The sequence below is a fragment of the Pseudoalteromonas sp. DL2-H2.2 genome, from assembly GCF_021532535.1.
Classification (GTDB): Bacteria; Pseudomonadota; Gammaproteobacteria; order Enterobacterales; family Alteromonadaceae; genus Pseudoalteromonas; species Pseudoalteromonas rubra_A.
Genome location: NZ_JAKGBD010000002.1, coordinates 403700 through 519042 on the forward strand (window position 1 = coordinate 403700; position 115343 = coordinate 519042).

The window sequence follows — 115343 nt, forward strand, 5'->3', positions numbered from 1 at the left end:
TCCCAGTGGAAAGTCATTGGATCATCGTTCGGGTCGCTACTTGATGCATCAAAGACCAAGTCATTGCCTACAATCACAGACTTAGCCTGTGCATCCACACTGCGCGTTGACGGCTGGCCATTGACGTTACCCACTTTGGCCACCATTTTGGCTTCCTGGGTTACCTCGTTAACGCCATCAGTGACGGTCATACGTACAATGTAATCGCCCGCAACATCCAGCTTTTGGATCTTTTTGCCCAATGGTTTCCATGAACCAATATCGACCAGTTCAACCGTACTGCCCTCAGGTTTGGCTATCAACTGTGCATCCACGATCTGCATATCATCATTTTCGGGATCATAGCCAATAAAGTTAAACTCAGCTCTCAGGCCAACTTCCTGTTCACCAATGCTGTAAGATGGGAAGTAACCCGTCGCCTGTAGCTCACCCACAGGAGCGGCGTTAGTTTCAGCATTGGGGTCGGCCTCAACCGTTACTTTAATCTCTGCAAGGTCGCTCTTTCTGTCACCATCAAAAACAAACATTGTCATTGTGTATTCGCCAGCGGCCACAGGTGTAAAGCTCACCGAACTGGTTTTGTCACCGGCTAGCTCAGGGACAGGGACATCGCTTGGGTCAACGGCTCTTGATGGCCACTGCCAGCGGTATTGCAGTGGCTTACCTTCCGGGTCGTAACTTTCTCCCGCATCCAAAACCACCGTCTGACCTAGCGTGACCGTGACATCTTCGACCTTAGCGACAGGCGCTACATTAGCAGCCTCAACACTGACAATGACTTCTACCGGCTCACTGGCATTGTCATCCAGGCTAACCACCAACTGCATTTTATAATCACCGATAACATCCAGATCAATGGATGCAATGTCACGGTCTGTATTATTTAACTTACCAGCACTGTCTGTCGGCTTTTCTAGTAATTTCCAGTTATAAGTTAACGCCCCCTCAGCATCTGTTGGCAAAATACTATTACTGGCGTCTAGTTCCAGAGAATAGGTACCCAATGGCACCTGGTAGTGTGTTTTTGGCAGAACAGCGACAGGTTTTGCGCTGGTTGCCTTAAATTGCATACTGCTCACTTCACTGCTAACTTCACCGTCACTGACCATCAGAGTTACCACATAGTCACCAGGCAGATCAGCTTCAAATTCAGTATTCACGCCATCTTTACTGCTCAGGCTTGCTTTACTGAAGGCTGGTAATGTAGTGATTTTCCACTCATAAGTAAGCGTGCTATTCTCGGCACCTGTGCTCTGCTCGCCGCTTAGCAATACTTTTACGCCCCCTTCCTCTACAGAGAAGGTGTTGCCACTTGCTGATGCAGAAGAAATGGTTGCCACGGGTTTAACCACTTCTTTGTCTGTGTCAGAACCGGAATTATCTGGAGTCTGTGTTGACGGCGTTGTTGGTGTGGTTGTTTGTGTGTCGTCAGAGCTGCCGCCACAGGCGGTTAAGGTAACAGATACCCCTAATGCAGCCAGAATACTGAGTGCGCGATTCATATATGTCTCCGTTGTCAGGATTAATGAGTTTAAAATTCGAGCGTTAAGCTGAGTTTTGCAGTTCTGCCAGGAGCTGGTACTAAACCGAGACTCAAAGCATCGAGGTAGTAACGATCCGTGATATTGTCTATGGTCAGGTCCACTGCGACCATGTCGTTAAATTTGTAGCGAGAGTAAAAATCAATCAGGCGATAGCTGTGCCATAGCACAGGCTCATTGAAGCCAGTCGGGGCGTTATATCTGGGTATTGAATTTCGTTTACCCATTAAAGTACCTCGCAATCCCACCTCCAGCTTTTTCTCCATCAGTCTCAGACCAAAGTGCACACTGGCATGCCAGTTTGGCGGGATCATATTGTTGATATAACTTTGCGCAAGGCCCCAGTCGTTACAGTAATAACGCACGTAGCTGCCGACATTACACACTTCAATTTTGCTGTAGTGGGTGCCGTTCAATTCAACCAGCCAGGTACTGGCATCGTAGCTGAGGTTCATTTCCACGCCATTGAGTGTCAGGCTGTCAATATTGCGCAGACGGAAAAAGTCCAGCCCTCCCTGAGTTTGCTCCCAGGCATTAGGTTGGGTACGCGTCAGGTAATCATCAACATGGTTATTAAACACTGCCAGCTTAGCGCCAACCTGGTGCCCCCATTTAAAAGCAGCCTCATTGAAGTAGTTAATACCTAGCTCACGGTTCAATGCGCGCTCAGGCTTTACTGGGATATCTAATGCCGGACTAACAGACCAGCCAGAGGTATTCTCAAACAGGCTTGGCATGCGCAGCGCTTTGGCATGACGCACATAAAGTTGAGTATATTTGGCAAATTCCCAGGTAGCTGTGAACATGGGAGCGCCACCTGAATGCTCATTACGATAGAACACGGCCTGACATCCATCGTTGCCATCACTGACACAGGCCGGATCATTGGTGCTCAAAGGCAACGGGTTATTATCTTTCGACTTAAAGCGCGTATAACGTAAACCTGCCTCAAAGGTCCAGGCCTGCCAGGGCTGCCATATTACATTGGTAAACGCGCTGTATTCATCCCGCCAGCCACTTCTGGCACCTGCGTAAAACCCGCTGTCTGCAGGCGTGTCAGTGTCCATGTCTTCCCATTGCCCGGTAAGACCATAAGACCATTTCAGTTCACCTTTTGGGTAAAAGCGCATCGTATTTGAGACATCCGCCCCCCAACGCTGATACGCATCGGTGCGTGCCGTGTTTGACTCTAGTTCAATTGAACCCACACCTGGTGTATTCAGATCCGTGACAGTATCGGTGTGCCAAAGATTGGCCTCCAAATCAATACCATCCAGTTCCACCGGCTGCCAGCCATACGAAATGGTATAAGTCTGGTTCAGTACTTCACTATCCAGCCACTGACGAGCCTGACCGAACGAGCGGATCTGTGACGGCATCATTTCACCATACTGACTGTCGTAGCGAATGTAACTCAGCTCCAGGCTTTGGTCGTGTGGCAAAGCCAGAGTCGTACTAAGCAACCATGAAGTACTTTCAAAGTTAGTATTTGGAATACGCTCACCAGCCCGAAATCGTGATGCGCCCTCCATTGACACTTCAGTTTCGGTATACCAGGCCAATTTTTGAGGCTCGCCATAGTGCAACACAGGCACAGGACCATTAGTACCTGCGTAATAGTTACCCTGCTTACGATGCGCATAAGCCATTAGCACATCACCCCAATCGAAGCGCTGTGCGCCAGCCAAACTCATGGCATAACTAGAAAAATCAAACAGAGACGGACGATCTATCCCCTCTTCTGGTGCAAAGCGTTCGGGCATTAAATAGCGCTCTTCGCAGTATTCTGGAAAACGGCAATCAGAGCGGTAGGCATTGCGCGGCAGATAGTAACCAGCATATGTACCCGGCTCTGGTGCCTCAGTACTGTTGCCGATACCACTAAGACGCACCCGATAGCCACTTAACTTTCCCTCAGCAACGATGTCCTCGGCTCTCAATGTTTTAACGTTTACGATACCTCCGGTTGCTCCGGTACCAGATGCACTCATAGTGGGACCTTTGTTGATCTGCATATTCCCTATCAGATCAGGATCGATATAGCTGCGACTTGAAACGCCCGAATACCCCCGATATACAGTGGTTTCCTGGCGGCTTCCATCTATCACTACTGGTACCCGCCCTTGTCCTTGCATACCACGGATATTAATATCCAAACCACCCGAGTTACGGTTTTCACTGACCAGAACACCGGCAACCCCCTGAAAGATATCCCCAACACTGGTGCCACGAAATCGTTCAATATTCTCTTTTGTAACGACATTAACGGATGCAGAGCTTTGGTAGGTTTTGGCTTTGGCACTATCACTGTGTGTTTCTACCTGGATGGTATCCAAAGTAACAACGCCCTCAGTGGATTTAGGTTGTATAATCCAGGCACCTACACCAACAGGAATGGCCTGTAAATTGGTATGACTCAATAGAGTCAGCAGCATGGTCTGACTATCAAATTGACCCGAAATCGCCGGTACCATGATGCCTGCAACTAACTGCTCTTCAAACGATAAGGTAACCCGAGCCTGACGCGAATACATGTTCAGCACATCACCCAACTGACCAGCTGGCAGACGAAACTCGACTGTTTGTGGCTGCATATTGGTTTCGTTTGCCAAAACAGGCAAACAAGCGCAACTCAAGGTCGCGGCCAACACTGTTGGGATAAAAGGTAAAGATGTGCGATTGTGCATTAAACTAGGTTCCGTAATTTGTTTTTCATATACTGAGCCGAATAGTGGCCCCAAACCCGTAAAAGAAAATGAAATTTATTCTCATTTTCTTAATTAAGTTTGGAGCCAACTGAGGAAAGTGAATCTAAGCGTTTGCTTTTAAAGAAAGTTGAACCCAGAAACGGGTTCTATATTGAAGCTCCGCACCAAGCGTGCGCGCCAATGTTTTTAGGATGAGGTCATGGTCATTGAGCTGAAAAACCCCCGATATCAGGTGCTTTGCCAGCCTGGGGTCGCTGCGCAGTATACCCGAACGATAACGACCCAGCTCGCCGAGTAATTGCTGCAACGGAATGTCACGTACTGATAAAAAACCGTTAACCCAGGCGCTGTAATCAAATACCTCAGCGTCAAGCTGATCTGATTCATGTTGGTTAAACAGCATCACTTCACCCGCTTTAACTCGACGCGCGTACCCACCCAGGCCTTCTATCCACACCTCACCTTCGTCGACCTGTATGACAGAGGCATCTGTGCCCTCACGCAGATTGAAGTGCGCCTGTGAAGTAGTCAATACGCCATGGCTCGAGTGCACTTCGAATGGGCGCTTATCTTTTGCTGCGCTAAGATGTATTTCTCCGCGCGGTACATCAATACGGCGCCAGGTGTCGCTATACTCAACACTGACACTGCTGTGCTGATTGAGCCATAACTGGCTATTATCGGCCAGTGCCACATGTGCTTTATCTGCTCGGGTTGAATGATCTGTAAAAATTGGCTCCAACAATCCCTGCTCATGAGACAACCAACTAACACTGGCGAGTGCCAAGGCTGATCCCCCAAATGTTTTTATAGCTTGTCTGCGCCCTTTGAACTTCACTTCATTGTCGGTAGAAATGATGGTGTTTTTGACCAGCTCAGAGGACGAGTCGGCCACTTTGTTAAAAGTGGCATCAAGGATACACAACCTTTGCCAGGCCAGCTCGTGTTCTGGTTCAGCTTGCCGCCATTGTTCGCACGCACGCAGTATATCACCGTCCTGCCCACGTGATTCTAAGCGTACCCGCCAGGCAATTGCCTGACGAACCACCTCTTCAGAAATAGGTAAAGATGTGTGTGATGATTCCCACATAACGGCCTTCTCAGTCCAGACCAAACATATTGGTGTAACAAACCATCATAGCCTTAGCCACGTACTTTTCAGCTGAAGACAAACTTACTTCCAGTTGAGCTGCAACGTCTTTGTACGCCATGCCTTCCAGGCGAACCATCAAAAAAGCCAGCTTTTCTTTTGGCTTGAGGCCATTCAACAAGCGGTCCACCTGCTCAAGTAACTCGAGTGTTTCCCACTTCTGTTCTGCAGAAGGCACTTGTGCCTCAGGCATATTTGCCAGCATCGTTAGATAGTTTCTTTCCAGGATCTCACGACGTACTTTATCGATTACCAGGTTGTCAGCAATTTTTGCTAACCAGGCCTTAGTACTTCTAACGTTTTCCAGCTTGTCTGGCCGGCCCAGTAATTTAACAAAAGTATCCTGCGCTACATCCTGGGCATCACCCCAATTGTGTGTGCGGCGCGAAATCCACTTTACCAGCCACGCATAATGCTCCTGGTATAAGCTATCAAGACTGTTCGAAGTGTTACTGGACAAAGCGTTTTCTCTCGGACTATGTTCTGGAAAGCGCAAAAGTGTAAATGATATTCAATCTCATTTAAAGGGGGGTTTTTGATAAATTATTCTTATAATTTTTTTTGTCTTTATTTTACGGGTTTAACGTTTGTGACCGTCTCACATTAGTAGAAGTGATAAATTTATCGCCAGCTATGGAGCAGCAACTTTCGTATAAAAGATTTAATATTTTGATTTTATTAACCAATATTCTAGTTACCCAGAAATAATCAGGATCCGTTCATGTCTCTTCGCCCGATACACGTTTTTATGTTCACCCTTTTTGCCTGCGCGTTTTTACCGGGTTATGCGCTGGCAAATAGTACAGACAGCGCCTTTGCCAGCCATGATTTATCCCCCTGGGGCATGTATATGGCCGCTGATTTTATTGTTAAAAGCGTGATGATAGGACTCATTCTCGCCTCAGTGGCAACCTGGGGAATTTGGTTGCTCAAAACTTTGCAATTGAATAAAGCCAGAGAGAATGCAAGTACAATGTTGGCCAAACTCGTCAACAGTCAGAGCTTCAAAGAAGCAGATAACGCAACAGACAACATAGAACACGAAGTCATCTTGCTGATGGCTGCAACCAAACATGAACTTGCACTGTCTGGTGCGGGTATGGTGTCAGACGAAGGCCTCAAAGAGCGGATCATGGCACGTCTGGAACGTGTACAGGCAACCCTCTCAAGTAATATGAATCAAGGCACGGGTGTGCTGGCGACCGTGGGCTCTGTCGCCCCTTTCGTTGGGTTGTTTGGCACCGTTTGGGGGATCATGAACAGTTTTATCGGTATCGCAGAAACTCAGACTACCAATCTGGCTGTTGTCGCACCGGGCATTGCCGAGGCCTTGCTGGCCACAGCAATAGGCCTGGTTGCAGCGATACCAGCTGTAGTGATTTACAACCATTTTTCGCGTGCCATTGCCCATTATAGCGCTCTAACCGCCGATATTGTCACCGCAGTTATGGTACTTATCAGTCGAGATCTGGATCGGACCCACCCTGAAGCCAGAGCCATGTCCGACAAGTTTGATGTAACCACGCAGGCTCTGCAGACTAACCTAAAGGCGGCGAGTTAATGGCTTTTTCCAGCGGTAATAAAAACCCTGCATTACCCAGTGAGCAACACGAGATCAACGTGACACCATTTATTGACGTGATGCTGGTACTGCTGATCATTTTTATGGTGGCAGCCCCCTTAGCCACGGTCAATGTACCAGTCAATCTGCCCGCCGTTAGCGGGGAGCCAACACCACAGGAAGAAAAACCAATCTACCTTACGCTCCAAAAAGACTTATCTCTGACGCTGGGTGAAGAGACCCCGGTTCCTCGCCGCTCGCTGGCTGACACGCTGAAAAGCCAGGGCGTTGATGTCAGCAAGAGTATTCTATTGCGTGCTGATACCTCAGTTCCCTATGGCGATTTTATTGCACTAATGAATCAGCTAGCAAAAGCTGGCTACGGCAAAATCGCCTTGGTGGGTGAAGAGCAGGTAGATCAGAACCAATGAGTCTGCTCGCAGGTCCCAGTTACACCCAGCATACTCAGCAACGCAGAAAATGGGTTTTTGCCATTACTGCTGCATTGATATTGCATCTGCTCATAGCACTGGCACTATTGTGGCATGCACCCAAGAAACTGACGCCTCCTCCTGCATCAAGCCCAACAACCTTTGAGGTGAGCATTGTGTCGGCATCAAATCAAGTGCAAAACCAGGACTTACAAGGCCCTCAGCAGGAAGAATCCACAGCTGCCCAGCCGAAACAAACAGAGCCACAGCCAAAAGTTCAACAACAGCCAGATACTCAGGTCAAACCCCTGGCGTCCACAGAGTCTCCTGTCAAAGTAGCAAAACCGCAAGAAGCACCAAAAGAGCAGAAGCAACCCGACACGAAGCCAATACCAAAGCCGCCAAAAAAAGAGCAGTTGATAACTCAAAAGGAGCCAGAACCAACAAAGCCAAAGATCCCAGATGATACTCAAAGCAGCCAGAATAGCAGCAAAAGCAGCCCGGCCAGTGCACAAGCTAAAGCCAGCCAGAATACCTCTGCGAAACAACAAGGGGCGCAAAATAACAGTCATGTTCAAGCCGAAATGCAATGGCGAGGCCAGGTACAGGCCTACCTGGAGCGAAGAAAACGTTACCCTCGCAGTGCTAAAATCCGTGCACAACAAGGGGCACCCTGGGTTAAGTTCAGTATCGACAGACAGGGGAATGTGCTTAGTGTCAGTCTTTATCGTGCTAGTGGCATTGCAGCCCTGGATGATGAAGCCATCGCACTGGTTAACCGGGCAGCGCCTTTGCCTGCACCACCCGAGAGCGTAGCGGGTAACCCTATTACAATGGCCGTTCCCATTGCTTTTTTTATCAAAAAGTAACCCCTTCTCTACCCACTCTCAGGCCTCTTCATATAGCCCTCAAGACTCATTTTACACAAAGATATTGAGGGTTTTGCCAACTCATTCGTTCTCTATAGTAAGACCTTTTTTATTGAGTGACAAAATGAGTAACTTAAGAGCAGAACATTACCCCCGAATGAGTAAACTGAGAATATCTACATCCGCTGTGCATGATCAGCTTGATAAAAAGATCATGGATCAGTCTCCGTTTGCCAGCCAAGAACATTATGGCCTGTTCTTACGCTATCAATATCATCTGATGAACTATGTTGCGTCTTTATATCAGTGTGACCAGCTAGCTTTGATGATTAACAACTTAAAATCACGAGACCGTACCGAACAGCTACTTGCTGATTTTCAGGATTTGGATATGACGCAGCCTGCTCAGGTGATCAGTAATACTCAATTCAGTGCGTCAATGCATGAAAGCCTAGGCTGGCTCTACGTTGTTGAAGGCTCGAAGCTGGGCGCCGCAGTGTTGGCCAAAGAGGCTGAAAAGCTAGGCCTGCATAGTGGGTTTGGCGCACGTTTTCTGGCCGGTTCCGGTGCAGACCGGGGGTCAAACTGGCGTCAATTTATGCAAGATATTGAAGCACTGACTCTGACTGTTCAGCAAGAACAAGAGATGCTCAATGGCGCTCAGGCAGCCTTTAAATTTGCCAACCAGCTAGTTGAGTTGAGCTATAACCAAGCGCCAAACCTTACAACCGATGTTGCTTAAACTAAAACAAAATGCCACTAAGTATAGCTATATGCTAGGTGGCTATGTGGCACTAATACTGGCGTTTATCGGCGCCATCTTACCCGTGATGCCCACTACGGTATTTCTGATCATTGCTCTGTGGTGTTTCACTCGCTCTTCATCATCTTTGGAGACCTGGTTGCTCACTCACCCAAGGTTTGGCGAGGCTTTACAAAACTGGCGCACCCGCCAAGTGATCCCAAAAAAAGCAAAATACTTTGCGGCGTCTAGTATGCTTACAAGCCTGCTTGTTACATGCTACCTATATCCACTAGGCTGGCTACAAACGGGGCTCTTTTTCGTTTGCGCTTTTGTATGTAACTATCTGTTCGCTAAACCCAGCAAACCAACCGACATGACTAATCAGACAAGATATAGCCGTATCAATGTCTCACTCATAGTGAGTATCGTCTGTGTGATTTCACTCAACTCAATATTGCCGTGATAATTGCTACTAAAGCATCCCAATGCTTCGTTGCCCGTGATTTCATGCCCTACGAACATTTTAAATCACACAGATTTGTTATACTATAACAAATTGTATTGAATGGAACTGTATTCTGAAAAAGCCTGCTCAAAATTTAGCCGAACTCAGCTGAAATGAATTGAGGAAACTATGAGAAATCTATCTGAGAAACTGGACAAATACGCCATCGGCTTGTCTGCGATGTGCGTCGTTCATTGCTTGTTTGTGCCCCTGCTGGTTGCCCTGCTGCCAGCGTTCGGTGCAACCTTCTTTTCAGATGAGGCATTTCATCGCTGGCTACTCGTTGGTGTGCTGGTGACCAGCAGCAGCGCGTTATTTCTGGGGTGTAGAAAGCACAACCAGTGGCGTATTTTGGGCTACGGCACCGCAGGTATCGGCGTATTATTCTTCGCCGCATTTTTTGCCCATGACTTGATGGCAGCGGAGGGGGAAAAGCTGCTGACCATTTTCGGCAGCGTGTTGCTGGTGATCAGCCACTATAAAAACTTCAACCTGTGTCAGACCGGGCGTTGCCACTAATCCACCCTGCATGGCCGCCTTTACAATCAATGTGCGGCCAAGACCTGCGAGACAAGCTCATTCAATTTGCCAGGATCACTACCCGGTCCAACGACCAGTAATTTACTCCCCGTAACCGGCTCGCCTTTAAACGGGCGAATCGACACAGCACCATCCGGACATCGCTCAAAATAAGTGTAGTCAGAACTTGTACCAATGCGTGTACAACCTTTCACGCGCAAAATGGTCTCGGGTATGCGCGCACACAAAGCCTCAATACAGGTTTCATCAGGCAAAGCAGGTAACGCCACAGAGCAGGACGCCCAGTGTGATTTTTGATGCTCAAATGCTTCAACATTACCCGACACAGGTGACAGCTCCGGCAGCTGACAAAGTGCAAGCTCACTGACACCCTGAATTGTCGCGTTTGGGTTCACCTGATGAAGCTCATCCTTAACAGCCTGTATGCGCGCGTCGGATAAACCAGTGTTATGTGTGAGTACAATGAGCGAAGAGACCTGCACCTGGTTTGCTTCCAGTGCATTATGCTCACCACGGCGTTGCCAGTTTTTGGCATCGACCACCGCGATCTGTACCGGGGGTTTGAAGCATTCGTCCAGCCCCACACCAAGAAACCCCATCAAACGACAGGCATCGGATGTACCATTCGCTTCAATCAAGGTGATCCCTCGCTTGCGCTGAGGAATACGATTAATGCTGTCGCGCAGCGCGGTGATGCCGCTGCAACAAATACAGCTGCCATCTAGCGGCTTTAACGCCCCTTCACTGAGCTGCTCAGCCAGTTGTCTGGCATCCAGCTCGGCGTGCTCATAATCATTGAGGATCACATAGGGGTCCCAGTCGGCTTTCTGAGCCTCAAGCAGCAGGCGTTTTAACAGCGTGGTTTTGCCTGTGCCCAAAAATCCCACCAATACAAGGACAGGTTCCATACTTATTTTACTCTCCAGCCACCTACAAGGCAGTCATTGCCTGACATACGCTCGACTATAATCCAGTGCGTTAAGACTGTCACACCCCCTGACTAGCTCTTCAGTCAATAAAGTCCAGGGTAAGCAACAGGCGTGTTTCACCCGCTGCGGGTGCCGGAGAACGATGTACCAGTGCGCCTTGTTCATTGCCAAGCCAGCCGGAGCCTTTTAACAGGGCAACATCGCCGGTATTGAGTTGCTGAATGTCCGACTGACAGGTGTAAATACCCGATTCGTGGTCTTTTTTGCCTTTGCTGCCCAACCCCAGTTTGCTGCGATCCACTTTGTCGTGGGGTAGCCACTGAGAGGCCACGCCACCGAGCGTACTCACCAGCCGACAAGGGATGTGATCAACATGGAATTTAGGACACATGGCTTTATTGAGTAGGGTGAGCCTGAGCCCTGCACGCTTGAGTTCAAACAACGTACAGAACATATCCACCAGCATTGCCAGGTGAGCGCACAGCGCTGGCTTATCGGCGAGCAAAGCTGATGCGCCGTGCAGCTCATCTATCGTTTGCTCGGGCGTCAGGGCAATCGACAGCTGCAACTCGCTGGCAGTATTCAATAGATCCGCCACTTCTGAATTAAGTGCTTGGCTCAGCGTACATTGCCAGACGCTCAGGTTGATTTCTTCGCGATAGATATCCGTCAGAATGTTCGGCTCAGAGGATATGGCTGCAAACCGATTGGCCGGGATTGCTGGATTGTCATTGGCGGCTAAAGCATTAGTCATGGTCTTCTCCTACATCTGCGCCTGATTGGTCGCTACTCACAACAAAAGTTACAGTATAACATATCTAAATAATATAAGCTGGACAAGGACTGCCTGATGGCAGTCCTTTAGGCGTTGGAGTTATGGTGCTACGTTGAGTCCGCGGCGCTTAAGCAGCGCTTCGGTAGTTGGCTCTGCGCCACGGAAGGCTTTGTAAGATTCCATCAGGTCGCGGGAGTTACCCACTTCAAGAATATTCTTACGATAGTGCGTACCAATCTTACGATTGAGCCCACCCTGTGACTGCACATAGGCAAAGGCATCAGCCGCCAGGATCTCACTCCACATGTAGGCATAGTAACCTGCGGAGTAGCCGCCCCCCATTGAGTGCGCAAAGTAGGCCGATTTATATCTGGGTGGTACATAATCGATGTTCACACCGTGCTTGCTCAGCGCAGCTTGTTCAAACTCCACCAGATCCTGCAAAGGCGCGTCCGCCGCCAGTGCGTGCCACTCCATATCCAGCAGCGCTGCCGCTACATATTCCAGTGTATCAAAGCCCATATTGAAACTGCGGCTGGCAATGACTTTGTTCAGCAGGGCCTGTGGGATCGCTTCTCCGGTTTGGTAATGTTTGGCATAGTTCTGGATAACTTCCGGATGAATTGCCCAGTCTTCTTCAAACGTTGACGGGAACTCCACAAAATCACGGGATACAGACGTCCCCGCTAAGCTCCGGTAAGTTACCTGAGACAGCATGCCGTGCAGGCCATGACCCAATTCGTGGAACATAGTCGTCGCTTCGGAGTAACTCAGTAATGTTGGCTGGCCTTCAGGGGCTTTTTCAATGTTCATCACATTGATAACAACCGGGCGTTGTTTGTCCAGACCGGATTGTTGTACAAACGAGCTCATCCAGGCGCCACCGCGCTTACCGTCACGCGCAAAGTAGTCGGCCATAAACAGTGCCAGGCTGGTGCCATCGGCATCAAAGACTTCATAGGCTTTCACATCCGGGTGGTAAACCGGGATGTCATTACGTGGCTTGAAGGTTACGCCATACAAGCGCTCCATGGTAAAAAACAGGCCATCTTCCAGTACGCGATTAAATTCAAAGTAGGCTTTAACCTGTGACTCATCCAGGTCGAACTTATCCTGGCGAACCTTGTCGGCATAGTACAACCAGTCCCAGGCCTGCAGTTCAAAGTCGCCGTCCGTGGCGCGAATTTTGTCTTTGATGGCCTGGGCTTCGGCTTCAACGTTTTTCAACAGCGCAGGCACCATGCTGGCAAACATGTCATACACTGCGGTGGGTGTTTTGGCCATTTGCTCATCCAGGCCATAATGCGCCCAGCTCTCATAGCCTAGTAGCGCCGCCTTTTTTGCTCTGAGCTGTGCCAGCTGGGCGACAATTTCACGATTGTTGTTGTCACCTTTTAAACCACGATAAGCAGATGCGCGCCATACTTGCTCACGTAACTGACGGTCTTCGAGCTTAGCCAGAATAGGCTGTCGCGTGGTATTGGTAATTTTGATCAGATACTGCCCCGGATGCCCGGCTTGTTCAGCCGCTTGTGCCAGCTGCGCGATATGTGCATCTGTCAGGCCTGCCAGTTTTGCTTTGTCTTCAACCAGTACCACATTGCTCTTAGACAGTGCCAGCAGATGCTGCGAGAACTGCGTGGTCAACGACGACAAAGCCGCATTGATCTCACGGATCTCTGTTTGTTGCGCGTCCGTCAGCTTGGCACCCGCTCTGACAAATTGCTTGTAATAGACTTCCGTCAGGCGTTTTTCTTCTGCGCTGAGATTAAGCGCATTACGCTGTCCGTAAACTTGGGCCACGCGCTCGTACAAAGCTTTATTCAGGTAGATGTTATCGTAGTGACCAGCCAGTTTGGGCGCCAGTTCAGACTGCAGTGCCCGGCGCTCTGGATTAGAGTCGGTGCCTGACAGGTTAAAGAATATCGCCTGGGTCCGCTTTAGTAATTCACCACTTCGCTCCAGCGCAACAATGGTATTACTAAAACTGGCAGGATCAGCTTGGCTGATAATCGCATTCACTTCAGTCATTTGCTCAGCCATGCCCTGTTCAAATGCCGGCGCGAAGTGTGCGTCGCTGATGGTATTAAAATCCGGTGATTGATATTGCAATGTGCTCGATACCAGTAGTGGGTTGCCTTCAGTTACCGTCGCAGAGGCTGCGCCTTTTTGCAAGCCTGAAGTACTCCCCCCACCCGTGCAGGCCGTTACAAGTAAGGCGGAACTCACCGCCAGTGCTAGCAACTTTTTCATCGTTGTTTCTCTCATCTGTAAAATAGAACAGATATGTTATAATATAACAAAACAATCAACAATCTTTGTTGCGCTAAACAGACCCATATGTGAGTTGGGTACGCAATGAAAAGCGCGAAATATCAATTGGGCCCGCGTCGTGGCCCAGCGCAGCAGCCTTAAGTTTTTGTTTATCTGTATAATTAATCAGGATACCAATGGCACGCTTAATAAAACACGCCACCTTAGTGAATGAAGGTAAGCTTTACATTTCAGATCTCAGAATTGAAAACCAGGTTATTGCTGAAATTGGCCCGGACTTATCCGCCAAACCCAGTGAAGAAGTTATTGATGCTCAGGGCATGTGGCTACTGCCCGGTATGATAGACGACCAGGTACATTTCAGAGAACCGGGCCTTACGCATAAAGGCTCCATTGCCAGCGAATCAGCGGCCGCCGTTGCCGGCGGGATCACCAGTTTTATGGAAATGCCCAATGTCTCCCCTTCCACAACGACCCGCCAGGCCCTCGCAGACAAACAAGCCATTGCACAGCGAGATTCAGTCGCAAACTATGCCTTTTACCTCGGTGCTACGCCCGATAACTTAGATGAAATCAAAGCCGTTGACCCACAATCCGTGTGCGGGGTTAAAGTGTTTATGGGTGCCTCAACCGGCGATTTACTGGTTGAGCACCCCGCAGCCCTGGATGCAATTTTCAGAGAGTGTCCCACACTGATTGCGACGCACTGTGAGCAAGGTTCAGTGATCCAGCAAAATAACGCACGCATTGAGCAACAATACGGCACACCGCAAATCATTCATCACCCGATGATCCGCGATGACGAAGCCTGCTATCAGTCGTCTTCTTATGCCGTGGCGCTTGCTAAAAAATACCGTACCCAGCTGCACGTACTGCATTTAACCACAGCAAAAGAGCTGAGCTTATTCAGTAGCGCCCCTTTGGCTGAAAAGCACATCACGGCCGAGGCCTGTGTTCATCATTTGTGGTTTAACGAACAAGATTATCCGGCCCTGGGCAACCTCATCAAATGTAACCCGGCCATTAAAGCCGAATCAGACCGGCTTGCGTTGCTAAAAGCCCTGCATGACGGCCGCATTGATATCATTGCCACCGATCACGCCCCGCATACCTGGCAAGAGAAAAACGTGCCCTATCCGCAAGCCCCGGCAGGCCTGCCACTGGTTGAACATGCCTTACTGACCCTGTTAGAGCAGGTTAAGCGCGGCGCAATGACGCTTGAACAGGTGGTCGAGAAAACCGCACACAATGTTGCAACCCGCTTTGCCATCAACAAGCGAGGTTTCCTCAGAGAAGGGTATTTTGCCGATCTGGTTTTAATTGATCCAACTCGCTCAACCCACGTACAACACGAACAAACCCGTTACCTGTGTAAGTGGAGCCCGTTTCATAACACCACTTTCTCTCATCAGATCCGTGCGACCTTCGTTAATGGTGACATGGTGTTTGATGGTGACAAGGTCAACACACATCACAATGCCGCGCAGGCATTACGTTTTAACCGTTAAGTGAGACTCATAACTTATGATGCAACTCCCCGATATTGCGAGCCATTTTGAGCCAGACAGCCAGAGCCCATTAAAGTGGGTTGGGATGGAAAAAATTGCCCTACCCATGCAGGTGCGCTGCGATCAGATTAGCGTCAACATCAACACGCTTATGGACGTTTTTGTCAGCCTGGATACAGGTGCAAAAGGTATCCATATGTCACGTCTTTACCTGCTTGCTAACGAAGCATTGGTGGGGACAGAACTCACTTTCGCACAGCTCGATAAGGTACTCAAAGAGATAGTCGCGTCTCAACAGGGTCTCAGTCAGTCTGCCAAGTTGGTGTTGAAGTTTGAGCTACCACTAAACAGACCCGCTCTGAAAAGCAGCTACAGCGGCTACAATGCCTATCCGATAGAATTACATTGTGAGCACCTTGAAGGCAAAACCCACTGCAAACTTATCAGCACCATTACCTACAGCAGTACCTGCCCTTGTTCAGCGGCTTTGTCTCGCCAGTTACTAAGCGAGACAGTGGCACAGCAATTTGCCGGTCATGACAATATAGATAAAGCTCAGCTGCTGGCATGGCTGAAAGGACCGCACGGCTCTGTCGCAACACCACACAGCCAGCGCTCTTATGCCTATATCGAAGCCGATCTGGCTGGCGGTCACTTGCCGGATCTGGCGCACTGGCTTGCACTGTTTGAAGAAACGATGGCAACACCAGTACAAACGGCGGTTAAGCGTGAAGATGAGCAGGCATTTGCCGCACTGAACGCGAAAAACCTGATGTTTTGTGAAGACGCGGCAAGGCGTATTAAAGCAACGCTGGAGTCCATTTCAGAGGTGACGGAATACCAGTTTAAAGTGGAGCATCAGGAAAGTCTGCATGCCCACAATGCGGTCGTTTACGACCGAAAATCTTAAGGAAAGCGACACACCCAGGCAGCGGGTTGCCTGGGTGTTTTTCCAATGCTACAGAGCGTGTTCACCTATCCCCTTCTGAACCCTGTATCGATACTCAGAATAGATATCCGCTCCCGTTTAGAGCTCAGCTCGCTTGAAAACATTAAAAATAGCACTTTGGGCTTATAAAATGCTGCATGCTGCCGTTATTATAGGAGTAATGTGATAAACAAGGAATGATATGAAAGTGACCAACTATGGCGCTCAGCCTGTGCTGTCGCCCACCCCAGTGCAGCCACAAGCCGATGCGTTAACGCCCTCTGACCCTTCATCTACGTCTGACTGGCATGCAAACATCACGGGGAATGCACACCCTTTAATGCAAAAGCCGCAGCAGGTCTTGTTAGATACAAGCTTGTTGCAGAAGGCACAACTCAACGAGCAGGGCGAAGTAATAGCATACAGTGAATTGAACTCGCCGGAGCAGGTAGAGCAATTTATGGCGGTGTTTAACCAATTGTCTACTCACCATCAGGAAAAGCTGCGTTTTATTGCAGTAGATGAGTCCTTTTTAACGATGACACAGTCGCTGGATACGGCGCATGTTGAAATGCTGGTAGACAGTGCTTTTGAACTCAGCGAACAACAAAGGGTTCAGTACCAAACCGATTATGGTGTGGTCTCAGACTATCTTCATGATTTATCGACTCTGTCGGAAGAAAAACGCATTACGATCCTTGAGATCAATGCCCAGTTAATTGACAAAGGTGCTCAGGAAACCTGGGCAAGATGGCAGGATGGGCGCTATTCACTAGCATCAAAGGCAGGTTATAGCGCAGATGAGCCACGGCGTCAGAAACCAGGGTCTTACAATGCACACGAAGGCTACCTGCATCACCAGCGCCTTGGTGGTCAGATGGTCACGCAACTGGGCAAAGCGGCGCAGACATTGTCGGCAGATGAACTTAAGCTATTGCAGGAGAGAATAGCCACCAGTGACTACGCCACAACGCGTGGTATGGTCGATATGGCGGCGCTGATCGAAGATAATCAGCGCGAGTCGCTGATGTCATTGTTAACACAACAAGCCGAAGATACCCAGGCGGTTTTTGCTTTGTTTGGTGAGCAGTCAGATCTATATCAGTTTACCGAGTTTTATTCACATGATGAGCGCAGCGACAATGAGCTCTATTACTTTTATACCGCCAAAGTTGACAGCGAAGTCAGTCGCACTAGCTTACTCAACAGCATGTTGTCGTTTTACAATCAACACGGTGCCAAACAGCTCAATCAGGCGGCTGACCTGTTGCGGCAACAGCCTGCACAGGAACGCACGGCGTTGTGGCTGGAGTGGGATAAGGAACGGAGCAATAATAAAGCAAGTATGCTGGATGACTTGGCAGACAAACTTGAGGAAGGGAAGACACGAACCGCTGAGCGACAAGCAGCCCAGTTGGAACAGATCCGGGATAATTTTGAACCGTATTTTAGCACCTTCAGCACCAACCAGTTCAGGGTGTTTCACCACAGTGAAATTGAAACACCAAAAAAGCACCAGCTAACATCACCAGAAGCATTGCAGGCACTGATTGAACGCCGTGGCTATCCTTCACGGTACCAGCAAGCGGTTGCAGAGCACACTTCCGACAATCTACCAGCAAAATGACAGGCTGACAGTCACCGATTGAAAAACGGGTAACTGTCAGGTCAGTCTGAGCTAGTACATTTAATTGTTAGAGGCGGGTAAATCTCATTTCCCAGTTGGTTTCCCAGCTTTCACCACCATCTTTGGAAAAAGCCTGTGCCCAGGTCGGTTGTTCCGGGTTAGTGGCATCCCAGATAAAGCGCACTTTAATGGCTTCGCCGTGATACTCCTCGTCGGCATAAAAGCGCCCTACGCCATCTTGAAACTCCCCCACCACAGGCGTATCCATCACCCCTGGGTTGCGCCCATCCAGCCACCAGATTGACCACTGACCGGTGCGCTCGTTATATGAACGAATGGCCTTTGCCCGCACCGAGCCCTCTGGAAAATGCAGGTGGTTGTCTTCCACGTTGCCAAATCCGCCCAGCGTGTTGAGCGTTGATGACTCCCCTTTGAACTCTATCCACTCATCGCCGCCATTGAGTATGTCCTTCAGACGGCGGTGCTGTACCGACCACTGGCCAATCATAAAATCGAAGTCGCCGGGTGCGCCGGGTGCGTTGGTTTGAAGCATCATCATCCCTTATTTCATTATCTTAATCACACACTACTCTAGCAGTGGTGCTGTATAAGTAAACAGTGTATTTATAACGAAATCTCGACATTTTCAGACATCACAGTGACTGATTTAGGCTCGGCGGCAAATGCCAGTAAACGGCCCATAAGCCAGCTGAATACTTCGCTCTGACCACTCAACTCGCATTCACCGTCACATATGCAATATAACACCTGCTGCACATCTGCGCAGACCAGAGCAGCGACCGCCTCAGGTGTTATAAGATGTATACGGCATACGGGTAACTGCGCCCTGACTTTACTGTCCGTGCTAACAGTGCCCTGCAACAAAGTCAGCGTATGTCTGCTGCTCGGTGTGCTGATCTCCAGTTGTAAATCTGCCACCTTACCGGGCTGCGCCTTTTGCCACCTTTGCAGGTAGGCTAAAAATTCAGCCCACCAGTTATCCAGTTTAGTAGCCTCAACCGAATGCTTTGATTCAGGTGTCGAGGGCCTGCTCAACACGGCATCCACCTCTTGTACGGCGTCTTGCAGCGCCACCAGTGTCGCATCCACATCAATTTTGGTGTGCGCGGCTGAGCAGATAAAGCGCAACCGCCCGCGGCCGGTTTCGACTATCGGATAAGTCACGGCTGAGGCCTGAATGCCCTTTTCAAACAAACGCTGCACGATTGCATACAGCCTGTCTTTGTCGCCAAAATGTGGGGTCACAATGGGCCCATCCCCGCTGCCTAAATCAAACCCGGCAGCACTGAATTGGGCCCGCATATAGCGGGCGGTGTCCCACAACCGTTCACGCAGTGAGTCATCCTCACGGAGCCGCTGCAGTGCCGCAAGCGCCGCGGCAATGTCTGCCGGACTTACTGAAGCCTGAAAGATATAAGCCCTGGACGAGGCCTTTAACAGCTCAACATACTCCGCACTGGTCGCAATCACACCACCCAGACTGCCGAGCGATTTGCTCAGTGTGGTCATGATAAAGTCAACCTCCTCGCTTACTCCCTGCTCAGCGCAGATCCCGGCGCCACGCTCACCATAAAACCCAAAGGAATGCGCTTCATCAACCAGTACCAGTGCCTGATAACGTTTAGCCGTGCGAACGATCTCGGCCACAGGCGCGGCGCCCTCCCCCATGCTGTACACACCTTCGATAACCACCAATACGGTGCGATAGGGAGAGGTCTCAGTCTCGAGCACTGAGGCCAGATCGTTAACGTCATTGTGTTTAAAGGTGCGTACTTTAGCACCGCATAACCGTGCGCCATCAACGATGGAGGCATGGCATAGCTGATCGATGACCACCACATCGTTTTCACCCAATAATCCCGCTACCGCACCGACGTTGGCGGTATAGCCCGTTGGAAACAAACAGGCGGCGGGCTTGCCCACCAGGCTAGCAAACTCTTGCTCAAACGCCACATGCAGATCCGTTAACCCAGACGCCGCCGCAGAGGTACCCATGCCAGTGCCAAACTCAGTCACGGCCTGATGTGCAGCGTCAATGACCGCAGCATCCCGATTTAGCCCCAGGTATAAATTGGTGGTCCAGATAATCGCCTCACGCGCATCGCTATGCCGGGCATCAGCGACCGTACCGCGCGTACCACTTCCAGTGCGCAGCACCTTACTATACGGATTAGCGCGACGCTCACTCACCATCTGAGTGGCGGCCTGAACTAGCATGCTTTTGTCCGCGGCCGACCAGGACGGTGCCTTGGCCAAAGCAAAAGGGGGATGACTGGCGCGCAATTGAAATTGCAGCTCTTTGAGCGTATCGCGAAGCGGGCTCTGCTGGGCCGTTAATGATCTACCAGCGCTTAAACTCAGCAGATGCTGAGCCAGGTGCTGAGGCGTATTAAACTCATAAATTGCCTGCACGGAGCAAGTCACATTCAGTACATTGCTCAGACGATTACTCAACTCCAGCGTCGTTAATGAGTCCAGCCCTGCCTGCTCAAAGGTTTGCGACAACACAGCATCACCGGTGTGGCCGAGCAAAGTGCTCAGCTCATCACAGATCATCTCTATTGCTGCCTGTTCAGAATCGCCAGTGTTGCATGACTCCCGCGGTTCTCGAACCTCCGATATATCGGGTAAACGGCTGCGATCCAGCTTGCCGTTGGGCAGATAAGGTAATGCATCAACAAAGCTGACATTATTTGGAACCATATGATTTGGCAGATGACGGGCCACAAAGGATAAAATCACATCCGGGCTGAGTACTTCCCCTTGCTGACAGACAACACAAGCTTGTAATCTGGCCTGCCGGCTTTCTCCCTCCAACACGGTCACAGCGGCCGCTGCGATCCCCGGCATAGTACATAGCACCGTTTCAATTTCCTCCAGCTCAATGCGAAAACCACGGATTTTAACCTGCTGATCCACGCGAGATAAAAAGCGCAATTCACCATGTTTGGTCCACTGACACACATCACCGGTTTTATATAAGCGCGACTCTTCAATGCCACTGTCTGGTGCTGGGATAACAAAGCGCGCATCTGTGCGCGGTTTATCAAACAGGTAACCCGCCGCCAGCTTGTCTCCTGCAAGGTAAAGCTCGCCCGCCTCGCCCCCGGCAACCGGCTGCAGGTCTTTATCCAGCACGTAAGCGCGGGTATTTGCCACAGGCTTACCAATGGTGATTTCAGCCATGTCTGGATGCAGTTGTGCAGCGGTCGAAAATACCGTGTCTTCGGTTGGACCATAGACATTGATCACCCGCAGGCCAGGCTGCTGACGATACACTTGTTTAACCAATGCAGGACTGAGTACCTCGCCACCAAAAATCACACAACGCAACGTTTTGGGCAGGGTATAGCCACTGAGTATGGCCCGGATGGCTGAAGGCACAGCAATACAGGTTCTGACCTTATCTATGCGCTGTAAATCAGGTAATACCAGAATGTTTTTTGCCAGCACCACCGTACCACCGAGCAACAGTGTGCCGATGATTTCCATCACGGATGGGTCAAAACACACCGAGGTGGCGGCCAGCACACCGCTCAGCTCTTCCTCACAAAGTAACTCGCCCATGGCCGTGCACATCGCCAGAACATTGCTTTGTGTGACCGCCACCCCTTTTGGCTCACCTGTCGACCCCGAGGTGTAAATCACATAAGCCAGTGCTTGTGGATCACATTCAGGCGCTGACAGAGGCAATGGCTCATCGTTTATGTCGGCCAGCAAAATTTGCGTGCTGACTCTTTGACATAACTCGGCCGACGCACTGCCATCGACAATCACCGCCGCAGCTTTGCTGTGCGCCAGCATATAGTCAATCCGGGCACGCGGATAAGCCGGATCCAGCGGCATGTAAGCGCAACCCGCTCTGAGCACTCCGAGCAAAGTGGCCACCAGCTCCCAGCTGCGCTCCATACACACACCTACTAATGCACCGGGCACAATGCCGCTGTTTGCCAGTTTAGCGGCAATTGCCTCTGCACGATGCAATAATCGCTGATAACTTATTTCCTGAGTGTCATCGATGAGGGCAGTTTTGTTAGGGTGGGTTTGTACCCGGGCGGTAAATGAAGCGAAGACTGAATCGTGCTCAGGCTGCACATCATTCGTTGTGCTTATACCTTGCGAATGCATTTGCGTAGGTGAGGCGAACGAGTCCGGTGCGTGGCTCATAATTATTTCCTTTGTTGTTATTATCAGGCTGGTCGATATTTAATCGGACACTGAATGAGTCAGGTCAGCTTAGCGACCTAATAGGTGTTTGATATGACGGCAGGCCGCGCGAACCGCCCTTATTTATACATATAAAATCAACACTCACATTAACATTGATTAACACCAAGACGCTAGCAACCACAGCGGACTTTTGTCTGGTTGTTTTTTACGCCCAGCGGAGTAAGGTGGATAATTAATAAAAAGTACACGTGGAATGAGGATATGAGTATTGTTTTAACAACCCAGTGTCGTGATGATGTGGGATTGATCGCCAAGGTTACCGGACTATGTTACGAGCACAACCTGAACATTGTGCGCAACAATGAATTTGTGGACAAAGCAGGTGAGCGCTTTTTTATGCGCACTGAGCTGACCGGTGAAGTCGGTGAGCAGTTTTTACCGCAACTACGCAGTGCTCTGCCAGACGGTGCACAAGTGCATTTACATGGCAATGAAAAAACCAAAGTGGTGCTGCTTGCCACCAAAGAAGCCCACTGCCTGGGTGGTATGCTGCTAAAACAATACGAAAATGCCTTTAACGTTGAAATTCAGGCGGTGGTGGCCAACTACGATACGCTAAAACCGCTGGTAGAAGGCTTTGGCGTGCCGTTTCATCTGGTATCACACCAGAGGCTGACACGTGAACAGCATGACGATGCCATGGCTCAGGTCATTGAGCAATACCAGCCCGACTTTATCGGCCTGGCCAAATATATGCGGGTGCTCAGCCCACAGTTTGTTGCCCGTTTTAGCAATCAGATCATTAATATTCACCACTCGTTTTTGCCCGCCTTTATTGGGGCAAAACCCTACCACCAGGCGTTTGAGCGCGGGGTAAAAATCATTGGTGCTACGGCACACTTCGTCAACGACGAATTAGACGAAGGTCCGATCATCATGCAGGACGTCACTCAGGTGAGTCATGCCGATAGCGCCGAGGCCATGGCGAAAATGGGCCGGGATATTGAAAAAGTGGTGTTCTGCAAAGCCATTCAACTGGCCGCGGAACATAAGCTGTTTATTAATGGCAATAAAACCGTGGTTTTTGCCTAGCGTAATAACAAAAACGCCAGCATCTTTGTGCTGGCGCTCTTCTTATCACAACATGGCTATTAGCTCTGGCTGTCGAGGGGTTCCAGTTGTAGCTTAGCGGCAATCAATACCGCCTGAGTGCGGTTGTAGACCCCCAGTTTTCGGAATATCGCCGTAATGTGTGCCTTGACCGTGGCCTCTGAAATATTCAGTTCGTAAGCAATTTGCTTGTTGAGTAACCCTTCGTGCAGATATTGCAATACCTTGTATTGCTGTGGCGTTAATGATGCGATTTGCTGCGCCAGCTGCTTATCTTCTCCGTCGAGTTCAGCAATCTGATCTTTAAGGCTGGCTGGCAACCAGACATCTCCCTCAAGCACCTGATTGAGTGCCTCGACAATCTCCTTTGATGAAGACGCCTTAGGAATAAAGCCCATGGCCCCATAGCCCATCACTTTAGAAATGACATTCAGGTCTTCACTGCCCGAGACCACTACTATGGGTAAACTCGGATAATCTTCACGAATGCGGATCAGGCCGTATAAATCGCCATTCCCCGGCATATGTAAATCCAACAACAGCAGATCCAGCTCGTCCTGTTCGGATAATTGTTGCAAGGTTTGCTCAAAGTTTTCAGATTCAAAGATCTCCAACCCGTCAAACTGGTTTTGCAGTGCCCCTTTTAATGCTTCGCGAAACAAAGGGTGATCGTCCGCAATTAAAAACTGGTTCATGCTTGGCTCCTAAAAAATCGGCTGTCATGTCGACAGCCGATATAGTAGGTCAATATTTTGTCATAATTCAAGCGATTAACGCTCAATTAACGGTTTAGTCTGTTTTCGATCAATTCATCGACCACACTTGGGTCCGCTAAAGTCGAGGTATCACCCAGTTGCTGATACTCATTGGCGGCAATTTTACGCAAAATACGGCGCATGATTTTACCGGAACGCGTTTTCGGCAGACCTGGTGACCACTGGATCATATCCGGTGAAGCAATTGGGCTGAGCTCTTTACGTACCCAGTTACGCACTTCTTTTGTCAACTCGTCTGTGACTGCAACGCCTTCGTTCGGTGTCACATACACATAAATGCCCTGCCCTTTAATATCGTGCGGATAACCCACTACGGCGGCCTCTGCAACGGCTTCATGTGCTACCAGTGCGCTTTCAATCTCAGCGGTGCCTAAACGGTGCCCCGAGACATTCAGCACATCATCCACACGACCCGTGATCCAGTAATAACCATCTTCATCACGACGACACCCGTCACCGGTAAAGTACACGCCCGGATAGGCTGAGAAGTATGTCTGTTCAAAGCGCTCGTGATCACCATAAACCGTACGTGCCTGAGATGGCCAGCTATCGAGGATCACCAGATTACCTTCAGCTGCACCCTCGAGCGTATTGCCCTCTGCGTCGAACAAGGCCGGTGCAACACCAAAGAAAGGACGGGTCGCCGAGCCCGGTTTCATATCCGTCGCCCCCGGCAATGGCGTGATCATGATGCCGCCGGTTTCAGTCTGCCACCAGGTATCTACGATGGGGCACTGGCTGTTACCAATTTTCTCGTAATACCAGCTCCAGGCTTCCGGGTTGATTGGCTCACCGACCGAGCCCATGATCCGCAAGCTGGTGCGCTTCGAGCTGGCTACTGGCTCATCGCCTTTGGCCATCAGGGCACGGATAGCTGTCGGGGCAGTATATAAAATAGTGACATTGTGTTTATCCACCACTTCACCGATGCGACCGGAGCTTGGGTAAGTCGGGATCCCTTCAAAAATCACCTGAGTACAACCATTCACCAGCGGGCCATAGGCCATGTAGCTGTGACCGGTGATCCAACCCACATCAGCGGTACACCAGTAAACATCATCGGCTTTGACATCAAAGACATACTCGTGCGTCATGGAGGAATACACCAGATAACCGCCAGTGGTATGTACGACCCCTTTTGGTTGGCCGGTTGAGCCAGACGTGTAAAGGATAAACAAAGGATCTTCGGCGTTCATCCGCTCTGGTTCACACTCACTGGCGACATCCGCCACCAGCTCATGCCACCAGACATCGTGTGCCTGCCATTCAACTTCACCACCGGTGAGCTGATGCACAATCACATGCTCAATGCTGACGCCATCCTGACTGACCGCCTCATCGACATTAGCTTTGAGAGGCACACAGTTACCGCCGCGACGGCCTTCATCAGAGGTGATCACCACTTTGGCGCCTGAGTCTTTGATCCGATCCGCAATGGCTGACGGTGAAAAGCCACCAAACACAACTGAGTGCACGGCACCGATACGGGCGCACGCCTGCATGGCGTAAATCGCCTGAGGGGTCATTGGCATATAGATGGCAACACGGTCACCTTTTTTAACGCCCAATTTTTTCAGGCCATTGGCTAGTTTAGCCACTTCATCGTGAAGCTTCTGAAAGCTGATATGCTCGCTTTGTGTTGGGTCGTCACCTTCCCAGATCAGCGCGACTTTGTCTGCGTTATCGTTGAGGTGGCGGTCAATACAGTTATAAGAGGCGTTAAGTACACCGTCTTCATACCATTTAATACTGATATGGCCTTTGTCAAACGAGGTGTTTTTTACTTTGCTGTAGGGGGTAAACCAGTCAAGGCGCTTACCGTGCTCTGCCCAGAATGCCTGAGGATCGTCAATGGATTGTTGGTATAGTTTTGTATATTGATCGTTATCTACCAGCGCTGCGCTCCTGATGGCTTCAGGAACCGGATAAATGCTCTGTGACATAGTCATCTCCATGTTGATTTTTGGCCAGACGGCGATGCACCAAGGATCGCCCACTCTTTTTATATTAAGTATTAGACCTTAGTTGTACTTGCACCTGTATTGCAAACATAGTAGACGAGCCGGGCACTGCTGCGGGTCTGCGACGTGCAATCTGCGGTACTTTTTTGTGCTATTCCACCTTAGTCGTATAGACCAAAGGTTAATTGAGTAAAAAGCCGCCATCAACAACATTGAGGAGTAAGAGGCACTTTCGCTGATCTCACCCGGAGTTTGTCTGCGCAACCCGGAGCAATGCAAACAGGAATTCAACTATGACAACAGCAAGAAAAAATCATTTAACGCTCAGCGCCCTGGCCGTGCAAAGTGCACTACTCAGCGGCCTGCTTATATCCAGTGTTAACGCCGCTGAGCTGGGCAATACCGAGGTAAAATATGGTGGATACATTAAATTAGACGCTATCTGGAGTGACTTTTCTGATGGCAGCCTGCCCTCTCAGCACATTGGCCGGGATTTCTATGTGCCAGGCACCACTCCGGTAAGTGGTGGCGAGCCCAAAGATGCCGTTTTTGATATGCACGCGCGTCAGTCTCGCTTCAACCTTGCCACAGATACTAAGCTGGATGATGGCAGCAGCATTAAAACCAAAATTGAACTGGACTTTATCGCTTCAGCAGGGGGTAACGAGCGGGTGACCAACTCTTATTCACCCAGGATCCGCCAGGCCTATGTCACCTATAAAGGCTGGTTGTTTGGTCAGGCCTGGTCTAACTTCCAGAATGTTAGTGCACTGCCGGAAACCCTCGACTTTGTTGGTCCGGCAGATGGTACTGTGTTCGTGCGCCAGGCCATGGCCAAGTACACCATAGGCAACTGGTCTTTTTCTGTGGAGAACCCGGAAAGCACCGTGACCTCGGAAGGTGGCGCGCGCGTTGTCACCGATGATGCCACTATGCCCGACTTTACCGCCCGTTATACCTATAAAGCGGACTGGGGTCACCTGGTGGTTGCGGCGTTAGGCCGCGAGCTAACCTATAAAGTTGCAACGGCAGATGAGAGCGAAACCTCATTTGGGCTAAGTGCGTCTGGTCGGGTGAATTTTGGTGATAACAACCTGAAGTTTATGCTGACCCAGGGTCAGGGACTGGGTCGCTATGTCGGCCTCAATGCGGCCCATGGCGCAGTCTATGACGGCAAAGACCTGCATGCGATTGATTCGACCTCGGGCTTTGTTGCTTACCAGCACTACTGGAACTCACAATGGCGCTCAACCTTCCTGTATTCATTCTTCTCGGCTGATAACGACAAAAACTTGCTCGGCGTCACGGTCGACCCTACCGAGTCAACGACCAGCTATAGTGCCAATATTCTCTACTCTCCGGTGAAAAAGCTCACCTTTGGTGCGGAATATAAGATTGCAAAGCGCGAAACAGAAAGCGGTGCGCAAGGCGATCTGGACCGGCTCCAGTTCTCCGTGAAATATGTTTTTTAAGCTCCTAAGCAAAAAGCCCGCATCTGCGGGCTTTTTGTCTCAACCGTATCCGGCACACTTATAACGTGGCTTTACGCTCGTTGTAATACTCAATCAGCTTATCGACCGCTTCCTGACAGTATTCACGCACGCCCGCAACCACCATATGCTTCTCGCCCTGGCCAACGCGCTCATCACCATGGAAAAGATTAAACCGTAGTACGATTTTGCCACGCTTGCCCTCAAAGGAAAACTCAGGCTCAGCCGGCTTAAGTGTGACCGACTCTATGTCTAACCTGTCCAGGTGGATAGACATAGACTCGTAGATCACCATAGGACGCGCCGGGTTAATCATCACATCTTGCTTAGCCATCAGCGGAATGATCACATGTGGAAACGTAGTGCCAGAGAATTCGACATAGTTGCGGATCAGGCTGTTGGTCAGGCTGTCACACTGCTTGCGCTCACCACTGCGTTTTACCGACAGCATCACTTTGTCATCGGAGGTGATATCAAAGGCATCGCTCATAGGTGGAAAATGCAGGCGGCTGCTTTCATCGACCATGCCCACAAAGTCAAAGTGCATATTCTCACTCACACCATAGCGTTCCAGAACCAATGAGAACAGCAAGTCGCCCGGTACACAGAATTTCTTGGCATCCACGTCGTGCAAAGGGTTAAAGTCATCCGCCACCTGTTTAGCGAACTGGCTGGCCTGCTCGCGGCTAATTGCCACGTTATCCATTTCTTGCTGGTAATAAGGAGTTAGCATAATTCACTTCTGTATTGCTTTAAAACCGCGCTATGTTAGCAGAATTATGACCAACAGAGGTCATATCTGTTTAAGTTTCCTTAAAATGACGTGTTAATCTGTTAAAAGTTTAGCAATTGCAGCAACTTAACAGACTCAAAATAAAGCCATTAGCGGCTCATAGCCCCACGTAAACAAAAGTATTGCACTGAGCACAACAAAAATACCATAGGCGATCAGCCCGCTACGCATAGTAGGCGCAGATGATACAGGCTCTGCTGTGTTGCCCGTCAGCAATGGCTTAACCAGGTTTTTGCCTCTCAGACGATAAATAACAATGGCACTAATATGCACAGCAATCGCAATCAGCAGAATATCGATATTGGTATGGTGTATATCACCTGCAAGCTCGGCCCAGCTGTAAGGCACATGCGCCACCAGCGGCCCTTCAACCAGAATATCGTCGGTGGTAAATAAACCGGAGACAAGTTGCACGATGATCAGCACAAAGAAAGCCAGCACCATCAGGCTACCTGCCGGGTTATGACCCACATAGGTCGCTGTCGATTTAAATGAAGCGAGAATCGCTTTGGGTGAGTGGAATAAGCTACTGAGCTTTGCCGTCTGACTGCCGATGATGCCCCAGATAAGACGCGTCGCCATCAGCGCCAGTAACAGATAGCCAGTTACAAAGTGCACTTCCAGCCAGCCTTCTTCGCCGCTGAAGTACAACACCGCGATACCGATAACCAGTAACCAGTGAAAGCCCCGTATGAATCCGTCCCAAACTTTTGTTGCCATACTATTTACCCCGAGTGATTTTGCTTTAGACCAGCGCAGGGTATCACAGGCGGGTGAAATACGTGAAGACAGGGCGGTGATTTGCGCTCACCGCCCCAAACAGTGAGATTAGCCTTACAAACACGCAGCCAAAATAGCGCGTGATTTCGCCAGGTCAACCTGCTGATGTTCACCCAGTGCAACCATGCCGTGACGTTCAAGCTGTGCCACGATTTTATCGGCTGCCTCAGCGCCTACACCATAGTCACTGAGGCGGGTTTTCATGCCCAGAGACTGGAAGAAGGCTTCGGTTTTCTCAATGGCGAGATCAATGGCTTGATCTTCATCGCTGATATCCAGCCCCATGACGCGCTCGGCGTATTGCAGCAGTTTGCCACGCTTGGCATCACGCTGCTCGTGCATCATACGTGGTAATACAACCGCCAGCGTCTGCGCGTGATCTAAGCCGTAAACCGCAGTCAGCTCATGGCCAATCATATGCGTACCCCAGTCCTGCGGCACGCCAGAGCCGATCAGGCCATTAAGCGCCATAGTTGCTGACCACATTACATTGGCACGGACTTTATAATCCACTTGCTCAGAGAACAACTTAGGCCCTTCTTCCATCAAGGTCAGCAACAGGCCTTCGGCAAACCGGTCTTGTACTTTTGCCTCAATGGGATAAGTCAGGTATTGCTCCATTACGTGGACAAACGGGTCAACCACGCCATTGATAAGCTGGCGCTCAGGCAGTGAGGCCATGACCTGAGGATCCAATACCGCAAACTGAGGTTGCACCTTAGGCGACGCAAATGGCAGTTTGTCATTAGTTTCTTTGTTCGAGACCACACTGAAGCTGTTCGACTCCGAGCCAGTTGCAGGCAGGGTTAATACCACACCTAAGTCCAGAGCAGATTTAATTTCAGCGCCTTTGGCAAGAATATCCCACGGCTCACCATCAAACTCAGCTGCCGCCGCGATAAACTTACTGCCATCAATGACCGAGCCGCCACCCACAGCCAGTAAGTAGGTGTAGCCTTCCTGGCGGATCAAGTCTACTGCCTGCATGCAGGTCTGATAGCTGGGATTTGGCTCAATACCACTGAACTCGCCCCAGCTGTGGTTGGCCAGTGCCTCACTCACCTGCTGGTAAATCCCGTTACTTTTAATACTGCCGCCGCCATAGATGACTAACACTTTGGCATCCGCTGGAATACTGTCGGACATTGCCCCTATCTGACCTTCTCCGAATAATATCTGCGTTGGATTGTGAAAACTGAAATTCAACATGCTCTGTTCCTGTTAATTTGTGACTCGATATAAAACGACCTTCAGTCTAGCCTGCCTGCGGGTGAGGATCATTAGTTGGCTGGCAAATTAATTTTGCCATACAGCAACAATGCAAATATTATATTGCCATTACTTGCACTGGAGAGATAAAAATGTGGCAGGGTCTGGATATCTTTCTCGCCGTTGTAGAACATGGCAGCTTTAGTAAAGCCGCGCTGGCGCTGGATGTATCAACTTCTCATGTCAGTCGTCAGATCCAGCAGCTGGAACAACGACTGGGCACCTTATTACTGCAACGCACAACACGTAGTATTAACCTTACCGATGCGGGCAAGCACTATGCCGCCAAACTCAAGCTGATCCAGCAGGAGCTTAGCGAGGCCAACGATCAGCTGCTCGGTGGCCAGCAGATCCCCAAAGGGCACATACGTATTACCGGTGCCGGGGATTTTGTAGCCAACAGCGTCGCCCCGGTGATAGCAGAGTTTTGTCTTCAATACCCGGAAGTCACCGTAGAAATTGATTTTAATAACCGCAATGTCGATTTGGTAGAGGATGGCTTTGATCTGGCCATTCGCTTTGGCCGAATGCGCGACTCCAGTCTGATAGCCCGAAAACTCACTTCCAGACCCATGACTTTGGTTGCCAGCTCTGACTATCTTAATCAACACCCGGCACCCACACACCCCCACGAGCTGAGTCAGCACAACTGCCTGCTGGCTGCCAATAACCGCTGGCGCTTTGCCATCGATGACAACATTGAAGAAGTTAAAGTCAGCGGGAACTGGCGGACCAATCACCCGCACGCGCTGTTACAGGCCTGCCTGCAAGGTCTTGGCATTTCACACCTGGCGCGTGACATTGTTGAACCGCACCTTGCTTCGGGCGCGCTGTTCACCCTGCTGGACGAGTTTCAGGTCACGGATAATGCCTCCTGGCTGGTTTACCCGCGTAAAGATCTGATGCCGTACCGTGTGCGCTTACTCATTGATTTTCTGTTAGATCGTTTTAATACGCCGACCGACTAGCAAGTGCCTGACTGAATAAAACTTGATCTCTTAACTTGGTTACACTAAATTATATCGCACACGATATAATCACGAGAGATTTAAAATGACCAAACTATACGAGTTCAGCGCCAATACACTGCAAGGACAGCCCTTTGAGTTTAGCAGCCTGCAGGGCAAGGTGGTGCTGGTGGTGAATACCGCCAGTCAGTGCGGGCTGACGCCGCAGTACGAAGGGCTTCAGGCGCTGCATGAGCAGTATGGGTCACAGGGCCTGACCATCATTGGTTTTCCCTGTAACCAGTTTGGCCAGCAGGAGCCGGGCAGTGCCAGCGAGATCCAACAGGGCTGCCTGATCAACTACGGAGTTGATTTTCAGATGATGGAGAAAATTGAGGTCAATGGCGACAATGCCCACCCGCTGTATGCCTATCTCAAAGACGCCCTGCCCGGCTTATTTGGCAACAAAATTAAGTGGAACTTTACTAAGTTCCTGCTGGGTAAAGACGGTCAGCCACTGGCGCGCTATGCACCAACCACAAAACCTGAGAAAATAAGCAAAGATATTGAAAAAGCATTAAGTGCGTAAGATGAAAGAGCAGCCCACGCAATTGCGCCTGGACAACCAGTTATGTTTTAGCCTGTATGCCGCGTCACGTCAGGTCACCCGGCTCTATCAGCCGCTGTTGAAGGCCCATGGCCTGACCTATCCGCAGTACATTGTCCTGATGATCTTGTGGCAACAGGACGGGTTATTAGTAGGAGAGATAGGCAAGCGAGCACAGCTGAACAGCAACACGCTCACGCCACTGCTCAAACGACTGGCACAACAGGATTTAGTGACACGGGTGCGCTCCGAGCGTGATGAACGTCAGTGTCATATTTATCTCACTGATGCAGGTAAAGCACTGGAGGCCGCCTGTAGCTGTATTCCCCAGCAAATGCTGGCACAAACCAATATGCCAGTGGCAGATCTGCAACAGCTTAAGGCACTGCTGGATACCTTTTTAAGTAGCCAGCTCAGTGATAATTAGGCAATAAAAAAGGCTGAACCTGAGTTCAGCCTTTTTTGATGTGTTTCATTCAACCCCGATGTTGCGAGGTTAATCATACCCAGGCGTGCATTACCCGATGCTGGGATACTCGCGGTATGCTTTTTCCAGCTTCTTCGCTTGCTTTTTAGACACACCGAGGTGGTTCAGTGCCACACGTAAACGTGCACGCGACAAGTCTGAGCCCAGGATCTCCATCGCATCAACCACTGAGGTCGATGAGGTTTTGCCAGTAATAGCCACGAAGATTGGCTCCAGGAAGTCTTTGATCTTCAGTTCGTGGAAAGTCGCAACTGACTTAGCCACCGCGAAGACCTCACTCTTGTTCCACTGACGCAGCTTATCCAGCTCCCAGATGAAGAATTGCAGCGCCTGACGCACCGTTTCTTCTTCCGCTTTACCAGCTGTCAGTAGCGCAGGATCATACTCTGGAATACCACCCACAAAGTGACCAGCCAGACCGACCAGATCAGACAAGGTATTAATACGCGTTTTTGCTTCCGGTAGTACACGCGCCAGCATCTGGCCATTGAGTTTCCAGTCAACGAAACGCTCAATCAGCTGCTCATCGCTTAAGTCTTCACGGATCCACAGGCCATTCAGCCAGCTTAGCTTATCGATATCAAATACCGGTCCACCCAGTGACACGCGCTTCATATCGAAGTGTTCAATCATCTCAGCCAGGGTGAACTTTTCACGCTCGTCCGGCATTGACCAGCCCATACGGCCCAGGTAGTTCAGTACCGCTTCAGGCAGATAACCCATTTCTTTGTAGTAGTTAATAGAAGTTGGGTTCTTACGCTTAGACAGCTTAGACTTATCCGGGTTACGCAGCAGTGGCAAATGGCCCAGTACCGGTGCCTGCCAGCCAAAGTCTTCGTACAGCTTCAGCAGCTTAGGCGCTGAGTTGATCCACTCTTCACCACGGAAGATATGGCTGATCTGCATGTGGTGATCGTCAACTACGTTGGCCAGGAAGTAAGTTGGGAAGCCATCTGCTTTGAGCAGCACTTGCATATCGACATTTTCCCACGGGATCTCAATCTCACCGCGCAGGTAGTCGTTAAACTTAAAGCTGCCTTCTTCGGGGATCATCATACGGATCACGTAAGGCTTACCTGCATCCAGGTTTGCCTGAATTTCTTCCTGGCTCAGCTTCAGGCCGCGACCATCGTACTTAGGGCGTAACCCTTCGGCCATTTGCTGCTCGCGCATTTCGTCCAGCTCTTGCGCCGTTGCGAAGCAATAGAACGCCTTGCCTTCTTCAACCAGTTGGTGAGCATATTTTTTATATATATCGCTACGCTCAGACTGACGGTAAGGGCCGAATTCGCCGCCCACATCCGGTCCGTGATCCCACTCAAGACCCAACCAGCGCAAGCTGTCCATAATCGCCTGCTCTGATTCCGGGGTACTTCTTTGCTGATCGGTATCTTCGATACGCAGCACGAATTCACCGCCTTGCTGCTTGGCAAAACAGTAGTTGAATAACGCAATATAGGCCGTGCCTAAGTGGGGATCGCCCGTCGGTGACGGGGCAACACGCGTACGGATAGTCATGTTTTTTCTCTTAAATTGTGTCTAATGAGGTCATGGGGCTAATGCTAGCATAGCCCCTTGTGCGGGCAAACTATTGCAACACAGTTTACCGGATGTGGTGATTAAGCTGCCTGTTCAAGCTTTTGCAAATACGCCACAATGTCGTTCGATTCATACAACCAGGTCACCTTGTTTTGTTCTTCAATGCGAAGGCAAGGCACCTTAATTTTACCGCCCTGCTCTTGCAGCTCCTGGCGATATACCTGATTATTCATCGCATCACGGGTTTCCAGTTTCAACCCCTCGCGCTTAGCCGCGCGGCGTACCTTGACGCAAAACGGGCAGCCCTTGAACTGATACAACTTCAAATTAGCGGTTTGCGCATCCAACTTTGCCTGCGCGTCTGCCGGGCGTTTTTTACTGCGCGGGGTAAAGATAAAATCAAACACTAAGATCAGGCTGCCAAGCAGCATACGGATTAATTTCATTGTCATACTCCAGGTTTCTTGTGGCGCGTAGAATACCACAATCTGGCCGAAAAATTGGCCCCCGGTGACTTAAAAAAGTTCGATATCTGAGGTCATGATCTGAGGCGCAGCAAGTCCCAGCGTACAATAGAAAACAACCCGATTGCGACCATGTTGTTTGGCATGATACAGCGCGGTATCCGCCTGGTTGACTAATTCCGACACTTGCATAACATCCGTGACCTCGGTATAGCCACCACTGAGCGTAATGTTACCCACCTGAGGAAATGCCACCTGACTTATTACCTTGCGGACCCGGTCCAACAGTGATTGCGCTTCCTCGTCGCTATGCGCTTGAAACAAAACCGCAAACTCCTCACCACCATAACGAAAAACATAGTCTTCGGCGCGAAAGTTGTCTTTCAGGTGCTGGGCTGTCAATAAAATCACTTCGTCTCCGATGACATGACCAAAGGAGTCATTCACCCGCTTAAAGTGGTCGATATCGAACAGCGCCAGATACCAGCCGCGCAGATCCGGTTCTTCCCGCGGTTGCAAAAAGCCCTGGCCGGAGGCAATTTCAAGCACCTTTTCATCAAAGGTTTGCCGGTTCAGCAGCTGCGATAAAGGATCGATACGGGCCAGTGCCAGGGTATGTAACTGATAGAAAAAAACATGCATCAGATGAGCGGCCAGATTACAGTTAGCCGGGGTTAATGCCTCGTAGATCCACAGTAACCCAATGACCTGTTCGTCAAGTCGCAGCGGCATACAGGTATAGGATTTGCTGATCAACGCAGGCTTGCCTCTGCACTGATGGGCTTTTTCCAGCATCTCATCTAATGGTAAAGCCTGGTCCACATGTTGCTGATAGACCAGCTTAAGCGCCTCTTTACGTGATAAACTGGGGCGAATAAAAAAGCTGAGTGCCACCTCTGGCAGCAGCGATGTCAGGATATGACAAAACTGCTGATATAAGGCGCGCTCTTCTTTGAGCTGCACTAAGCTGATGGTGTATTCGTGTCCGCAGGTGGATTTAGTCACATGGTTGCCCGGTGATCAGATTCACTCTAAAGATTAGCGTTTATTTACCAGCTTTCAATAATTGCCCACACAGACACTTGCTAAGCTGCAAACACACGCAGCGGGCAACGCGTCAAACAGAGCCTGCATAGACATCCAGCAACACCAAGTCGTCACGATGTACCACAACGTTTGAGGCCGGATAACCCAGCACCAGCGGGATTTCACTGCTGTGCAGCCGCTTGATCTGATCCATTTCCCGATGATCAAAAGCGACCAGCCCCTTAGCAACCAGCTGGTCGTCCAGGTCGCGGATTTCAATGACATCGCCTCGTGCAAACTCTCCTCCCATCGCAACAATGCCTTTGGCCAGCAGGCTTGCGCCCTGATGACTGATGGCTGCAACAGCGCCGATGTCACATTGCACAAAGCCTGCCGATTTAGGACCCGACAACAACCATTTTTTACGCCCATCAAGCGGTGCATCAAAACGCACAAAGGTGGTACTTTGCGCCGTGCCCGCCATCACTTGCTCTATTACCTGTGGCTCGGCGCCTTTAGCAATGATGGTCTCAATCCCCGCACGCTGTGCCGTACGCGCGGCCTCAAGTTTAGTATACATGCCACCTGTGCCCAGCTTACTGCCTGCTCCCCCCGCCAACGCCATCAGTGACTGATCAATTTGCTCTACTTCTGAGATAAGCGTCGCGGTCGGGTTGCTGCGCGGATCGGCAGTAAATAAACCAGGCTGATCGGTCAACAACAGCAGCTTATCGGCATTGGCCAGAATAGCCACCAGCGATGACAGGTTGTCGTTGTCGCCGACTTTGATTTCCGAAGTGGCAACCGCATCGTTTTCGTTAACGATGGGGATCACCTGATGTTTTAACAGCTGAGTAATAGTATCGCGCGCATTGAGATAGCGTCCTCTGTCTTCGACATCGGCACGGGTTAACAGCAGCTGTGCCACCGGCTGGTCGTAAAGTGCAAACAGCGATTGCCACAGATGGATCAATTGCCCCTGACCTATGGCTGCAAGCATCTGCTTCTCTGCAATGGAAACACCCACGCTGTGCTCAACGGCATCTCTGCCTGCCGCAACTGCGCCACTGGAGACCAGCACCGGCTGGTAGCCTTGCTGCTTGAGTGTCATACACTGGGTCACAATGTCGATCATACGCGGCTTGTTTAGCTTATCCGTACCTGCGGTTAAGACGCTGGTGCCGAGCTTGATCACGATTACCTTAGTTTTTTTCATTCCTCATTCCCTCACTGTACAAATGACAGGCATTGGGCTTTGTTATATCACGAAGGTGCAAGCAAAAAAATGGCAGGCTAAAAAAGGGGCTGGATCAAAGAAACACCGACAATGGCTTGCGTTGTGGAGATAACTCGTTTAAAAAGCCTGTGACGAAACGCACTGTACAGGCAAAAACCATGAGCAAACCCAATAAAGAACTGAAAATGCTACCTTTACTCTTTGTCAGTATCGCCTTATGCATTGGTGGACACTTTATTTTGCAGCCCAATTATCAGGACAGCCACATTGCAGAATATGCCTTAGCGGCGCTCCCTTTCCTGATGTTTGCCATCGTCATTATCGCCATCCGGATCGCAATTAAGGCCGACAAAGAAGAATAACCTTCTTTGCAGCGCTTTACAGTTTGTGATAGCCAAACCACTGCGGTGCAAGTGACTGTGACTGGCCACTGGGTGTCAGACGCACATAATGCTGCCCGTCAATCAAATCTATCGTCATACAATCATCCACAGCATACAAGTCATCTTTGTGGGGTAAGTCCACCCCAGGCAACAAGGTGTCCAGCGCCCGCGCTTTGGCAACCTGGGCGGTAGGGGCGACGAACAAACCAAATGCGTGCTGCTCCGCCAGGCTGTCGTGTCGGTATCCACCCAGATTGACAAAATACAGATTGGGTTGTTGCGCAGGCGGCTCACTGACCAGCTCCACCTGAAAGCCATCAATATGCTCAAGTGCAACATAGCTGTCCATATGCACCTTGTCCTTATCACCAACCCATTGTTGTTTAAGCGCGCCAAACGTATCTTCAATGCGCTCGCCAACCACAAAACGAATGTCATGCATTTCAATGTGGCAGCCGCTCAGACGACCACCCAGATAAACCATAAATAACTGCATTATTGACCCTATAAAATGAACATTCTCCCGATTATGGTATCACAGCGCTTTTTCTGTCTCAGTTCAATGTCTTTTTCGGGCAAAATGCGGTATTGGTTGCTAAATAAATAAAATACCACAAGGAAATTCCTGTCATGATCCGGTTTATTTATCTGGCGCTGATTTTGTTCAGTGGGATCAGCAAGGCTCAGTTCACTCTGATACACAACGTCAACGGCTACAGCCCCACCCGTAGTGGTGAGATCAAATCCTTTGCGACCCTGGTCATTAAAGATGGCAAAGTCGTCAAAACGGGCGATAAACAACTCGCTACGCAATACCCCAAAGCCCAAAGATTCGACGGCCAGGGAAAGACCTTATTACCCGGACTGATTGACGCCCATGGTCATATTATTGGGCTGGGTAATAATTTATCCCGGCTCGATATCCGTGAAGCCAACTCGGTGGAACAAGTTGGCCAACAGCTTGTCGCCTTTAGCGAGCAGAACCCAAAAGGCTGGATTTTGGGACGCGGCTGGGATCAAACACGCTGGACGCCTAACGACTTTCCTACCGCTGCCGACCTGGATAAGTATGTCAAAGACCGGCCCGTGGTGCTGACCCGGGTCGATGGGCATGCTATCTGGGTAAACAGCATGGCTATGAAGTTGGCGGGCATTGGTGCAAAAACGACGTCTCCGGCCGGCGGTGAGATCCTGCGTCACCCGTCAGGCAATCCGAGCGGTGTTTTTATCGATAAAGCAGAAAGCCTGGTTAAAAAACACATTCCCCCTACCTCGACGGCACACCTTAATCAGGCCCTTAACAAAGCAGGTGAACATTTACTGAGCTTGGGCATCACCAGTGCCCATGACGCCGGGATTGATAAGCAAACCTGGAAACTCTATCAGAGCCGGGCACAAAAGCAGACTTTACCGCTGCGCATTTATGCCATGCTCAGTGCCGCAGATCCGCAATTGGACAGTATGCTGCAAGCAGGCGTCTACAAAGACAAACGCGACATGCTGTCTATTCGCAGTGTAAAAATTTACGCAGATGGTGCATTGGGGAGCCGTGGCGCTGCATTGCTTAAAGACTACAAAGACCGCCAGGGCTATCGGGGCTTAATGCTGGAGCAACCACAGCACCTTGAACAGCTCATAGCACAAGCCGTAAAGCATGGCTTCAGCGCGCATACGCATGCCATCGGTGATCGCGCCAACAGGTTAGTACTAGATAGTTATGAAAAAGTATTTAAAACCACTGGCGGTAAGTTGCTGAGAAACAGAATTGAACATGCCCAGATTGTTGAACCAGAAGACATCCCAAGATTTAAAATCCTGGATATCATACCCTCGATGCAACCCGTCCACGCCACCTCAGATATGCATATGGCACAGCAAAGACTGACTGACGAGCAACTCAGGGGGGCTTACGCCTGGCAAACCTTTTTACAACAGGGTAGCAAAGTGGCGGCAGGATCAGATTTCCCGGTAGAGCTGGCCAACCCATTTCACGGTTTACACGCTGCTATTACGCGCATGAACGCCCAGCAACAACCTCAGCAAGGTTGGCGCAACCACGAAAGGCTGACACGCACACAGGCTTTGCAAGCGTTCACCCTGGACGCAGCCTATGCAGCCTTTCAGGAGTTTAAATTAGGGAGCCTGGAACAAGGGAAATGGGCAGACTTCATTCTGCTTGATAAAGATTATTTTAAAGTACCGGAGCAGGAGATTCGGGACATTCAGGTCAAACAAACCTGGATAGCGGGCCAACTGCGGTATGCGCAAGACTAGCCAGGATTAGATCTGTGCTGGATTGCGCGACAAGGAACGTCACGCAATGTGCGCTTTTTATGACGCTGAGTTATTGTCTGCGCGGTGCAGTTTAGCTAAATGATAAATATTCACCAGCGCCAGTAAGCCGTTGGTCAATGCCACGGGCCAGGCGGTGATCATCACACCATAAATAGTAAAGCAAATACAGCCTGCAAGGTTGAACCAGCGAAGCTTGACCACGTTGGACATCATCAGAGAAACGACTAAAAAGGCAGACGCAATGTAACCTAAAAGTTCCCAAGTCATTTGTTCTCTCCTCGCAGTTGAGTTAGCATTATTCAGTGTAGACGCCAAAAGTCGAAATGCGGGATAATAGCAACCGTCTGTTTGGCGTTATCTTGCATCTTAGCAAGTGACACAGAATAAAAAGGCTAACTCACTAAACCCCACAGAAATTAGGACCTGAAATAAGCTCTAACACGGGAACGGGGGTGAAAAGCACTTAGCCTCTCAATCGGGTGAGTTAGCGTGAAACCGATAAGTGTCATGCTATCTTCATAACAAATTAATAAATAGGACAATTGTCCGAAGAGCCATCCAGATGTTTCAATATCATTTTTCAACCACTTTGGTGGAACAACTGCTCAGTTTTGCAGGAAACAGTTTTCAGCACACAAAAAAAGAAGTGCTCATTCATCAGGATGAACCGCTCACAAAGCTGATCCTGGTGAGAAGTGGTACTGTGTCTTTTAGCTATGACGTGGGCAATGGCCGCCGCTTGCTGTTAGGTCAGCTGGACTGTAACAACACCCTAATCGGTGAAATAGAAGCACTGAATAACCAACCCTGTATTTATACGGTCACTTGCCTGAATGATGTGCAATATAACCTGATAGAACTAAAGCATTGGCGACAACTACTCCTTGCTCAACCTGAGCTAAGCCTGTACACCGCTCAGACCATCGCAGCAAAGTTTACCGAAAATCAGAAAATCAACCTCGACAAGCTATTGTTGCCGCTGAGCTATAATATCGCAAAAGACTGCTTACTCAGGGCGGAGAATAACCACCCGGCACTACTCAGAGCCTATTCGACAGTGAGTGCAGAAGCAGAGCGTTTTGCCACGACTGAGCGCGCTTACCGTCGCGTGGTCAGCGAGCTTGTTGAAAAAGGGTTAATTGTTAGAACATCAGATGGTCTGAAGCCCGTAGACATGGCTAAATTGCAGGCATTCATCGATGCATTTGCACAAATATAATTATGTATTATTGTCGGGAAAAATGAATTATTAACACATTCGATGTGATAACCTAAAAGTACATCAGTAGGTTATTATTTTATGTGAAATTTTGGATAAAGATCGAGCAGTTCACTTGACGAAAAATTAATGTGGGCTTATCCTCTAAACACTAATTTGCGTGCGGGGCAAGGCTCTCTTACATCTGCAAAGCATTAGTGACTACTCTCAGTTTACTTGGATTTAAAGGAAAAGGTAAAAATCATGGGAAACAAACAATTCAAACTAACTAAACTTGCCCTTGCGTTGGGTGTTACAGTTAGTTTAGCAGGCTGTTTTAGCGACAATGACAATAACGTTGATATCAAAGAGCCACCGACAGATAAAACAATTGCCGTTTTACCTGGTGATATCGTTGTTGAAAAGCAAGCAGGCTCATTTTCAATCGTAGTAACAGATTCTGCAGGCCAACCGCTAAGCGAAGAAGTTAACGCCACTATCAACTTCACAAGCAACGCCGCAAGCGTTTTAAACACTGCGGGCGGAGCATTGACGGCAGAAGATAGAGCAGCAACAGGTGGTTCATTTGCATTCACAGTAAATGCAATTCCAGCTGACGGTCTATCCTTTGATTACGTCATCACAGCTGACGGCTTCCTTTCGAATTCAGGTACCGTTGAACTGTCAAGCACAGACACCGACGTTGCGGATCAGGTTCGCTTAACAGCACGTACCCTTGAGCAAGCTGACGGTGCAGCACCTATCATCGCGACTACAAGCACACTTGCCGCACTTGCAGGCGATGGCGTAACAACGTCTTACACTGCAGACGGTGGCCTGGCACTTGAAGGCGCGGACAGCATTACTTTGACCAAAGATCTTGATGCAGCTAAGAACACTAATAAAGCAGCCGGTGGTGTATCGGTTACTTTGGATAACGGCACAAAGTTCTTGGACAAAGACAATCAACCGCTTCAATCAGTACCTACTTTGACTGTTGCTTACTTCGGTAACGAAGCGACTCGTTCAACTTCTGAAGAAGACAGTGTCGCTGCGCAAGACTCTTCTCTTGACGCTTTCCCTGGCGGTCTTGGCCTAACAGTCGCTGAAGATGACACAACTAACCGTGAAGGTTCATTCGCGACCGGTGGTTTTGTTGCAATCGAGCTGGTTGACGAAAACAACAACAAAGTTGACAACTTCGATGGCGGTAGCATCAAAGTTGCAATGAAGATTGACAAGAACACGTCAAACACCTGTCAAATGAAGTTTACAGGCGACGCATCTGATGCAGCGGCAGTAAAAGCGGCAGCTGAAGATACCGACACCGGCATGTTCAAAAACGGTGTGTGTACTAAATCGGTTACACCAGAAACAATTGAAGTTGGTGATATTTTCCCTGTTTGGAGCTACAACGAAGATGCTGGTAAGTGGTCTTTCGAAAGCTATGGTGTAGTTCAAGAAGGTGACGCAACAACATACAACGTTGCAGTATCTGTTAACCACTTATCTTACTGGAACCTGGATTTCTTCACTTACATCATTGGTGCTGATAAGTGTGATAATCGTCGTTTAAGCTTTGACATCAAAGATTCAAACGGTGATGACAGCCAAGTATATGCTGATGTACTGGTTGAAGCTAACAGCTACCGTCTATTGATTGGCGCATACAACCGCACTAATCTTGCAAAAGGTACTTTCAGAAACCCACCTTCATTCCCAGTTAAACTGAAAATGATGAAAGACGGTGTAAACATTCTGGATGGTGCTACTCTGGCAGATGGTACAGCTCTTAACCTAAATGATAATAATGCGGCATCAGGTGTACAGTTCACTGATCTGTGTGACCTAGATGGTGGTACCCTGCAGCTGACTACAGCGCCTGCTGCTAATATTGTTAAGCCACTAACACCTCAGTTTGTGTGTGCAAGCAATACTGCAGACGTACAGCCAACGCCAATCACTACACCAACAATTGCTCAATTGTTCCGTGGTGGTCGCTTCGTGAAGACTTTCTACCCTTCAGGTCAGTTTGAAGTTAGCCTTGAGGATGGCGATTCGGCGGCATACACCGTTCGTTACAAGAACCCGAACAACAACACTTGGTTCACTCAGGCGATTGAAGCTAACACAACAGCTGCAACACTTGATATCCCAGTTGCGTGTACTGTTCAGAACCTAACAGGTACTGGCGGTAGCTAATTACTAAAGTAAACTGAATTAAAGCCGCGTTTACGCGGCTTTTTTATTGGCCCTGTGTCTGGCTTGGTATCCGCTTCATATCATTTTGATACCAATTTGCTTAATTAAGTGTGCTATTGTGAGGCGAGAAAAGAGGGTCGAAACCCAAGCAAAAATGTGCGAACTCATACCTTAGGTAAAGGTGCTAAATGAGAAAATTTTAACGCCATTAGCGTCAGATTTACCCAGTCCCTACCCCATTATGATTTCACCCAATCTGCATATAAGGTAAATGCATCGCTGCACTGACCCAAATATCATCGTAGTTTGCATCGGTTCTGTTTAATAGCTTGTGCTGTCTGAGCCAGCTCCACACTTGCTCTACGAGAGTTAGCTCTGGTGGATAAAGCCGTCACCTAATAATCACTGCAGCCTCCAAGCCCTCTGGCAAACCAACTTTGCAGTGCCTGGCAACACAGTCCATGACGACCAAAGCCGGTCTTACTGGCTAAGTCCTTTGTGGTATTAGTGTCGAGTGACAATACATAACTGCTTTATACAATACCAATTTTAGTTCTATAAATCCGTGACCCTGCACTGGTTTATCTTGCCGTAAGAACCTGGGGGTTGCGAATTAGCATAGTTAATTAATGCGAGGTTACTCAGAAAACAAAGGGCTATGCCGATAACCTTACGCAAATACCGCGTCATTCATGCAGTATGACTTTGACAATGTACTCAGCAATATCTGCGCAACGGTGGCAGCCATGCAGCGTTTTTGAAAATTCAAACTATCTTGAGAAGAAGCCATCTTGAATAGAGCAAGCTTTGATAAGCGTTACTTTGGTGTGATGATTTGATAGATGTATAGAATGACTCCTAACTAATACTCATCCATATTAGAAAGCATGGCGAATAGCAGGTCAGAAATGATAGCTAAATACCCTGTCAATTAAACTGCATAGGCGTTCAGAAAGATAAAGGGCAAAAGGATAAAAGGATAAAAGGATAAAGATCATAGTCGCAACGAAGGTCTTTGATAACGACTAATACATTAAACACTGGCAAAAGGAGCACCCATATGAACTGCTGAGTGCTCCGCTACGCTAGTAGTCGTTATAGTTCCAGGTCTTCTGCATCCGCCAGACCTTGGCCTTCACCTTCTTCTGGCTTAATGGTTGCCTGAAGCAGTAGCATTTCACGCAGTTTGCCTTCAATCTCGTCAGCAATTGCCGTGTTTTCTTTCAGGAACTTAATCGAGTTTGCTTTGCCCTGGCCAATTTTGTTGCCATTGTAGCTAAACCAGGCACCCGCTTTATCCACTAGCTTGTGCTTCACACCCAGGTCGATAAGCTCGCCCTGTTTCGACGTACCTTCGCCGTACATGATGATAAATTCAGCTTGCTTAAATGGCGGCGCCACTTTGTTTTTAACTACTTTCACGCGGGTTTCGTTACCGATAACCTCGTCGCCCTCTTTCACAGAGCCGATACGACGAATATCTAAACGTACTGACGCATAGAACTTAAGTGCGTTACCACCTGTTGTGGTTTCCGGGTTACCAAACATCACACCAATCTTCATACGAATTTGGTTGATGAAGATACACAGGGTGTTTGAGCGCTTAATATTGGCTGTCAGTTTACGCAAAGCCTGAGACATCAAGCGTGCTTGCAAGCCAACGTGGGTATCACCCATTTCGCCTTCAATTTCCGCTTTAGGCGTCAATGCGGCCACTGAGTCAACCACCACCACGTCTACTGCACCTGAGCGTACCAGCATGTCACAGATCTCAAGGGCTTGTTCACCCGTATCAGGCTGAGACACAAGCAGATCGTTTACGTTAACGCCCAGCTTTTCTGCATAGACCGGGTCCAGTGCGTGCTCGGCATCTACGAAAGCACATGTTTTACCTTGCTTCTGAGCTTCTGCAATGGCTTGCAGCGTCAGAGTGGTTTTACCTGATGACTCAGGACCATAAATTTCTACAATACGACCAGTTGGCAAACCACCGATACCCAAAGCGATATCCAGCCCCAAAGATCCGGTTGAAACGGCTTCAATATCCAATGCCTGGCTGTCGCCCAGTTTCATGATAGAGCCTTTACCAAATTGTCTTTCAATCTGAGACAATGCAGCGTCGAGCGCTTTTTGTTTGTTATCGTTCATTTGCTTCTCCAATCTAGCGTATTGACGACAAGTATACTGTATGAAATTACAGTATCAAGCTTAATTTAAGCATTTAGCAGAGAAATAATTTTTATAATAGAAAATTCAATAGCTTGCTTTCTAACCTCGGCTCTATTTCCGGCAAAGTGACACACTTCACACAGTACTTTTCCCTGTAAATAGAAGCCAAACCATACAGTACCAACCGGCTTGTCTTGTGTGCCACCACCCGGGCCTGCAATACCCGAAACCGCTATCGCCACATCTGCCTGCGCCGCTTTCGCCGCGCCTTGTACCATCTCATCAACGGTTTGCCGGCTGACCGCACCAAACTCAGTTAAGGTATTGTGCGCAACGCCCAACAGTTGAACCTTTGCCTCATTGCTGTAAGTCACAAAGCATCGCTCAATATAAGCTGATGAACCTGGGGTGTCCGTCAGCGCATAGCTAATACCACCACCAGTACATGATTCCGCGGTAGTGATTGTCAGGCCGTTATTCGTTAGAATAGCCCCCAATTGTGCCGCCAGTCCGGCTATCTCAGTATGAAGCTCCATACTCATTTCCTTTAGGTATAAGTAATGTCGTTAGATCTTTATTCCGAACATACTATAAAACAACAAACCCCTATGATGCAGCAGTATCTTAGGATCAAAGCGCAACACCCGGATATTCTGCTGTTTTATCGTATGGGTGATTTCTACGAGCTGTTCTTTGATGACGCCATTCGCGCCGCCCAGTTACTGGACATTTCACAGACACACCGAGGTAAAGCCGGTGGCGCACCGATCCCAATGGCGGGCGTCCCTTATCATGCTGTTGAGAATTATCTCGCCCGGCTGGTGCAGATGGGTGAGTCTGTGGCTATCTGTGAGCAGGTTGGCGACCCTGCTACCAGCAAAGGGCCTGTTGAGCGTAAAGTAGTACGCATCGTTACACCGGGTACGGTGACCGATGAAGCCCTGTTGCAAGAGCGTCAGGACAACCTGCTGGCTGCGCTGTGGCAAGACAAGCAGCAGTATGGCGTGGCATACCTGGATATTAACTCAGGGCGCTTTAACATCGTCGAGTTAGCCACAGATGAAGCACTCACTTCAACACTGCAAAGGTTGCAACCGGCGGAGCTGCTCTACCCCGAATCATTCAGCAATTTGCTAGTCCTTGAGCAAGTAAAAGGGGCCAGACGCCGTCCGGATTGGGAGTTTGATCTGGATACGGCAACCCACCTTTTGTGCCAGCAATTTGGCACACAAGACCTGATTGGATTTGGTGTTGCCGAGGCAAAAGCCGGACTAATTGCAGCCGGATGTGTGATGCAATATGTGAAAGATACACAGCGCACCGCACTGCCGCACATTCGGGCCATTACGCTGGAGAAAAACGAACACGCAGTTATTCTCGATGCCGCCACGCGTAAAAACCTCGAACTGACCGTTAACCTGTCTGGCAGTATCGAAAACACGCTGGCACAAGTACTGGACAAAACGGCGACCCCAATGGGCTCACGGCTGTTAAAACGCCGTATCCATACGCCAGTGCGTAACCGTGACGAGCTTAATGCCAGGCTTAATGCCATCGCCAGCCTGATTGAATCCCAGCTCAATATCGAGGTCTATGACGCGCTGCGCCAGATTGGCGATATCGAACGTGTGGTTGCTCGCCTTGCCCTGTGTAATGCCCGACCAAGAGACTTAACGCGACTGCGTAATGCATTGCAGGCACTGCCCCCGTTGCATCACCTGGTGGGAGAAAGCAGCGATCCCCGGTTGCAGCAGATCCGCGCACATTCTCCGACTTTGCCAAAGCTTCAGGATTTGCTGGAACGCGCTATCATAGATAACCCACCGGTACTGATCCGCGATGGCGGTGTAATTGCCCCAGGCTACAACTGTGAGCTGGATGAATGGCGCGCGCTCAGCGAAGGGGCCACCGATGTGCTGGATCAGCTAGAAGAGCGTGAACGAGAGCGCACCGGGATCAGCACACTGAAAATTGGTTACAACAAAGTACATGGCTTTTATATTGAGATCAGCAAAGCCAACTCACACCTGGCGCCGCCCGAGTATATTCGTCGTCAGACACTGAAAAACAACGAGCGCTATATCATTCCTGAGCTCAAAGAGCATGAAGACAAAGTCCTGGGCAGTCAGAGCAAAGCACTGGCGCTTGAAAAGCAGCTGTATGAAGAGCTGTTTACTTTGATTGCACCTTATATCGAGCAGCTACAAACCATGGCGGCGGCGCTGGCCGATTTAGACGTGCTCAATACCCTGGCAGAGCGGGCACAAACCCTGGATTACTGTAAGCCGGAACTCAGCAATGGCGATGAGATCCACATCGAAGCCGGTCGTCACCCGGTCGTTGAGCAGGTCAGTAAAGAGCCCTTTATTGCCAACCCGGTTCACCTCAATGCGGATCGCAAGATGCTGATCATCACAGGCCCTAACATGGGTGGTAAATCGACGTATATGCGCCAGACAGCGCTGATCGTGCTGATGGCGCATATTGGCAGTTATGTTCCTGCCAGCGCAGCGCAAATAGGTAAAGTCGACCGTATCTTCACGCGCATTGGCGCCAGCGATGACCTGGCTTCCGGACGCTCCACCTTTATGGTCGAAATGACCGAGACCGCCACCATACTGAACAATGCAACGGCGCAGTCTCTGGTCTTGATGGACGAAATTGGCCGGGGGACCAGTACCTACGATGGTCTCTCTTTGGCTTATGCGACCGCCGACTATCTGGCCGGTAAGATAGCCGCCAAAACGCTGTTTGCCACCCATTATTTTGAATTGACGGAACTGGCTGAACAGCAACCTGGCCTGGTCAATGTGCACCTGGATGCCGTTGAGCATAACGACACCATTGCGTTTAAACACACGGTTATGGAAGGCGCCGCCAGTAAAAGTTTTGGTTTGCAGGTCGCCGGACTGGCAGGCGTACCCAAAGCGGTACTGGCCATGGCAAAGCGTAAACTGACCTTGCTGGAGCAACACCAGAGTGTGGTCGAAAGTCCCCAATCAACCTCATCAGCACCTCAGATGCAACAGAGCCTGCCGCTGGTCAGCGAGCCCTCTGAAGTCGAGAAAATGCTCGAGGAGATTGACCCGGATGAGCTGTCACCTCGTGCTGCCCATGATCTGCTCTATCAATTAAAGGCACTTCTTTAGTGATAAAAAAAGCGGCTTACCAGCCGCTTTTTTTATTTCATGCAGATATTAGAAGCTGTGATTATACTGCACACCAACCACCGTCGCGTGGCCTTTTGACTTAAAGCCCCACTCGCTGCCCAGCGCATCTTTTTCAACAAAAGTCTGCGTTTTACCGCGCAGAATACTCAACCCTAAGTCCACACTCGCCGCTTCGCTCAGTTGATACTCAGCACCGAATGAGTACCAGGTACGATCAGTGTCCGGAATGGAGATAGACATGTGCGACTCATTAGCCGGAGAGCTGTCATAGGCAAGGCCTGCACGTAACTTCAGAGACTCGCTCCACTGATAGTCTCCACCCACAGCAAATCGCAATGAGTTATCAAACAACTCCTGTTTATTGAATACAGGCTTACCGGATACTTGTGCCTCAAGCTCCTGGAAGCTGTTCCAGCCTGTCCACAACACGCTGTAGTGCAACGTCATTGGCTCAGTCAGTTTATGGCTACCAGAAATTTCTGCTATTGCCGGAAGCGTCAGCTCAAGAGTACCTGCCAGCGCTACGCCGTTGGTGCCGCCAAGGGATGCCGGGATCTGGTTACTGAAGTGACCGTCAAAGGTAATATCTGTTTCGCTGCGATAATGAAAGCCCAACCGGTTGTCAGCATCAATTTGATAGCTCAGACCCAGGTTCCAGCCATAGCCACTGTCGTCCCCTTCCAGGTTAACCACTTCTGTGCTGGCCGGGGCCTGCAGTGGGTTTGCACCCAGATGACGGATCACTTTTGCGTCGGCATAAACATGATTCAGGCCCAGTGCCAGTGTCCATTGTGGGTCAATTTCGTAGGCCACAGAGACGCCCGTATTGATCGTGACTATCTCGGTCTCACCTGCCAGCTGACCGGCAACATAGTCTTTATCGAACTCAGTTGCCAAACCAAATTGAGAGTAGACCCCCGCACCGACAGACCACTGTTCGTTCAAACGTGCCGTCATGAATACGGCAGGCACCACGGCGCTTGGCGCAATGCTGTTATCGTCCAGCAGGTTTGCAGGTAGCCCATTGTTGGTCGATGTACCTTGTAAGCTGACATCTGGCTCAACGAACATAGCCGCCGCGCTCACCTGCACACCCTCAAACTGGCCCATTAGCGCCGGGTTACGTGCAACAACCGACGCATCATCGGCGGCACTGGCTTCACCGGCATAGGCACGGCCTAACCCTGAAACATTTTGCTCAGCCAGCTGAAATGCCGCTGCCAGTGACTGCGAAGACGCCGCCATCAAACCTGTCGCTACCAATGCGCGTAGTACTGTATTCATTCTCAACCTCAAATGTTATTCAACAAGAATAAAAAATTGCCCCCACAGTACAGAAAACAAAAGTAAAAATCCGCATTTTAAGCACTTTTAGCAGCTCAATTGCGCAACATTAAGGCATTTAATGCACTTTATTTACAGTATAGATCGAAGTAAGAGCAAATACTCTAACCAGCCATTTACACCACTAAACGATATTAATTCTCATTACCATTGAATAAAAGCATCGCTTCACATATACTCTTAGCCATATTCACCGCCTTGATATTACAGGGCACTTGAAGGGAGATTTGGTCTATGCTGGCAGTTTTGATGTTCGGTGCACTGACATTCTGTGGTCTCAGCGTATTTAGCCTGTGCAAAGCAAATTACTGCGCCTGTAAGCGTGCTGGACAGTGCGACAATCCACTCAACCATTACTGGCTGGCAGCAATACTGAGTGCTCTACTGGCATTGGCGTGCAGCTGCCTGGCGCTACATACTGAAAAAGGGACTCTGGTGTGGATCCTGATGATGGCCAGCTGCCTTGCCGGTGCCTTGTTGTCTGCGCAGTGGCAAAAGCGTAAGCTTAAGCAAGCAGATGATCTTTTAACAGGCGGGATAAATTAATTTGATAATCAAGAGGCCGTACCGTTGAGGCTATCTTGATTTTATCTTGCTCATTTAAATCAATGTCTTTGGCGGTAATGTGGTGCATGTGTTTGGTGTTATAGAATACCCGCACTTTAGGCGCCGTCGGTGCGCCCCGGTTACCTTCCAGTACTAACGCCAGCCGCTCATTGCTCAGCTTTACAATGGTGCCAACCGGATGCACACCAATACACTTAATAAAATGCTGTACCAGCACAGGATCGAACTGGGCTTTGTTGGCCAATAAATAACGCAGTGCCACCAGAGGTTCGTCTCCATCGCGGTGCGGGCGCTCAGCCGTCATGCCTTCATAGACATCCACAATGGCCATGATCCGCGCCGCTTTACTGATCTGCATACCTTGCAGGCGCCGGGGATAGCCACTTCCATCCAGTCGCTCATGGTGGCTGACAATCATATCCAGCATTAAAGAGGTGATCCCTGGTGCGTCACGGGTTAGCCCCAGCGACTGTGCAACATGGCGCTGCATGGTTTTCATTTCCAGCTTATTAAGCGGGCCGCGCTTATCTATGATCCCCTGAGGTATTTTGGTATGACCCACATCATGCAACATAGCACCGATGGCCATTTGCTCTATCACCTTCTTGCCCAGCCCCAGATATTTTGCAAACACAGTGACTAAAATGGCGCAGTTGATCATATGACGCCAGTTAAAGCCTTCTTTATCTTTGATCCGGGTTAAAATCGCCATGGCATTGGTATTTCTCAGCACCGAGCTAACAATTTCCTGGCTGATGTCGTTGATCAGTGTCATGTCGACCTGCATGCCAGATGCCAGGTTGCCATAGAGCATTTGCAACTGCTTGTTGTGCTGTTCAAACTGCCTGGCCGCATTGGCAAATTCGTCTTCCAGGCTGATGGCTTTTTCTTTGTCGGGCTGTACTTTTGGCGCTTTGGTGGTTTTTTGCGGTGCCGGCTGACTTTTGGCCTCAGCCTCTTCAGGTTCAGCATTAACCTCTGATTGCTGGTATTTAGCGGGAACCGGAATATCACTTTGAGCAAAGTCGATATTGAGCTCAACCACCCCATTGGCGGCAAGGCGAGCAATGATAGCCTCATCCCGGACCATACCCCGGGATTTAATCTTAACTTCAGCGCCTGACTTTTGTTTATGAACGCTGTCCACAAACATGCCGGGTTTTAACTCTTCAATAGGGAGGGTGACTCGCATAGCGCTCGCATGATGCCTGGCGGCAGTGTAAATTGCATTAATATGCATAGGCCAGACTTAATTGTCTAGTAATTGGTATCAGTTTAAGAAAAAAGAATGGGGTTTTATGAATAAAAGTGTCAGGCCAGGGGCTGAATAGCGCTCTGGCCTATTATTGCGATGCTGAATTACTCCTGGAAATAGGTGCCCCAGCCATCGTACTCAACGCCACAGTGCGTGGCGATTTCAACCAGCTTGGTCACATCTTCCATAATCACCGCCGCATCCAGCTCGGCTTCAACCACGACGTCAAAGCCCCAAATTTTGCTGCCATCTTCCAGCTCAAGCTCCGCCGGGTCTTCAACATCATAGCCAAGTTTAAATGCAGCCAGTGCCGCCTGTTCCAGCTTCTCGAACTCTTCGCTGACAAAATGATGCTCTACTTCGTACAGAGTGTCCGGGTTAGACCCGTCCTCTAACAACGAATCAACGATGTCTTCACTGATCTCTTGCCAATTTTCCACTTGCTGCTCTCACTTTTTCGTCTAACTGTGCAATATGTTCCGCCATTTTAGCATGGATCTGTTTTGCATGCTCACGTGCAGGAATGTCTTTATCCAAAGCGATGGGCGCCAGAATGTTGATGTATACCGTGCCATTATCCCAGCGATTGAGCTTGATCTGCCCCGCCGTATTATTCATACAAACCGGTACAACTGGCACATCCGCACTTAAAGCGGTATGAAAGGCACCCGTTTTAAAAGGCAGTAATCCTCTGCCATAACTGCGTGTCCCTTCCGGGAACATCCACAATGACATACCTCGTTGTTTAATTTTAGCAATCGACTTATCCAGGGTATCGACCGCTTTTTTACGATTTGCCCTGTCGATCAGGATATTACCGGACAACCAGTATAGCTGGCCAAAAAATGGCACCCATTTCAGGCTTTTCTTGCCCATACTCACCGTGTTGTGCGGCACCACAGCAGGCAAAGTGAACAGGTCATAATTATTTTGGTGGTTGGCAATGTACATCGCAGGACCCAGATCTTTCGCACTCGGATCTATCGAGATCTCAAGTTTAACCCCGATCACACGCGACATTTTGCCAAACCAGGAGGCAATCACATGCACGTTATTGGCATGAAAAGGACGGATCAGACTCAACGTCAGGCCAGCCAGACAACTGAGGATGATAAACAGCGCCATTGCCAGAATTCGAACTACAGCTAACAAAATAGAGACTCCTATTATCAAGTCGGCGCATTATAATCAAATAGGCGTACACTTGTAAGCTCAATTTTGTTACAGCCATAAAAAATGCCGCTCGATTGAGCGGCACTTCAAAATTTATTTAGCAGGCTTAAGCAATTAGCTCATTGCTGCCTGTAGTTTCTTCATTGCAGATTTTTCCAGCTGGCGTACACGCTCAGCAGACACCTGATATTTATCGGCCAGGTCTTGCAAGGTTGCTTTATCTTCCGATAACCAGCGTGCGGCAACGATGTCCTGAGAGCGCTCATCCAGCGTCTTCATTGCTGCAATAAGACGGTTCTGAGACTGCTCCTGCCACTGCTCTTCTTCAATCACCTCAGCCACATCACTGCTGGCATCCGTCAAATACTGAACCGGAGAGAAGCTGCTGCTCGGTGCGTTGTCGTCATCATCTCCCGTCAGGTCAAAGCCCATGTCCTGACCACTCATGCGCGACTCCATTTCACGCACTTCTTTTTCGCTCACACCCAGTTCATTAGCAACTGTGGTGATCTCTTCCTGGTTGAACCAGCCCAGGCGCTTTTTATTTTTGCGCAGGTTAAAGAATAATTTACGTTGCGCTTTGGTTGTCGCAACTTTAACGATACGCCAGTTCTTTAGCACGTATTCGTGGATTTCAGCCTTGATCCAGTGTACTGCAAACGACACCAGACGCACACCCACTGTCGGATTGAAGCGCTTCACCGCTTTCATCAGACCGATGTTGCCTTCCTGAATCAGGTCTGCCTGAGGCAGGCCATAACCGGAATAGCTTTTGGCAATATGCGCAACAAATCGTAAGTGAGAGATAATGAGCTGCTTGGCTGCGTGCAAGTCCCCATCCTCATGTAGGCGGGTTGCCAGCGCTTTTTCCTGCTCAGCGTCCAGCATCGGAATAGAGCTCACCGATTGTAGGTAGCCTTCTATACTCGCGCTTTGTTGCCCAGCGGTCAGTGCCATTGCATAAATATCTTTACTCATTTTTCACCTCAGTGATAATTCGTTTTGCCAATTTTAGCACTCTTTACCTTAGAGTGCTAAATGCAATCTACTACTTTTACACCGCAAAGATCAAGCTTTTTATTATTACACTTTAATTAATAAACAAGACATTGATTTTTAAAGATTAATTTAATTGATAAGAAGCAATTATGGTAAGCCCGTGTTCAGATAGGCCCTTAGGAGATATCTGACAGTGCTAATTTGGCAGGAAAGAGTGCTAATTTTAGCAAGCGAGTGTGCTAAAACAAAATCGCTTAGCACACTCACTACAAAACCACTTGGCGCCCTACACTTTATCCGGTTCGATTTCCTTTATGTACTTTTGCACAGACAAAAAGGAACCCACAAAGCCTAGCGCCACTGCCAGCAGCAATAAACACAACAACTCAGAACCCGACAGGCCCTGCAACACAAAGTTGCTCTGATATACGCCAACCACCAGTGCAACAGCAGACTCTAACCACCACAGCATCAGCATAACGCATATAAAGGCAATTAATCCGCCAATGATCCCATACCAGATCCCGGTCCACAGAAATGGCGTGTGAATAAAGGTGTTCGTTGCGCCGACCAGTTTAAGTACCTGGATCTCTTCTTTCTTATCCATTATCGACAGGCGAATGGTGTTACCTATGATCAGCACCACGGCAGTGAGCAGGAGTAAGCCTATGGTGATTACGCTTTCTTTGAGCAGGCTGAGCAGGGCATTAAGACGCTCCAGCCACTCAATATCCAGCTTACCAAACTCAATCTCTCGTTCCTGCTCCAGCTTGCTGAGCAACGCCTTAGCAGCCTGAGCGCTGCGATGACGTACCGTCGGAGTCACCAGTACGACACTGGGCAAGGGGTTTTCTTCGAGGTAATCCAGTGCCTGACCAAACCCGGAGATGGTTTTGAACTCTTCCAGTGCTTTATCTTTGCCAACAAAGCTCACAGTGTCTATTTCGGGGTAAAGCGCCAGCCGCTTAACCAGGGTTTGTGTTGCCTGCTCGCTGACACTCTCTTTTACAAACAAAGAGATCTCGGCGGCTTCCTGAAAGCCACTACTGACCTTTTGCACGTTTTTAACCACCACATACAGTGTGGTTGGCAGCGTCAGGCTCAGACCCAACACCAAAATGGTCATCATGGATGCCATTGGGGTTCGCCACATTTCGCCTAAGCTGTGCACGCCCTGGCGCAGGATGGTAATAATGAAGAAGTAACACTTTAGAAGCACGGACTTGCTTTGCTTGTCGTTTTGCGTGCCGCGACCTTTAAACAGTAAACTCATAGCGTGTCTCCCGGCAGCGAAGATCCCAACAAGGGATCCTGAATTAAGCGACCGTGATCCAAAGTCAGGCTGCGATATTTCATCCGCGCGATCAGCCCCAGATCATGGGTGGCAATCAGGACTGACGTGCCATGGCGGTTAAAGTCCTCAAACAGTTTGAGAATTTCCATCGACAATTCCGGGTCCAGGTTACCGGTTGGCTCATCTGCCAGTAATAAAGGCGGCGAATTAACAATCGCACGGGCGATGCCAACACGTTGCTGCTCACCGCCGGATAACGTGCTCGGCTGACATTTTACCTTATCTAACAGGCCAACTTTATCCAGCGCGGCATGCACCCGTTTGGTCATATGTTTATGGTGCGTGCCCTCAATCACCAGCGGCAGCGCCACGTTGTCGAACACGTTATAGCGCTCAAGCAGGCGATGATTCTGGAAAATAATGCCAATATCACGGCGAATGTAAGGTACCTGACTGTTTTTGATTTGATTCAGGTCGACCCCATTGATGGCAACTCGCCCGGCAGACGGGCGCTCCATCAGGCTGATCAACTTAAGCAGGGTACTTTTACCCGCACCACTGTGGCCGGTCAGAAACGCCAGCTCACCTTTAGTAAGCTCAAAGCTGACCTTTTCCAGCGCCCGGTGACCACCGGGATAGGTTTTACTGACTTGCTCAAACTTGATCATTGCCTGCCCTGCTATTGTTATCTACTTCCGATTTTCCTGCTTCCGACGCACGATGCAGGAAAAACATCTGGTTATCAGCCCTGATTATCAGTCCTGATTATCAGTCCTGATTTTCCTGGCTAAATAATGCCTCAATAAAGTCATCACTCTTAAAGGTGCGCAGATCATCGATGCTTTCGCCCACACCAATGTAGCGGATCGGCACCTTGAACTGATCGGCAACGGCGAAGATCACCCCACCCTTTGCGGTGCCATCCAGCTTAGTCAGCGCAATACCGGTCAGGCCCACGGCCTGATCAAACAGCTTCACCTGACTGATGGCATTCTGACCTGTCCCTGCATCTATGGTAAGCATCACTTCGTGTGGTGCATCCGGATCGAGCTTTTTCATCACCCGGGCTATTTTTTCCAGCTCCTGCATCAGGTTATCTTTATTTTGCAGTCGGCCTGCCGTATCTGCAATCAGCACGTCCACATCACGGGCCTGCGCAGCCTGGAAGGCATCAAACACCACCGAGGCACTGTCCGCGCCGGTATGCTGAGCAATGACAGAAATATCGTTACGCTCGCCCCACACTTGCAGCTGCTCAACGGCCGCCGCACGGAAGGTATCACCCGCGGCCAGCATCACAGACTTACCCTGGGCCTGGAACTGCTTAGCCATCTTACCGATTGTGGTGGTTTTACCGACACCGTTAACCCCTACCATCAATATCACAAACGGCTTTTTAGTAGCCGGGATCTCCAGCGGTTTTTCAGCTTCTTTCAGAATATCTGCCATTTCCTGCTTCATCAGGTCGTACAGGGCATCACCGTCTTTCAGCTGTTTACGATCTGCTGCATCGGTCAGGCTGTCGATCAGCTTCATGGTGGTATCAACACCTATGTCCGCTGTCAGGAGCTGGGTTTCAAGATCTTCAAATAGCTCATCGTCGATCTTCTTGCCACGGAAAATATTGGCAAAGCCGGAGCCGATATTGGTCTTGGTTTTTAACAAGCCCTGCTTAAGACGCGCAAAGAAGCCTTTCTTTTTAGGCTTCTCCTGTTCATGAGCCTCACGCTCGGCCTGCTCTTTGGCTAACCGTTCAGCTTCTTCACGCTCTGCCTGTTCTTTAGCTAAACGCTCGGCATCGATGCGCTCTGCCTGTTCTTTGGCTAAACGCTCGGCTTCTTCACGCTCTGCCTGTTCTTTCGCTAACCGTTCGGCTTCTTCACGCTCTGCTTGCTCTTTAGCTAAACGCTCGGCTTCTTCACGCTCTGCCTGCTCTTTAGCCAAACGCTCGGCTTCTTCACGCTCTGCCTGCTCTTTGGCCAAACGCGCTGCTTCTTCACGCTCGGCCTGCTCTTTTGCTAAACGCTCGGCTTCTTCACGCTCTGCCTGCTCTTTTGCTAAACGCTCGGCATCGATGCGCTTCGCCTGTTCCTCGGCTAAGCGAGCGGCTTCTCGTTCAGCTTCTTGCTGTTTTTTATCTGACTTTCCGAACCCTAACCAGGATAGAATTTTGCTCTTTTTACCCATAACTCGCTAAATACCGTTTTAGTGTGCAATCAAATTAGTGAGAACTTATTGGCGCAGATGATCCATGCGCACAGGCGCTGTGGTGGAAGACCTGACAGGCCATGTGCATGGCTGATAACAAGCTCTGTCATTATTGCCCGACAGTGTACCATGTTCCAATAGGATGAAAAATCACAGCTTAATGATATCTGCGCGGATCGCACTGAGGCGCAGCAATAAACCTTGCTCCACCTCACCCTGAATGCGGTATACTGGACGCTGTCATTTGCGTGTAGTGGGTAAAAAATGAGAAAGCAGCAGTCAAAAAAGCCGGTATCCGGGCATATCCGATTGATCAGTGGTCGATTTCGCGGGCGTAAGTTGCCCGTTAAAGATGTTGAAGGGCTGAGACCAACCACCGACAGAGTAAAGGAAACCGTGTTCAACTGGCTGATGCAGGATGTCAGAGATGCCAAGGTACTGGACTGCTTTGCCGGTTCCGGCAGCCTTGGCTTTGAGGCCTTGTCACGGTTTGCCCACAGTGGTGTGTTTTTTGAATTTGACAAACAGGTAACGCAGCAGCTGCAAGACAATATCGCAACGCTTAAATTAGACAATGCCCAGGTCGAGCAAGGCGATACCTTAGCTAAACTGGCTGTTCAGGCTCCCCAGCAATTCGACTTAGTGTTTGTTGACCCGCCATTTCGGCGCGATATGGTGCAAACCAGCTGTACGTTACTTGAGGCCAATCAATGGCTCAGCGAAGACGCCCTGATTTATGTCGAGTTTGAACGCGAAAATACCCCAGAATTCCCTGCAAACTGGACCCTATTAAAAGAAAAACTCGCCGGGCAAGTGTGCTGCCGACTCTATCAACGCGCTTAATGGTCACCGTACAGCAAGGCTAAATAGCTGAAATAATGGGCAGTTTAGTATAAATGCTCTCGCCCGGTCGCGCATCTGGTCTCGAGCATGACAGTTGCGGTAATTTTAACTATAATTTGGTCTTTACATGCGGTGATGCTTCGGCTTACAATACCGCACCATTTTTGAACCAATTGACCGTTTTTTGGTCGGTTAGAGCAAAGCTCACTAATTAGGTAGGTGAATTTTTAATGCCAGTAATTAAAGTAAGAGAGAACGAACCGTTTGACGTAGCACTTCGTCGTTTCAAGCGTTCATGTGAAAAAGCAGGTATCCTTTCAGAAGTTCGTCGTCGCGAGCACTATGAAAAGCCAACAGCTGAGCGTAAGCGTAAGAAAGCGGCTGCTGTTAAGCGTCACATGAAAAAGCTTTCTCGCGAAAACGCACGTCGCGTTAAATTATACTAATCGCTGCGAGTCTTGCATATGAGCCTGTTAGCTACGTTAAAAGACGCGCAAAAAGCAGCAATGAAAGCCAAAGACAAACCTCGTCTTACCGCTATTCGTGCTGCCCTTGCTGAAGTTAAGCAACGAGAAATCGACAACCAAACGACACTGGACGACGCAGGTATTACCTCCGTTTTAGTGAAGCTGGTAAAGCAACGCCGCGATTCTTATACTCAGTATAAAGACGCTGGCCGCGAAGACTTAGCCGACGTAGAAGCTGGTGAGATCACTGTGCTGGAGTCCTTCTTACCTCAACCTTTGAGTGAAGAAGAGATAGCAACATTGATCGATTCTGCAATTGCCGATACCGGCGCCGCTGGCATGCAGGACATGGGCAAAGTAATGGGCGTGATTAAAGCAAAAGCTGAAGGTCGCGCTGATATGGGCAAAGTTTCAGGTTTAATCAAACAGAAACTTAGCGCATAAGCCCCGCATCAAGTATGATTATGAGTAAACCGAGCCTAGCGCTCGGTTTCTTCGTCTAAGCGATAGGGTAAAAATGGCAGGAAAAATTCCAAGACAATTTATCGACGACTTGTTGGCCAGAACCGACATCGTTGAATTAATCGATAACCGTATCGGTCTGAAAAAAGCCGGCAAAGATTATCAGGCCTGCTGCCCTTTTCATAACGAGAAATCCCCCTCTTTCACCGTCTCTCGTGACAAGCAGTTTTATCACTGTTTTGGCTGTGGTGCTAACGGCAACGCGATTTCATTTTTAATGGAATACGACAAGCTGGAATTTGTCGACGCCATCGAAGAACTGGCCGGTCAATTCAGCCTGGAGGTCCCCAGAGAACAAGGTCTGGGCGGGCCACAGCGTAGCTTTGAAGAAAAAAAATCCGACTACGATCTGATGCAGCAAACCGCGCGCTTTTATCAGCAGCAACTTAATCAGCATCAGAAATCCGCAGAGGTTAAAGCCTATATTGCTGGGCGTGGTTTATCCCAGCAAACCATAGATAAGTTTCAAATGGGCTTTGCGCCGCCCGAGTGGGATCAGCTGATCCGCACGCTGGCGCGCAACCCGGCGCAACGCCAGCAGTTGGTTGAATTGAAACTGGCAACAGAAAAATCACCGGGCCGTCAGTTCGACTTTTTCCGCGACCGACTGATGTTCCCAATTCGCGATAAACGCGGCCGGGTGATCGCCTTCGGTGGTAGAGTCATGGGGCAAGATCAGGGCCCTAAATATCTCAACTCGCCGGAAACTAGAATTTTCCATAAGAGCTTTGAGCTATATGGCTTTTATGAAGCCAAACAGGCCCACCGCCAGCTGGCGCAAGTGCTGATAGTCGAAGGCTATATGGATGTTGTAGCCCTCAGTGAGTATGGCATCGATTATGCGGTTGCCGCACTGGGCACAGCCACCACGGCAGAGCATATGCAGACCTTGTTCCGCAACACCGATCAGGTTATTTGCTGTTATGATGGCGACCGGGCCGGTAAAGATGCCGCCTGGCGCGCATTGGAGCACGCCCTGCCCAATCTGAAAGACGGCAAATCACTGCGCTTTGTGTTTCTGCCCGATGGTGAAGATCCGGATTCCTTAGTACAACAAGAAGGTAAAGACGCCTTTGAGCAGCGACTGAAAGACGCCGAAGACTATAGCAAAGTGCTGTTTGCCCGACTGTCGGAACAATGCGACTTAACCACGGATGCCGGCAAAGCCAAACTGCTCAGTGAGGCACTGCCGCTGATCGAAAAAGTGCCCAGCGAATATTATCAGGAGTCGTTGCTGAGCACGCTGGCACGCCTGATCGGCCGCACCCGAGAGCAACTGAGTGCCAAACTGGCAACGCCGCGAAAGCAGCATACCATTGAGCGTAAGTTTAAAGTCACGCCCATGCGTCGGGCCATTGGGCTGCTGTTGCAGCACCCGAGTCTGGCATCAGTGGTTGAGCATCTGCCGGAGCTGGCAGAGCTGCCCTTACCGGGTATGCGCCTGTTCCTGACATTACAGGCCACCTGTTTATCACGACCCGATTACACCACGGCACACATCCTTGAAGCATTCAGGGATACGCCTGAATATTCGGCCCTGAACAAGCTGGCAACCTGGCAGCATAATATAGATGAAGAAAAGCTCATCGATGAATTTAAAAATACTTTTCAGTTTATTGAAGATCAGTGTTTAAATTTACGCCTTGAGACCTTATTAATAAAAGACAAAACCGAAGGTCTAAACAGCGATGAACGGCTTGAATGCGCACTCCTGACTCAAGCGTTAGGTGCGCGAAGAACTGGTCAAAAATAATTTTTGCTGTTATAATGTTCTATTCACTGCGTCAACCAAAATAGTGTGGTTTTTAGCTGACGCCCGTTGTAACAACTTTATCAGAGTGGAAGCAATAATCTCTATGGATCAAACTCCTCAGTCACAACTCAAACTTCTGATTCAGAAAGGTAAAGAGCAAGGTTACTTAACTTTTGCAGAAGTTAACGATCACCTTCCACAAGACATCATAGATTCGGATCAAGTAGAAGATATCATTAGCATGATCAATGATATGGGTATCCAGGTAGCAGAATCTGCACCGGATGCCGATGAACTGATGATGCAGGAAACCACGACCGACGAGGATGCAGCCGAAGCCGCGGCTGCCGCATTGGCAACGGTAGAAAAAGAGATCGGCAGAACCACAGACCCAGTGCGTATGTATATGCGTGAAATGGGTACGGTTGAGCTGCTGACGCGCGAAGGTGAAATTCAGATCGCCAAACGCATCGAAGAAGGCATTAATCAGGTACAGATCTCGGTTGCCGAGTACCCTGAAGCCATTACCTACTTGCTTGAACAGTGGGACAAATACGAAGCCGAAGAGATGCGCCTGAGCGACATCGTCTCTGGTTTCTTCGACTCGTTAGAAGACGATGAAGCCCCTATTTCAGCGACTCACATTGGTTCTGAGCTCAGTGAAGAAGACCTCGACGATGAAGACGATGATGGCGACGAAGACGACGACGATTCGGACGACGCAGATACGGGTCCGGATCCTGAAATTGCGCGCGAGCACTTCGAAGAATTAAGAACCCTTTACATCAATGCACGTAAGTGTTTTGAAGTAAAAGGCCGTGCACACCCGGATTCACAAGCAGCGATTGCCGAAATCGGCGAGCTGTTCCGTAAATTTAAACTTGTGCCAAAACAGTTTGACCGCATGGTTAACAACATGCGCGACATGATGGACCGCGTTCGTGTTCAGGAACGTATCATCATGAAACAAGCGGTACAGATTGCAAAGCTACCGAAGAAAACCTTCATCAAGCACTTTGCAAACAACGAAACGGATATGGCCTGGGTCGACGCTGAAATTGCAGCAGGTGATAAGCATTCTGCAAAATTAGCTGAAGTAAAACCAGAAATCGAACGTTGTGTGAACAAGCTGAGCGCCATCGAAGAAAGCACAGGCCTGAGCATTGAGCGTATTAAAGACATCAACCGTCGTATGAGCATTGGTGAAGCCAAGGCCCGCCGTGCGAAGAAAGAAATGGTTGAAGCCAACTTACGTCTGGTTATTTCAATTGCGAAAAAGTACACCAACCGTGGCCTGCAATTTTTGGATCTGATCCAGGAAGGTAACATTGGTCTGATGAAAGCCGTTGATAAATTCGAATACCGCCGTGGTTATAAGTTCTCGACTTATGCAACCTGGTGGATCCGTCAGGCTATCACCCGCTCTATCGCTGACCAGGCACGCACTATCCGTATTCCGGTGCACATGATTGAAACGATCAATAAGTTAAATCGTATCTCTCGTCAGATGCTACAGGAAATGGGTCGTGAGCCAAGCCCGGAAGAGCTGGCTGAGCGCATGATGATGCCAGAAGACAAGATCCGTAAAGTGCTGAAAATTGCCAAAGAGCCAATCTCCATGGAGACGCCAATCGGTGATGATGAAGATTCGCATCTGGGTGATTTCATCGAAGACACCACGATTGAATCGCCGGTGGATTCAGCGACAATGGAAAGCCTGCGCGGCGCGACCAACGAGGTACTTGCCGGCCTGACGGCTCGTGAAGCCAAAGTACTACGCATGCGTTTTGGTATTGACATGAATACCGACCATACGCTGGAAGAAGTGGGTAAACAGTTTGACGTAACCCGTGAGCGTATTCGTCAGATTGAAGCAAAGGCTTTGCGTAAGCTTCGCCATCCATCACGCTCTGACTTACTGAAGAGCTTCCTGGATGTGAAAGGCTAAGCGCCCATTCAAAATCATCAAAGGCCGCATTTGCGGCCTTTTTAGTTTACTCTGGGATCGATAGACCCGATTTATAAATAGGTAACAACTATGGCTTGGATCCAGATCCGCATTGATGCCGACAAAAACAGCGCCGACCATTACAGCGATCTGCTGATGGAGATCGGCTGCCCGTCTGTCACATATATCGACGGACAAAACAACCCCATCTATGAGCCTAAGCCCGGTGAAGTGCTGCTTTGGCCACAAACCATAGTGATTGGCTTGTTTGAGGCCAACCACGATATGCAGGCGGTTGTCGACTATCTGAAGACCACCAGTGATGCCCCACTTAAATACAAGCTGGAGCAGCTCGAAGACAAAGACTGGGAACGCGAGTGGATGGATAACTTCCACCCAATCAAATTTGGTGAGCGTTTGTGGATCTGCCCCAGCTGGCGTGACGTACCCGATCCGGATGCCGTCAATGTATTACTCGATCCGGGACTGGCTTTCGGCACGGGCACCCATGCCACCACAGCACTGTGCCTGAAATGGCTGGAACAACAAGATTTGAGCCGTAAAACCGTGGTCGACTTTGGCTGCGGCTCCGGGATCCTGGGGATCGCGGCGATAAAACTGGGCGCAGAGCGGGTGATCGGTATCGACATCGATCCACAAGCACTGGTTGCCAGTCGCGATAATGCCGCCCGCAATGGCGTAGCCGACCAATTAGAAGTGTACCTACCTGAGAATCAGCCGGAGTTTTCTGCTGACATCGTCGTAGCCAATATCCTGGCACAGCCACTCAGAGAGTTGCATGAGGTGATCCTCGGTTTCCTTAAACCAGGCGGCGAAATCGCCATGTCGGGCATACTCGAAGAACAGGCGCAGTCGGTAGCCGATGTCTACGCCCCTTTCCTGACACTTGAGGCCATTGCTCAGGAGGGTGAATGGACCCGAGTGAGCGGCAAAAAAGGTTAGTGCCTTATCACGCGTAAAGCCCTTAATTAACAGGCTTTACGCATTTTTTACAGTCCCTTCTTGCTCGCTTTGAAATGACAAACGGTTAAATTTAAAACAATTATGACCTTCAGTCAGTTTGTTATAAAAAGTCAACCCGTCAAGCTCAAAAAAAAAGCACTTATGTTCAATTTATAGCCTTTGATTTTTGCAAAAAAAACCGTAAACTTAGCGCCCCTTGAAAAGAGGCGGATTGAACAGCAGTGCGTATTGGTCCTTACCAACTTGAAAACAACTTAATGGTCGCGCCAATGGCGGGGATCACCGACAGACCTTTCAGACAATTGTGTCGGCGCTTAGGGGCCGGACTGGCGGTGTCAGAAATGTTGTCTTCAAATCCAAAGGTATGGAAAACCGATAAATCAATGAACCGCATGGATCACAGCGGTGAGTCGGGTATTCGTTCCGTGCAAATAGCCGGAGCAGATCCTGAGTTGATGGCGCAGGCGGCGCAGTTCAATGTCAGTAATGGCGCGCAGATCATAGATATTAATATGGGCTGCCCCGCGAAGAAAGTGAATAAAAAGCTGGCAGGCTCAGCGCTATTGCAATACCCGGAACTGGTGGAAGAGATAGTTCAGGCTGTGGTCAACGCAGTCGATGTCCCGGTCACTTTGAAAATCCGCACAGGATGGGATCCGGAAAATCGCAATGGCATTGAGATTGCTCGCATTGCCGAGCGTAATGGCATTGCTTCTTTGGCCGTACATGGGCGCACCCGTGCATGTATGTATAAAGGCAACGCCGAATATGCCACGATCAAAGCGATCAAAGCAGCGGTTGGCATTCCTGTAGTGGCAAACGGAGACATCGACTCTCCACAAAAGGCCAAACAGGTACTGGATTATACGGGCGCAGATGCCATCATGATTGGTCGAGCTGCCCAAGGTCGTCCCTGGATTTTCCGGGAGATAGACCATTACTTGCGTACTGGAGAAACGCTTGCAGCCCCGGAGTTATCCGAGGTACGCAGCATTTTGATGGAACACCTGGTGAATCTCCATCAATTCTACGGTATGCCAATGGGTGTACGCATCGCACGCAAACATGTGTCCTGGTATTTGCAGGCCCATGACCAAGATGGTCAATTTAGGCGAGTATTCAATGCTCTGGACGATGCCAATGCGCAGGTCGAGACATTAGAACACTATTTTGAAACACTAGCAGCTAACTAAGAAAGAGACATAAAGATGTTCGAACAAAATGTGACTTCTCCATTTATCACTAACGCTCATGTTCAGTCACAAGAGAAACCGCAACCACTTCGCGATGCAGTGAAAAAAGCTGTACACCACTACCTAAAACAGCTTAACGGTCAGGACGTACAAGACGTTTATGAGTTGGTTCTTTCTGAGCTTGAAGCACCACTACTTGAAGAAGTAATGACTTACACACGTGGTAACCAAACTCGTGCTGCCATCTTACTGGGTATCAACCGTGGTACACTGCGTAAGAAACTGAAAAAGTACGGCATGAACTAATCGCTTCCTGTCTACATTGAAAAAAGCACCTTAGGGTGCTTTTTTTGTTTTCCTACTTGCTCGCAGATTGTTGCCGCAAACAAAACACTTACCCGCCATTAAACAAGGACAGCGAAAAGCAACCTTTGTTTTTCTCAATCTCACTCACGCATTTTCAATCGTTTTCTGAGCCAAGTTAAGCTAAAATACAGCCCTTCTAAGCTAGCCCTTAACTTATCATTGAGGAAACCTGAACCATCATGGATATACATCGTCCAATTCGTCGCGCGCTGCTGAGCGTGTCTGACAAAACCGGTATCGTTGAATTTGCCCGCGCCCTGAGCGAGCAAGGCGTTGAACTCTTATCAACAGGCGGCACCTGTAAACTCATCGCCGAAAATGGCATTCCTGTTACTGAAGTATCTGACCACACTGGTCACCCGGAGATCATGGACGGCCGGGTCAAAACCCTACACCCGAAAATCCACGGTGGTATTCTGGCCCGTCGCGGTCAGGACGAAGGCGTGATGGCAGACAACAACATCTCAGCCATTGATATGGTAGTAGTCAACTTATACCCCTTTGCACAAACTGTTGCAAAAGCTGACTGCTCACTGGAAGATGCGATTGAGAACATCGACATCGGCGGCCCGACTATGGTGCGTGCTGCGGCGAAAAACCACAAAGATGTGACCATCGTTGTGAATGCAGCCGACTACGACCGTGTTATCAACGAGATGAAAGCGAATAATGGTTCAACTGAATACAAAACGCGTTTTGATCTGGCCATCGCAGCCTACGAGCACACCGCACAGTACGACGGTATGATAGCAAACTACTTCGGTAAAATGGTCCCGGACTACACCGAAGAAGCCGCTGAGGAAAGTAAATTCCCACGCACCATCAATATGCAGTTCACCAAGAAGCAGGATATGCGCTACGGTGAAAACTCGCATCAGGACGCAGCCTTCTACGTTGAGAACGACGTTGAAGAAGCCTCAGTGGCGACTGCGAAACAAATTCAGGGTAAAGCACTGTCTTACAACAACATCGCGGATACCGATGCGGCCCTTGAATGTGTCAAGAGCTTCTCAGAGCCTGCCTGTGTCATAGTCAAGCATGCCAACCCGTGTGGCGTAGCAGAAGATAAAGACATCCTGAGCGCCTATGACCGCGCATTCAAAACCGATCCGACCTCAGCATTTGGTGGCATTATTGCCTTCAACCGTGAGCTGGACGCAGATACGGCAGAAGCCATCATCTCACGCCAGTTCGTTGAGGTGATCATCGCGCCTAAAATCTCTGATGCGGCAGCACAGATTGTTGCGGCGAAGAAAAACGTCCGCTTGCTGGAATGTGGTGAATGGCAAACGGCAACAACCGGTGTCGACATCAAGCGTGTCAATGGTGGTGTACTAATTCAGGACCGTGACCAGGGCATGGTGCAGGCGAGCGACCTGAAAGTCGTGTCTAAGCGCCAGCCAACCGAGCAGGAGCTCAAAGATCTGATGTTCTGCTGGAAAGTCGCTAAGTTCGTTAAATCCAATGCCATTGTGTATGCCCGCGATGGCATGACCATAGGTGTAGGAGCCGGCCAGATGAGCCGCGTGTACTCTGCGAAAATTGCCGGTATCAAAGCCGCCGATGAAAACCTCGAAGTCAAAGGCTCAGTGATGGCTTCCGATGCCTTCTTCCCATTCCGCGATGGCATCGATGCCGCAGCCGAAGCCGGGATCACTGCGGTGATCCAGCCTGGCGGCTCAATGCGCGATGAAGAAGTCATTGCCGCAGCCGACGAAGCGGGCATGGCCATGGTCTTCACCGGCATGCGTCACTTCCGTCACTAATCGATGAGCGCGAAACCTTCACCGTTTCGCGCTTTTTGTTTGCGCTAATTTCCAGTATTGTGAGTCAAAGACAATCATAATAATGACAGTGAAGGAACTGACTATGAAATTTGCCATTAAATCTATCATCGCAGCAGGTATTCTGACCGCCCTGAGTGGCTGTAACAGCACCGCAGACAGCGGCGCATCCAGCGAGATCACCTCGGCGGTTGCCAGCGCAGAACGCAAAGCGGATAACCGTGCTCGTGACCAGTATCGTAACCCGGAGCAAACCCTGGCGTTTTTTGGCTTACAGCCAAATATGACGGTAGTTGAAATTGCCCCGGGTGGCGGCTGGTACAGTGAAATTCTGGCCCCGGTTGTTAAAGGCCAGGGCACACTCTACGCAGCACATTTCCCGGCGAACAGTGAAGGTTACTTCAAGCGCTCACTGGATGGCTTTAAACAGAAAGTGGCAGACGATGCACGCTTCAGTGAAGTCAAGATCACCGAGTTTGCACCTGGCACGCACACCAATATTGCACCTGCGGGCAGCGCCGATATGGTTCTGACTTTCCGCAACGTGCACAACTGGTATATGCGCCAGGGTGACGAAGGTGTGCTGTCGGCATTTCAGTCATTTAACAAAGCACTGAAGCCAGGTGGCATTCTGGGTGTGGTAGAGCACCGCTTACCTGAGCACCGCGATGATAAAGATCAGCAACGTTCTGGTTATATGAAGCAAAGCTATGTCATCGACCTCGCTAAACAGGCTGGATTCGAATTAGTTGCAAGCAGTGAAATCAACGCCAACCCGTTGGACAGTGCCAACCACCCGAAAGGCGTGTGGACTTTACCACCACGTTTAGCTTTGGGTGACGAAAAGGCCGAGCAGTACAAGGCCATCGGGGAAAGCGATCGAATGACCCTGAAATTCAAAAAGCTTTAATAGGAATCAATTGCCATGAATATACTCGTCATTGGCAGCGGTGGCCGTGAACACGCTCTGGCGTTCAAGGCTGCACAAAACCCATCTGTAAAAACTGTCTTTGTTGCCCCGGGTAACGCAGGCACGGCGCTTGAGCCAAAATTGCAAAATGTCGCCATTGGTGTGGAAGACATCGATGCACTATTGGCTTTTGCCAAAGAAAACAAAGTTGAGTTGACCATTGTTGGCCCTGAAGCGCCACTGGTGATCGGCGTAGTAGACAGCTTCCGTGAAGCTGGCCTGGCTATTTTCGGTCCGACTCAGGGCGCCGCTCAGCTGGAAGGCTCTAAGTCATTTACTAAGGACTTTTTAGCACGCCATCAGATCCCGACGGCGGCCTATCAGACCTTTGAAGAAATTGAGCCTGCACTGGCTTACGTGAAAGCACAAGGCGCGCCCATCGTAGTAAAAGCAGATGGTCTGGCTGCCGGTAAAGGCGTGATCGTGGCAATGACCGAAGCAGAAGCCGAAGAAGCCATTCGCGATATGCTGGCCGGTAATGCATTTGGTGACGCCGGTAGCCGCGTGGTGATTGAGGAGTTCCTTGAAGGTGAGGAAGCCTCATTCATCGTAATGGTCGATGGTAAGAACGTTTTGCCATTCGCCACCAGTCAGGACCACAAGCGCGCTTACAATGGCGATGAAGGCCCGAACACAGGCGGCATGGGTGCCTACTCACCTGCCCCGGTTGTGACCGCAGATATCCACCAGCGTATTATGGATGAAGTGATCACCCCGACCGTGGAAGGTATGGCAGCTGAAGGCCACCCTTACACCGGCTTTTTGTATGCCGGCCTGATGATTGCCGCAGACGGTACACCGAAAGTGATTGAGTACAACTGTCGCTTTGGTGATCCTGAAACGCAACCTATCATGCTACGTTTGCAATCAGATCTGGTTACCCTGATTGAAGCGGCAAACCGTCAGGAGCTGGACCAGACTGACATTCAGTTTGATCCTCGCGCCGCTGTGGGTGTGGTGCTGGCAGCTAAGGGCTATCCTGGCAGCTATCCAAAAGGCGATGCCATCTCTGGACTGCGTGTTGCTTACCCGGAAGGTGAAAAAGTTTTCCATGCAGGCACCAAGCAAGACGGTGACGCTGTGGTTACCGCGGGCGGTCGTGTATTGTGTGCCACCGCTTTAGGTCACACAGTAACAGAAGCACAAAAGCGCGCGTATGCGCTGGTGCAGGAGATAAACTGGGACGGTGTTGAATTCCGTACCGATATCGCCTATCGCGCCATTGCTCGCGAGCAATAAGTACGACTTATACAGCGGCTCAGTATTACGCTGGGCCGCTGCCTCATCAATCTCTGACCAGCCAATACGTTATAATTTGTAAACTGCCGCACTTATCTGTTGTATATTTAGGCACTTGCCACTACCCTAGCCCCAGAATAACACCCCATCAACAACAATAATGAGAGGAAGATCTATGAAATCGCGTAGTTTATTGCCTATATTGGCCTGCCTAACACTATCCACTCACGCTTTAGCAGACAACTCGCTCACCGTCGGCACAGGCTACCAATACGGCGGTGTGTTGGGCGCACAGTACAGCGCCAATAATGGCAAAAATCGCTTTTTTGGCTCACTGGGTCTGTTTGGTGCTGCCCTCGGTTATCAACGCATTATTGGTCAGAGCAATCACCACACTGTGGGTGCTATGTTCGGCTCAGAGGTATTGACCAGCGAGAAAGGCTTTGTCTCACTCACTTACAATTACTATACACAGGGTGTCAACAATAGTGGTTGGGTATTTGGATTGAGTGCCGGGGCCAGAAGAGAAGACAGCGGCAGTTTTTTTGCCGCAACGGACGATTCAGAGACCGAGGGCTATGCCTGGTTTAATGTGGGCTATCGGTTTTAAAACGCCTCCCCGACGATTACGCTTCACCTCTTAAACCGGCTTTGTTAGGATCGCCGTTTAACATCATCTTTAGGGGCGTAAAGATGCAAGGTACACTGCGTAAAATGCAGGCGACGCTGGGCACAGCTCAGGGGACGCCTGTTCAATATCACCTGCCGTTGGGTGATGAGCTATTGCCACTCAATGAATTAATTGGCAAACCCATTACCCTGACTTTCAGTGGTAATATCTTCTGCTGTAACTGTGGTAAAAAAACCAAGAAAAGTTACTCTCAGGGGCACTGTTTTGTGTGCATGAAAAAGCTGGCCAGCTGCGACATGTGCATTATGAAGCCAGAGACCTGCCACTATGATCAGGGCACCTGCCGTGAACCTGAGTGGGGTGAAACCCACTGTATGATCCCGCATTATGTCTATCTGGCGAATACCTCAGGGCTGAAGGTTGGCATTACTCGCCACACTCAGATCCCAACCCGCTGGATAGATCAAGGTGCTACGCAGGCTGTGCCCATTTTCAAAGTCCAGACCCGCTTACAGTCTGGTTTAGTGGAAGTGGCATTGGCACAGTTTATTGCCGATAAAACCAACTGGCGAAATATGCTTAAGGGCATTAACCCTGAGCTGGACCTCAAAGCATCCGCAGCAGAGCTTATTCCACAGATCCAGGCTAAGCTGGATGAACTGGCGGAGCTGTTTGGTGCCACGGCGATTGAGCGCCTGGATGAAGAAGTGGTCGATCTGACCTTCCCGGTTACCAGCTATCCGAGCAAGATCAGCTCCTTTAACTTTGATAAGGAGCCGGTGGTCAGTGGTATATTGCAGGGCATTAAAGGCCAGTATCTGATCTTTGATACCGGGGTTATCAATATCCGTAAATTCACCTCTTACGAAGTCTCGGTCAGCCTCGACTAAAAAGACACTGACGGGCGCTTAGCGCCCGCCTGCCAGACGCTGCAACGGGGCAGCCTCAAGCCCCCGCTGTGAGCGATAAAAATTCAGCCAGTCAGACTGAGGTAATGGGCGGCAATAATGATAGCCCTGCATGGTATGGCACCCCAGCTTTTGCAAAAACTTTTGCTGCACGGATTTTTCGACCCCTTCCGCCACCACATGTAAATTAAGCGCCTTGGCCATTGCCACAATCGCCGTCACAATCTCGCTGTTGCCATATTCATCGGGAATTTTAGCGATAAAACTGGCATCAATTTTTAGTATATCAATGGGTAGCTTGGTCAGATAACTCAGCGCCGAATAGCCTGTGCCAAAATCGTCCAGCGCAATCGAGACGCCCAGACTCTTGAGTTTCTTGAGCAGCACCTTGGCATCGTGCAAGTTACTGACAAAACTGGTTTCAGTCAGCTCCAGCTCCACATAACGACCGTCCAGATTGTGCTGCTCCAGCGCTTTGGCCATGGTCATTACCAGATCGCCCTGGCTAAGGTGGCTGGCCGAAATATTAATGGCAATGCGGCGTATATCCAGTCCCTCTTTCAGCCATTGTGCCATTTGTCGGCAGGCTTCGTTGATCACCCACTGATCGACCTTCACAATCAATCCCAGTTCTTCGGCCAGTGGGATAAACTGGGCCGGTGAGATGGTGCCCAGGTTGGGATCTTGCCAGCGCAGCAAACATTCTACACTCATGATCCGGCCACTGGTCAGACAGCGCAGTGGTTGATAATGCAGTTCAAATTCGCCCCCTTCCAGTGCACTTTGAAAGCGACTTAACATCGACAGTCGCTCTAATGAGCGGGCGTTCATCGACGCTTTGTATAACTGAAATGAATTACGCCCCAACTCTTTGGAGCGATACATGGCGACATCCGCATGTTTAAGCAGGCTTTCACTGTCAAGGCCGTCTTCCGGATAGATAGCCGCCCCCAGCGATGCCGTGGCTGCGACATTCAGCTCTCCCAGCGCAAAGGGCACACTGAGCTCACTGAGCACCTGATCGGCAAAGCTGACCACGTCGTCCATCTGCTCCACTTCGGTGAGCAGCACCACAAACTCATCGCCGCCAAGCCGCGCAAGCGTATCGCCCGGCTTAAGGATCGCCTTGATCCGCTCACTCACCTGACTGAGCAGCTTATCCCCGGCACTGTGGCCTAAGGTGTCATTGACCTCTTTAAAACGGTCCAGGTCAATGAACATCACGCTGAGCTTATGCTTATCCCGCTGCGCCGAGGCCAGTGCCATAGACAATCTGTCGTAGAACAAGCGGCGATTGGGCAGTCCGGTTAATTCATCAAAATAGGCCAGCCGGGCAATTTTTTCCTCGGCATTTTTACGTTCAGTAATGTCGCTAAAAATAGCGGCATAAAGCACATCATCGCTATAGGGTTCATTGATCTCAATAATGGTCAGCCACTCAACATAGACCTCGCCATTTTTACGCTTATTGCAGATCTCCCCCTGCCAGACGCCCTTATGGCGCAGCTCCTTCCACATGCGCTCGTAGTATTCCTGGCCATGCACACCTGAGCTAAGAATACTGGGGTTCTTACCCAGTACCTCATAATCCTGATAGCCCGTAAGCGCGCTAAATGCCGGGTTGATCTGGATGATCTCGCCATTGGCGCGGGTGATCATAATGCCGTCGAGTGACGCGTCGATGATCCGGTTCGCCAGATAGAGGTTTTTTTCTGATTTTTGCAGTGCCAGGTCTCGCTGTGCAAGGACTTTTTCCAGCTCGCTACAATAGGCCGTTTCTATTTCTGTCAGCACATTTTTTAGTGCCAGTAAGCCCATCACCGCATCTGAGCCGGGTTCGCGGATCACCAGGTGACGAATGGAACGGGCCGTCATCAGGCGGTAAGCATCAAACAGGCTGTCTTTGGGTGTCATGGATTCCATGGGGTAACTGGCCAGCTCCCAGCAGGGCATGCGCCAGTCCTGATTGAGGATCACATAAGCCACATCCCGCTGTGTGATAATGCCGTATTCAGCCAGTACTTGATTGTACACCAGTACCGCTGTGGTTCTGTCCCGGCGCATCGCATGAATGGCTTCGGAAATACAGGCCTCAGCATCTAAGGTGCTGATCTGAGATTCAAAATGATCTTCAATAGGCCGAAAGTGCAGGTAATGGTCCAGCCCCTGATTGCGCACAATATCAGACAGAGACACAACCCCCTGCGGCTGATTATGGGCATCTTTCACCAGCAGATGGCGGATCCCCAATTGATGAAACTTGATGGTGGCTTCACTGAGCGTTTGGTTGATTTGAATATCATGCACCGGCGCATTCATGATGTTGCCAATGGCGGTCTGTGCCAGACCACTGTGTTCAAAGTCCAGACTCACGCAGTCGGATTCCGTCCAGATCCCGGCAATTTTACCGTCCTGCTCAATAAATATTGAACTGACTCGCCGCTCTCGCATCAGACTCAGCGCGTCGTATAAACGCGTGGTGTAGTCACAACACAACAGGTTGTGAGAGTAAACATCTTTAATTTGCAGTTGACGTGTATCGCCCATCATAAGCACAGCCTCGCTTTCAGCCAATCTAATCGAGTATAATGGAGACAATTTAAACAACCTTGACCAAGAACAAATAATGACAATAAAGTCCTACCCGTTCCTATTATGGTTAGACCAAAGTCTCGCTTATGTCCGCAGTGAAGATGAACTAACTGAAATGTGCCATTATGCGGGCCCTGACGAGGGGATCTGCATCTATTCTGACGGCCGTTATCTGACCCGCTCAGGGCAAGCGGTAACGCCCTTGCCGGCCGATGCACTCACCCGTTTAGTGCAACAAACCTTAGTGCAGGAAGGCCAGTGTTGTGTCTCCAAACTCAGTGAATGTAGCGTAGAGGATGCTTTTAAGCTGTTAGAGGATATTCGCTGAATAGCAATCTCAAGGCGTCTAGGCTTCTGCCAGCGCGCGGATATGGCATTCCACGCTACGGCCAAGCGATGACAAGTCGTAACCGCCTTCAAGGTAGGAAATGATCCCCCTGCAAGATTGCGCTTTGGCCAGGGCGATCACTTGCTCGGTAAACCAGATATAATCCTGCTCAACAAAGCTCAGGCCCCCCATATCATCCTCCAGGTGGGCATCAAATCCGGCGCTGATAAAGATCAGCTGAGGAGCAAACACCTCGAGTCTGGGCAACCACTGTTGTTCAACCAGCGCCCGAAAGTCGCGTCCGTCACTGCCCGCAGGCAACGGGGAATTTAACACTGAGTCGGTATTCTCAATCGCCGTATTCGGATAAAAAGGGTATTGAAACAAAGAACAGAACAGCACCTGAGGGTCGTCGCGGACGATATCCTGGGTGCCATTGCCATGATGAACATCTATGTCCAGCACCGCGATACGCTCCACTCCCTGTTGTTTCGCATAAGCGACCGCAATGGCGAGATTATTGAATACACAAAACCCCGACGAACTATGCTGGTTGGCATGATGACCGGGCGGGCGCACGGAACAAAAAGCCGCGTCCAGCTTACCTGAAAGCACCTCATCAACGGCCAGGAGCCCGGCTCCCACTGCGCGCTCAATGGCTTTTATGGAATCCGGACACAACCAGGTATCACCGTCCAGCTCAGCCAACCCAGACTCGGGCAATGCCTCAAATACACGATTGATATGTGCCTGGTCGTGTACCCGAGCGATGTCTTCTACTGTCGCCTTAGGCGCTGTTTTATACTCAATGGCCACATCCAGGCCAGACGCCAGGATGCGATCGGAAATCGCATCCAGCCGCTCAGGGCACTCCGGATGATCCGCAATCATTTTGTGTTTACGACAAAGCGGGTGTGTGATCAGGGCCGTACGCATAGCAAAATCAATCCTTCGTTGAATGATAACCTGAGTGTATCAGAGCAACGTCAGAGCAGCTCTGATACTTTGGTGTAAGCTGAGACTTAGCTTTCTGGCAGCGGCTTTGCCCGCAGTTGCAGATTATGAAAATCAAAACTGAAGTCCGTGATATCCGGGTTCACCCAGGACATGCTGGCAGCTTCAACCTGTTGCGAGGGGGACAAAGTAAACTGGATATAGGCATCGGCTTCCAGCATAGGTTGCTGCCACTGAACGACAAAGGTATTGCCACTGTGATGCACCAGCTTCCCTTTCAGCATTGCTGTGTGGGTAAAATCGATATGTAACTGGCCATCCAGCTCTTCGACAATCACCTCACCATACCAGGGGCTGATCAGAGTACCCGTATATACCTGATTGGCCAGCGCCGGTTGCGGGTTGTCGACTTTAACCACGCCTGCTTCGCGATAAGCCTCTGCGCGTTTGGCATAATAGCGCTCAGCGGTTTCTTTTACCCAGTCTCGCTCTGGCAGGCCCAGAGCGTCTTCGAACACTTCATTAATGATAGCGGTCAAAGCCGGGTAGACCTGCTGATTAGACAAGACCACCACGCCAAGCTCTTTGCCCGGTATCATAGCAACTTGAGAGACCATGCCCAGGATCCCGCCGCCGTGCCCCACTTTTTTATGACCAAAATAATCTTCAATGGCCCAGCCCAGGCCATAGCCCCTGAATTGTTGCTGGTAGTTTCTTTTACCCTCACTGCTGGGCTTGCGCATAATGTGCGGCAGCCACATCTGGGCTTGCTGTGCGCCGCTGAATAAACGTTTGCCATCAGGCGTCTGTCCCTGAGACAACTGAGTGAGTAGCCAGCGGCTCATATCATTTGCACTCGACGCAATCGCACCAGCACCGCGAAAATCTTCCAGATAGTCGACGAAAAAGGGCGTCAGCTGTCCTTCCCAGTAAATACTCCCTGTCGCCCAGTTTTTGTTCTGCTTAGGGATCCGGACAAACCCGGCTTTGGATGTCTGCATGCCCAGTGGTTTGAACATACGCTGCTCAACAAAAGTGCGCCAGCCCTGCCCTGTCACTCTGTGCACCACTTCGCCTGCGACCACAAACATCAGATTGTTGTACGCATATTCGCTGCGAAAGCTGCTGTTTGTCGGTAAATGGGCAATCCCTTCGAGCAACTGATCCATACTTTTATCCGTATCCGGCCAGATCATCAGATCGCCTGCACCTTTGCCCAGCCCACTGCGATGGCTCAGTAAATCCCGGATGGTCATTTCACGTGTGGCGTAGGGATCGGCCAGCCGAAACTCGGGGATATGGTTAATCACTTTATCATCCCAGCTCAACTTACCTTCATCCACCAGCATAGCCAGCGCCGTCGCCGTAAATGCCTTACTGTTAGAGGCAATACCGAACAGGGTATCTGCATCGACCTTATCCTGATGGTCAATATGGCGCACACCAAATCCCTTGCTCAGCACCACCTGGCCACGCTCGACCACGGCCAGTGCAATGCCCGGAATATGGAATGTCTCCATGGCCTCAACCACCGCTCGCTCGACATCTGCAACATTCACGCCAGACACTTGCTGCTGCGCCAATGCCGGGGTACTACTCACAGACAAGAACGCGGCTGCGATCAGGCCTTTGCCAAATTGGTACTTCATGTGTAATGCTCTTCCTTATTGATAAATAGACAGCTCCCGCCGGGTTCTGAGGTAATCCAGGTCCAGGATACACGGCTGCTGTGCAAGCAGCTGCTGATACGCTGCGGGAAATTGATGATGTTGAACGCCCCGCAGCACGTGCTCCAGATACCAGGAAAACGGCAGCAGGTCGTTATGAAGTTGTTGTGTGATATAGCAGTGCGCCACAGTTAAGGTGCCGCAGGCACGCACTACCTCGACGCGCTGGCGCTGATAACCTTCACCTTCAATCTTATCCAGCTGCGTCATTTCTTGCTCGGTCAACGCATAGAGCACACCATGTACCTGCGCGTCAGCCCGGCTATCAGGTTCAATAGAACATTTGGCCGAACCATCCTGGCCGAGGTGGCGAAAACCCAGTGTGTAACCAGGTAAATGAGCCGTGCCCAGCAATTGAGCGTGTGGCAACCGCGCCTTCAGGCGCGCTGGGGTTAAATTTGAACCAAAGGCAAAATTCAGTAATGCACTTGATGCCATGTCTTCTCCCAACGTTACAAAACCAACCTAAGCGCCAGCAGAAGCAAAATCACGCCGATCCCGCGATCAAACCAATGTCCGGCACGCTGAAAAAAGCGCCGAACCGCCGCTTTGCTCAGCACCAGTGACAGGGATGAAAACCATATCCAGGTGGCCAGCGCCATATACAATCCGTAGAAAAGTTGTACGGACTGCGGCGTGCCGGGATCAATGACCAAAGTAAACAGCGAGAGGAAAAACAAGGTGGCTTTTGGGTTTAAAGCATTGACCAAAAAGCCACGGCGCAGCGCTTTCATTCCACTCTCCGGAGTGAGCGGCTCAGCTTCTGCGGACTGTGGCGCGGTCGGTGCTGCACTTGCACGGAGTGCCTGGATCCCCATATAGACCAGATAAGCCCCCGCCAGATATTTAAAGGCATTAAACAGCCCTGGTGATTGCGATAACACCAATGCGACGCCGAGCAGGCAATAGGTTACATGCACCAAAATCCCCAAACCGACCCCGGCGCTTGTCATCAGCGCGTTGCGCCGGCCGTGGCTAATACTTTGCTTGAGGACGATGGCAAAATCGGGCCCGGGACTCGCGACGGCAAAAAAGTGTGCCAGCGCTATCAAAATAAACTCATCCAGGTATGGCGACACGACTGCGCTCCTCGAGTGCCAGTAAAACCGGATCAGGAGACGATTTTATGATCCCCTGTAACTGTTTCTGGGCTTTCTTATAAAGGCTTCTTAAATGCGGCTTTAGGTGTTTAGCCCCATTATATTCTGGTTTAAAGTAGCACACTAGCGCATGGACAAATATGGTTTCGGCTTCACTGAGCGCAGCCTGACGATTCGCATAGGCGTTATAACAGGAGCCGCACCCACCTCTGAAGTGATAGGCGCTGTTGCTTAACATCACGCCAAAGCCCATAAACACGGCCAGCACATCGGCTGCAACAGGCAAATGCTCCTGACCACCCGGCGGTAACTTACCTACCTGATGTATTAATATCATAGCCAGGGAGCCCGCTAAACTCGCAACCATATCCTGTGGCTGATTGATTTGGTTGGGGTTATACGACAACGCAATCGGCAATGCTGGCTGCTGTAGCACAGAAACATGTTCACCGCGTAGCCCCCCACTTAGCGTAAAACTGGGGAAAGTCTGCTGCATTGGCATTTGTTGAGGTGGCAGCAGTGCAACTGGCCAGTGCTGCAGCCCGGCATAATCACGCACCCGAGCAAAAACGGTGTGTGCCATCTGCTCAACGCTGCTAACCTGATCCGGGAAATCCTGCACGGTAGGCTCAACAATGCGTGTGTGTTTAAGAAAGAAATCCACATCAAAGTGCTCCACCGCCCAGCCAAACAATGCGATTAACTGATGAGCCTGAGCCTCGTCCAGTAGCGGTTTAGATTTAAATATCGCCAGCATACTATCCTGTTATCCGTATAACTGCCTGCCATACCCAAGGCGCCTGTCAGGAATGCCTGATTGCCTGACTAATCACTTGGCAGTGCAAGAAAAGATTCATATCATATTGCCATCTTAGCGATAATTATCATGTGATACCATGCCTCATCTCATCATTGAACATTCAGAGAACCTGAATATACCGATTGCTCAACTGGTTCAGGCTGTCCATCAGGGCGCAGAGCGCACCCAGCTGTTTGACCCAGCAACTATCAAAACCCGGGCCATTGCCTACGCCAATTATCAGTTGGGAGGGCCACATCAGGGCTTTATTCATGTACAGGCGCATATCATTGCAGGCCGCAGCCTGGCACAGAAACAACTACTGAGCGACACCCTGTTGAATGCGCTACATAGTGTGTGCGGTGACGAACCGCTAAATCTCAGTGTACATCCCTATGATCTGGAACCCGAGATCTACCGCAAGAACTAGCATATAATGTCGCGTTTCTGAGCTGATCTCAGCTCTCCCGCAGCAACCGGCGGGTCGCATCCAAATTAACAGAGTAACTACTATGAAATTCCCCTGCCGTTTAGATAAGTTTGTCAGTCACACCAGTGAGCTGCCACGCAGTAAAGTCAAAATTGGGATCAAAAAAGGTCTGGCCGTTGTCAACGGCGAAAAAGTCAGCAAAGCCGACCATACGATCCAACAAAATGATACAGTCGAATGGGAGGGAGTACAGCTGGTTTATCTGGGTAAACGTTACTATATGCTGAACAAACCGACCGGTTACGTGTGTGCCAATCAGGACGACCTGCACCCCACCGTTTTCGAGCTTTTAGACGAGCCCAACTTAAAAGATTTTCATGTTGCAGGACGACTAGACTTAGATACCACCGGGCTGGTTTTGATTACCAATGACGGCGACTGGTCTCATCAAATTACCTCACCGAAGAAACAAAAGTACAAAACTTATCTGGTTGAAACACAAGAAGCGCTCAGCGAAGAAGCCCTTGAGCAGCTGCGCCAGGGGGTGGCCCTGCACAACGAAAAAAACCTCACTCAGCCCGCCATAGCACAGCAGCTGGATAAGTATGCACTGCGCTTATCCATTTGTGAGGGTAAGTATCATCAGGTAAAACGCATGCTGGCCGCGGTGGGCAATAAGGTTGTGGAGCTACACCGTGAGAACGTCGCAGGCATCGAACTGGATAGCCAACTGGCTGCCGGAGAGTACCGTTTACTCACTGAGGACGAAGTTAACATAATTAATGCAAGGTAAAACGCTGTCACCCCCTATAGTGAGGAAAAATCATCTAAAATTCCGGGCTTAGTGATGCTTTTCAGCTTTTCACAATAAGGTTTTCGTGTTAAATCATTAAGTCAGGTTCTGCTACAGGGGCATCACGTGTTTTCATCATTCACTTTAAGAACAAAAATCATTCTATTTGCAGCCTCCATTTTTATCGCGCTCATCCTGGTTGCGATCGTTGGGCTGCAATCTCTCAGACACGCGAGCGAAACTGATAATATTGCGCGCATCAATCAGCTGATGAAAAGCACCGCCAATATCGTGTTGCAGTTTGAAGGGTTCGTGCGCAGCGGTGACCTGACTGAGGCACAAGCGAAAACCCTGGCCTCGCAAATCCTCAGGGAAAATAAATATCACGACTCCGAATATGTGTATGTGGTCGACAGCAAGCTTAACTTTATTGCCGCTCCTCATGACCCCCACCTTCACAATACGAGTTTTAACGACTTCAAAGATGCCAGTGGCAACAGCATTGGTCGCATGGTAGAGCGCCTGGTCGGCTCACAGACGAACCGCATTATTACCTACAACTGGACATCAGAGCGTAACGGCAGCGTAGCCGCCATGACGTCGGTCGTGCAAAAGACTCCTCTATTCGGCTGGTATGTCGGCACCGGGATCAGTTATCAGGAGGTCGACGAACGCTATTGGGATACGGCAATCTGGTTGGCATCTTTATCTTTACTCACTGCCGTTGCACTGACCTTCGCGTTAACTCGCTTTGGACTGTCGCTGTCTAATAAACTGGGCGCGGAGCTGGATGACGTGCTGAAAATTGTTCAGGAAGTATCCCGTGGCAACCTGACATCGAAGATCAACAGTGATAACGCAAAACCAGACAGCATTCTGGCGGGCATGGAATACATGCAGCAGGGTCTCAAAGGTGTGGTTGGTGGGCTCAAGTCGGTCAGTGATTCACTCAACGAGCAAAGCCACAATGGCGAAACACGCTCGAATGAACTGGAATCACTCACCCGCAGCCTGAGCGAAGAAACTCAGATGGTCGCCTCGGCCATTACCGAACTCACCGCCTCAGCCCAGACCGTAGTAGAACATGCTGAACAAGCCGCAGAATCAGTGCAGCAAGCCGAAGGCCAGGGACAAAGCGCCGATAAACTGACGACCAAAGCGTCGGAAGCGATTGCCTTGCTGGAGCAGCAAATTGACAGTGCCGGCAATAATATCCAGGTGCTGGATGAAGAAGTAAAAAACATTGCCAATGTACTGAGTGTGATCCAAAGCATTGCTGAGCAAACCAATCTGCTGGCGCTGAATGCCGCGATTGAGGCTGCCCGAGCGGGTGAACAAGGGCGCGGCTTCGCCGTTGTGGCCGATGAAGTCAGGCAGCTGGCACAACGCACACAAACCAGCACGGAAGAAATTCACACTATGATTGGTAACCTGCAATCCGCAACGCAAGAAGCCAAGGCGTCGGTCACACTGAGCATTGCCACCAGTGAAAAAACAGTGACCATGTCGAGTGAGGCCAGTGATGCATTGAAACGGGTCGCTGAGTCGCTCAGTGCCATATCGCAAATGAGCGACCAAATTGCGCAGGCGGCCAAAGAGCAGCTGGCAGCCGGAGAAGACACCGCTCAGCGCGTTGTGACCATCTCAGATACCGCCAGCCAGACTGCACAGGTCTCGCACCATGCACATCAGGCAACTGACAGCATCACGGCATTAACCCACCAACTGGAAAAAGAAATGGCAAAATTTAAAGTTTAGTTTTTTGGTTAATATTCAGATTTTCAAGTAAAAAAAGTGAAACCAACAAATAAATTAACATTAAATTAAAGTTATATGAAAAATTTCATTTCACTTTTCTGGTCTTGGTGGTAAATTTATTAACCAGAGCTTAATAGACTTATGTTGTGATATATGAAAATTATCATATATGATAGGTCTGAAAGCACACCTAATTCATCAGAATTGCGTCGCCGCTATTTGCACGTAATTCGATGATGAATGAGCAAAGGCGGAAGCTGTGCCTATACTCTAAGAAGCTGACTAGCCAGTTTATGTAGTCGTTTTGGTTAGGCCAACAACAATGACATAAGGAATATCAATATGAAAACTCTTTCATTTACTGATTGCCAAAAAGTCGCTGCCGGTTCCAGTGTGTTACACCCTGTTCGGCCCAATGCCCAGCAAACTCCCCAAAAAAATGAGATAAAACGTACTTCGACATGACAAAGGATTTATCGATCAAAGACCTACTACTACCATACGTCGTGATGGTAGTAGTTATTTTTATTATGCAGGATGCAACTTATGTGTTCATCCTCTCTTGTATTGCAATCATCTCACTGGTGTTCCTGATAGGATTAAGGATTAAGGACATCAATATTTGCGTGCTTGCAATGATGAACTTATCGTCCATTCTGATAGAAAACCTGTTGTTTTCCACCGGGCTGATAAGCCTGTATTCCGATGAAGAAAACCGCCTGCTGCAAAACAGTGTGATATTCGGCCTCTCCATGGCCAGGGAGCTATTGATCTTAGTGTTGCTCACCTATCGCGTTGAAATCACCAAATGGCTGTTTCCCAAGCACCAGATCCGTGCCACCTTTGCAGACAGCATGATGCCCTGGCTTTATCTGATAGGCGCGGCCATCAGCTTTTTCGCTTTAATAGAAAACTATTTTCGCAATGCCAAAGGCTACGATATAACCTTCTTCTTCTATGCCTTTGAAATTACAGGCTACCTGATATTTTCGACCCTCTGTGCCATTTTGGTCGCACTGACCGTGATCTCATACAAAGAAGCTTATGAATTAAAAGTACCTTCAATCAAAAAGCGCAGTTAAATTGCAAAGACAAACCTGTATACTCTGACATCAGGTTTGTCTTTAGCCCATTCAGGGAGCCGCAGTATGGCCCACTTACGCTACGTCAATATACACTTACTGATCGTCACAGGTATACTCAGCCTGATATTGATTATACTGCGTGACGCCACCTTTTATGTCTTTTCACTCTATTCCTTGCTCCTTGCTGGCATTTTTGTCGTCGGTATCAAACTCAAAGATTTTAACCTGTGTAGCTTGGCAGCCCTGGCCCTGTTCCCCATTGCCTATGAAAACCTGATCTTTACAACCGGTCTGATCAGCTTAAACTCAGAGCAAGATAACCGCCTGCTCCAGAACAGTATTATTTTCGGCCTGCATATTGTCAAAGAAGTGATTTTACTGGCGCTACTGACCTACCGGGTTGAGTTGAGCCAACGTATTTTTCCAACCCGCCGGGTCTACTACACTTTTGCTGATAGCTTATTACTCTGGCTTTGTCTGCTCACTGTGATCATCAGTTTTTTTGCTTTATTCGAAAACTATCTTCGTAATGGCTTAGGTTATGACATTACGTTCTTTTTTTATGCGTTCGAGATCACGGGCTATCTGTTTTATGCATCAGTGTGTGGCACGCTGTCATTACTCGCGTTCAAAAGCTATCAGCAGCAGCAGCTCAGCGAATAATCAGTCTGTGTGGAAGAACGGGTTGTCCAGGTATATCGGCCGTGCAGTGCTCAAAAAAGAAAGATCAAAGTAACGTGCCAGTAACCGCTGATATTCACCACTTTCTTTTAGACGCGATAGTCCCAGTGCCAGTTTTTCTGCCAGCTGTGGTTGCTGCTTGTTCACAAAAAAGTAGAAATGTGCCGGATACGACAAATAAATGCCCGGGAGTTTGACCAAATCCGCGGCCGACTGCGCCGCCAGCTCTGAATCTACCTCGATCACCGAGCGGGGAAAATAGTCCGCTTTTTGCGCCAGGATCAAGTCAAACATCGCCTGATAATTCACAATCGGCCTGACCTTTAAACCATTGGCTGCCAGTATTTTTGTATCGGGCCAGTCATGTCCTTGTACAGCAACCAGCTTAGCCAGTGCCGCTTTATCCTTCACAGCTTCAAAACGAGCCAGCTGTGCGCGATGGACCAGCAAAGCGCGCTTGCCGATCAGACCGTCAAACAAGGGGAATTTAACCGCAATCGCCAGCTTTTCTCGCGCCGGACTCGACATGCTCCAGTGTAAGTCGACTTCGCCTTTACTCAGCGCCAGCAGGGTGCGTTGCTGGTGGGGGTGCACCTTAACATGCTGAATATCAACCGGGTAGTCGGCCGCTTTGAGGGATAAGTCGAGCAGTTCGTACAGGAATAAATCACGGTCATAGAGGGGACGCATTTCCTTAGCAACATAGATGCTTGGTTTTGCTTCGGTAACTACGCCAAGCAGTATTAGCATCAGATACATAACCCGTTTTACCATACACCACCTAGCCCACATTGAATGGTCAGTGCTGCAATTTGGCATCCCAGGCACTGACGTTGCTGACTTTCAAACTACACCTTAGCGTACTGAACTGCAACAATACTCAAGCGAAATTGGTATTTATACGCTGCTGACTGCATCCAGGCGTACTACGGGTGCGCTGGGCTTACGGCGGTTGCAGACAAACAGATAACTATTGCGGTATCGTTTGGCCTCTTTCTTGGCATCCGTTGCCAATGCGGCAACCTGATGACTGTTACTACAGGATTCTACGTCCGGAGAGACCAAACCGATCGATAACGTCAGTAAAGGGACAAATTGTTTCTGCCCTTCCCGGTTGCTGGCCCAGTACCCGCCGGCAGCGACATGCTCCGGGGTGAAAAAAGCTTTAGACTGGGCTTCAAAGCGTTGGATTATCTCATGACACAAAGTCTCGGCATCGTCATTGTCAAACACCACCATAAAGTCATCGCCGCCGATATGGCCCACAAAACAATGACTGTGCTTGCACACAGCCACCGTGACTTCGGCCAGCAGCTTAATCACGCTGTCGCCACTGGCGTACCCGTACAGGTCATTAAACTGCTTGAAATGATTGAGGTCGATATAGGCCAGCGAAAAGCTGTGCATGGCACGCAGGCGCTGTTCAATTGCTTCATTGATAGCCACATTACCCGGTAACATGGTCAGCGGGTTAGCATGTTGCGCATGACGAATTTTTTCGTCGGTAATATGTTTGAGAATATCCCGCAGCGGTGCCAGGCCCAGATAGCGCCCTTCCCGGGTAATAATAATGTGCCGCCGGATATCAAACTCATGTTCAGTGATCAGCAGGCTGACACTGTCGAGCTGCTCCTGCTCATCTACAATCAAAGGTTGCTTATCCATCAGCTCAGTCACAGGCTTTTTATCGAATAACGCGTGGCCATAAGGGGCTGCGAAGACTTCGGTGAGCTGATCACGATGCAGTAAACCTACCGGTTCTCTGGCGTCATTCACAACCGTCAAGCTCATCAGCCGTTTATCCCGCTCAAAATGCCGATGTGCATCGAGACATTGTGTACAGGTGTGGATCGCAGCAACATCCTTGGCCAGCCAGCCAATCGCGATGGACTGCTCAAACGGGTTATCTTTATTGTCAGTATGGCGATGCTGGGCCAGATTAATCATCTCGCAGTTAGGGTGTTCACTGGGTTTGGCCAGCAGATACCCTTGCGCGTTCACAATCCCCAATTGCTCCAGCAAAGCGAGCTCTTCCATACGCTCGATCCCTTCTGCAATGACCGCGGTGTTGGTTGCCTTTGCCAGCTCAATGATAGATTTCAGAAACTCTCGTTTGACGATGCTCTGGTCGCAATAGTCAATAAAGTAGCGATCCACCTTAACAAAATCAGGGCATAACTCAGACCACTGTTTTAGCCCCGAATAGCCCGCACCTAAGTCGTCAATGGCAATGGTGAACCCCAGCTGGCGATAATGGGCAATGGTTTTTAACAGTAAAAAGCCATCATCCACTTTATCCTGCTCAGTCACCTCAATCACAATGCGACTGGCTGCCAGTCCGGCCTGTTCAACCAGATGTAAGGTTTCGCCTTTGGGGTGACGTGGATCCAGCAATGCTTTTGGACTGACATTCAGAAACAATTTACCGGGGAGTTGTTGCGCCACAAATTGCGTGATCGCGCTTTGGCGGCATAATAATTCCAGCTCAGACAGCCGGTCATAGCGACTGGCAGCCGCAAACAGGCTGTCTGGTTGCTCAAGCTTTGAGCCTCGCTTACCACGGCTGAGCGCCTCGAAGCCGAGCACTTGCTCCTTTGCCAAGTCATAAATTGGCTGGAATGCCGTGTATACGGCCTGGTTTGCGATGATTTCATCCAAAAGGATCTGCGTTGAATCCACTGCCCGATGACCAAGATGAGAGGTGATTGATAATCGAACAAATTAACAATTTTACATGACATTTATATGTCAAAAAGACGGTTGTACCTAATTTGATGTTGAATCATTTGCAACTTCCAATGACTCAGCCGCTGTCTTGGCGCGCGCAAATGCCAACCTGACTTGCTCAACATGGGCCATTAATTCGACCAGATCCAGTTCAGCATCCAGATATGCCTGATCATCGCTCAGCCCAGCTTTGGCCATCACAGCCACTTTGGCGGGGTGGACCAGTAACTCTTTAGGGTGATAACACACGGGATCAGCCAGAGTCGGCAATGCTTGTGCTTCATGATAGTCCTGCTCAAGCTGCTGTAATGACAATCCTGGCAGTTTCTCGACTGCCCCAAGCACGGCATCCAGGTAAGCTCCACATTGGGGGTAGGCCTGGTTAAAGTGTGCCAACACGGGGCCTGCTTCGTGCATCAAATCCTCAGCCTGTAGGGCTATGGCCTCAGCCGGAGTCTGGATCCGAATATTGGTAAGCAGATCGCTGGCGATCAACCGGTAGCGGTGCAGTGTATCCTGCGGCTGGATGGGTGTTGCTGTACTCGCATTTGCCTGCTCGGCTTGCTCCGAGCAGCCAAGTAACGCCAGGCCTATCAGTGCTGTTAATTCCTTTCGCATTCGCTGTGCTCCTGTGGTGACAAAAAAGCCGCGATACAATCGCGGCTTTCTATTACATTGCTGGTTGATTATGGCATGGCATCCAGATCGGCGCCTTCTTTTTCCACTTCAACCGGGATCAAATCTTCCTTACTCACGCCCATGGCCACTGCCACAGAGCTGGCCACATAGACCGACGAGTAAGTACCGATGAATACACCGAACAGCAGCGCTGTGGCAAAACCATGGATAGTCTGACCACCCCAGACAAACAGGGCAACCAATACCAGAATAGTCGTGATTGACGTCACTAAGGTACGGTTTAGCGTCTGAGTCAGTGAGATATCGATGATCTCCAGCGTATCGTCAATGCGCACCTTACGGAAGTTTTCACGGATCCGGTCTGATACAACAATGGTATCGTTGAGCGAGTAACCTATCACGGCCAGGATAGCGGCCAGAATGGTCAGGTCAAACTCCAGCCCCAACAGTGAAAACAGACCCATGGTCAGGATCACATCGTGGAACAAAGCGGCAACCGCACCCACTGCAAAGCGCCATTCGAAACGAAACGCAACATAGATAAGGATACACAGCAGTGCGGTCAGCATTGCCAGACCCCCCTGCTCTTTCAGATCCTCACCCACACTCGGGCCAACAAACTCGATGCGGCGCATCTCAACATTGCTGTCTACCTGTTTCAGTGCGTCAACCAACTGGTTACCCAGGATCTCGGCTTTCACGTCATCGCGCGGCGCCAGACGTACCAGTACGTCCTGGCTTGAACCAAATAACGTCACCGACGCATCCGGGAAGCCATTGTCCGCCAACGTGCTACGCACCTTAGGTAAGTCAGCAGGCTGAGAAAAACCCACTTCAACCGCCGTACCACCGGTGAAATCCAGACCCATGTTCATGCCTTTGTACGTCAGGCTGAAAATCGATGCCAGGATCAGTAGCGCAGAAAACGCCATCGACACTTTGCGCGCCGCCATAAAGCGGATAGTGTCTTTGATTCTTAATAACTGCATGTCCGTCTCCTAGATTGAAAGCGAGTTAATGCGCTTGCCACCGATGACCGCATTGATCACCGCACGGGTACCGACAATAGCCGTAAACATCGACGTTAAAATACCAATGGCCAGCGTTACAGCGAAGCCTGCTATCGGACCTGTACCTACAGAGAAGAGGATCACGGCCGCGATCAGCGTGGTAATGTTGGCGTCGAAAATAGTGCTGAAAGCACTGTCATAGCCATGGTGAACCGCTTGCTGAGGACTGCGTCCTTCTGCCAGCTCTTCACGAATACGCTCAAAAATAAGCACGTTGGCATCTACCGCCATACCGACGGTCAGTACGATACCGGCGATACCCGGTAAGGTCAGCGTGGCACCCGGGATCATCGACATAACGCCCACAATCATGACCAGGTTGGCAGCCAGCGCCAGGTTGGCAACCAGACCAAAGCCTTTGTAGTACATCATCATAAATGCCAGTACGAAGGCAAAGCCCAGCACAACGGCTGTCATACCAGCCTGAATGTTTTCCTGACCCAGGCTTGGACCCACAGTACGCTCTTCAACGATCTGGATAGGCGCAACCAGCGCACCTGCACGCAACAACAGGCTCAGGTTATGGGCTTCTGCTGGCGTGTTAATACCGGTGATCTGGAATGAGCTGTTCAGACGGGCCTGAATGGTGGCCACGTTGATCACTTCTTCCACTTTAATTGGCGGCAGAGCCTTACCATTTTTGTCGACTTTACCCGACGGCTTGTATTCGATGAATACGGTTGCCATAGGCTTGCCAATCGCGCGCTTGGTAAAGGCACTCATTTTCGCACCACCTTTGCTATCCAGGTTGATGCTTACTTTTGGACGCTGATACTCATCCAGGCCAGACTGTGCACCTGTAATGTGCGAGCCTTCCAGTACCACACGTTTTTTCACCACGACCGGATAACCGGCTTGGTGCATAATCACTTCTGAACCCGGCGGTACGCGACCTTGCGCCGCGGCACGTGCATCAGCATTTTGGTCTACTTCACGGAATTCCAGTGTTGCCGTCGCACCTAAGATCTCTTTAGCACGCGCGGTGTCCTGTACACCCGGTAACTGAACGATAATACGCTCAGCGCCCTGACGCTGTACGTTAGGCTCAGCAACACCCAGCTGGTTGATCCGGTTACGAATGATGGTTTCGTTTTGCTTGATGGCGTAGTCACGCAGCTCTTTGATTTTTGGCTCGCTCAGCGTCGAGAAAAATGCCAGACCATTGCTGCTGTCGTTGATAAACAGGTTACCCGGGTAGCGGTTTTTCAAAAAGCGCTCAGCCGCATCGCGGTCTTCATCAGAGCGCATGACCACCTGAATACGATCGCTGTTGGCAACACGACGAATAGAACGATAACGTAGTTTTTCTTCTCTTAGATCGCTCTTATAGTCCTGCTCCATCTGCTCAAATGCTTTGTCCATGGCCGTCGCCATGTCGACTTCCATAGTGAAGTGAACACCCCCGCTCAAGTCCAGGCCCAGTTTCATTGGGTTAGCACCCAAATTCTTTAACCACTCAGGCTGTGCCGGGGACATGTTAATGGCAGAGATATAATCTTCACTCAGGGTATTACGCAGCAGGTCCTGCGCTTTAAGCTGATCTTCAACGTTGGTGAAGCGGATCAATACCTGGCCATCTTCAAGGGCCGTTGATTTGACGGTGAGGTTGTTGTCTTTAAGTGTTTTATTTACCTGGTCGAGCACACTGAGATCGGCATTGGTACCTTTAGTACCAGAAACCTGTATGGCCGGATCACGACCATACAGGTTAGGTGTAGCGTATAAAATACCTACGGCCAATACAGCGAGCACAAGTAAATATTTCCACATTGGATACTTGTTTAACACTGGATCATCCTTATTGCTGGTTTATAGCGATTTCATTGTGCCTTTCGGTAACACCGCTGAAATCGCTGATTTTTGTACCGTAACTTCGGCCTGATCATTCAGGGCAATCACGATAAAATCTTTGTCTTCTGCAACCTTAGTGATTTTACCAACCAGGCCACCCTGAGTGAGCACTTCATCACCTTTGGTCAGCGCACCCATCAGATCTTTGTGCTCTTTGACACGTTTTGCTTGTGGGCGGTAGATCAGGAAATAAAATACCAGACCAAAAATACCCAGCATGATCAACATGCTCCACTCGCCACCGGCTGGTGCTGCGGCTGCCGTACTGGCATGCGCGCTAGACATAAATAAGCTCATAGCTCTTCCTCATTTAATTTTTATTGCAAACTATTATTCGGTGTCGGCCAACGGCGGAACCGGTCTGTCACGTCGGGCATAAAAATCGGCCACAAACTGATCAAACGTACCGGCTGCAATGGCCTCACGCATTCCTTCCATCAGGCGCTGATAATAACGCAGGTTATGGATGGTATTAAGACGCGCACCTAAAATCTCGTTACACTTATCCAGATGATGCAAATAAGCACGTGAGTAATTTTTACAAGTGTGGCAATCACACTCTGGGTCCAGCGGACCTGTATCCGTTTTATGCACCGCGTTGCGGATCTTAATCACGCCACCGGTAATAAACAGGTGACCATTTCGCGCGTTACGGGTTGGCATCACACAGTCGAACATGTCGATACCACGACGTACAGCTTCAACTAAGTCTTCCGGCTTGCCCACGCCCATCAGGTAACGTGGTTTTTGCTCCGGCATCTTATACGCACAGTGATCAAGAATGTTGATCATGTCTTCTTTGGGCTCACCCACTGACAGGCCGCCCAGGGCATAGCCATCAAACCCAATGTCTTCCAGTCCAGCCTGAGATTCGGCGCGCAGCTCAGGGTACATACCGCCCTGAATAATGCCAAACAGTGCAGACGGGTTATCGCCATGGGCTTCTTTAGAGCGCTTAGCCCAGCGCAAAGACAGCTCCATTGAATCACGCGCTTCTTTTTCCGTCGCAGGATAAGGCGTACATTCGTCGAAGATCATCACGATGTCAGAGCCCAGATCACGCTGTACTTCCATCGCTTTTTCCGGAGACAACATGATCCGCTCACCGTTGACCGGTGACTGGAACAGCACGCCTTCTTCGCTGATCTTACGCATTGCGCCCAGACTGAATACCTGGAAGCCGCCTGAGTCGGTTAAGATTGGTTTATCCCAGTTCATAAAATCGTGCAGATCACCATGCTGTTTGATGATCTCGGTGCCCGGACGCAACATCAAATGGAAGGTGTTACCCAGGCAGATGTGTGCACCGGTGTCTTTCAGCTCGTCCGGCGTCATGCCTTTTACGGTGCCATAGGTACCTACTGGCATAAATGCGGGTGTTTCAACCACGCCCCGGTCGAAGATCAGGCGGCCACGACGCGCCTTGCCCTGTGTACAATCTAATTCAAATTTCATACTTACCTCTGGTCGGAAAAACAGTCCAACTTACTCTTAACCGGGAGCCAGACCCGGCGATACTAAAAACCGCCCGATTCTACCATAACGGCATTAATATTGGGGCGAAAATAGCACTTTAAAGCGCCGGGTCACAGAATTCAGGGGTTAAAACAGAAAAACCCAGCCTTAATGCTGGGTTTTCATGATTTACGCCTTGTCCTGTCGGGTCAGGAACATGGCATCGCCATAACTAAAGAAACGATATTGCTCGGCAATCGCCGTCTCGTAGGCATGCATGATATGCGACTGGCCGGCAAAGGCGCTGACCAGCATGATCAGGGTTGATTCGGGCAGATGGAAGTTGGTGACCATGGCATCAACAAGCTGGAACTGATAGCCCGGATAAATGAAGATGTCTGTATCACCGTAAAACGGCTTTAACTCATCCGGGTGCGCTTTGGCTGCCGACTCCAGCGAACGTACTGACGTTGTGCCAATTGCAATCACTCGTCCACCACGCTGGCGCGCAGCAGCAATCGCATCCACCACTTCCTGCGGCACTTCGATGTACTCAGAATGCATATGGTGATCGTTAACGTTATCAACCCGCACGGGCTGGAAGGTACCCGCCCCAACGTGCAACGTGACAAACGCCATTTCAACGCCTTTGTCTTTTAACTGGGCCATCAGTACATCATCAAAATGCAGGCCAGCAGTCGGCGCAGCTACGGCGCCTGGCTTTTCGCCATACACAGTCTGGTAGCGCTCTTTGTCTTCTTCTTCATCCGGACGATCGATATAAGGCGGTAACGGCATGTGACCGATTTCGTCAAGAATTGACAACACCGAAGAATCACCGTGGAACTTCAGTTCGAACAGCTCGCCATGACGGGCCACCATAGTGGCTTTTGCTTTGCCTTCGAGTATGATCTCAGCGCCTTCTTTTGGCGATTTACTGGCACGCACATGAGCCAATACGCTGTGCTCATCCAGTACCCGCTCAACCAGCACTTCCAGCTTACCACCGGTGGCCTTTTGACCGAACATACGAGCCGGGATCACTTTGGTATTATTGAAAATTATGAGATCTTCCGGATTGATCAAATCGACAATATCCTTGAACACTTTGTGCTGTAATTCACCAGTGTTGCCATCCAGTGTCAGCAAACGACTGCTGGAGCGTTCTTTTTTAGGGTGGCGAGCGATCAGCTCATCAGGGAGTTCAAAACTAAAGTCAGCAACGCGCATAGAAGACCTCAAATTAATGCAAATAGGCGCCAAGTCTAGTGATCCGCCTACGCTAAATCAAGTGCCGAGGTAAAACTATGTAACGCTTGTCAGTGCCCCAAAATAGCTTTAATCTAGTCGCTATTGTACGAAATTTCGCAGCTAAAACGGTGCCACGCAGTGACCTCCCCGTTCAGGGATCCTTCAAGGTACACAGCGCAACACAGATCACTGACAAAAAGGGCAAAAACTTGTTTACTTATTTCATGGGTTTAAGGCAGTAACACCATGGCAAAGCAACTCACATTATTGCTGGTGAATGCAGATCAACAGGAGCGCCAGCTGGTCGTCAAAACCTTGTCATCACTGAACGTGTTTCACATCGTTGAGCACAGTGACACGCAAACTGCGCTGGGTGTATTAAAACGCCAGGCTGTTGATTTGATCATTACCGGGCTTAATGTTGGCAAAATAGATGGCTGGCGATTCTCGCGTATGGTGCGCTCCGGGTTGCTAAAAACGCCTAAAAATACCCCGATTGTACTGACGCCTCCCACCTATTGTGAACGTATTGCCGAAACCACAGCACGCAGTTATAGCATAGACGCCGTATTGCCTTTGGAGCGTCAGGATGTACTGCCGCAGGTGCTGGCGAATGTGTTATCAACACACCTGGAAAAAAGCAGCCGCTTAAACCTGTTATTGCTTGAGCCGGACCAGGCCCGTGCCGATGAGATCTGTCAGCATTTATCCCTGAACTTTACCACCACACACGTCACCACCACCAATGGGGCGCTGTCGCAGTTTTTGCAAAGTGAGTTTGCCATTGTGCTGCTGGATGCGACGGCAACACACAGTGACGCCGGCAAAGAGCTGGTGGCCAACATTTTGCAACATAAACCAAGCCAGGCCATTGTAACCATTATAGATAACCGCGATGCGGATTATGCCGAACAGCTGCTGTTGCTGGGTGTGACTGACTTTGTTCGTGCTCCCTATGATCTGTCTTTATTGAGTAAAGTGTGTGACCACGCGGCACGCCGTGAAGACTTTATGGTCAGCTATGCCGAGTTTGCCGAAAAAGTTGAGCAACTGAGCCGCAGTGAACGACGCTACAAAGACCTGTTCTCGGCACACCAGCGCATTTTGCTGCACCTTAATACCGTTGTGATGGAGCTGGATACCGCCGGGGTGATCCGCTTTTTAAACCCCGCCTGGGAGCAACTGGTGGGGCACAAATTGAAAGCCAGCCTGCATACCAGTATGTTCGACTACGTGCTGGCAGAGCACCGTGACAAACTGGCATCGGTACTGACCAAAGTACAACAAGGCGAGCAGCAATCGGCGCTGCTCGAGCTGCAGGTGATGCAGAGTAACCAATGCCCACTCTGGGTTGAGTGCCGCTTTCAGCTGATTAAAAATGTCACCAGTACCGCCACTATTACGGCAACCATAGACAATATCCATGAGCGTAAGCAGGCAGAATTACAGCTGCGCCACCTGGCTTTACATGACACGCTGACAGGCCTGCATAACCGCTATTACTTCGATCAGCAACTGAACCTCTTCTGCGAACAGGCCAAGCATGATACACAGCTTGAACATGCGCTGATCTATATCGACCTGGATCACTTTAAGATCATCAATGACAGTAAAGGTCACCAGCAGGGTGACATTGTCCTCAAAGAAGTGGCGCAACTGTTTGGTGAACACATTGCCGATGAGCACCTGATCTTTCGCATCGGTGGCGATGAGTTTGCGATTTTACTGAAGCACACACCACTGCTGGATGCCCATATGCTGGCCGAAAGTGTCTGTAGTGCCATTGAACACCATCAATTTCATTCCGAGGAAGCCAGCTATACCATCAGCTGCTCCATTGGTTTAACACAGATCACCCATCAGAACAGCGACCCCAGTGAGTGCCTGAAGCAGGCCGACATCGCCCTGTATATTGCCAAAAACCTCGGCCGCAATCTGGTGCACTGTTACAGCAAAGAAGATGCCCAGAACAGTACCCTGCAAACCGGGCTGGAATGGGGACACAATGTCCGCCAGGCACTACAGAATAACCATATTGAGTTGCACTATCAGCCTATCTGGGACTTTAAACGTAACCAGGTGGCCTATTTCGAAGCCCTGCTGCGGCTGCGTGTTGACGACAACCTGGTTTATCCCAATCAATTTATTCCGGCACTGGAATTACTCAATGATACCTACCTGATGGACCAGTGTGTGATCCGCGAATGTATTCGCGCTATTGCCTGCCACCGCGAGCTGCACCAGGTCTCTATTAACCTGTCGGCCCAGTCATTTCTGGACGAGCGTTTGCTGCCGCATATTCAATCCTGTCTGGCGGAGTTTCAGGTCGCGGCCAGTGCAATCATTTTTGAGATCACTGAGTCGGCCAGTATCAACAACCTCAGCGCCACACAGGCGATGATTGCCAAACTCAATGAACTCGGCTGCCACTTCTCTATTGATGATTTCGGCACTGGATTCAGTACCTTCAGCTACTTAAAACAGCTGCCAGCTCAACATGTTAAGATTGACGGCTCGTTTGTACGCGATATGCTCAATGACCCCATAGATCTGGCACTGGTAAAAGCCGTGAATGACATCAGCCACTCGCTGGATAAGCGCTCTGTGGCTGAATATGTGGAGAGCAAAGAGATCTTTGATGCACTCAAAGAGATAGGCATTGATTACGGTCAGGGCTACTATATTTCGCGCCCATTACCGGTTGAACAGCTCGGCGCTATGCTGAAAACTATTTTGTCTGAGAAAACAGCCTGCTAGTATTTTTGTACAAAATTCGACTAAAAATTAGCTGCCTGTTGGGTAATTCTCATCTATAATTAAGCTTACATTTTGACGTGTCACTTTAAATACATGAAACACAGGTATTTACAAGACATTCAATGGATTTGGACACGTCTGGCTATGGAAATGGAGGAATTGCAATGGTACAGCTGTCTATCATATTGTTGCTTATATACGTTGTTATCGCCGTACAATGTTACCGAAGCGCAAGCCACAAAGGCTACCCTAAACTGTTTTTTACCTTACTTGGCTTAGTGCCTTACTTTAATCTGGTGGTGTGGGTTTACCTGCTCTTTTTACCTGATCTGAAATCAGGCCGCCAGCTGGGGTCACTGGAATCTTAAGCCAGATTGCGTTAGTTAAAGTTCTCTAACACACTGACATAAAGGGCGTTCGCCCTTTATGGTTTTATTGTGTCACGCCTTTGCTGTCGTTACAGTGGTGGGCAACAAACTCACCCGCTTTATCGCTAAATAGGCGGAAATCCCGGATCCGGCCTGTGGTTTTACGCCATAACAGACCTATCTCACGATATGCATCAGGTTGCGGCGCGGTGGCGACCATTGGTTTGCCATCAAGGATACCGGCGTTCAGTGCCATCTGAGGCAAGAAAGTCACCCCGTTTTGGTATTCCACCATGCTGAGCAAGGTATGCAGGTTAGCGGCCTCAAAGGGGTTAATACAGGCACTGCGGTTAAGGTGGCAAGCACTGAGGGCATGATCTGTCATGCAGTGTTCCCGCTCCAGCAAAAACACGCTTTGCTCCGGTAGCACATTAAAGTCATCCAGCTGCTCGGGTACCTGATACTCCTGATGGCGGACCAAGGAAAAATGATCCCGGGCAATCACCTGAGTGTGGAACTTTTCGGTTCTGTAGGGCAACGCTAGCATGCCCATATCAATATGGCCCTGCTCCAGCTTATCGAGCAAACGATCACTGGTGTCCTCTACCAGCACCAGTTGCAGCTCAGGAAAAGCGTCTTTGCAAAATCTATATAGGGGCGCCGCAATAAAGCTGGCAATGGTCGGAATGATCCCCAGCACCAGTTTGCCCGACAATGGATGCTTAAAGCTCTTGGTCAGCTCTACCACGCTAATGGTGTCGCCAATAATGCGTTTGGCACGCTCCACCACTTCTTCGCCCACATCTGTGAACATTAAACTGCGGTTTTCACGCTCTATCAGTTGGCATCCCAGCGTTTCTTCGAGGTTCTGAATCGCACTGCTCAGCGTTGACTGGCCAATAAAACAAGCTTCCGCAGCGCGGCCAAAATGCTGGTGCTGGTGCACCGCAATTAAATACTGTAACTGTTTAATGCTTGGTAAGTTATTCACTTTTTATACCCACAAATAAAAAGACCCCAACACCAAAGGCATTGAGATCTTTTCAAGCTAAAAGTCTGTCCTTTCTGTTAAACGCCGAACGCGCTTCTCAGAATGTAGAATATAACAATAGCAAGGGCAGCGCCAACTGGCAATGTGATCACCCACGAAACCACAATGTTTCTGATCACACCCATGTTCAGCGCAGCAATACCGCGTGCCATACCGACACCCAATACCGCACCTACTAACGTTTGTGTGGTTGAGATTGGCAAACCCGTACCTGATGCAATAACAACCGTAGACGCGGCTGCAAGCTCAGCAGCAAAACCACGGCTAGGTGTCAGGTGAGTAATGCCTTCACCAATAGTCTTGATTACTTTTTTACCCAGCACAGCCAGGCCGACGACGATACCTAAACCACCCAGTGGCAAGATCCACCACGCCAGCGCCGCTTTCTTGGCAATTTCACCATTGTGTTCAACAATGTTCACAACCGCAGCCAGAGGACCAATCGCGTTAGCCACGTCGTTCGAACCGTGTGCGAACGCCATACAACAAGCTGTCAGTACCATCAGAATCGCAAACACTTTCTCAACGTTATTGAAGTGCATTTGCTTGTCTGCATTCGGGTCTATCTTCAGGCGGTTGATGGCCATTTTACCGATAAAGCCAACCAGCACAGCAATACCGATAGCCAGCGCATACCCTTCAAAAGTGCCCAGGTTAACACCAATGTGCTTCAGGCCTTTCTTAATGGTTACCAAAGACATCACAAAACCTGCCAGGCCCATGTATACCGGGACGAAACGCTTGGCGTTTTCCAGTGGCTTGTCGGTGTCAAAGATCAGCTTTTGCGCACTCATAAAGATAAGGTATGCGATAAAGCCCGAAATCGCCGGGGTCACAATCCAGCTACCAACGATACCGGCAACCTTACCCCACTGGATGGCTTCGCTGCCCACGGCAACCAGCGCAAAACCAATGATGGCACCAATGATGGAGTGCGTTGTAGAGACCGGCCAGCCTAACATGGAGGCCAGTAATAACCAGGTGCCCGCGGCAAACAGAGCCGAGATCATCCCCAGCACCATTAGCTCCGGAATGTCCATAAACGGCGTGGCATCAATGATCCCTTTACGGATCGTCGAGGTTACCTCACCACCGGCCAGGTAAGCACCGGCAAATTCAAAAATCATCGCGATGATGATCGCCTGTTTGATGGTCAGCGCTTTTGAGCCAACCGATGTACCCATCGCATTGGCTACGTCGTTCGCGCCAATGCCATAGGCCATAAAGAAACCAACTGCGGCCGCAATAATAATCAATAGCGTGCCATAGGATGCAATGATATCCATTGTAAAACCTTTAATTCTTAACTAATTGTGTGAAGGCAGATGGTGTGCGCTTAGCGCGCCAGCATCAGCTCCAGTCGTGAGCCTACGCGCTCCGCAATGTCAGCCAACTCACCAACCCACTCAATGATCTTGTATAAGAACATCACATCAATCGGGTTAAGTTCACTTTCAATGTTGTGTAAACCTTTACGAATACGGATCTGCATCTCATCGGTGTCTTCCTCGATGGCATCCAGTTCAACGAGCATTTTTTCAACCAGAGCAACTTCGCGACCACGGAAACCAGTTTCCAGTAGTTCGTCGAATTCGTTAATGGCTTCTGAGGCTTGTTTGGTCGCATCAACACAGCGTGTCAGATACGCCAAAAAATCGGCTTGAATTGATTCAGGGATCTCCAGGTCACGACCAATTACGCGTCCCGCGATGTCTTTGGCTTTATTGGCGATCTTATCTTGGTGGGTAATGAGTTCCAGTAAGTCGGTACGTTCTACTGGCATAAACAGACCACGTGGCAAGTGCAGGCGCACTTCACGTTTTAGTGTATCTGCTTCTCTTTCCAGGTTACGGATCTGCACACGAAGCGCGTCGGCCTCGGTCCACTCCCCTTTGAAGGCATGATTAAAGAACGGGATCAAGGTTTCACTGGCTTGATGGACGATCTTTATGTGCTCTTCAATTGGCTTAATAGGAGACTTTGCGAATACTCCTAAAAATGCATTACTAGGCATAACTGACCCTTAAATCATATTAATATGCATGTGCAGGGCGCAATTTTACAGCATTAAGCCAGATTGTGAACGCTTTTTCGTGTGAAGTTCTTATTAACGGCACCCAGAGGGCACCGTTATTTGTTACAGATCACAGTGACTTTTCGATATCTTCCTGAGAAATATGGCGAATATCTTTGCCATTAACGAAATAAATCACATATTCTGCAATATTCTGACAGCGGTCACCGATGCGCTCCAGCGAGCGAACCGACCAGATCAGGTCCATAATCTTAGGAATAGAACGGGGGTCTTCCATCATATAGGTCATGATCTGACGCGTCAGCGCTTCATATTCACGGTCAACTTTGGCATCTTCTTTGTGCACTTCAAATGCACGCTGGGCGTCCATTCGGGCAAACGCATCCAGCACATCGTGTAGCATCTGAGAAACCAGGCGACCCATGTTTTCAACATTAACCAGTAAGTCTTGTTGGTCTTTGGTAAAAGAATCTAGCGCTACTTTGGCAATGCGTTCCGCTTCATCACCAATGCGCTCCAGGTCGGCAATGGTTTTGGCAATGGCCACAACCAGGCGTAAGTCACTGGCTGCCGGCTGACGCTTAGCAATAATGCGGGTACATTCTTCGTCAATGCTCACTTCCATAGCATTAACCTGATAGTCGTTCTCGCTGACTTTGCGGGCCTTGTTTTCATCACAATGGCTCACGGCATCCAGCGCCAGATTTAACTGTTGTTCAACCAGTCCGCCCATACTCAAAACATGGTTGCGAACGTTTTCCAGCTCTTCGTTAAAGCGGCCAGAGATATGCTTATTAATATTATGTTCCATAGTCAGTTCCTAATTTGTTTCAACACGGCATAGGCGCCTCCTTGTGGAGGCGCTGGCTCAGCGCTTTGCTGAGCCCGGTGAATTAACCATAACGACCGGTAATATAGTCTTCGGTTTTCTTCTTGGTCGGTGTTGTAAACAGAGTATTAGTATCTGAATATTCGATCAGCTCACCCATGTACATAAAGGCTGTCTGATCGGATACCCGCGCCGCCTGCTGCATGTTGTGGGTTACGATCACCACGGTGTACTTTTCTTTCAGGTCGTTGATCAGCTCTTCAATAACCAAAGTCGAGATGGGGTCCAATGCCGAGGTTGGCTCATCCAGCAGCAATACCTCTGGCTCAATCGCAATTGAACGTGCAATAACCAGACGCTGCTGCTGACCACCCGACAGACCAAATGCACTGTCGTGCAAGCGGTCTTTCACTTCATCCCATAAAGCAGCACCGCGCAGTGAGCGCTCAACCACTTCATCCAGCTTACGTTTGTCTTTTACACCTTGTAAGCGTAGACCGTAAACCACATTCTCGTAAATAGACTTAGGGAATGGGTTTGGACGCTGGAATACCATGCCAACATTACGACGCAGAGCCGCTACATCAACACTTTTATCATAAATGTTGGTACCGTTGAGGTTGATCTCACCTTCAATACGACAGGTATCTACCAGGTCATTCATGCGGTTGATACAACGCAATAGCGTTGATTTACCACAACCAGACGGGCCGATAAACGCCGTTACCTGACCACGTGGGATCAACATGTTGATGTTGCTCAGAGCCTGCTTATCACCATAGTAAAGGTCAAGGTTTTTGATCTCTAACGCGGTTAGTTCCGGGCTCAAGTTTTCCAGATCCAACTTCTTGCTGGTATCTGCATTATTTACCTGTGGCGCTACTGTAATCATAAATGTTTACCTATTTAAATACTTTACTATTAGTGCTCTAAAGCTCTGAATTTTTCACGTAGGTGGTTACGGATCCCAATTGCAGTGATGTTCAGTGCAATGATCACGGTCACCAGTAAGAAGGCGGTCGCATAAACCAAAGGACGTGCCGCTTCTACGTTCGGGCTCTGGAAGCCCACATCATAAATATGGAAACCCAGGTGCATAAACTTCCGGTCAAGGTGAATATACGGGAAGTTACCATCCAGCGGCAAGGTCGGTGCCATTTTCACCACACCCACCAGCATCAGCGGTGCTACCTCACCCGCAGCGCGGGCAACCGCCAGGATCAGACCGGTCATAATTGCCGGGCTGGCCATAGGAATAATAATACGCCATAAGGTCTCCGCTTTGGTCGCGCCCAGTGCCAGTGAACCATGGCGCACTGTGCTTGGGATACGTGACAGGCCTTCTTCAGTCGACACAATGACCACTGGCAGCGTCAGGATTGCCAGCGTCAGTGCAGACCAGATCACGCCGGGCGTACCAAATACCGGGCTTGGCGACGCTTCTGGGTAAAACAACGCATCGATAGAGCCACCCAGCATATAGACGAAGAAGCCTAGGCCGAATACGCCGTATACGATAGACGGAACACCCGCCAGGTTGATCACCGCGATGCGGATCATCTTAGTCACCGCATTTTTAGCCGCGTACTCGTGCAGGTAAATCGCAGCAACCACACCAAATGGCGTCACAATCACCGCCATCAGCATAACCATAAACACAGTACCAAAGATGGCCGGGAATACCCCGCCCTCGGTATTGGCTTCACGCGGATCATCGCTAATGAATTTACCAATCTGCGACGTATAATGGCCCACTTTTGCAAAGAAGCCCATGTCGTTCGGAAACCAGAAATCTAAGACCTGGTATAAAGGCAGCGTCACTTCTTCACCGCGCATGTCACGCACAACGACTTCGTCGCGTTTGGCACCATTACGCAGTTCAAACAGCGTTTTCTCTAGCACTTTGTATTCTTCACGCAGCGCAGCACGCTGTGCTTCCAGGTCTGCGATAATTTCAGGCGTCAATTCATTATCCAGCTGATAAGCACGCTCTTTAAGACGCAAGCGCTCCAGCTCATAGTTAATGTGGCCAATCTCACCGTTTTGCAGATCCAACGCTTCTTCGTTCAGGTCTACGGCACGCTCAACCATCTCTTCCAGCGCTTCTAGCGGATTGTCTGTCACCACCTGACCGTCGCGGATAACACGCTCAACGTAACCGTAAAAGTTACCGTTTTTAGTCCGCTCAAACACCGCTATTTGCGCAGGTTTGGACTGGCTCTGGATATCCGTGGATAAAATCCAGCGGAAATCCAGTTCAACGTACTCACGGTTACCGGTTTTTACCAGCAAGCGTTCAATGTACTCGCCGGGATAATTAGAAAAATCCAGGCCTGTCGCTTCCAGTCGCGATTTAGGCACCAGCTCACGGTCGTAGATTTCACCAATCACGGTTTGTTTTTGCACAGACCCCTGCAGGTGCATTTCCACCACTTCGGAAGGCCAGAAAAAGCTCAGACCTTTCCACGCGATCATTGCAAGCAGACCCAGTACTGAGATCAAACTGATGCTGACCGCACCGCCTGTCATCCAGATCCACGGAGATCCTGACTTAAACCACTGTCTTACCATGTCATCTCACTCCAGTTACATTGAGCTGTATTTTTCACGTAGCTGCTGACGTACAAACTCAGCCATCGTGTTAAATACGAAAGTAAAAATAAACAATACAAAGGCCGCAAGGAACAGGATCCGATAATGCGAGCTGCCCACTTCAGATTCTGGCATTTCTACCGCGATGTTCGCCGCCAAGGTACGCATCCCCTGGAAGATACTCCAGTCCATAATCGGTGTATTACCCGTCGCCATCAGTACAATCATGGTTTCACCCACGGCACGACCGAGGCCCATCATTACCGCCGAGAAAATACCCGGGCTGGCAGTCAGTAGCACAACGCGCACCAGTGTTTGCCATTGTGTTGCACCCAGTGCCAGCGACCCGTTTGACAGGTGCTTAGGTACGCTGAATACCGCGTCTTCGGCAATCGAGAAAATCGTTGGGATAACCGCAAAGCCCATCGCAATACCGACCACCAGAGAGTTACGCTGGTCAAAGGTCAGGCCCAGTTCGTTAGTCAGATACTGACGTACGTTACCGCCGAACATCCACCCTTCAATCACATCACTCATGGCAAATGACACCCAGCCAACAAGCAGGACAACCGGGATCAACAAGATTGAATGCCAGCCGTCCGGGATCAGGTGACGAATGGCTTTAGGAAGCTTAGTCCAGCCCAGCGCCGTACCCAGAATGGCCAATGGCAGCAATAGCAGTAAAGCGACAATCGCTGGTAAGTGGCTTTCGATCAGCGGCGCTAACCACAGACCTGCCAGGAAACCCAAAATAACGGTAGGCAGTGCTTCCATGATTTCAACCGTTGGCTTCACCACACGACGTAATTCGCTCGACATAAAGTAAGCAGTATAAATCGCCGCAGACAGGGCAATCGGAACCGCAAACAGCATGGCATAGAACGCCGCCTTAATCGTACCGAACGAAATCGGCACTAATGAGAATTTAGACTCGAAGTCATCACTGGCAGACGTGGACTGCCAGGTATATGCTGGCTCCGGGTAACCTTCATACCAAACTTCCTGCCACAATGCCGACCAGGTTACTTCCGGGTGCTCATTGTGGATTTCAAACACACTCACCTGATTGCCGGTTAGCAATAGCGCTGCATTGGCACGCGGTGAAATCGCGAAGGCATCAATGGCCTGCTCTGCCACTTTACCGCGCCACAACTCGGCTTCACTGGTGGTGTAGTAAACACCCAGCTCACCTTGTTCTGTGGTGGTAAAGAAAGTACGACGATAAAATTCACTGTGCACTGTCAGTTGCTTACTCTTATCGCTGTCAAAAGCACGAATTTTGGCAAACTCACGGCCATCGTCCGTGTTCACTTCAAACCACTGCGACACTTCGCCATTGTCGTTTGCCAGCATTAGCGAGTTAGCACCTGCCAGCAACGCCATGCTGACCAGGTTGGCATTTTCTTCGTTGGCTGCCAATAACTGGAATTGCGTGACTTCGTCCGCAAAGCGGGTGTCAAAGATATAAATCTGATTTGCAGAACGTACAAAAGTACGTGTTGTGTCTGGTGAAATAAGCAGGTCGTCAATGCGACCTTCAATAGGTAACTCAGTGCGCGTTACCTGCCATTCCATTTCACCCGAGAACATATTTTCTTCGGCCGCAAACGATGCGAAGATCACACGCTTGTCGGCAGTCAGTGCAACCACTGCGGTTTTGTCTTCGTAGTGACTGAAGGCAAACTTTTTCAGTGCCTGGCGCTGTTCATCAACCAACAACTGCTGGCCATCCAGCGGATAACCCAGACGTGGCTTCATCACACGCTGATTACCCGGAAAAGTCACCACAAAATTGGGCTTAAGGATTTGCACCTCACCATTATCAAGGCCGTACGCGTACTGACCTAAAAATGGTGCGCTTTTCGCGAAGCTGGTGATCTGGCCATCAAGCTGTGTTTGCAAAGTGCTCAGCAGCGCGCCCGTGTTGTCGCCTTTTACCTGATAAAAATCAACCTGACCGGTGTTGTCCAGCAGATACGCAATCTCTGTTTGCTCTTCTACACCCAGCGCGAAATAGCGCTTCTCGGCAGACAATGCAATATCAACCCGTTTTTCGACCTTAGCGGACTCAAAAATAGGCTGTACAACATAAAGCAAATAGAAGAATATCAATAGCAAAGCGACCAATACCATTACCCCACCTGAGGTAATGCCAAATTGGGCAAAGCGGTCCTTTAAGAGACGGCTTCTATCCGTTTTAAAGGATGGTTTTTGCGGATTGGAAGTCATCAAAATACCCTTTCATAATCAAACTGCGGCGCATTATATTTCATCAAGATGACAGTTGTGTTACACCTCAATCCAAGTCTGCCCGCTTTGTGGAATTGGCCTTCATTAATTACGCTCATCACTTGTTTTTTCATGCTGAATTCTGATCCTCAGAGAGTATGTTAGTTCCCAACTTTACACCACCGTTCTCAGATTGCCCGACAAAAAACGCGTTCAATCCCCATGAATACAAGGTGTTGAGAACAACCATATAGCTGGGTAAACGCAAAATATCACTCTGTTCAAGGAACTTAACACCCTGAGTAAGGCCCAAATTACAGTCACTGATAGGATTTTTGCACTTTTTTACATTGTATCCATTATCGGAAGTAGACAAATAAGTTTCATTTACTAGGCTTATAGAGCGATTATTCGCTTTCATTCAGGGCTTAGATACCGAGCCACCAATAATAAGAGACATGTGATATGAAGCAGTTAGTACTAACACTTATAGGCAAGGACCAACCAGGTCTCGTAGAGCGAGTTTCCTCAACCATTCTTAACCACCACGGCAACTGGCTAACCAGTAATCTGAGTCATCTTGCCGGACAATTTGCGGGGATAGTGCAGGTAGAGGTGGCAGAGGAACACTTACAAGAGCTGCAAGACGCCGTACTGAGTATCCCGGAGCTTGAAGTGCGCATTGCCAATGGCGAGCAAACCGAAAGCACAGAGCCAGAAACATTAAACCTGGTGATTACGGGCAATGACAGGCCAGGCATTGTACAGGAGCTGGCAGCCGTGATCCGCCACAAGGGTGCCAACATTACCCACTTAAACTCGAAACAACAGAGTGCACCCAACTGGGGTGTGCCGATATTTAGTGCATTTGCTACCGTTAGCCTGCCTGCGGGCATGATAAAAGACAACGTTGTCGAAGCACTTGAGTCTATCACCAGCGATCTGATAGTGGATGTCGAACAACCCTGATCGCTATCCGGTAAGGTCCTCACACCACCTTACCGGCATTTCATTGTTATGTTTTCTGCATACCGACACTTTGACATCAAACAAGGCAGATCAAGGAGACTGGTCTATACTTTGTAGATAATTTGGTGACATGACAGCGTATGTCATATAAGTGTCACAATGCAGACATATTCTACCCGCAGCTTTAATTACCATGGAAAGAAAGATGCAAGCATTATCTAACGATCCCATTACCATCAGCTATTTTGCCAAAGAGCTGAGCTGGCTGTCCTTTAACGAGCGTGTCCTTCAGGAAGCCAAAGACAAAAGCAACCCCATTATTGAGCGGATCCGATTCTTAGGCATATTTTCCAATAATTTAGATGAATTTTTCCGGGTCCGTGTTGCCGACGTAAAACGTCGTATTTTGTTAAGCAACCTGCCCGAAACCGACTTCGACGAAGACGAAGCCCTGCTCAATCAAATCAACAAAAAGGTACTGGAGCTGGGTAAGAAGTTCTCGCACATTTATGATCAGATCCTGCTGGACTTGAATGAACACAACATCCATATTCAAAAGCCCGCTGAGCTGTCTGATTTTCACCAGCAATGGCTGGCTAAGTATTTTCAGGATCAGGTGCTACAGCACATGTGTCCTATTTTGCTCAGCGAAAGCAAAGACTACTCAGATCACATCAACGATGCCCTGACCTACCTGTTTGTAGAAATGCGCGGCGACAAGCAACATCACGCATTACTTGAGTTGCCAACAGATCGCCTTGAGCGTTTTATTGTGCTGCCACCGGAAAAAACCCGGCGCCACAAAACCATTGTGATGCTGGATGAAGTGGTGCGTTTTTACCTGCACGAGGTATTCAGAAACTTCCTCAGCTTTGACAACATTGAAGGGTATGAAATCAAGCTAACCCGGGATGCCGAGTACAACCTGGATGACGAAATTGAAGAAGGTCTGCTGGATAAAATGTCAAAGGGCCTTAAACAGCGTTTATATGCAGAGCCAGTGCGACTGACTTACGACGAGGCGATGCCAGAAGAAATTCTCAAAGTCATGAAAAAGCGCCTTGGCGTCACCAATCAGGATGCCTTGATCCCCGGTGGTCCTTATCGTAACTTCCGCGATTTTATTGGCTTTCCGAATGTCGGCCGTGGTTATCTTGAAAACAAACCCCTGCCACCACTACAAAGCGAGGCGTTCAACGCCTATCCCAGCATTTTCAGGGCTATTTCTAAGCAAGACATCCTGCTTTATTACCCTTACCACACCTTCAACCATATGCTGGAATATGTGCGACAGGCGGCGTTTGACCCCAGAGTCACTCAGATCAAGGTCAATATTTATCGCGTCGCATCACGCTCCCGGTTAATGGCCTCACTGATCAATGCGGCTAAAAATGGCAAGAAAGTCACCGTAATGGTCGAGCTTAAGGCGCGTTTTGATGAGCAAAACAACATTGAGTGGGCCAAAATGCTCAGCGACTATGGCATCAAGGTGATGGTCGGGATCCCGGCGCTGAAAGTGCACAGCAAGTTGTGTGTGGTGCACCGCAGGGAAAAAGGCCAAATTGTGAAGTACGCCCACATTGGCACCGGTAACTTCCATGAAAAAACCGCCCGAATTTATACCGATTTCAGTTTATTCACTAAGCACCCAGAGATCTGTGACGAGTGTGACGATGTATTCAAATTCATTGAGAGCAGCTACAGGCCATTTAACTTTAAACACCTGATGATTTCGCCAATTAATGCGCGAGAAAAAATCCTCGCGCTGATCGATCAGGAAAGTAAAAATGCCCAGGCAGGCAAAACGGCTAAGATCACCGTCAAGGTCAACAACCTGGTAGACAAAGAGCTGATCGACGCCTTATATAATGCCTCGATGGCGGGTGTGAAAATTCGCATGATCATCCGTGGGATGTGTGCTTTGGTGCCGGGCCTGCAACGCTTCAGTGAAAACATCAAAGTAATCAGCATCGTTGACCGCTTTTTAGAGCACCCCAGGGTCATGGTATTTGAAAACGATGGCGATCCTCAGGTCTATATCTCCTCTGCGGACTGGATGACCCGTAACCTGGATCACCGGGTTGAAGTCGGCACGCCGATTTACGATGCCTCACTCAAACAATTGATCATTGATATTCTTGAGCTGCAATTCAAAGACCGTTCAAAAGCACGGATCATTGACAGTGAACAGAAGAATCTCTATGTTCGTCGCGGTAATAAAAAGAAGATCCGCTCCCAGATAGCCATCTATGACCATCTGAAAAAGTGGGAAAACAATCAAACCAATACATAAGGGCAGCTCTATGACCACATACCCTTCCATCGCGGCCGTTGATTTAGGCTCAAACAGTTTTCATCTAGTCGTCGCGCGGGAGGTCGATGGTCGTCTGCAATTATTGCACAAAGAAAAGCAGCGGGTGTTTCTGGCCGCCGGTCTGGACGAACAGTTCAACCTCAGTGAAGAGGCCATAGAACGTGCGCTGCATGTGCTGCAACAATTTGCAGCTACGTTGCAAGACTTCGATAAGCACAGCGTACAGGTTGTGGCCACCTATACGCTGCGCAATTGTCGTAACATTCGCTATTTCCTGGCCAAGGCCAAAAAGGTGTTTCCGTTTAAAATTAACGTGATTTCCGGGCAGGAAGAAGCGCGGCTTATCTATCAGGGCGTGGCAAATCATATTCACAGCGACGATAACCGCCTGGTGATCGACATTGGCGGTGGCAGCACTGAGCTGATCATTGGTAAACACCTGGACCACAAATTACTGACCAGCCGCAATATCGGCTGTGTTACCCTCAGTAACAGCCACTTTAAAGACCTGAAAATCACCGCGAAGCGTTTTACCAAAGCCGAAATTAAGGCCGAGCAAAACATCGAGGCCATCTCCGCCAGCTATCGTAAAGCCGGCTGGCAAACCTGTATCGGCACATCGGGCACCATTAAAACCCTATGTGCCATTGCCCAGGAGTTATTTAACCAGGATACCTTAACGCTTGCAGTGCTGGAGCAAATAAGGCAACGCCTGATTGACGCCGACTCACTCGATGCGCTCAATCTCAAAGCGCTGCCCGAAGAGCGGTATGCCAGTATTGCGGGCGGTCTGGCCATTCTGATCGGGGTATTCAGACAGCTGAATATCGACGAGCTGAGTTATTGTGACAACTCATTGCGCGAGGGCCTGCTGCAGGAAATGGCGCAGAATGACGAGTTTGATATCCGTGCCCGCACCATCAGTGCGGTGGGCGATCATTATGCCGTTGATAAACAGCATGCTGAGCATATCTGTAATACGCTGGATCAGATGTATGACATGGTCCGCGAGCACTGGGCACTCACTGAAGTCGACCTGCAAATGCTGCGCTGGGCCGCGCGATTGCACGAAGTGGGACTGGCCATTAATTCTTCCGGGATCCATAAGCACAGTGCCTACATAGTGCTGAATGCCCAGTTGCCGGGGTTTACCCAGGAGCAGCAACAACTGCTGGGCACCTTGATCCGCTTTCATCGCAAAAAAATCAAACGTGCAGAGTTGTCGGCCTTAGTGGAAGCCGATCTATCCCATTTTGCCCGCCTGCTGACCTTGTTGCGGCTGGCCATTCTGGTGCATCAGAAACGACAAATCGATCAGGTGGCTAAATTCACGATAGAAGCGCTGGATAACAGCCTGCTGCTAACGTTTGAGCCCGACTGGCTGACGCAGCACTCCCTGTTTGTAGCCGACCTACAGCAAGAACAGGCATACTGGAAAACCCTGAACATGACGCTGATGTTCCCGGCAATGAATTAATACCCATGTCAGTTAAAACTTGTTCGACTTGCAGAGGATAAAATTGACGCTAACGGTGTTAAAAACTTCTCCGCTGGAAAATTAAGCACTCAGGCCCGTGAGCGGGCCTAGGCGACATCTTCTTTCACAACAGCGTAAATTTCATCGGCATAGACCCGACTGTCCAGTGCCCATGAGAACAGCAACTCGATGCTGGATGCCGGACGAATGGCGTTGAGGATAAGTTCCGCTTCCGCAATATTATTGCGCTCAACTTCTATCGCCAGGCGCAAGGCCCCGCCTATCAGCCCTTTATAGCTTAACAGCGCGCTGCTGAGATCCGGGTCGAGTGAAAACTCATCGACAATAACGGATAGTTCTACATCCAGTACAGCATCCAGAACCGACATCAGGCCAATCAGATAACCCTGCTGCGCCATTTCATCGCCACCGGGAAGCAGAAACTGTTCTAAAAACTTGGCCCGAGCCAGGCCGAGCTTGGTCAGCTCGCTGGGTTTGTCTGCGCCCAGTTCACTTAACGCCAGTACTTTAACAAACTGGCGGATCGCATCTTCGCCAAGATAGACCACCGCCTGAGCGATGGAGCGGATCTCGATTTTGTCTTCACCCGCTTTAGCATTGGCCAGTTTAAGCACCCGCGCCGTCAGGCTCAGATCTTTGGCGATCCTTTGCTGAATTTCTTTAAAACACAAAGACTGTTTTGCGGTGCAACGCAGTAAGTCCAGTACCACCAGTTTCGATGGCTCGACATTGCCGTGGTTCAGCATTTCTGGCACTGCAAAGAAAAAGCCCTGGAAGTAATCCGCCCCGGCACTTTTGATAAAGCTATAGTGCTCCATGGTTTCAATCCGTTCCACGATGACTTTGGTTTCGGGAAAGCGGCGTTTGAGCTTTTTCAGCATCATGGTGGTTTTGATAACAGGGTCGAGCACTTCTATTTTGATGTAATCCATCAGTGGCAGCAGCACTTCCCAGCGCTCATCGCCGTCGTAGTCATCCAATGCAAAGCGATATCCCAGCTTTTTTAACTTGGTGACTGTGGCAACCAGCTCAGGTAGGTTTGTTGAACGCTCAACAATTTCGATTACTAGCCCCTGAGGCCGAAGTAATTTAGGCAGCTCCTGCAGTAAAGTTTCATCTGACAGATTAATAAAGGCGGGCGCCCCCGCCGCAAGCCGTTCTACGCCAATAAAGAGCAGAGAATTAAAAAACAGCCTGCCCGTTGCCTGGCCGTCGCTGACCCCAGTAGGAAAGGCGTTATTGTGTGAGTCCCGATACAACAATTCATAGGCAGCCACGCTCTGTTCACGATTGAATATGGCCTGGCGCGCTATATATTGCACCGCGTCTTTTTTTGACTTGGCAATATGACCGCTCATTAACATCCTTAACTCTTGTACTCTAAAGGCTTCCGTTGTCCCAGCATATGAAAACTCACGCCCTTGAGCAATCTATTTCCTCACCCAAAGGTGACAACATAGTGCGCACAAGGAGGTTGCCGGAACAGCCACTCTTTTACTAATATAGGTCTTATGAGTTTTACACTTATTTCGCCTTTTTGCATCCTGCTTTTTATCACTTCGTGGCTTTTACTTAGCCAGGATGCTGTCGCATCGGCGCTTAAGCAGAGCAAACATACATCAGGCAGCCGCCATGCGGTGACCCTAAAATACAGCATCAGCGGTTCAGGCACTTTCTATCCCTACTTCACTAACGACCCACAGCATCCGGGGATACTGCCCGACCTCGTGGCAAAAATTTTGTCACAATCGGATTTACAGGGCGAAAACATCGTATTGCCGGCAAAACGCACTAACCGCTATCTGGCTTCAGGAAAAATTGATTTCGACCTTATCAGTCCAGCCTGGCTTAAGGCGGCGCAGCGCAGTGATCCGCGCTTTGTTTTTTCAGAGGCTATCCTGCAAATCCGCGAGTATGTGGTGACTCGCACACCCACCGAGCCACTCAGTGATTTGTCGGGTCTGACTGTAGGGACGGTCAGGGGCTATTATTACCATGACGATGACAACTTTACCCGCGTTGACTTTGAATCGGAGCGCGCCTTGTTACAGGCGCTAAATAAAGGCCGGGTGGATAGAATAATCATTGGCGATCTGCCCGCCCGGTACTGGTCGGAGCAAGATAAGGTGACGCTGCACTTTAACCAGCAGCACTCACACGGCACTTTGCATATTCGCCTGCGTGCAGAACATGCTCACCTGCTGTCTGAGCTCAACCAGGCTATCGAAGCGCTGCGGGGATCAGGGCAAATCGCACAGGTAGAAGCCTATTATCTGGCGCACTCATTCGGTCAGTAGACACCAACCGAGTAACATACGTTACTCTGCGACCAGCTGCTCACTGCGGAAAAAGCCCGTCTCTGACGACAGCTGCTGCGCCAGCTCAGGGAGCACTTCGTCCATCGTGGCCTTAAGCGTCCAGGGTGGATTTATCACTATCATGCCAGATGCGGTCATACCGCGTTCGTCGGTGTCGGCTTCGGTTGCCAGTTCGAATAACTGAATATTGCGCACACCCGACTCTAGCAAAGCCTGCTCCATCTGATCGATCCGCGCTCTGTCCACGACCGGATACCAGATCATATAAGTGCCCGATGCAAACCGTTTACATGCCTTGATAATTGAGCGTACCGCAACGTCGTAATCGGATTTGATTTCGTACGGTGGGTCCATCAGCACACAGGCACGTCGGGATTGAGGAGGCACCAGGCCCATCAAACCTTTAAAGCCATCTTCTCCTTTGACGCGCAAAGAGCGCTTATGCGCGGTGTTTTTTTCCAGCAGCTTAAGGTCCTGCGGGTGAAGCTCAAAGAACCAGCCCTTGTCCTGCTTACGCAAAAACTGCTCAGCCACTTTTGGCGAGCCCGGATAATAGGCCAGTGCGTCACGGTTCAAGGATTTAACCAGCTCAACATAGTCGCGGATAGCGGCTACCTCACCAGTATACGACCACAGTTTTGCAATCCCCTGCAGATACTCCTGGGTTTTTTGCGCATCTTTGGCCGCCAGTTCAAACAATCCGGCGCCGGAGTGAGTATCAATATAATCAAAGGGCTTGTCTTTGCGTGTCATGTATTCCAGCACTTGTGCCAGCACCAGATGTTTAATGACATCGGCAGGGTTACCTGCATGAAATGAATGTCGATAACTGAGCATGATCCGTTCCTAGTTTAGGTGGGCTTTGTCCATTACACAGGCGCCTAAAGGAGCATTTTTGCCTTTGTGGCTGAACCATAAATGAACAAAATCGTTAGTATTCGTCATTATCGCTCAAAACGAGACAAAAATCAGCATAACATGCCCTAATCACTAGCTTTGCAGCGCACTTTGCTTTACATTTGCATGCCTAATCACAGTGATAATGAGCGCATTTAATATGAAAGAAATTCTCCCTCAACTCGAGCAACTGATTGATCAACTTATTGCACAAAACAATACACTGACCGAGCAGGTAAACACCCTCAAAGAACAAAATAGTAAACTCATTGACGAAAATGAGACATTGCAGCTGGAAGTGCTGGAAAGTGAAGAAAAGCAAAAAGAAACCAGCTCAACACTGAGTGGACTGCTGCAAAAACTACAGAGCGCTAGTCAGGCAGGCTAATGTCAGAATCGCCCGAACAGGTAACCGTCACCCTGCTGGGAAAAAGCCACCAGTTTTCCTGCACGCCAGGACAACAACAAGCGCTGATTGACGCCGTCGACCTGCTCAATGGTCGGGTCGACGAAATGCGTCAACGCGACACCGTGCGCAGCGATCACAGTGCCCTGTTACTCGCTGCTTTGCACCTGTGTCATGAGTTGCTGGCACTGCAAAGTGACACCCAACACGCTCAGCACACCTTGCAGCAACTCACCCAACGTATCAGTACACAAATAGAGAGCAAATAGGTGTTGCGCCTGCTCTCTGTTTTCATGTTATTGCTGGCACTGACGCCGCCAGCCCTGGCCGCCAGTTGGCATACCGCTTCACCCGAAATAACACTCATTTCTCCCGCGCCAAAAGCTCGCAATATTTTGCCAAATATGGCCCTCATTCAGGGCAGTCGCTGTAGTGCCTTGATTGACAGCCACGGCGATTTTGTGGCGCTGGAGCAAGTGATCAACCAACTCAAAGCGCGCCTTAAGACGCCGCTGTGCCACCTTATTGCGACCTCCAGCTCAGCCCACCAGCTAACCGGACTGGCGCTGCTGAAACAGGCCTTTCCCGATGCCAAGCTACACCTGCCCACAGCGCCACAGCTGAATGAGCAAGCGATGCGTGCGGCACTCGACAACCAGCTTAGTAATTTTGCGAAAAGCATTGAGCTCAGTGAGCAAAGGCTGAGCAAGCTTCGTGCCGAGCAGCAAGGTTCCTGGCAAACCCGTATCACACTGGCCAAGCAACGCCTGGCGCGCTGGCAAACGCTGCACAGTGTTGCACTGAACAAGCAAACCAAGCCTGCAACACAGCTGGAACTGGGAGGCTTATCCCTCCAGCTAATCCAGTTTAGTGGTCAAAGCGGGTATGACTTGGGTGTATTCAGTGCACAGCACGGTGCCTTGTTTGCAGGGCACAGCGCTGACTTACTGCCCTACGTGCGCCATACAACCTGGCAACACAGCTTACAGTTGCTCCAGGGCACGCCCGCACTCGATTGGGTAATGCCCGCTTTTGGTAAACCGTATAAAGCCGCGCAATTAACCCTGCCAATCACTTTTATGGCGCTAGTTCAAGAGCAATTTAAAACAGCCGATCCGCTGATGCCGCGCAGTATTATCGCGCTGTATCAAGGCCAGTCATATACCCACAGGCAGTTGACCCAGCATTTTGATCAGGCCATCAAAGTCCTCAGCCACAAGAAGACTTTGAATAAATAATCGTCAGCCAGTATAGTGAAACTTATGAGAGTTTCAGGCCCGTTTTTTATGTTTTGGTGGCGCGTATATAGTCCGTTACGCTTCGGTGTCATCCTGTTATGCTCGGTAGCTCTGAGCGCATGCATCAGCTCTACCTCACGGCATGCTAGTCCCGTTGAGATCACCGCAGCGCTGAACCTGCCAGTGACGCAAGCTCCCGCTGCGATGCCAGCGCAACCAGAGGCTACACAGTTGCCGGCAATCACCGAGCAACCACAGCAGTATCAGGAGCTGTGGCAGTACATTGCGGCGAACCTGAGCTTTGATATTACGCCCAATGCGCGGCTGCAAAAGCGCGTCGCCTGGTATCTGTCGCAACCCAATTATCTGACCAGTGTGAATGAACGAGCGGCCCCTTACCTCTACCACATAGTCAAAAAAGTAGAACAGCGTAAACTGCCCATGGAGCTGGTTTTACTGCCCTTTGTGGAAAGTGACTTTCGCCCTACCGCCCGCTCTTCCCAGGGTGCGGTAGGGGTTTGGCAACTGGTCGATGCCACCGCTTATCACTTCGGACTACAAAGCAACGACTGGTATGACGGTCGCCAGGATGTGCTGGGGGCAACCGATGCCGCACTCGATTATTTGCAATACCTGAGACAGAGATTTAATGGCAACTGGCTGCACGCACTGGCGGCCTATAACAGCGGCGAAGGACGAGTCAAAGCAGCCATCCGCTACAATCAAAAACATGGCCGCAGTAGCCACTTCTGGCACCTTAAGCTGCCCAAAGAAACCGCCGACTATGTGCCAAAGCTGCTGGCACTGAGCTACCTGTTGCAGCATCCCGAGACCGGTCTGAAACGCCCAAGCCTGGCAAACGAAGCTCAAACGACGGTACTGGATGTGGGACAGCCGTTTAATTTTGGCATTCTGGCCGCACTGCTTGGCATCGATAAACAGCAGCTACACCAGCTCAATCCTGGTTACCTGCGCCACCAAAGCCCAACCAATGGACCGTTCAGGGTCTTGTTGCCGATGGACCAGCAACAATTGTTTGCCACCGACTTCTACCGCCGCCAGTTTAGTACCCACTATCAGGTTAAGCTCAATGACACCTTGTATGGCATTGCCAGACGACATAACACCAGTGTGGCAAAGTTAAAGCAGCTTAATAATAAAACCCAAGATTTGATCCGGGTTGGCGAGACTTTGCTGATCCACAGGGCACATGCCAATGACGATCTCACCGTCGATTATGAGATAAGCCCCTATCTGCAACAACAGCGCCCGGCTAAAGTGGCCACCTATGAAAAGCATCACGTGATCCAGGAGGGTGATTCTCTGTGGGCAGTCAGTCGTCAATATCAGGTGCCGATGAAAGATCTGCTCGACTGGAATCAGCTCAACACACAAAGCCTGCTTTCTCCGGGCGATACCTTGATCCTGCATTTGCCGGTTGAAGAAGCTTCGACACCGCAACCAAAGGCTCCAGCAGGGGCTGGCAAAGATTACCTGGATGCGTTAAAAACACTGGTCAAGCCGAAAAGCGATCCGTAGAATGCCTGTCACTACAACACTACGAAAATGAAGAGATTACTATGCAGATCGCAAAAAATACTGTGGTTGAGTTCCACTACACTCTGAGCGAAGCCGGTGAGCAGCTGGAAACCAGCACCAATCAAGACGCACTGGTTTACCTGCACGGCGCCGAAGGCATGTTGCCAGGCCTGGAAGCCGGGCTAGAGGGCAAAGCGGCAGGCGATAAAGTAACCCTGACGCTGGAACCAAAGGATGCCTACGGCGAATATCAGGAAGGCCTGACTCAGCGCATCCCCATTAAACATCTGCAAGGTCTGGGCAATAACAAAGTATGGAAACCAGGCATGACCGCCATCGTTGAGTCTAACCAGGGCCGTCATCAGGTGCAGATCATCAAGGTTGGCCGCTTCAATGCCGATTGCGATCTTAACCACCCATTTGCCGGTAA

General features: G+C 49.7%; 103 protein-coding genes (2 of these 103 running past the window's edge). 50 read left to right on the forward strand and 53 right to left on the reverse strand.

Annotation, left to right across the window (positions count from 1 at the left end; translation table 11 throughout):
• The 4 genes from L1285_RS04485 to L1285_RS04500 form a co-directional block, all read right to left on the reverse strand.
• Positions 1-1502, reverse strand: partial view of a PKD domain-containing protein gene (locus L1285_RS04485; protein ID WP_235411132.1) — the 5' portion only. The gene continues 988 nt to the left of window position 1, outside the view; 1502 of the gene's 2490 nt are visible here — the first part of the coding sequence; its start codon is at positions 1500-1502; its stop codon lies off the left edge, out of view.
• A 29-nt stretch (positions 1503-1531) separates the two neighbouring features.
• A complete protein-coding gene (locus L1285_RS04490; protein ID WP_235411133.1) occupies positions 1532-4135 on the reverse strand; it encodes a TonB-dependent receptor in 2604 nt (867 codons plus the stop codon).
• A gap of 217 nt (positions 4136-4352) precedes the next feature.
• A complete protein-coding gene (locus L1285_RS04495) occupies positions 4353-5339 on the reverse strand; it encodes a FecR domain-containing protein (protein ID WP_235411134.1) in 987 nt (328 codons plus the stop codon).
• A 10-nt stretch (positions 5340-5349) separates the two neighbouring features.
• Positions 5350-5859, reverse strand: coding sequence for a sigma-70 family RNA polymerase sigma factor (locus L1285_RS04500; protein ID WP_235411135.1), 510 nt, complete (start codon positions 5857-5859; stop codon positions 5350-5352).
• Between the two features lie 261 nt (positions 5860-6120).
• On the opposite strand from L1285_RS04500, the gene exbB reads away from it, so the two are divergent.
• From exbB to L1285_RS04530, 6 genes are all read left to right on the forward strand, one after another.
• Positions 6121-6960 carry a tonB-system energizer ExbB gene (gene exbB / locus L1285_RS04505; RefSeq protein ID WP_235411136.1) on the forward strand — a complete coding sequence of 280 codons (840 nt, stop codon included), beginning with the start codon at positions 6121-6123 and terminating at the stop codon, positions 6958-6960.
• Positions 6960-7391: a biopolymer transporter ExbD gene (locus L1285_RS04510; RefSeq protein WP_235411137.1), complete on the forward strand. Its 432-nt coding sequence runs from the start codon at positions 6960-6962 to the stop codon at positions 7389-7391. The genes exbB and L1285_RS04510 overlap by 1 nt, the downstream gene beginning before the upstream one ends.
• Positions 7388-8260 (forward strand): energy transducer TonB, encoded by an 873-nt coding sequence (locus L1285_RS04515; RefSeq protein ID WP_235411138.1) that lies wholly within the window; start codon positions 7388-7390, stop codon positions 8258-8260. Before L1285_RS04510 ends, L1285_RS04515 begins: the two co-directional genes overlap by 4 nt.
• A 124-nt stretch (positions 8261-8384) precedes the next feature.
• Complete coding sequence (locus L1285_RS04520; protein WP_235411139.1) at positions 8385-9002, forward strand: biliverdin-producing heme oxygenase; 618 nt, start codon at positions 8385-8387, stop codon at positions 9000-9002.
• A 31-nt stretch (positions 9003-9033) separates the two neighbouring features.
• Positions 9034-9468 carry a YbaN family protein gene (locus L1285_RS04525; RefSeq protein WP_235411140.1) on the forward strand — a complete coding sequence of 145 codons (435 nt, stop codon included), beginning with the start codon at positions 9034-9036 and terminating at the stop codon, positions 9466-9468.
• 171 nt (positions 9469-9639) lie between these two features.
• Positions 9640-10029, forward strand: a complete 390-nt coding sequence (locus L1285_RS04530) for a MerC domain-containing protein (RefSeq protein ID WP_235411141.1) — start codon at positions 9640-9642, stop codon at positions 10027-10029.
• Between the two features lie 26 nt (positions 10030-10055).
• Here the strand turns inward: L1285_RS04530 and L1285_RS04535 are convergent, their stop codons facing one another.
• From L1285_RS04535 to L1285_RS04545, 3 genes are all read right to left on the reverse strand, one after another.
• Positions 10056-10958 (reverse strand): GTP-binding protein, encoded by a 903-nt coding sequence (locus tag L1285_RS04535; protein ID WP_235411142.1) that lies wholly within the window; start codon positions 10956-10958, stop codon positions 10056-10058.
• Positions 10959-11058: 100 nt separating this feature from the next.
• Complete coding sequence (locus tag L1285_RS04540; RefSeq protein WP_235411143.1) at positions 11059-11733, reverse strand: DUF1826 domain-containing protein; 675 nt, start codon at positions 11731-11733, stop codon at positions 11059-11061.
• A 120-nt stretch (positions 11734-11853) separates the two neighbouring features.
• Positions 11854-14007 carry a M3 family metallopeptidase gene (locus tag L1285_RS04545; protein ID WP_235411144.1) on the reverse strand — a complete coding sequence of 718 codons (2154 nt, stop codon included), beginning with the start codon at positions 14005-14007 and terminating at the stop codon, positions 11854-11856.
• A gap of 197 nt (positions 14008-14204) precedes the next feature.
• On the opposite strand from L1285_RS04545, the gene L1285_RS04550 reads away from it, so the two are divergent.
• The 3 genes from L1285_RS04550 (at position 14205) to L1285_RS04560 (ending at position 18091) form a co-directional block, all read left to right on the forward strand.
• Positions 14205-15536, forward strand: a complete 1332-nt coding sequence (locus L1285_RS04550; RefSeq protein WP_235411145.1) for a dihydroorotase — start codon at positions 14205-14207, stop codon at positions 15534-15536.
• Between the two features lie 16 nt (positions 15537-15552).
• The gene (gene folE2, locus L1285_RS04555; protein ID WP_235411146.1) at positions 15553-16446 is read left to right on the forward strand and encodes a GTP cyclohydrolase FolE2; all 894 of its coding nucleotides are present in this window, start codon (positions 15553-15555) and stop codon (positions 16444-16446) included.
• Positions 16447-16666: 220 nt separating this feature from the next.
• Complete coding sequence (locus L1285_RS04560; RefSeq protein ID WP_235411147.1) at positions 16667-18091, forward strand: hypothetical protein; 1425 nt, start codon at positions 16667-16669, stop codon at positions 18089-18091.
• Between the two features lie 67 nt (positions 18092-18158).
• Here L1285_RS04560 and L1285_RS04565 read toward each other — a convergent pair whose 3' ends face one another.
• Together L1285_RS04565 and L1285_RS04570 are read right to left on the reverse strand one after the other, a co-directional pair.
• On the reverse strand, positions 18159-18650 hold the full coding sequence (locus L1285_RS04565) for a DUF1579 domain-containing protein (RefSeq protein ID WP_235411148.1): 492 nt from the start codon (positions 18648-18650) through the stop codon (positions 18159-18161).
• A 65-nt stretch (positions 18651-18715) separates the two neighbouring features.
• Positions 18716-22279, reverse strand: coding sequence for an amino acid adenylation domain-containing protein (locus tag L1285_RS04570; RefSeq protein ID WP_235411149.1), 3564 nt, complete (start codon positions 22277-22279; stop codon positions 18716-18718).
• Positions 22280-22543: 264 nt separating this feature from the next.
• Here L1285_RS04570 and purU point away from each other — a divergent pair, with 264 nt between their 5' ends.
• A complete protein-coding gene (gene purU, locus L1285_RS04575; RefSeq protein WP_235411150.1) occupies positions 22544-23374 on the forward strand; it encodes a formyltetrahydrofolate deformylase in 831 nt (276 codons plus the stop codon).
• A 59-nt stretch (positions 23375-23433) separates the two neighbouring features.
• On the opposite strand, the gene L1285_RS04580 is transcribed toward purU, so the two are convergent.
• Both L1285_RS04580 and acs read right to left on the reverse strand, forming a co-directional pair.
• Positions 23434-24087, reverse strand: coding sequence for a response regulator transcription factor (locus L1285_RS04580; protein ID WP_054014446.1), 654 nt, complete (start codon positions 24085-24087; stop codon positions 23434-23436).
• A gap of 86 nt (positions 24088-24173) precedes the next feature.
• Positions 24174-26111 carry an acetate--CoA ligase gene (acs, locus tag L1285_RS04585; protein ID WP_235411151.1) on the reverse strand — a complete coding sequence of 646 codons (1938 nt, stop codon included), beginning with the start codon at positions 26109-26111 and terminating at the stop codon, positions 24174-24176.
• A gap of 311 nt (positions 26112-26422) precedes the next feature.
• Between acs and L1285_RS04590 the strand changes: the two genes are divergently transcribed.
• On the forward strand, positions 26423-27601 hold the full coding sequence (locus tag L1285_RS04590) for a DcaP family trimeric outer membrane transporter (RefSeq protein WP_235411152.1): 1179 nt from the start codon (positions 26423-26425) through the stop codon (positions 27599-27601).
• Positions 27602-27659: 58 nt separating this feature from the next.
• Here L1285_RS04590 and L1285_RS04595 read toward each other — a convergent pair whose 3' ends face one another.
• From L1285_RS04595 to L1285_RS04605, 3 genes are all read right to left on the reverse strand, one after another.
• The gene (locus L1285_RS04595; RefSeq protein WP_235411153.1) at positions 27660-28352 is read right to left on the reverse strand and encodes a DUF3581 family protein; all 693 of its coding nucleotides are present in this window, start codon (positions 28350-28352) and stop codon (positions 27660-27662) included.
• A 135-nt stretch (positions 28353-28487) separates the two neighbouring features.
• Positions 28488-29132 (reverse strand): cytochrome b/b6 domain-containing protein, encoded by a 645-nt coding sequence (locus tag L1285_RS04600; RefSeq protein WP_235411154.1) that lies wholly within the window; start codon positions 29130-29132, stop codon positions 28488-28490.
• Between the two features lie 114 nt (positions 29133-29246).
• The gene (locus L1285_RS04605) at positions 29247-30401 is read right to left on the reverse strand and encodes an iron-containing alcohol dehydrogenase (RefSeq protein WP_235411155.1); all 1155 of its coding nucleotides are present in this window, start codon (positions 30399-30401) and stop codon (positions 29247-29249) included.
• A 152-nt stretch (positions 30402-30553) separates the two neighbouring features.
• Here L1285_RS04605 and L1285_RS04610 point away from each other — a divergent pair, with 152 nt between their 5' ends.
• The 3 genes from L1285_RS04610 (at position 30554) to L1285_RS04620 (ending at position 32442) form a co-directional block, all read left to right on the forward strand.
• A complete protein-coding gene (locus tag L1285_RS04610) occupies positions 30554-31429 on the forward strand; it encodes a LysR family transcriptional regulator (protein WP_235411156.1) in 876 nt (291 codons plus the stop codon).
• A gap of 85 nt (positions 31430-31514) precedes the next feature.
• Entirely contained in the window at positions 31515-31997 is a 483-nt protein-coding gene (locus L1285_RS04615; protein ID WP_125716695.1) for a glutathione peroxidase, read from the forward strand.
• Between the two features lies 1 nt (position 31998).
• Complete coding sequence (locus L1285_RS04620; RefSeq protein ID WP_046005043.1) at positions 31999-32442, forward strand: MarR family winged helix-turn-helix transcriptional regulator; 444 nt, start codon at positions 31999-32001, stop codon at positions 32440-32442.
• A 90-nt stretch (positions 32443-32532) separates the two neighbouring features.
• Here L1285_RS04620 and gltX read toward each other — a convergent pair whose 3' ends face one another.
• From gltX to proB, 4 genes are all read right to left on the reverse strand, one after another.
• On the reverse strand, positions 32533-34020 hold the full coding sequence (gene gltX, locus L1285_RS04625; RefSeq protein ID WP_235411157.1) for a glutamate--tRNA ligase: 1488 nt from the start codon (positions 34018-34020) through the stop codon (positions 32533-32535).
• A gap of 101 nt (positions 34021-34121) precedes the next feature.
• Complete coding sequence (locus L1285_RS04630; protein WP_235411158.1) at positions 34122-34487, reverse strand: glutaredoxin family protein; 366 nt, start codon at positions 34485-34487, stop codon at positions 34122-34124.
• A 69-nt stretch (positions 34488-34556) separates the two neighbouring features.
• Positions 34557-35510, reverse strand: a complete 954-nt coding sequence (locus L1285_RS23825) for a GGDEF domain-containing protein (protein ID WP_235411159.1) — start codon at positions 35508-35510, stop codon at positions 34557-34559.
• Between the two features lie 112 nt (positions 35511-35622).
• Complete coding sequence (proB, locus tag L1285_RS04640) at positions 35623-36747, reverse strand: glutamate 5-kinase (RefSeq protein WP_235411160.1); 1125 nt, start codon at positions 36745-36747, stop codon at positions 35623-35625.
• Positions 36748-36926: 179 nt separating this feature from the next.
• On the opposite strand from proB, the gene L1285_RS04645 reads away from it, so the two are divergent.
• Entirely contained in the window at positions 36927-37130 is a 204-nt protein-coding gene (locus L1285_RS04645; protein WP_010383207.1) for a hypothetical protein, read from the forward strand.
• A gap of 16 nt (positions 37131-37146) precedes the next feature.
• Here L1285_RS04645 and L1285_RS04650 read toward each other — a convergent pair whose 3' ends face one another.
• Positions 37147-37647 (reverse strand): DUF1543 domain-containing protein, encoded by a 501-nt coding sequence (locus L1285_RS04650; RefSeq protein WP_235411161.1) that lies wholly within the window; start codon positions 37645-37647, stop codon positions 37147-37149.
• A 134-nt stretch (positions 37648-37781) separates the two neighbouring features.
• Here L1285_RS04650 and L1285_RS04655 point away from each other — a divergent pair, with 134 nt between their 5' ends.
• Positions 37782-39425, forward strand: a complete 1644-nt coding sequence (locus tag L1285_RS04655; protein ID WP_235411162.1) for an amidohydrolase — start codon at positions 37782-37784, stop codon at positions 39423-39425.
• Between the two features lie 57 nt (positions 39426-39482).
• Here the strand turns inward: L1285_RS04655 and L1285_RS04660 are convergent, their stop codons facing one another.
• The gene (locus tag L1285_RS04660) at positions 39483-39713 is read right to left on the reverse strand and encodes a YgjV family protein (protein ID WP_046005049.1); all 231 of its coding nucleotides are present in this window, start codon (positions 39711-39713) and stop codon (positions 39483-39485) included.
• Positions 39714-40008: 295 nt separating this feature from the next.
• Here L1285_RS04660 and L1285_RS04665 point away from each other — a divergent pair, with 295 nt between their 5' ends.
• Both L1285_RS04665 and L1285_RS04670 read left to right on the forward strand, forming a co-directional pair.
• Complete coding sequence (locus L1285_RS04665; protein WP_046005050.1) at positions 40009-40665, forward strand: Crp/Fnr family transcriptional regulator; 657 nt, start codon at positions 40009-40011, stop codon at positions 40663-40665.
• A 243-nt stretch (positions 40666-40908) separates the two neighbouring features.
• The gene (locus L1285_RS04670) at positions 40909-42846 is read left to right on the forward strand and encodes a hypothetical protein (protein ID WP_235411163.1); all 1938 of its coding nucleotides are present in this window, start codon (positions 40909-40911) and stop codon (positions 42844-42846) included.
• 1095 nt (positions 42847-43941) lie between these two features.
• On the opposite strand, the gene recA is transcribed toward L1285_RS04670, so the two are convergent.
• On the reverse strand, positions 43942-44994 hold the full coding sequence (recA, locus tag L1285_RS04675) for a recombinase RecA (protein ID WP_046005052.1): 1053 nt from the start codon (positions 44992-44994) through the stop codon (positions 43942-43944).
• Positions 44995-45059: 65 nt separating this feature from the next.
• A complete protein-coding gene (locus L1285_RS04680) occupies positions 45060-45551 on the reverse strand; it encodes a CinA family protein (protein ID WP_235411164.1) in 492 nt (163 codons plus the stop codon).
• Between the two features lie 24 nt (positions 45552-45575).
• On the opposite strand from L1285_RS04680, the gene mutS reads away from it, so the two are divergent.
• On the forward strand, positions 45576-48164 hold the full coding sequence (gene mutS, locus L1285_RS04685; RefSeq protein WP_235411165.1) for a DNA mismatch repair protein MutS: 2589 nt from the start codon (positions 45576-45578) through the stop codon (positions 48162-48164).
• Positions 48165-48212: 48 nt separating this feature from the next.
• Here mutS and L1285_RS04690 read toward each other — a convergent pair whose 3' ends face one another.
• The gene (locus tag L1285_RS04690) at positions 48213-49469 is read right to left on the reverse strand and encodes an outer membrane protein transport protein (RefSeq protein ID WP_235411166.1); all 1257 of its coding nucleotides are present in this window, start codon (positions 49467-49469) and stop codon (positions 48213-48215) included.
• Positions 49470-49763: 294 nt separating this feature from the next.
• On the opposite strand from L1285_RS04690, the gene L1285_RS04695 reads away from it, so the two are divergent.
• Positions 49764-50075, forward strand: a complete 312-nt coding sequence (locus L1285_RS04695; protein WP_235411167.1) for a hypothetical protein — start codon at positions 49764-49766, stop codon at positions 50073-50075.
• Here L1285_RS04695 and L1285_RS04700 read toward each other — a convergent pair.
• From L1285_RS04700 to ftsY, 7 genes are all read right to left on the reverse strand, one after another.
• The gene (locus L1285_RS04700) at positions 50035-51288 is read right to left on the reverse strand and encodes an HD-GYP domain-containing protein (protein WP_235411168.1); all 1254 of its coding nucleotides are present in this window, start codon (positions 51286-51288) and stop codon (positions 50035-50037) included. The genes L1285_RS04695 and L1285_RS04700 overlap by 41 nt on opposite strands.
• A 167-nt stretch (positions 51289-51455) precedes the next feature.
• A complete protein-coding gene (gene rraB / locus L1285_RS04705) occupies positions 51456-51791 on the reverse strand; it encodes a ribonuclease E inhibitor RraB (protein WP_010383227.1) in 336 nt (111 codons plus the stop codon).
• Positions 51766-52503, reverse strand: a complete 738-nt coding sequence (locus L1285_RS04710; RefSeq protein ID WP_235411169.1) for a 1-acylglycerol-3-phosphate O-acyltransferase — start codon at positions 52501-52503, stop codon at positions 51766-51768. Before L1285_RS04710 ends, rraB begins: the two co-directional genes overlap by 26 nt.
• A 135-nt stretch (positions 52504-52638) precedes the next feature.
• A complete protein-coding gene (gene rpoH / locus L1285_RS04715; protein ID WP_046005058.1) occupies positions 52639-53502 on the reverse strand; it encodes an RNA polymerase sigma factor RpoH in 864 nt (287 codons plus the stop codon).
• 307 nt (positions 53503-53809) lie between these two features.
• A complete protein-coding gene (gene ftsX, locus L1285_RS04720) occupies positions 53810-54796 on the reverse strand; it encodes a permease-like cell division protein FtsX (protein WP_235411170.1) in 987 nt (328 codons plus the stop codon).
• Positions 54793-55485 (reverse strand): cell division ATP-binding protein FtsE, encoded by a 693-nt coding sequence (ftsE, locus tag L1285_RS04725; protein WP_046005060.1) that lies wholly within the window; start codon positions 55483-55485, stop codon positions 54793-54795. Before ftsE ends, ftsX begins: the two co-directional genes overlap by 4 nt.
• A gap of 100 nt (positions 55486-55585) precedes the next feature.
• The gene (gene ftsY, locus L1285_RS04730) at positions 55586-57004 is read right to left on the reverse strand and encodes a signal recognition particle-docking protein FtsY (RefSeq protein ID WP_235411171.1); all 1419 of its coding nucleotides are present in this window, start codon (positions 57002-57004) and stop codon (positions 55586-55588) included.
• Positions 57005-57289: 285 nt separating this feature from the next.
• Between ftsY and rsmD the strand changes: the two genes are divergently transcribed.
• From rsmD to L1285_RS04795, 13 genes are all read left to right on the forward strand, one after another.
• Positions 57290-57868 (forward strand): 16S rRNA (guanine(966)-N(2))-methyltransferase RsmD, encoded by a 579-nt coding sequence (gene rsmD / locus L1285_RS04735; protein WP_235411172.1) that lies wholly within the window; start codon positions 57290-57292, stop codon positions 57866-57868.
• 230 nt (positions 57869-58098) lie between these two features.
• On the forward strand, positions 58099-58314 hold the full coding sequence (gene rpsU, locus L1285_RS04740; protein WP_010362466.1) for a 30S ribosomal protein S21: 216 nt from the start codon (positions 58099-58101) through the stop codon (positions 58312-58314).
• An 18-nt stretch (positions 58315-58332) separates the two neighbouring features.
• On the forward strand, positions 58333-58779 hold the full coding sequence (locus tag L1285_RS04745) for a GatB/YqeY domain-containing protein (protein WP_046004287.1): 447 nt from the start codon (positions 58333-58335) through the stop codon (positions 58777-58779).
• 73 nt (positions 58780-58852) lie between these two features.
• On the forward strand, positions 58853-60610 hold the full coding sequence (gene dnaG / locus L1285_RS04750) for a DNA primase (protein ID WP_235411173.1): 1758 nt from the start codon (positions 58853-58855) through the stop codon (positions 60608-60610).
• Positions 60611-60713: 103 nt separating this feature from the next.
• Entirely contained in the window at positions 60714-62558 is a 1845-nt protein-coding gene (gene rpoD / locus L1285_RS04755) for an RNA polymerase sigma factor RpoD (RefSeq protein WP_046004289.1), read from the forward strand.
• Between the two features lie 90 nt (positions 62559-62648).
• Positions 62649-63521: a 50S ribosomal protein L11 methyltransferase gene (prmA, locus tag L1285_RS04760; protein WP_235411174.1), complete on the forward strand. Its 873-nt coding sequence runs from the start codon at positions 62649-62651 to the stop codon at positions 63519-63521.
• Between the two features lie 242 nt (positions 63522-63763).
• Complete coding sequence (gene dusB, locus L1285_RS04765) at positions 63764-64735, forward strand: tRNA dihydrouridine synthase DusB (protein WP_125716716.1); 972 nt, start codon at positions 63764-63766, stop codon at positions 64733-64735.
• Positions 64736-64750: 15 nt separating this feature from the next.
• Positions 64751-65041, forward strand: coding sequence for a DNA-binding transcriptional regulator Fis (gene fis, locus L1285_RS04770; protein WP_010374122.1), 291 nt, complete (start codon positions 64751-64753; stop codon positions 65039-65041).
• A gap of 239 nt (positions 65042-65280) precedes the next feature.
• Positions 65281-66867: a bifunctional phosphoribosylaminoimidazolecarboxamide formyltransferase/IMP cyclohydrolase gene (gene purH, locus L1285_RS04775; RefSeq protein ID WP_235411175.1), complete on the forward strand. Its 1587-nt coding sequence runs from the start codon at positions 65281-65283 to the stop codon at positions 66865-66867.
• Between the two features lie 103 nt (positions 66868-66970).
• Positions 66971-67795 (forward strand): class I SAM-dependent methyltransferase, encoded by an 825-nt coding sequence (locus L1285_RS04780; protein ID WP_235411176.1) that lies wholly within the window; start codon positions 66971-66973, stop codon positions 67793-67795.
• 15 nt (positions 67796-67810) lie between these two features.
• Positions 67811-69094 carry a phosphoribosylamine--glycine ligase gene (purD, locus tag L1285_RS04785; RefSeq protein ID WP_235411177.1) on the forward strand — a complete coding sequence of 428 codons (1284 nt, stop codon included), beginning with the start codon at positions 67811-67813 and terminating at the stop codon, positions 69092-69094.
• A 175-nt stretch (positions 69095-69269) separates the two neighbouring features.
• Positions 69270-69704 (forward strand): hypothetical protein, encoded by a 435-nt coding sequence (locus L1285_RS04790; protein ID WP_235411178.1) that lies wholly within the window; start codon positions 69270-69272, stop codon positions 69702-69704.
• Between the two features lie 83 nt (positions 69705-69787).
• A complete protein-coding gene (locus L1285_RS04795; protein ID WP_235411179.1) occupies positions 69788-70615 on the forward strand; it encodes a DUF2797 domain-containing protein in 828 nt (275 codons plus the stop codon).
• An 18-nt stretch (positions 70616-70633) separates the two neighbouring features.
• On the opposite strand, the gene L1285_RS04800 is transcribed toward L1285_RS04795, so the two are convergent.
• Positions 70634-73183, reverse strand: a complete 2550-nt coding sequence (locus L1285_RS04800; RefSeq protein WP_235411180.1) for an EAL domain-containing protein — start codon at positions 73181-73183, stop codon at positions 70634-70636.
• Between the two features lie 76 nt (positions 73184-73259).
• On the opposite strand from L1285_RS04800, the gene L1285_RS04805 reads away from it, so the two are divergent.
• Complete coding sequence (locus L1285_RS04805; RefSeq protein ID WP_046004297.1) at positions 73260-73553, forward strand: hypothetical protein; 294 nt, start codon at positions 73260-73262, stop codon at positions 73551-73553.
• Positions 73554-73571: 18 nt separating this feature from the next.
• Here the strand turns inward: L1285_RS04805 and L1285_RS04810 are convergent, their stop codons facing one another.
• The 5 genes from L1285_RS04810 to L1285_RS04830 form a co-directional block, all read right to left on the reverse strand.
• Positions 73572-74489, reverse strand: coding sequence for a histone deacetylase family protein (locus L1285_RS04810; protein WP_235411181.1), 918 nt, complete (start codon positions 74487-74489; stop codon positions 73572-73574).
• An 86-nt stretch (positions 74490-74575) separates the two neighbouring features.
• Positions 74576-76156 (reverse strand): serine hydrolase, encoded by a 1581-nt coding sequence (locus L1285_RS04815; protein ID WP_235411182.1) that lies wholly within the window; start codon positions 76154-76156, stop codon positions 74576-74578.
• 15 nt (positions 76157-76171) lie between these two features.
• Positions 76172-76672: a gamma-glutamylcyclotransferase family protein gene (locus L1285_RS04820; RefSeq protein WP_235411183.1), complete on the reverse strand. Its 501-nt coding sequence runs from the start codon at positions 76670-76672 to the stop codon at positions 76172-76174.
• Between the two features lie 14 nt (positions 76673-76686).
• Positions 76687-77313: a LysE family translocator gene (locus L1285_RS04825; RefSeq protein ID WP_235411184.1), complete on the reverse strand. Its 627-nt coding sequence runs from the start codon at positions 77311-77313 to the stop codon at positions 76687-76689.
• Complete coding sequence (locus L1285_RS04830; protein WP_235411185.1) at positions 77294-78091, reverse strand: hypothetical protein; 798 nt, start codon at positions 78089-78091, stop codon at positions 77294-77296. The genes L1285_RS04825 and L1285_RS04830 overlap by 20 nt, the downstream gene beginning before the upstream one ends.
• Before the next feature lie 139 nt (positions 78092-78230).
• Here L1285_RS04830 and L1285_RS04835 point away from each other — a divergent pair, with 139 nt between their 5' ends.
• The 5 genes from L1285_RS04835 to L1285_RS04855 all read left to right on the forward strand — a co-directional run bounded on the left by L1285_RS04835 (position 78231) and on the right by L1285_RS04855 (position 82862).
• Complete coding sequence (locus L1285_RS04835; protein WP_235411186.1) at positions 78231-78563, forward strand: 5-carboxymethyl-2-hydroxymuconate Delta-isomerase; 333 nt, start codon at positions 78231-78233, stop codon at positions 78561-78563.
• Between the two features lie 82 nt (positions 78564-78645).
• Entirely contained in the window at positions 78646-79356 is a 711-nt protein-coding gene (locus tag L1285_RS04840; RefSeq protein WP_235411187.1) for a pseudouridine synthase, read from the forward strand.
• Positions 79357-79482: 126 nt separating this feature from the next.
• Positions 79483-81114, forward strand: a complete 1632-nt coding sequence (locus tag L1285_RS04845; protein ID WP_235411188.1) for a methyl-accepting chemotaxis protein — start codon at positions 79483-79485, stop codon at positions 81112-81114.
• A 461-nt stretch (positions 81115-81575) separates the two neighbouring features.
• Positions 81576-82196 (forward strand): hypothetical protein, encoded by a 621-nt coding sequence (locus tag L1285_RS04850; protein WP_082078866.1) that lies wholly within the window; start codon positions 81576-81578, stop codon positions 82194-82196.
• A 66-nt stretch (positions 82197-82262) separates the two neighbouring features.
• Positions 82263-82862, forward strand: a complete 600-nt coding sequence (locus L1285_RS04855) for a hypothetical protein (RefSeq protein ID WP_235411189.1) — start codon at positions 82263-82265, stop codon at positions 82860-82862.
• Here L1285_RS04855 and L1285_RS04860 read toward each other — a convergent pair whose 3' ends face one another.
• The 8 genes from L1285_RS04860 to queA all read right to left on the reverse strand — a co-directional run bounded on the left by L1285_RS04860 (position 82863) and on the right by queA (position 91852).
• Positions 82863-83654, reverse strand: coding sequence for a substrate-binding periplasmic protein (locus tag L1285_RS04860; protein WP_235411190.1), 792 nt, complete (start codon positions 83652-83654; stop codon positions 82863-82865).
• A 123-nt stretch (positions 83655-83777) separates the two neighbouring features.
• Positions 83778-85559 (reverse strand): bifunctional diguanylate cyclase/phosphodiesterase, encoded by a 1782-nt coding sequence (locus tag L1285_RS04865; RefSeq protein ID WP_235411191.1) that lies wholly within the window; start codon positions 85557-85559, stop codon positions 83778-83780.
• Positions 85560-85646: 87 nt separating this feature from the next.
• A complete protein-coding gene (locus L1285_RS04870) occupies positions 85647-86225 on the reverse strand; it encodes a hypothetical protein (RefSeq protein ID WP_235411192.1) in 579 nt (192 codons plus the stop codon).
• Between the two features lie 68 nt (positions 86226-86293).
• Positions 86294-87235: a protein translocase subunit SecF gene (gene secF / locus L1285_RS04875; RefSeq protein WP_046004307.1), complete on the reverse strand. Its 942-nt coding sequence runs from the start codon at positions 87233-87235 to the stop codon at positions 86294-86296.
• Between the two features lie 9 nt (positions 87236-87244).
• On the reverse strand, positions 87245-89104 hold the full coding sequence (gene secD, locus L1285_RS04880; RefSeq protein ID WP_235411193.1) for a protein translocase subunit SecD: 1860 nt from the start codon (positions 89102-89104) through the stop codon (positions 87245-87247).
• A 21-nt stretch (positions 89105-89125) separates the two neighbouring features.
• Positions 89126-89464: a preprotein translocase subunit YajC gene (yajC, locus tag L1285_RS04885; protein ID WP_046004309.1), complete on the reverse strand. Its 339-nt coding sequence runs from the start codon at positions 89462-89464 to the stop codon at positions 89126-89128.
• Between the two features lie 33 nt (positions 89465-89497).
• Positions 89498-90622: a tRNA guanosine(34) transglycosylase Tgt gene (gene tgt / locus L1285_RS04890; protein ID WP_010383277.1), complete on the reverse strand. Its 1125-nt coding sequence runs from the start codon at positions 90620-90622 to the stop codon at positions 89498-89500.
• A gap of 189 nt (positions 90623-90811) precedes the next feature.
• The gene (queA, locus tag L1285_RS04895) at positions 90812-91852 is read right to left on the reverse strand and encodes a tRNA preQ1(34) S-adenosylmethionine ribosyltransferase-isomerase QueA (protein WP_235411194.1); all 1041 of its coding nucleotides are present in this window, start codon (positions 91850-91852) and stop codon (positions 90812-90814) included.
• A 267-nt stretch (positions 91853-92119) separates the two neighbouring features.
• Here queA and L1285_RS04900 point away from each other — a divergent pair, with 267 nt between their 5' ends.
• Both L1285_RS04900 and L1285_RS04905 read left to right on the forward strand, forming a co-directional pair.
• Complete coding sequence (locus L1285_RS04900; protein ID WP_235411195.1) at positions 92120-94630, forward strand: GGDEF/EAL domain-containing response regulator; 2511 nt, start codon at positions 92120-92122, stop codon at positions 94628-94630.
• Positions 94631-94794: 164 nt separating this feature from the next.
• Entirely contained in the window at positions 94795-94998 is a 204-nt protein-coding gene (locus L1285_RS04905) for a hypothetical protein (RefSeq protein ID WP_125716738.1), read from the forward strand.
• 64 nt (positions 94999-95062) lie between these two features.
• Here L1285_RS04905 and L1285_RS04910 read toward each other — a convergent pair whose 3' ends face one another.
• From L1285_RS04910 to L1285_RS04940, 7 genes are all read right to left on the reverse strand, one after another.
• Positions 95063-95989, reverse strand: coding sequence for a hydrogen peroxide-inducible genes activator (locus tag L1285_RS04910; protein ID WP_046005434.1), 927 nt, complete (start codon positions 95987-95989; stop codon positions 95063-95065).
• Between the two features lie 77 nt (positions 95990-96066).
• Complete coding sequence (locus tag L1285_RS04915; protein ID WP_125716740.1) at positions 96067-97335, reverse strand: inorganic phosphate transporter; 1269 nt, start codon at positions 97333-97335, stop codon at positions 96067-96069.
• Between the two features lie 50 nt (positions 97336-97385).
• Positions 97386-98063 (reverse strand): TIGR00153 family protein, encoded by a 678-nt coding sequence (locus tag L1285_RS04920; protein ID WP_235411196.1) that lies wholly within the window; start codon positions 98061-98063, stop codon positions 97386-97388.
• Between the two features lie 130 nt (positions 98064-98193).
• The gene (gene phoU / locus L1285_RS04925) at positions 98194-98895 is read right to left on the reverse strand and encodes a phosphate signaling complex protein PhoU (RefSeq protein WP_235411197.1); all 702 of its coding nucleotides are present in this window, start codon (positions 98893-98895) and stop codon (positions 98194-98196) included.
• Positions 98896-98977: 82 nt separating this feature from the next.
• A complete protein-coding gene (gene pstB / locus L1285_RS04930; RefSeq protein ID WP_010383287.1) occupies positions 98978-99805 on the reverse strand; it encodes a phosphate ABC transporter ATP-binding protein PstB in 828 nt (275 codons plus the stop codon).
• 29 nt (positions 99806-99834) lie between these two features.
• A complete protein-coding gene (gene pstA / locus L1285_RS04935; RefSeq protein ID WP_235411198.1) occupies positions 99835-101484 on the reverse strand; it encodes a phosphate ABC transporter permease PstA in 1650 nt (549 codons plus the stop codon).
• 15 nt (positions 101485-101499) lie between these two features.
• Positions 101500-103734 (reverse strand): ABC transporter permease subunit, encoded by a 2235-nt coding sequence (locus L1285_RS04940; protein WP_235411199.1) that lies wholly within the window; start codon positions 103732-103734, stop codon positions 101500-101502.
• A 465-nt stretch (positions 103735-104199) separates the two neighbouring features.
• Between L1285_RS04940 and L1285_RS04945 the strand changes: the two genes are divergently transcribed.
• From L1285_RS04945 to L1285_RS04955, 3 genes are all read left to right on the forward strand, one after another.
• A complete protein-coding gene (locus L1285_RS04945) occupies positions 104200-104703 on the forward strand; it encodes a glycine cleavage system protein R (protein ID WP_046005428.1) in 504 nt (167 codons plus the stop codon).
• A gap of 205 nt (positions 104704-104908) precedes the next feature.
• Positions 104909-106996 (forward strand): polyphosphate kinase 1, encoded by a 2088-nt coding sequence (gene ppk1 / locus L1285_RS04950; RefSeq protein ID WP_235411200.1) that lies wholly within the window; start codon positions 104909-104911, stop codon positions 106994-106996.
• 10 nt (positions 106997-107006) lie between these two features.
• Positions 107007-108494, forward strand: a complete 1488-nt coding sequence (locus L1285_RS04955) for a Ppx/GppA phosphatase family protein (protein ID WP_235411201.1) — start codon at positions 107007-107009, stop codon at positions 108492-108494.
• A 107-nt stretch (positions 108495-108601) separates the two neighbouring features.
• Here L1285_RS04955 and L1285_RS04960 read toward each other — a convergent pair whose 3' ends face one another.
• Complete coding sequence (locus L1285_RS04960) at positions 108602-109879, reverse strand: EAL and HDOD domain-containing protein (protein ID WP_235411202.1); 1278 nt, start codon at positions 109877-109879, stop codon at positions 108602-108604.
• A 147-nt stretch (positions 109880-110026) separates the two neighbouring features.
• Between L1285_RS04960 and L1285_RS04965 the strand changes: the two genes are divergently transcribed.
• On the forward strand, positions 110027-110812 hold the full coding sequence (locus tag L1285_RS04965) for a substrate-binding periplasmic protein (protein ID WP_235411203.1): 786 nt from the start codon (positions 110027-110029) through the stop codon (positions 110810-110812).
• A gap of 21 nt (positions 110813-110833) precedes the next feature.
• On the opposite strand, the gene L1285_RS04970 is transcribed toward L1285_RS04965, so the two are convergent.
• The gene (locus L1285_RS04970) at positions 110834-111670 is read right to left on the reverse strand and encodes a 23S rRNA (adenine(2030)-N(6))-methyltransferase RlmJ (protein ID WP_235411204.1); all 837 of its coding nucleotides are present in this window, start codon (positions 111668-111670) and stop codon (positions 110834-110836) included.
• Between the two features lie 220 nt (positions 111671-111890).
• Here L1285_RS04970 and L1285_RS04975 point away from each other — a divergent pair, with 220 nt between their 5' ends.
• The 5 genes in view from L1285_RS04975 to L1285_RS04995 are tightly spaced (at most 48 nt apart) and all read left to right on the forward strand, a layout consistent with a single transcriptional unit that may run on beyond the window.
• The gene (locus L1285_RS04975; RefSeq protein WP_235411205.1) at positions 111891-112118 is read left to right on the forward strand and encodes a cell division protein ZapB; all 228 of its coding nucleotides are present in this window, start codon (positions 111891-111893) and stop codon (positions 112116-112118) included.
• Complete coding sequence (locus tag L1285_RS04980) at positions 112118-112405, forward strand: cell division protein ZapA (protein ID WP_046005421.1); 288 nt, start codon at positions 112118-112120, stop codon at positions 112403-112405. Before L1285_RS04975 ends, L1285_RS04980 begins: the two co-directional genes overlap by 1 nt.
• Positions 112406-113374: a hypothetical protein gene (locus L1285_RS04985; protein ID WP_235411206.1), complete on the forward strand. Its 969-nt coding sequence runs from the start codon at positions 112406-112408 to the stop codon at positions 113372-113374.
• A gap of 48 nt (positions 113375-113422) precedes the next feature.
• On the forward strand, positions 113423-114913 hold the full coding sequence (locus L1285_RS04990; RefSeq protein ID WP_235411207.1) for a LysM peptidoglycan-binding domain-containing protein: 1491 nt from the start codon (positions 113423-113425) through the stop codon (positions 114911-114913).
• Positions 114914-114954: 41 nt separating this feature from the next.
• Positions 114955-115343: the 5' portion of an FKBP-type peptidyl-prolyl cis-trans isomerase gene (locus tag L1285_RS04995; RefSeq protein WP_235411208.1), read on the forward strand. 106 nt of this gene lie beyond the right edge of the window; the window shows 389 of its 495 coding nt (coding positions 1-389); its start codon is at positions 114955-114957; its stop codon lies beyond the right edge, outside the window.

What these genes read in the sequence shown, in the direction of transcription:
- L1285_RS04490 (WP_235411133.1), bottom strand. Translation starts at nt 4,135, where the DNA reads ATGCAGCCACAAACAGTCGAGTTTCGTCTGCCAGCTGGTCAGTTGGGT.
- L1285_RS04495 (WP_235411134.1), bottom strand. Translation starts at nt 5,339, where the DNA reads ATGTGGGAATCATCACACACATCTTTACCTATTTCTGAAGAGGTGGTT.
- exbB (WP_235411136.1), top strand. Translation starts at nt 6,121, where the DNA reads ATGTCTCTTCGCCCGATACACGTTTTTATGTTCACCCTTTTTGCCTGC.
- L1285_RS04510 (WP_235411137.1), top strand. Translation starts at nt 6,960, where the DNA reads ATGGCTTTTTCCAGCGGTAATAAAAACCCTGCATTACCCAGTGAGCAA.
- L1285_RS04515 (WP_235411138.1), top strand. Translation starts at nt 7,388, where the DNA reads ATGAGTCTGCTCGCAGGTCCCAGTTACACCCAGCATACTCAGCAACGC.
- L1285_RS04520 (WP_235411139.1), top strand. Translation starts at nt 8,385, where the DNA reads ATGAGTAACTTAAGAGCAGAACATTACCCCCGAATGAGTAAACTGAGA.
- L1285_RS04525 (WP_235411140.1), top strand. Translation starts at nt 9,034, where the DNA reads ATGCTAGGTGGCTATGTGGCACTAATACTGGCGTTTATCGGCGCCATC.
- L1285_RS04530 (WP_235411141.1), top strand. Translation starts at nt 9,640, where the DNA reads ATGAGAAATCTATCTGAGAAACTGGACAAATACGCCATCGGCTTGTCT.
- L1285_RS04535 (WP_235411142.1), bottom strand. Translation starts at nt 10,958, where the DNA reads ATGGAACCTGTCCTTGTATTGGTGGGATTTTTGGGCACAGGCAAAACC.
- L1285_RS04540 (WP_235411143.1), bottom strand. Translation starts at nt 11,733, where the DNA reads ATGACTAATGCTTTAGCCGCCAATGACAATCCAGCAATCCCGGCCAAT.
- L1285_RS04545 (WP_235411144.1), bottom strand. Translation starts at nt 14,007, where the DNA reads ATGAAAAAGTTGCTAGCACTGGCGGTGAGTTCCGCCTTACTTGTAACG.
- L1285_RS04550 (WP_235411145.1), top strand. Translation starts at nt 14,205, where the DNA reads ATGGCACGCTTAATAAAACACGCCACCTTAGTGAATGAAGGTAAGCTT.
- folE2 (WP_235411146.1), top strand. Translation starts at nt 15,553, where the DNA reads ATGATGCAACTCCCCGATATTGCGAGCCATTTTGAGCCAGACAGCCAG.
- L1285_RS04560 (WP_235411147.1), top strand. Translation starts at nt 16,667, where the DNA reads ATGAAAGTGACCAACTATGGCGCTCAGCCTGTGCTGTCGCCCACCCCA.
- L1285_RS04565 (WP_235411148.1), bottom strand. Translation starts at nt 18,650, where the DNA reads ATGATGATGCTTCAAACCAACGCACCCGGCGCACCCGGCGACTTCGAT.
- L1285_RS04570 (WP_235411149.1), bottom strand. Translation starts at nt 22,279, where the DNA reads ATGAGCCACGCACCGGACTCGTTCGCCTCACCTACGCAAATGCATTCG.
- purU (WP_235411150.1), top strand. Translation starts at nt 22,544, where the DNA reads ATGAGTATTGTTTTAACAACCCAGTGTCGTGATGATGTGGGATTGATC.
- L1285_RS04580 (WP_054014446.1), bottom strand. Translation starts at nt 24,087, where the DNA reads ATGAACCAGTTTTTAATTGCGGACGATCACCCTTTGTTTCGCGAAGCA.
- acs (WP_235411151.1), bottom strand. Translation starts at nt 26,111, where the DNA reads ATGTCACAGAGCATTTATCCGGTTCCTGAAGCCATCAGGAGCGCAGCG.
- L1285_RS04590 (WP_235411152.1), top strand. Translation starts at nt 26,423, where the DNA reads ATGACAACAGCAAGAAAAAATCATTTAACGCTCAGCGCCCTGGCCGTG.
- L1285_RS04595 (WP_235411153.1), bottom strand. Translation starts at nt 28,352, where the DNA reads ATGCTAACTCCTTATTACCAGCAAGAAATGGATAACGTGGCAATTAGC.
- L1285_RS04600 (WP_235411154.1), bottom strand. Translation starts at nt 29,132, where the DNA reads ATGGCAACAAAAGTTTGGGACGGATTCATACGGGGCTTTCACTGGTTA.
- L1285_RS04605 (WP_235411155.1), bottom strand. Translation starts at nt 30,401, where the DNA reads ATGTTGAATTTCAGTTTTCACAATCCAACGCAGATATTATTCGGAGAA.
- L1285_RS04610 (WP_235411156.1), top strand. Translation starts at nt 30,554, where the DNA reads ATGTGGCAGGGTCTGGATATCTTTCTCGCCGTTGTAGAACATGGCAGC.
- L1285_RS04615 (WP_125716695.1), top strand. Translation starts at nt 31,515, where the DNA reads ATGACCAAACTATACGAGTTCAGCGCCAATACACTGCAAGGACAGCCC.
- L1285_RS04620 (WP_046005043.1), top strand. Translation starts at nt 31,999, where the DNA reads ATGAAAGAGCAGCCCACGCAATTGCGCCTGGACAACCAGTTATGTTTT.
- gltX (WP_235411157.1), bottom strand. Translation starts at nt 34,020, where the DNA reads ATGACTATCCGTACGCGTGTTGCCCCGTCACCGACGGGCGATCCCCAC.
- L1285_RS04630 (WP_235411158.1), bottom strand. Translation starts at nt 34,487, where the DNA reads ATGAAATTAATCCGTATGCTGCTTGGCAGCCTGATCTTAGTGTTTGAT.
- proB (WP_235411160.1), bottom strand. Translation starts at nt 36,747, where the DNA reads ATGAAAAAAACTAAGGTAATCGTGATCAAGCTCGGCACCAGCGTCTTA.
- L1285_RS04645 (WP_010383207.1), top strand. Translation starts at nt 36,927, where the DNA reads ATGAGCAAACCCAATAAAGAACTGAAAATGCTACCTTTACTCTTTGTC.
- L1285_RS04650 (WP_235411161.1), bottom strand. Translation starts at nt 37,647, where the DNA reads ATGCAGTTATTTATGGTTTATCTGGGTGGTCGTCTGAGCGGCTGCCAC.
- L1285_RS04655 (WP_235411162.1), top strand. Translation starts at nt 37,782, where the DNA reads ATGATCCGGTTTATTTATCTGGCGCTGATTTTGTTCAGTGGGATCAGC.
- L1285_RS04660 (WP_046005049.1), bottom strand. Translation starts at nt 39,713, where the DNA reads ATGACTTGGGAACTTTTAGGTTACATTGCGTCTGCCTTTTTAGTCGTT.
- L1285_RS04665 (WP_046005050.1), top strand. Translation starts at nt 40,009, where the DNA reads ATGTTTCAATATCATTTTTCAACCACTTTGGTGGAACAACTGCTCAGT.
- L1285_RS04670 (WP_235411163.1), top strand. Translation starts at nt 40,909, where the DNA reads ATGGGAAACAAACAATTCAAACTAACTAAACTTGCCCTTGCGTTGGGT.
- recA (WP_046005052.1), bottom strand. Translation starts at nt 44,994, where the DNA reads ATGAACGATAACAAACAAAAAGCGCTCGACGCTGCATTGTCTCAGATT.
- L1285_RS04680 (WP_235411164.1), bottom strand. Translation starts at nt 45,551, where the DNA reads ATGGAGCTTCATACTGAGATAGCCGGACTGGCGGCACAATTGGGGGCT.
- mutS (WP_235411165.1), top strand. Translation starts at nt 45,576, where the DNA reads ATGTCGTTAGATCTTTATTCCGAACATACTATAAAACAACAAACCCCT.
- L1285_RS04690 (WP_235411166.1), bottom strand. Translation starts at nt 49,469, where the DNA reads ATGAATACAGTACTACGCGCATTGGTAGCGACAGGTTTGATGGCGGCG.
- L1285_RS04695 (WP_235411167.1), top strand. Translation starts at nt 49,764, where the DNA reads ATGCTGGCAGTTTTGATGTTCGGTGCACTGACATTCTGTGGTCTCAGC.
- L1285_RS04700 (WP_235411168.1), bottom strand. Translation starts at nt 51,288, where the DNA reads ATGCGAGTCACCCTCCCTATTGAAGAGTTAAAACCCGGCATGTTTGTG.
- rpoH (WP_046005058.1), bottom strand. Translation starts at nt 53,502, where the DNA reads ATGAGTAAAGATATTTATGCAATGGCACTGACCGCTGGGCAACAAAGC.
- ftsX (WP_235411170.1), bottom strand. Translation starts at nt 54,796, where the DNA reads ATGAGTTTACTGTTTAAAGGTCGCGGCACGCAAAACGACAAGCAAAGC.
- ftsE (WP_046005060.1), bottom strand. Translation starts at nt 55,485, where the DNA reads ATGATCAAGTTTGAGCAAGTCAGTAAAACCTATCCCGGTGGTCACCGG.
- ftsY (WP_235411171.1), bottom strand. Translation starts at nt 57,004, where the DNA reads ATGGGTAAAAAGAGCAAAATTCTATCCTGGTTAGGGTTCGGAAAGTCA.
- rsmD (WP_235411172.1), top strand. Translation starts at nt 57,290, where the DNA reads ATGAGAAAGCAGCAGTCAAAAAAGCCGGTATCCGGGCATATCCGATTG.
- rpsU (WP_010362466.1), top strand. Translation starts at nt 58,099, where the DNA reads ATGCCAGTAATTAAAGTAAGAGAGAACGAACCGTTTGACGTAGCACTT.
- L1285_RS04745 (WP_046004287.1), top strand. Translation starts at nt 58,333, where the DNA reads ATGAGCCTGTTAGCTACGTTAAAAGACGCGCAAAAAGCAGCAATGAAA.
- dnaG (WP_235411173.1), top strand. Translation starts at nt 58,853, where the DNA reads ATGGCAGGAAAAATTCCAAGACAATTTATCGACGACTTGTTGGCCAGA.
- rpoD (WP_046004289.1), top strand. Translation starts at nt 60,714, where the DNA reads ATGGATCAAACTCCTCAGTCACAACTCAAACTTCTGATTCAGAAAGGT.
- prmA (WP_235411174.1), top strand. Translation starts at nt 62,649, where the DNA reads ATGGCTTGGATCCAGATCCGCATTGATGCCGACAAAAACAGCGCCGAC.
- fis (WP_010374122.1), top strand. Translation starts at nt 64,751, where the DNA reads ATGTTCGAACAAAATGTGACTTCTCCATTTATCACTAACGCTCATGTT.
- purH (WP_235411175.1), top strand. Translation starts at nt 65,281, where the DNA reads ATGGATATACATCGTCCAATTCGTCGCGCGCTGCTGAGCGTGTCTGAC.
- L1285_RS04780 (WP_235411176.1), top strand. Translation starts at nt 66,971, where the DNA reads ATGAAATTTGCCATTAAATCTATCATCGCAGCAGGTATTCTGACCGCC.
- purD (WP_235411177.1), top strand. Translation starts at nt 67,811, where the DNA reads ATGAATATACTCGTCATTGGCAGCGGTGGCCGTGAACACGCTCTGGCG.
- L1285_RS04790 (WP_235411178.1), top strand. Translation starts at nt 69,270, where the DNA reads ATGAAATCGCGTAGTTTATTGCCTATATTGGCCTGCCTAACACTATCC.
- L1285_RS04795 (WP_235411179.1), top strand. Translation starts at nt 69,788, where the DNA reads ATGCAAGGTACACTGCGTAAAATGCAGGCGACGCTGGGCACAGCTCAG.
- L1285_RS04800 (WP_235411180.1), bottom strand. Translation starts at nt 73,183, where the DNA reads ATGATGGGCGATACACGTCAACTGCAAATTAAAGATGTTTACTCTCAC.
- L1285_RS04805 (WP_046004297.1), top strand. Translation starts at nt 73,260, where the DNA reads ATGACAATAAAGTCCTACCCGTTCCTATTATGGTTAGACCAAAGTCTC.
- L1285_RS04810 (WP_235411181.1), bottom strand. Translation starts at nt 74,489, where the DNA reads ATGCGTACGGCCCTGATCACACACCCGCTTTGTCGTAAACACAAAATG.
- L1285_RS04815 (WP_235411182.1), bottom strand. Translation starts at nt 76,156, where the DNA reads ATGAAGTACCAATTTGGCAAAGGCCTGATCGCAGCCGCGTTCTTGTCT.
- L1285_RS04820 (WP_235411183.1), bottom strand. Translation starts at nt 76,672, where the DNA reads ATGGCATCAAGTGCATTACTGAATTTTGCCTTTGGTTCAAATTTAACC.
- L1285_RS04830 (WP_235411185.1), bottom strand. Translation starts at nt 78,091, where the DNA reads ATGCTGGCGATATTTAAATCTAAACCGCTACTGGACGAGGCTCAGGCT.
- L1285_RS04835 (WP_235411186.1), top strand. Translation starts at nt 78,231, where the DNA reads ATGCCTCATCTCATCATTGAACATTCAGAGAACCTGAATATACCGATT.
- L1285_RS04840 (WP_235411187.1), top strand. Translation starts at nt 78,646, where the DNA reads ATGAAATTCCCCTGCCGTTTAGATAAGTTTGTCAGTCACACCAGTGAG.
- L1285_RS04850 (WP_082078866.1), top strand. Translation starts at nt 81,576, where the DNA reads ATGACAAAGGATTTATCGATCAAAGACCTACTACTACCATACGTCGTG.
- L1285_RS04855 (WP_235411189.1), top strand. Translation starts at nt 82,263, where the DNA reads ATGGCCCACTTACGCTACGTCAATATACACTTACTGATCGTCACAGGT.
- L1285_RS04860 (WP_235411190.1), bottom strand. Translation starts at nt 83,654, where the DNA reads ATGGTAAAACGGGTTATGTATCTGATGCTAATACTGCTTGGCGTAGTT.
- L1285_RS04870 (WP_235411192.1), bottom strand. Translation starts at nt 86,225, where the DNA reads ATGCGAAAGGAATTAACAGCACTGATAGGCCTGGCGTTACTTGGCTGC.
- secF (WP_046004307.1), bottom strand. Translation starts at nt 87,235, where the DNA reads ATGCAGTTATTAAGAATCAAAGACACTATCCGCTTTATGGCGGCGCGC.
- yajC (WP_046004309.1), bottom strand. Translation starts at nt 89,464, where the DNA reads ATGAGCTTATTTATGTCTAGCGCGCATGCCAGTACGGCAGCCGCAGCA.
- tgt (WP_010383277.1), bottom strand. Translation starts at nt 90,622, where the DNA reads ATGAAATTTGAATTAGATTGTACACAGGGCAAGGCGCGTCGTGGCCGC.
- queA (WP_235411194.1), bottom strand. Translation starts at nt 91,852, where the DNA reads ATGCGCGTTGCTGACTTTAGTTTTGAACTCCCTGATGAGCTGATCGCT.
- L1285_RS04900 (WP_235411195.1), top strand. Translation starts at nt 92,120, where the DNA reads ATGGCAAAGCAACTCACATTATTGCTGGTGAATGCAGATCAACAGGAG.
- L1285_RS04905 (WP_125716738.1), top strand. Translation starts at nt 94,795, where the DNA reads ATGGTACAGCTGTCTATCATATTGTTGCTTATATACGTTGTTATCGCC.
- L1285_RS04915 (WP_125716740.1), bottom strand. Translation starts at nt 97,335, where the DNA reads ATGGATATCATTGCATCCTATGGCACGCTATTGATTATTATTGCGGCC.
- L1285_RS04920 (WP_235411196.1), bottom strand. Translation starts at nt 98,063, where the DNA reads ATGCCTAGTAATGCATTTTTAGGAGTATTCGCAAAGTCTCCTATTAAG.
- phoU (WP_235411197.1), bottom strand. Translation starts at nt 98,895, where the DNA reads ATGGAACATAATATTAATAAGCATATCTCTGGCCGCTTTAACGAAGAG.
- pstB (WP_010383287.1), bottom strand. Translation starts at nt 99,805, where the DNA reads ATGATTACAGTAGCGCCACAGGTAAATAATGCAGATACCAGCAAGAAG.
- pstA (WP_235411198.1), bottom strand. Translation starts at nt 101,484, where the DNA reads ATGGTAAGACAGTGGTTTAAGTCAGGATCTCCGTGGATCTGGATGACA.
- L1285_RS04940 (WP_235411199.1), bottom strand. Translation starts at nt 103,734, where the DNA reads ATGACTTCCAATCCGCAAAAACCATCCTTTAAAACGGATAGAAGCCGT.
- L1285_RS04945 (WP_046005428.1), top strand. Translation starts at nt 104,200, where the DNA reads ATGAAGCAGTTAGTACTAACACTTATAGGCAAGGACCAACCAGGTCTC.
- ppk1 (WP_235411200.1), top strand. Translation starts at nt 104,909, where the DNA reads ATGCAAGCATTATCTAACGATCCCATTACCATCAGCTATTTTGCCAAA.
- L1285_RS04955 (WP_235411201.1), top strand. Translation starts at nt 107,007, where the DNA reads ATGACCACATACCCTTCCATCGCGGCCGTTGATTTAGGCTCAAACAGT.
- L1285_RS04960 (WP_235411202.1), bottom strand. Translation starts at nt 109,879, where the DNA reads ATGTTAATGAGCGGTCATATTGCCAAGTCAAAAAAAGACGCGGTGCAA.
- L1285_RS04965 (WP_235411203.1), top strand. Translation starts at nt 110,027, where the DNA reads ATGAGTTTTACACTTATTTCGCCTTTTTGCATCCTGCTTTTTATCACT.
- L1285_RS04970 (WP_235411204.1), bottom strand. Translation starts at nt 111,670, where the DNA reads ATGCTCAGTTATCGACATTCATTTCATGCAGGTAACCCTGCCGATGTC.
- L1285_RS04975 (WP_235411205.1), top strand. Translation starts at nt 111,891, where the DNA reads ATGAAAGAAATTCTCCCTCAACTCGAGCAACTGATTGATCAACTTATT.
- L1285_RS04980 (WP_046005421.1), top strand. Translation starts at nt 112,118, where the DNA reads ATGTCAGAATCGCCCGAACAGGTAACCGTCACCCTGCTGGGAAAAAGC.
- L1285_RS04990 (WP_235411207.1), top strand. Translation starts at nt 113,423, where the DNA reads ATGTTTTGGTGGCGCGTATATAGTCCGTTACGCTTCGGTGTCATCCTG.